Genomic DNA, 114,177 nt, shown 5'->3' with positions numbered 1-114,177 from the left:
GTATGTTCCCATAGCGGCTGGATAGAGATAATGGGTTGCGGCATGGTCCATCCAGAAGTTTTCCGCCACTCCGGCATCGATACCGAACGTTTTACCGGTTTTGCATTTGGTATGGGGGCGGAGCGGTTAGCAATGTTGCGGTATGGGGTTAACGACCTGCGTCTCTTTTTTGAAAACGACTTGCGCTTCTTGCGCCAGTTTGCCTAAACCCGCTGCCAAATACAGGAACTTCTATGAAATTTTCTGAACAGTGGCTGCGCGAGTGGGTGTCTCCGCAGCTGGATACGCAAGCCGTTGCTGACCAAATCACTATGGCTGGTCTGGAGGTCGATGCTGTTGAGCCTGTTGCTGCTGCCTTTAATGGCGTGGTAGTGGCTGAAGTGCTTACGAAAGAGCAGCATCCCGATGCGGATAAGCTCAGTGTCTGCACGGTCGATGACGGTTCGGCCGAACCGGTGCAGGTGGTATGTGGCGCACCGAATGTAGCGATCGGCCAAAAAGTGCCTTTTGCGCAAGTCGGTGGTGTTCTCCCCGGTGACTTCAAGATCAAAAAAGCAAAACTTCGCGGCGTTGAATCGCGTGGCATGATTTGCTCTGAATCAGAGCTGGGGCTTGTGGATGACACTTCGCCCGGTATTTTTGTGCTGCCTTTCGCTGCGCCTACCGGTGAGGACTTTCGCGCCTATATGAGGCTTGACGATAGCACCATTGAGGTTGATTTGACGCCTAACCGTGGTGATTGCTTAAGCCTTAAAGGTCTGGCACGTGAAGTAGGGGTGCTTAACCGATTGGCGGTGAGCGGGCCGGTATGTGAAAGCGTCACCGCTGCATTCGATGATACTTTTCCGGTGACCATTGAAGCCCCAGAGCACTGCCCGCGTTATATTGGTCGGTTAATCCGCGGTGTCAATGTTAATGCGACGCCGCCGCTATGGATGGTGGAACGCTTGCGCCGCAGCGGCATTCGCTCGATTGATCCCGTCGTGGATGTCACCAACTACGTGATGTTGGAGTTAGGTCAACCGCTCCATGCCTTTGATCGTGACAATCTGCACGGCGAAGTGGTGGTGCGCTTAGCCAAGGAAGGCGAGAGCATAACGCTGCTGGATGGCCAGGATATCGCGCTGCGTCCAGAGACTTTGCTGATTGCCGACCAGAACGGCCCGTTGGCGATGGCCGGGGTGATGGGGGGTGAAAACTCCGGTGTTAGCGTTAACACTCAGACGATTTTCTTGGAGTCTGCGTTTTTTACCCCCTTAGCCATTGCAGGTCAGGCGCGCTCTTACGGGTTGCATACAGATGCTTCGCACCGTTTTGAACGCGGTGTGGATCCTGATTTAACCGCTGTGGCCATTGAGCGGGCAACTCGTCTGCTGCTGGATATTTGCGGGGGAGACGCGGGGCCGCTAAACGAAGCGAAAAGCGACGCGCACCTGCCCGAAAAGCGTCATATCAATTTTCGAGCAGAACGGCTGCGTAGCGCGTTGAGTAAGTCCCTCCCTCAGCAAGAAGTCTCTGATATTTTACAGCGCCTTGGGCTAAAGGTTGATGTGACGGAGCTGGGCTGGGATGTTGAGGTGCCAAGTTGGCGTTTTGATATTGCCATCGAAGAAGATTTGATTGAAGAAGTTGCGCGGATCCATGGTTACAACAACCTTCCGGTCCGTCGTCCAGCTGCACGCTTGGCGCTTCGTGCCAACGATGAAGCGCGTGTTACACAATCTCAGCTGCGTCATCAAATGGTAGCGCGTGGTTATCAGGAAGCGGTGACGTACAGTTTTGTCGCCCCGGAATTGCAGGCTTCTTTGCTGCCTGAGGCGGTGTCGCCAATACTTGCTAATCCCATCTCGGCTGACCTGTCTGTGATGCGAGCAAGCTTGTTTCCTGGCCTGGTGCGTGCGCTGCAGCACAATCTTAATCGTCAACAGACGCGGGTGCGTCTATTTGAAACTGGGCTGGTGTTTAATGGCCACCTTGATAGCCTAAGTCAAACACCGATGCTCGGCGCTATTGCATGTGGCACCCGCTACCCAGAGGGTTGGGCCGGAGGGCGTGATGAAATTGATTTCTATGATCTTAAAGGTGATTTAGAAAGTTTAGTGGTGCTAGGGGGGAATTCACAAGCATGGCGTTTTGAGCCGACAGATCACCCTTCTCTGCACCCAGGGCAGTGCGCCAAAGTAATGCACAATGATCGTGAAGTTGGCTGGATTGGTACCTTACACCCGCGAATTCGTGCGAGATTAGGACTTAAAGTCGATGCGTTAATGTTTGAAGTCCGCCTTGATGCATTAAGCGAGGGGGCAATTCCTTCTTTCGAGCCGCTTTCGCGCCAACCGGAAGTTCGCCGAGATCTTGCTTTTATTGTCAAGGAAACGGTGCCTGTGCAAGCGTTGCTTGACGTGGCGACACAGCAAGCGGGTGAGCACATCAAGCAGGTGAAGCTATTTGATGTTTACGCCGGTAAAGGTGTGGCCGAAGGGCATAAGAGTATTGCATTGGGCTTGACCTGGCAGCATCCATCGCGCACGCTAAATGATGATGAAATCAATCAGTTGGTGAGTGCTATTGTGTCGCAGGTGCGCAGTGAGTTTAGTGCAGAGTTGCGTAGTTAGGCATCATCAGCTAAGGCTGTTAATGAAATAAGTGCGGTGCCTTCTTTCCTGGGCCGAGCATTTGCTAAAAGGAGAAGCCTTATGGGTGCGTTGACCAAAGCGGAGCTCGCGGAGCATTTACACGCCGAGCTATCTCTCTCAAAGCGAGAAGCGAAAGCCATGGTTGAAGCTTTCTTTGATGAGATTCGCGCCTGCCTGCGTGAAAACGAGCAGGTGAAATTATCAGGTTTTGGCAACTTTGACCTGCGTGATAAACGCGAGCGCCCAGGGCGTAACCCTAAAACCGGCGAGGAAATTCCGATTTCTGCTCGTCGGGTGGTGACCTTCCGGCCAGGGCAGAAGCTCAAGCAGCAGGTCGAGCATTATAGCGATTGACTAGGCTTTACAGTAAGGCCAACGTTGACGAGCGCCAAGATCGATAGAAAGTGCTTTTAGGGAGTGTCTCAGTGGCACTCCTTTTTTGGTTGCGTTCTTTTGCTACTGCATTGCGTGGTTATACGCCGGTGTTGCTTTCTATTAGCCAAGTAATGACAACTTTAAGGACATATCCTAGCATGCCAGCGCCTAGTACAATGAAAAGCATAAAAGTGCCAAAGCGGCCAGCTTTCGACTTTTTGGCCAAGTCCCAGATAATAAAGCACATAAACAAGATTAAACCACCGATCATGATCGGTGTTATCCACGTTTCAAACGTTTGTTGCATGCGTTTTCCCTGTAATGGTGCTGGTTGAAGGCGTGCGTCGTTTCGCAAGGTCGTGTTAATATTTGACCAAATTAATCGGGTATTTGTCGACTTCTTAGTTGGCTGTGTGACACTTTGACAGGGGGGTAACGATGCCAAAAGTCAATATTTTGGTAGGTACTATGTACGGCGGTGCTTTAGATGTGGCTGAACAAGTAAAGCCGCAGTTTGAAGAGGTAGGTTATGATGTCGAGATTATTGAGCAGCCCACACTAAATGATCTTACCCAGTCGGCAGAAAGCTTGACACTCTTTTGTGTTTCGACGACCGGCAGCGGTGATTTTCCTGGAAATTTCGTCAATTTTAGCCGGCAGTTAACGGAGCAAAGCCCATCCCTTACTGCATTGCGTTATGGTTTGATTGCGCTCGGTGATAGTTCCTATGGTGAGACTTTCTGTGGTGCAGGGCGAGCGCTCGACACTTTGCTAGAAGACCATGGCGCAGTGCGTTTAGGTGAACGGCTAGAAATTGATGCCATGGAGACGTTTATGGCAGATGACGCAGCGGTGCCTTGGGTCGAAGAGTGGATAGAAGCGCAAAAGCTAAAGGTGGCTTAAGCATGACCCCAATGTTGACGCCTGAGCGCATGAGTGTGGTACTTGGGCTTTGTATTGTGATGTTAGCGACCCTACCGCGCTACATAGCCGGCGGGCATGAAACTCACCAGTCGCTTTTGCTAATGGCGATCATTGCCGTATTGGCTTTTGTGGTCATTCAATGGCGCTTATTAACCTCTAAAGCGCGTCAGCGTTTACCGATACTGCTTCGCAAGCTCATGCTTTGGCTGCTTGTGGGGACAGCCGTTATGACGTTATGGCACAGTTTGTTGAGTGATTGGTTTAGCTGGGAATTGTTACTGTCTCATGGGGCGACGTTAGGGCTTTTAATGCACGCACTGAATCTGTGGCGTAGCGAAAAAAGCTAGGGCGTTATTCTAACGCTTCAAGCCCGTTAAAAGTAAGAGCACGGGGGCACAGGTAACCCGTTTGGCTCGCTTTTACGCCTGGCTCAGTTGGCTCGTGAGGCCCATACTGAAGGTATCGGCTTCCACGGGGTAGCCGGTATAAAAGCCTTGTATTGTATCGATAGCATAGTTGCCCAGCATTGCCCATTGCTCCTCGCTTTCAACACCTTCGGCAATCACCGTAAGCCCTAACTCCTGCGCCATGCTAGCAATCGCGGCAATGATAGGTCGGCTGCTTTGGTTTGGGTCGTCAAGGGCTTCGATAAAACTGCGGTCGATTTTCAAACTGTGGGCAGGGATATGTTGCAAGTAGCTAAGTGATGAGTAGCCAGTACCAAAGTCATCTAGTGCGATACGACAGCCTAACTCGCTTAAGTGGGTCAGGATTTCGATGCCTTGCGCTTGCTTATTGAGCAGTAGGCTTTCGGTGAGTTCAAAGGTAATCAGCTCAGGGCAGATGCTGGCATCCGCGAGTTTTCTTTCCACGTGTTGAACAAAGCCGCTTTGCCAGAATTGCGCTGCGGATAAGTTGATGGCGATTGGCACTATCTCTAAGCCTTGCTGCTGCCACCTGAGTATATCGCTAATGACATTGTCGAGGACGCGCTCGCCCAGCGACAAGATTAACCCCGACCGTTCTGCTAAAGGGATAAACTCCCCGGGGGGGATTACACCACGGGTCGGGTGCTGCCAACGGACGAGTGCCTCCGCGCTAACGGTCAGCCCTGTCTCACGGCTCACAAGCGGCTGATATACCATGAAAAGACCGTCGCCCGTATCGAGCATGGTGCGCAACTCGGTTTCAAGCGTAAGGTGGTTCTGCACGGCGAGGTCCATTTCGCTTCGGTAGAGGCGATAGGTATTTCGACCCTCTTTTTTGGCGCGATACATGGCGGCATCGGCATTTTGAATCAGTGTTTCTGAATCATCGCCATCATCAGGGTAGAGGCTCACCCCTAAGCTGCACCCAATACGGAACGTATGGGTGTTAATACAATAGGGAGCACTGACGGTATCGATTAAGCGCTGAGCGATGCGGGTCGCTTCAGAAAAATCGCCAATACCGGGCAATAGAGCAATAAACTCATCGCCTCCCAAGCGCGCAAGCGTGTCGTCCTCACGCAGCTTTTCTTGCATTCGTTCAGACGCTTGTAGCAGCAGTTCATCGCCAACGGCATGGCCTAGGGTGTCATTGACTTGTTTGAAATGGTCAAGATCGATGAAAATAACGGCTAACGGCTCGTCTGAGCGGTGGGCGTGACGAATCGCCAGGGTAATGCGGTCTTCAAGTAGACGGCGGTTGGGAAGTCGCGTCAAAACATCGTAATAGGCAAGGTGGCGAATTTGCTGTTCGTTTTCACGAATATGAGTGATGTCGGTAAACAGCCCTGCGTAATGCTGTGTTTCACCGTCATCATTAGTAATAGCGGTAATAGTCAGTAGCTCAAGGTAGAGCTCGCCCGTTTTCTTGCGATTCCACACTTCCCCGCGCCAATAGCCGTGTGCTTTAAGAGTGTCCCACATCTGTTGGTAGAAGGCATCGTCTTGGCGTCCGGAGGAAAGTATGCGAGGCGTTTTGCCCACAACATCCTCTAGCGCATACCCCGTCATGTGCGTGAACGCAGGGTTGATAAACTCAATACGTGTTGCGGGATCGGTGATGATAATGCCCTCAAGCGAGGAGTCGATCACTCGCTCGGCCAGCTGCAGATGCTGTCGTGATGTGGCCAGTGCGGAATCACGCTGCTCGAGTGCTTGACGCAAATCCTGAAGGTACAGATGCTCAGCGCCTGCCAGCATGTCACGAAATCCGAGCAAGCCACTGACATTGCCTTGTGGATCGAGAACTGCGAGATGGCGAATACGGTGGTCAATTAGAAGGTCACGGGCATGGATTAGCGCTGCTTTTTCATCAATGGTGAGCAGGGGTTGGCTGGCGAGTTCCGCAATCGGCGTGTTGCCAGGATGGCGGGCAATAAAGCGTACTAAGTCGCGCTCGGTTAAAATGCCCAACACATTATCGAGTAAGACAACGGCCGCATCGTGCTCTTGGAGATGCATTTCATGCGCTGCTGTCGCGAGCAGCATGTCGCCCGGAAGCACGAGTGGTGCCGGGCGCATGGCAGCGTGTACTTCGCGTAGGCGCAAGTAAGGCTCTAGGCCTTGGTTTAGGGCAATGTCGGTTTGCGATAAAATGCCGACTGGTATGTCGTCGGTGTCGATGACCAGTAAGTGGCGTCGCCCAAGTGCCTGAATCTGTAGTGCTGCTTCACCGAGGGGTAAGTGAGCATAAATGCTGGCAACTGGCTGGCTCATACGTTGGGAGATAGGCTGGCGAACGGCATCGAAATCGCCAAAGTCGATATTCAGTGCATCGTGTTCTGTCCAAATGCCCACAGCACGCTCATTCTCCATCACAAGAATTGAGCTACAATGGCGCTCCGCCATGCGCCTTGCAGCCTCGCAAAGAGGCGTATCAGGTGCGCACTGTAAAATACCGGTTTGCATGACGCGTGAAATAGGTAAATTTTGACTCATAAGAAACGACAACACGTGGCACTAGATGATGGATATAGTGTGTCAGATTAACACGTTGGTGCTAGCTGCAAAGCAGTTAACATTATTAAGGTTTGAGAAAGTGAGTACGAAAGGGTGAGAAAGGCCCTAGGCAACACGGTAAACCCCTTGTAATTACCTATGCTGGCCCCATGTAGCGTGCATGGCGCTTGCCACCGTGCGTCAGGGTTCTTAAAATCGACCCTTGAACATAATTTTGTAACTAACATAACGCTCAGCCGCTAGAGGACAATTCATGCAAGTTTCCGTCGAGACGACCTCCCCAATCGAACGCCGCCTCACCATCCAAGTGCCGGCCGCTGAAATCGATGAGGCCGTCAGCACTCGCTTGAAAGAAACCGCGAAGAACGTTCGCTTGAACGGTTTCCGCAAAGGCCGGGTGCCAATGGCTGTGGTTCAACAGCGCTATGGTCAAGATGTCCGCAACGATGTTGTGGGCGAGTCGATGCGTGAACACTACGTACGTGCTATTACCGATGAAGAGCTGAACCCGGCAGGTTACCCACAGATTGAAGCCACAGTGAATGAAGCAGGCAAAGATCTGGAATTCGTTGCGAAGATGGAGGTGTACCCGCAAGTCGAGCTTACCTCTATCGAAGGTACTGACGTTGAGCGCCCAGTCGTTGAAGTGACTGACGTCGATGTTGACGAAATGATTGAAACCCTACGCAAGCAAAACGCCGATTGGGAAGAAGTTGAGCGTCCCGCAGAAGAAGGGGATCAGGTCAAAATTGATTTCCAGGGTTACTTAGGCGACGAGGCGTTTGAAGGCGGCAGTGCGGAAGACCACTCGTTAGTGCTGGGTTCCAATAGCTTTATCCCAGGTTTTGAAGAGCAGCTTATTGGCGCCAAAGCCGGTGATGAGAAGACGGTTAATGTTACCTTCCCGGAAGAGTACCAAGCAGAACATTTGGCTGGTAAAGATGCCGTGTTCAACGTCAAGGTACACAGCGTAAGTGGCCAGAAGCTCCCGGATGTTGACGCGGCCTTCATTGAGCGCTTTGGTGTTGAAGACGGCGACGAAGAGAAATTCCGTGCCGAAATCAAAAAGAACATGAGTCGTGAGGCAGAACAAGCGGTAGATAATCGTGTCAAGCAACAGGTGCTTGATGCGCTGAAAAAGTCCAATGAGATTCCGGTGCCTAGCGCGCTCGTTCAGCAAGAAACTGATGGTATGAAGCGTCAAGCCGCCCAGCAGTTCGGCCTCGGTGAAGACTTCGATGTGAGTCAGCTTCCTGATGAGCTGTTTGCTGAACAAGCGAAAGGCCGTGTACAGGTCGGTTTGTTGCTAGCTGAAGTGATCAAAGCAAATGAGCTAAACGCCACTGATGATGAAATTAAGGCCAAAGTTGAAGAGCTAGCTGAGCAGTACCAAGATCCTCAGCAAGTCGTTGAATATTATATGAGTAACGACGAGCTTAAAACGCAAGTGAAGTCGGCAATTTTGGAAGAGAAAGCGGTCGATAAGTTGCTTGAACAAGCGAACGTAAACGACGTGGAAATGTCTTACCAACAGGTATTGGCAGCGGCAAAGCAGGCTGAGCAAGGTGAGGGCGAAGATGAGGATGAGCAGGCAAGTGCCTGATTGCCTCCCGTTCTGATTGCCCTGTTTTAATCACCTTTAGTATAGGTGTGCTGCTTAGCGGCGCACCTCTCCCCATCGGAGGCAAGGAATCACTGATGAGTGAATTTGATATTCAAAACGCCGGCGGTTTGGTGCCCATGGTGGTTGAGCAAAGCGCCAAAGGGGAAAGAGCCTACGATATTTACTCGCGGCTTTTAAAAGAGCGCGTCATCTTTTTGGTTGGCCCTGTAGAAGATTACATGGCTAACTTGGTGGTTGCTCAGCTGCTCTTCCTTGAGTCTGAAAACCCGGATAAAGATATTCATCTCTATATTAATTCCCCGGGAGGTTCCGTTACATCGGGTATGTCAATTTACGATACGATGCAGTTCGTAAAACCGGATATATCGACCGTGTGTATCGGTCAAGCGGCAAGCATGGGGGCTCTCTTGCTTGCTGGTGGTGCAGCAGAAAAACGTTTCTGCTTGCCCAATTCACGGATGATGATTCACCAGCCGCTAGGCGGCTATCAGGGTCAAGCCTCTGATATTGAAATTCATACTCGTGAAATTTTGGGCATTCGTGATCGTTTGAACCAAATCCTGGCGCACCATACCGGTCAGGATATTGAGAAAGTTTCACAAGATACTGATCGTGATAACTTTATGAACGCTGACCAAGCAAAAGAGTATGGCTTGGTTGACGCGGTGCTGGATAAGCGGCCCACATCCTGATAGCGTGATGGATATGCGCTTTATAGGTTAGGTCTGCGCTTTTTAAACGAGCTTTCCGGCGGCGTAACTGCCGCCGCAGTGACAGAGGTACGCGAATGGCCGACGGCAAAGGCAAAGACGAAGGGGGCAAACTGCTTTATTGCTCGTTTTGTGGTAAAAACCAAAACGAAGTACGTAAGCTGATTGCTGGCCCGTCCGTTTATATCTGCGATGAGTGTGTCGATCTGTGTAATGACATCATTCGCGAGGAAGTTCTCGAAGCCGATGCCGAGAGCGATGAGGAGCGTCTGCCGACGCCTCGTGAGATCCGTTATACCCTCGACGACTACGTCATCGGGCAAGATCGCGCCAAAATGGTGCTATCCGTAGCGGTGTACAATCACTACAAGCGACTAAAGTCTGGCGTTCGCGAAGGCGATGTGGAGCTAGGTAAATCCAACATTTTGCTGATTGGCCCGACAGGTAGCGGTAAGACCCTACTTGCGGAGACCATGGCTCGCCTGTTGAACGTGCCTTTCACGATTGCAGATGCAACCACACTGACTGAAGCCGGTTATGTGGGTGAAGATGTCGAAAACATTATTCAAAAGCTGCTGCAAAAGTGCGAATACGACGTAGAGAAAGCTGAGCGTGGCATTGTCTATATTGACGAAATTGATAAGATTTCACGCAAATCGGACAATCCCTCCATCACGCGCGACGTTTCGGGCGAAGGGGTGCAGCAGGCGCTGCTGAAGCTGATTGAAGGTACGACGGCTTCGGTGCCGCCGCAAGGTGGGCGTAAGCACCCGCAACAAGAATTTGTGCAAGTGCACACGGCGAATATTCTGTTTATTGTTGGTGGTGCTTTCGCGGGTCTGGATAAAGTTATCCGTGATCGCGCTGAGAAAGGCGGTATTGGCTTTAACGCCAACGTCAAGAGCAAAGACTCGTCGCGTGGCGTGGGTGAGCTTTTGGCCGATGTTGAGCCTGAAGATCTGGTCAAGTACGGTTTGATACCCGAGTTCGTCGGTCGTGTGCCAGTGATTGCGACGCTCACCGAGCTAACCGAAGATGCGTTAGTGGAGATTCTTACAGAGCCTAAAAACTCCTTGATTAAACAGTACGTCAAACTGTTTGAGATGGAAGATGTGGCACTTGAGTTTCGTGAAGACGCATTGCGCGCTGTAGCGGTGAAAGCTATGGAGCGCAAGACTGGTGCACGCGGCTTGCGCTCTATTTTGGAGTCCGTATTGCTCGACACCATGTACGAAATTCCTTCACTCGAAGGCGTAAGCCAAGTCATCATTGATGCATCTGTGATTGCTGGCGAAAGCGATCCATTGCTGATTTATTCGCAGCAAGAAGACGCACGGGGTGACGGCACAGATGGTTAAAAGGGGGACGGCGCAGCAGTATTTAGTATAGCGCCTGCCCATCTGCGCCATCATAGGGGTCGCCGCGGCGGCCCCTTACTTTTCTTTGGCGTCATTTTACACTGTGCTAATTGTCTAGCTCATTGGCTCACTCGCCTATCGGATGAATAGCGCGCAAGTTAAGCTCGCGCGTCACGGTTTCATCTTAGTTACTCACCCGAATTCCCGAGGAACGTCTGCGATGCAGCAGAACGCCGAAATGACACAATGTTTCCCACTTTTACCACTGCGGGATGTTGTGGTTTATCCGCAGATGGTTATTCCGCTATTTGTCGGGCGCGAAAAGTCGATTCAAGCCTTAGAAGCCGCAATGGAAGCGGATAAACGCGTCTTGCTGGTCGCTCAGCGCGAAGCCTCTCAGGATGATCCTGATAACGCTGATCTTTACGCCATGGGAACGGTGGCCGAGATCATGCAGTTGCTAAAACTTCCTGATGGCACGGTAAAAGTACTGATTGAAGGTAGCTTCCGTGCGGATGTTGGCCGCATAGAAGAGCACGACGATGGCTATACACAAGCGTATATCGAGCCCCGTGATAGTCAACCGCTGACCGAACGCGAGCAAGAAGCGCTGGTACGGGTGCTGCTGAATCAGTTCGAACAGTACGTCAAACTATCAAAAAAAGTGCCTAATGAGGTGCTTAACTCCCTGTCAGGCATTGAAGACCCGAGCCGCTTGGTGGATACGATTTGCGCGCATTTGTCGTTAAAAATTGGCGACAAACAAGAGTTGTTGGAGATGGATCGCGTTCGCGACCGTATCGAACACCTGATGGCGTTGATTGAGTCCGAGATTGATTTGCTTCAGGTAGAAAAGCGTATCCGTACGCGCGTTAAAGAGCAGATGGAGAAGACGCAACGCGAGTATTACCTCAACGAGCAGATGAAGGCCATCCAGAAAGAAATGGGTGAGCTTGAAGATGTACCCAATGAGGTAGAAAAGTATGAGCTGGCCATTAAAGACTCGGGCATGCCCAAAGAGGCGATGGAGAAAGCCACTCAGGAGCTTAATAAGCTCAAAATGATGTCCGCTAACTCCGCCGAAGCTACGGTGGTGCGCTCTTATTTGGATTGGCTAATCGCGGTGCCATGGAAAAAACGCACACGGGTTAAGCATGACCTCGTCAAAGCGCAGCAAGTTCTCGATGAGGATCACTACGGCCTTGATGAAGTGAAATCCCGCATCCTGGAGTACCTCGCGGTACAAAAACGCGTGCGTAAAATGAAAGGCCCAGTGCTTTGTTTGGTGGGCCCGCCGGGGGTGGGTAAAACCTCGCTAGGGCGCTCGATTGCGCGTGCGACTAACCGCAAGTATGTGCGTTTGGCGCTTGGCGGGGTACGCGATGAGTCAGAAATTCGTGGGCACCGTCGTACGTATATTGGTTCGCTACCCGGTAAGTTGATGCAGCGTATGAGTCGAGCTGGGGTCAAAAATCCGCTTTTCTTGCTCGACGAGGTGGATAAGCTTGGTATGGATCATCGTGGTGATCCGTCATCGGCACTTTTGGAAGTGCTTGATCCCGAGCAAAATAACAGCTTCAGTGACCATTACTTGGAGTTGGATTACGACCTTTCTGAAACGCTATTTATTTGCACGGCCAACTCGATGAATATCCCAGGGCCGCTGCTCGACCGGATGGAAATTATCCGTTTGCCGGGCTACACCGAAGATGAAAAGCTTGCGATTGCTAAGCGTTATTTGCTGCCCAAACAGCGTGAAGCTAACGGCTTGAAAGTCGATGAAATTGACTTAGATGATTCTGCGTTGCTGGAGCTGATTCGCTACTACTCGCGGGAAGCGGGGGTGCGTGAGCTTGAACGTCAAATTGCCAAAGTCGCGCGTAAGGTGCTGCGAGAACGATTGGAGCATGAGCGCGATAATAAGCAAACGCAAGCCGGACAGACGCTCAGTGCTGAACAAATTGAAGCGTATGCAGGTGTTCGCCGGTACAGTTATGGCCTAGCCGATCAAGAAGACCAAGTGGGTCGTGTGACCGGTTTAGCGTGGACATCGGTAGGCGGTGAGCTTCTTAATATCGAATCGGTGGTAACGCCGGGGAAAGGTCGCGTGAACAAGACAGGTTCACTGGGCGATGTAATGAAAGAGTCGGTGAGTGCTGCACATACCGTCGTGCGCGCGCGTGCCGATGCCTACGGTATTGATCCAGAACGCTTTGAAAAGGAAGATTTGCACATTCACGTGCCGGAGGGTGCGACTCCCAAAGACGGGCCCAGTGCCGGCATTGCGATGGTAACGGCCATGGTCTCTGCGTATAGCCGTCGCCCCGTGCGCTGCAACGTGGCGATGACTGGCGAGGTAAATCTTCGCGGAGAAGTGTTGCCTATCGGGGGGCTAAAGGAGAAATTGCTGGCAGCCCGCCGGGGTGGTATAAATACCGTTCTCATACCGGAGGAAAACCGTCGAGACTTAAAAGAAGTGCCAGATAATATTAAGGACGCGTTAGATATTCGTCCGGTGCGTTGGATCGACGATGTATTGGCGGTTGCCTTAGCCGAGCCAGACGACAAAGATACTATCGTGAGTAGCGATAAATCGTTTGTTAATACCGCTGCGGCAAGTACGCATTAAAGTAACCGTGTCTATACGTTTAGCTATTTAATCCATACACTCAACGCCTTGTTGGGCGGGTGTAATGCGGCTTGGTTGCTTGACAGCGATTTCAAGGCGTTGCTATAAAATACAGCTACGTTTTGATCGTCGAGCTAACCGGTGACCATGCCGTTCAGAGCCATTTTTTGAAACAGTCAAGGGGTGAAGTGTGAATAAGTCCGAGCTGATTGAAGCCATTGCCGCGTCTGCTGATATTCCAAAAGCAGCGGCAACCCGCGCATTGGATGCCATGGTGGAGTCTGTCACCGATAGCCTCAAGAAAGGCGAGAGTGTTTCACTGGTAGGTTTTGGTACCTTTTCGATCAAAGAGCGTGCTGCACGTACCGGTCGCAATCCGCAAACCGGTCAGCCGATTGAGATCAAGGCAGCTAAAGTACCCAACTTCAAAGCGGGTAAGGCATTAAAAGACGCAGTTAACTAATCCGAGGTATTAGGGGTAGTTTTTAGGAATCGTCTCATGGGCGCATCGTTAAAGCGATGCGCCCATGTTATTTTTGGCCACTGTGCAATTGAATCGTTTGGCTATTTGAACTGAGGCTAACATGCTGCAAAGTATTCGCGATGGCTCCAGAAGTTGGGGAGCAAAAATCATTATTGGCGTCATGGTGGCCGCAATGGCGCTATTTGGCGCAGAGTCACTGTTTGGCTTGTTTGGTAGCGACCCTGACGAGGTGGCAACGGTTAATGGCGAGCCCATCGTACGCCAAGAGGTAGAGCTTGAAGTACAGCGTGCGATGCGCTCTGGGCAAGTGCCTCCTGAACAAGAACGTGCTTTGCGTAACGAAATGCTGGATCAGCTAATTACGCAACGCCTTTTGACTCAGTACGCAGAAGAGGGCGGTTTCTACGTCTCCGATGATCAGCTAGATCAGCTCATCGTTAATCTGCCTGAATTCCAAGATCAAGAGGGCGTTTTCTCCGCTGAACAGTTTCGTAATCGCTTGGCTAGAGCAGGGTACACACCGCTCTCATTTCGTCAGGAACTGCGCACGGATGTGAAGCGTCGTCAACTTCAGCAAGGGCTTGCATTTAGTGACTTTACGTTGGAAACCGAACAGCAGCGTTTAGCCGAGCTGCAGCGTCAGCAGCGAAGCTTCCGCTACGATGTTTTGACAGCGGAAGACGCTAGCCACATAGACGTGACTCAAGAGGAGCTTGAGCGCTACTACAACGAACATGCCGAGCGTTTCGAGCGGCCTGAGCAGGTGCGCCTTGAATACGTTGTAATTGATCGTGAAGAGATGGCCGCTGACGTCGAGGTGGATGACGCTGAGCTGCGTGAGGCGTGGCGCGAGCAGAATCAGAATGCGGATCGCCGTGTTGCCCACATCATGGTGACCTTCGGTGATGAGCGAACACGTGAGCAAGCGCAAGCGCGTGCCGAAGAGGCATTAGCCGCTCTCGAAAGCGGCGAGAGCTTTGCCGATACGGCAGCGCGCTATTCTGATGATACCGCAAGCGCTGAAGATGGCGGCGACCTGGGTGAGATCAGTCGCGGTTTCTTTGGCGAGGCGTTCGACGAGGCGGCTTTTTCCCTAGGTGAGGGTGAAATCTCCTCGGCGGTCGAGATGGATGACGCTTTCCACATTATCCAAGTCCAAGACATTGATCGTCCAGCGTTTGAAGAGCAGCGTGATAGGTTGCGCCAAGGCGTTGCCATGCGTGAAGTTGACGATGAATTTAATCAACGCGTTCAGCAGCTCATCGACGAGAGTTTTGCCGCAGAAGATCTACAAAGCGTCGCCGGTGACATTGGCCTGACGTTACAAGAGAGCGACTGGCTTGCAAGAGGAGCAGGCGACGGCGTGTTGTCAGAACCCGGAGTCATGGATGCGGCCTTTAGCCAGGACGTTCTTGAAGAGCGCTATAACAGCGAAGTGATTGAGTTAGACAATGATCGCCGCATGGTATTGCGTGTAGCAGAACATCGCGACGCGACTGTGCTGCCTTTAGAGCAGGTGCGTGAACAAGCTGAAGCGGCGGTCAGATCGCGTAAGCAGCAGCAGGCATTGGTGGAAGAGGCCAAAGCTCTGCTCGCTGACCCTGAAGGCGAAACGGTTGACTGGCTTGAGGTAAATAGCATCAGTCGCGAGGCAGATACCACGGTGCCGCGGATGATAGTGCAGGCGGCGTTCCGCATGCCGCATCCTGAAAGCGGGGAGAGCACGTATCGTTATGTCGAGCTACCCGAAGGGGTTGCCATCATTGCTCTGGATAACGTCAGTGATGGTGAAGTCGACGAGCAAGCCGAGCGCTTTGTGGCTCAGATGGCTGAGCAGTTGCGCGCGCAATCCGTGATTCAAGGTCTAATTGATGACTTACGAAGTGATGCTGAAATCGAGCGTCGCTAAAGCGAATCAGACGTGATGTGTTGTAGAAAAATGCCGCCCCTAGAAAGGGCGGCATTTTTTGTGGGGCGTTAGCTTACTGGCGGTTGGTTTAAAGGAAATTGACGCAAGCGTGGCGCTGTTGCGCTGTCTGTCTCATCATCGATCACAACATCCCAGCCATGTTGTCGATCCCAATCCCCTAGTACAAAACGCTTGGCAGGAACGCCATCCACGGTCAGGTCATGCACCTTGGGTCGGTGAGTATGGCCATGAATCATCGTGGCGACACCGCGCTTCTCCATCAGTTTTACGACTTCGGAGGGTGTCACATCCATGATGGCTTGCGCTTTTGTGGCGTTGGCGTCACCTGATTGCTGCCGTAAGCTTGTGGCCAGTTCGAGACGTTGCTCAAGCGGCAGCTCAAGCATTTGTGCTTGCCACTGTGGATCGCGAGATTGCTGACGAAACGCCATGTAGTCTTTATCCAGCGTGCAGAGGCTATCGCCGTGCAGCAGCACGAGCGGAATCCCGTGAAGTTCGGCTTCTTGAATATCCGGCAAAAGGGTTGCGCTACAAGCATTAGCGAAGCGCTGGCCGATAAAAAAGTCACGGTTACCGTGCATCAAGCAAATGCGCGTACCGTTTTCGCCAAGTTTTGATAAGGCCGCCGCAACCTGTTTGGCGATATCAGCGAGCGGGTGTGGGTAATCAAGGAGATCGTCGCCAATCCAGGCATCAAACAAATCGCCTAAAACATAAACGGCTTCCGCATCCACCGCTGTAGTGGTTAAGTAGTCGAGAAACCCTTGAGTTATCTCAGGGGTGTGCTCGCTAAGGTGTAAATCGGCTACCAGCAGAGTGCGCATAAGGCTCTCCGTTTATTTAATCAGCATCCTTGATGTAGGCGCGCTCAATAATAATGTCATCGGCAGGGACATCGGCATGCATGCCACGACGCGTGGTGCTGATATTTTTAATCGTTTCCACGACATCCATGCCGTCGACCACTTCACCAAATACCGCGTAGCCCCAGCCCTGTACCGATTTGCCGCTATGATCTAAGAAGGTATTGTTGTTAATGTTAATAAAGAATTGCGCCGTCGCGGAATGTGGGTCTTGAGTGCGCGCCATTGCCAGCGTGCCTTCGGTGTTTTTTAGGCCATTATCGGCTTCATTCTCAATCGGGTCGCGGGTAGGCTTTTGATTGAAGTCCTGGTCGAAACCACCCCCTTGAACCATAAAGCCGTCAATGACGCGGTGAAATAGCGTGCCGTCATAAAATCCATCACGCACATACTGCTCAAAGTTAGCCGCCGTCACCGGTGCTTTTTCGTGGTTAAGTGCGATGGTGATGTCACCGAGGTTAGTCTGTAATACGATCATAGGTAAATTCCTGTTCAATAAAGGCCTTCGCCTTGGTGCTATGCTCAGGCGTCACGTTATAATAGCGGTTTTGCTTGGCACCGCGAAGCCTAGCACGCCATCCACTATGAGGTTACCAACTCCACCATGACCAACGAGACCACCCCAGCGCCGAATTTTATTCGTAACCAAGTACGCGAAGAGATTGAGGGCGGCCAGGTCACCAGCATTGTGACGCGCTTTCCGCCTGAGCCAAACGGCTTTCTGCATATTGGCCATGCGAAGTCGATCTGTTTGAACTTCGGTTTAGCGGAGCAGATGGGTGGTGATTGCCATTTGCGCTTTGATGACACTAACCCGGCGAAGGAAGAACAAGCCTATATTGACGCCATCAAAGAAGATGTCAGCTGGCTAGGCTTTGAGTGGGCGGGACCTGTGCGCTTTGCCTCAGACTACTTTGACCAGCTTTACGCGTGGGCGCAGCACTTGATTCGTGAAGGTAAAGCCTACGTTGATGATCTCTCGCCTGACGAAATTCGTGAATATCGTGGCACCCTCACTGAGCCGGGAACGCCGAGCCCATACCGCGAACGCAATGCGGAAGAAAACCTCGATCTGCTAGCGCGCATGCGTGACGGTGAATTCGGCGAGAGTGAAAAAGTGCTGCGGGCGAAGATCGATATGGCGTCGCCGAATATTAATCTGCGCGACCCGATTCTCTATCGCATTCGCCATGCAACGCACCACCAGACCGGCGATAAATGGAAAATCTACCCCTCCTACGATTTTGCTCACGGCCAGTCGGATGCGATTGAAGGGGTGACGCACTCGATCTGTACCTTGGAGTTTGAAGATCATCGCCCGCTTTACGAGTGGTTTCTCGATAACCTGCCAGTACCGTGTAAGCCGCGTCAGATCGAGTTTTCCCGACTCAACCTCAACTATACGTTGACCTCTAAGCGTAAACTCAAGTTGCTAGTAGATAAGGGAATTGTTGACGGCTGGGATGACCCGCGCATGCCTACTGTCTCCGGCATGCGTCGCCGAGGTTACACGCCGGCGTCGATCCGTAAGTTCTGTGACATGATCGGCGTGACCCGCGCTGACGGCGGCCTGGTGGATATCGCCATGCTGACTCACGCGATTCGCTCTGATCTTGAAGACAGCGCACCGCGTTCCATGTGCGTGTTGAAGCCGCTAAAAGTCGTGCTGACCAATGTTCCCGAGGGACATGAGGAAGTGTACGAGGTGCTTGGCCATCCGGCGCGGGATGATATGCCGGTACGCCGCGTGCCGTTTACCCGCGAGCTTTACATCGACCGTGACGATTTTATGGAAGAGCCGCCGAAAAAGTTCTTCCGCTTAGCGCCGGGCAGAGAGGTGCGCCTGCGCAATTCTTATGTGATCCGCTGCGATGACGTCATCAAGGATGAAAGCGGTGAAATAACAGCGCTTCACTGCTCGGTGGATTTCGATACGCTGGGCAAAAACCCGGAAGGCCGTAAGGTGAAAGGCGTCATCCACTGGGTGAGCGCTGTCCATGGTGTGCCATTGGAAGTGCGTTTATACGACAACCTCTTCTTGGAAGAGCAGCCCGACAAAGATAAAGATGCCGACTTTTTAGAGCATCTGAATCCGGAATCACTGAACGTTTGCCAAGCGATTGGCGAGCCGAGCCTGGCCCATGCCACGCCAGAGTCGCGTTTTCAGTTTGAACGCGTTGGCTACTTCTGCGCTGATCGTCACGCATCAACGCCAGAGCATTTGGTGTTCAACCGCACTGTGGGCCTGAAAGATACCTGGGCGAAAATTAAGCAGAAAGGCTAAAGGAGGGCCTATGCAGATTTACAATACGTTAACGCGCCGCAAAGAGCCTTTCCAAACGCTTGAACCAGGGAAGGTGCGCATGTATGTCTGCGGGATGACCGTTTATGACTACTGCCATCTGGGTCACGCCCGTGTCATGGTCGCGTTTGACGTTATCACCCGCTACCTGCGTGCACGGGGGTATGACGTAACCTACGTGCGCAACGTCACCGACATCGACGACAAGATACTAAAGCGTGCCGATGAAAATGGCGAAAGCATCACGGCGCTGACCGATCGCATGATCGCGGCCATGCACGAAGACGAGGCGAGCCTGAACGTGCTGCCGCCGGATGAAGAGCCGCGGGCAACACGCCATATCGACGACATTATCGCCATGATCGAAACGCTGATCGCGAAAGGATATGCTTACGCAGCGGATAATGGCGACGTCTACTATCGGGTGCGCAAGTTTGAGGGCTACGGCAAGCTCAATAACCGCAATCTCGATGATATGCGCTCTGGCGCCCGCGTCGATGTCGATGCGAATAAGGAAGACCCGCTCGACTTTGTGCTTTGGAAAGCCGCCAAATCCGGTGAGGCCCATTGGGCTTCTCCCTGGGGTGACGGTCGCCCCGGTTGGCATATTGAGTGCTCCGCGATGTCGAAATGCTGCTTAGGCGATACCTTTGATATCCATGGCGGCGGGCCGGATTTGACCTTCCCTCATCATGAAAACGAAATTGCTCAGTCTGAAGCGGCTAATGGGAAGCCGTTCGTCAATACATGGATGCACGCTGGCGCGGTCCGGGTAAATCAAGAAAAAATGTCCAAGTCATTGGGCAATTTCTTCACTATCCGTGATGTATTAGACGAGCACGATGCGGAAGTCGTGCGCTATCTGCTGGTGGCCAGCCACTATCGCAGTCCGATTAATTACTCGGTAGATTCATTAGTTGATGCGCGCAAGTCGCTGGTACGTTTTTACACGTCACTCGAAGGGCTAACGCTTGGAGAATCGACGCTAAATGCGGATGCCGAGCTAAGTTCCGCTGAAAGCATTTTTCGTGAGCGTTTTTTTGCTGCGATGGATGATGACTTTAATACCCCTGAAGCGCTGTCGGTACTGTTTGATTTAGTACGAGAACTTAATCGCGTCAGAAGCAGTGCCCCCGAGCAAGCGGCGACACTTGCACACGAGCTTAAAGCGCTGGCCGAGACACTCGGCCTGTTGCAGCAGTCGCCGGAGGCCTTTTTGAAAGGGGGGCAGGTGCTCTCGCTGAGCGAGGCCGAGATCGAGGCCAAAATCAGTGAACGTGCCGAGGCAAAAACTAAAAAAGATTTTGCCAAAGCGGATGCCATTCGCGATGAACTCGCCGCGCAAGGTATTGTGCTTAAAGACTCACGCGAAGGCACGACATGGGTCGTAGAAACTGCCTAAGTTGCGCCAGTTACTTGCGAGCGTCTGACTTCAACGCGCTGAGGTCTTATACTCCATCGTGAACCGCTAAATTTGGCCAATCCGCGACAGAGGCCCTTTGCCTCTGCTTGAAAAGGAACATGACTATGCGCCTCACGACATCAATCATTGCGACGAGCGTTATCTCGGCAACCGTCATGGTATCCGCCCAGGCCCAGGCCCAGGCCCAGGCCCAGGCAAACGATCCTGTGGTGGTGTCGTCTAAAATCGACACCGAAGGGGGCGTGCTAGGCGAGCTGATTCTTCAGACGCTTGAGCACGAGGGGATCCCCACCGAGAACCGCATACAGCTAGGCGCCACAAGCGTGGTGAGACAAGCGCTAAAAACCGGGGAAATTGACCTCTACCCAGAGTACACAGGTAATGGCGCGTTCTTTTTCGATATGGCCGATAGTCCGGTCTGGAATAATGCGGAAAAAGCGTACCAAACGGTACGCGAGCGCGATGCTGAGAACGGGCTGGTTTGGCTCACGCCTGCCAGCGCCAACAATACCTGGGCGATGAGCGTGCGCCAGGACATAGCCCGTGAACATGGGTTAGAAACGCTGGAAGATTTAGCCGATTACCTGGCCTCGGGCGGTGAGTTTAAGTTCGCGGCGAGCGCTGAGTTCGTTGAGTCCGAACAGGCCCTACCTGCCTTCCAAGAGGCTTATGGGTTTGAGCTAAGCGAAGATCAGCTGCTGGTACTCTCTGGTGGTAATACCGCCGCTACCATGCGCGCGGCCGCGCAGCAAACCAGTGGTACCAATGCAGCAATGACGTATGGCACCGATGGCGGACTAAATGCGCTAGGGCTTGTCGTGCTGGAAGATTCAAAAGGGGTGCAGCCGGTTTATCAGCCCGCCCCCGTGGTGCGCGAAGACGTACTTGAACAGTACCCGCAGATAGAACCCGCGCTGGAAACGGTTTTTACTTCTCTAGACCTTGAAACGCTGCAGCGGTTGAATGCCGATGTCGCCGTCAATGGCCTTGCAGCTGAGCAAGTGGCTCAAGACTACTTGGACAATTTACGCCGCAATACCTCGGGTCAATAATCTATGCCGTTGAAGGACGCGCTACCCACGCAGGGACGCTTTTCACAGTGGCGACCCAACTGGGTAATTCTGACGTTGGGTCTTGCAATGCTGGCAGCGGTATGGGGACTTCCAACGGTTAGTGTTGCGGCCAATCGGATTGTATCGGGCACTGGCTACCCCGTTTGGCAGGCGCTGAGTTGGGGAGGTGGCGCGCTCGCGTCGCTGATCATTCTGGCCATGATGGTGCTCGCAAGCCATCCCGAGCGTACACGGTTGAGCTACGTGGCCCAGTTTGCGGCGATGGTGCTGTTATTACTGCTAATGCCGTTTGGGTTAATGGCGGCTAGCCACTGGTTGGTTGATGCCTCGCAACCCCAGGCGCGGCTCGGTATCGGGCCGGCTTATTGGGTGGTGATGTTCTTAGCCCTTTTGGGGCTGATCGAGTTGCGCTTGCGTTTATCCTTAGCACGGGGGTGGATGGCACTTCTGCTAATAGGAATTGGCGCTGTATGGTTGGGGTGCGCTGCCCTTTGGCTGGATAGCCTAGCGCTGGTGCAAGAGTTTCAGGTCCGTGAGGCACAGTTTTATCAAGCAATTCGCCAACATCTAGCGCTGGTCACAATTGCTGTGAGCGTCAGCATCGTACTGGGCATGGGGATAGCACTCTTGATGCGTCGCTTTTATCGCCTTCAGCGAGGCGGCTTTGCGCTGCTGAATTTTTTTCAGACAGTGCCCAGCCTAGCGCTTTTTGGTTTGTTATTGGCTCCGCTGGCGTGGCTTTCGGCAAATGTTCCCTTTGCCGCACAGTTAGGCATTAAAGGAATTGGTTGGACGCCCGCTCTGATTGCGTTGATCATCTACAGCCTCTTGCCCATCGTACGTAATACCTATGTGGCGCTAGAAGCCGTAAGCCCCGATGTGCTCGATGCAGCCACCGGCATGGGGATGCGTACTTCGCAGCGGTTTTGGCAGGTGCGCGTACCGCTGGCGCTGCCGATTTTGCTTGAAGGGGTGCGCATCACGATGGTCCAAGCCATCGGTTTAACGGCGGTGGCCGCTTTAATTGGCGCCGGTGGTCTGGGGGCTTTTATTTTTCAAGGATTAGGGCAAGCCGCGATGGATATGGTGTTACTAGGGGCATTGCCTATCTTGGTCATGGCGCTCGCCGCGGATGCAGGAATAGGCGCTTTGGCAGCGCAGTTGCGCCGGGGAGCGGCGTATGATTGAGCTACGTAACGTTTACAAATATTTTGACGATACCGTAGCCGTTGACGATGTTTCGCTGAGTGTCCCCAAGGGGAAGTTTTGTGCCTTAGTGGGAACGTCTGGCTGCGGTAAATCCACTACGCTGCGCATGATTAACCGTTTGCTAGCGCATAGTGAAGGCGAGATTTTGCTCGATGAGCAAGCAATTTCTGACTACGATCCCGTGCTGTTACGCCGCCGCATTGGCTATGTGATTCAAAATACGGGACTTTTCCCGCATTGGAACGTCGCGCGCAATATTGGCTTAGTGCCGCGGCTTCTCAAGTGGCCGGCAAGCCAAGTGCGTCAACGTGTTGAAGAATTGATGCAGCTTCTGGGGTTACCGGTCGGAGAATTTGCTAATAAGTACCCGCATCAGCTTTCCGGCGGTCAGGCGCAACGGGTCGGGGTAGCGCGTGCGCTCGCGGCGGATCCGGACATTTTGCTGATGGATGAGCCCTTTGGCGCGCTGGATCCCATTACCCGTGAAAAACTCCAAGAAATGCTAATGCAGCTGCAGGCGCGGTTGCATAAAACCATCGTGTTTGTCACCCACGATATGGATGAAGCGCTGCGTTTAGCGGATCACTTAGTGGTCATGCGTGCTGGCAAAGTCATTCAGCAGGGCACCCCACTGTCTCTTTTGCAAAAGCCGGCCGATGCCTTTGTCGATTCACTTTTAGGCGGTTTGGAAAGGGGGCTGAAGCAGGCGTCGCTCACCCGCGTGAAAGATCACATGGCACCGCTTGGGCCTACGCTTCCGGCGCAGTCGCGTATTCCCGCCCGCTATACGTTGCGCCAGGCGCTCTCAATGATGTTGCGCGACCATAGCGAGCGGCTGACCGTGGTGGACCAGCACGATATGCCGGTTGGAGAGCTATCGCTACGCAAACTCGTTAAGGAAGCCCACTCGTCAGAACAAGGAAGCTCGCGTGAGTCGTAAGCCTCAGCCTTCTCTTTCCACCTACCATCCCGCGCAGCTACTGGTTCCCGTGATATGGGTAGTGCTGCTGGCTTTGGCGGTTGTGGCAATGCCAGCGACTGAAGCTGTCTTTCGTTGGTTAGCGCCTGATGCCCGGCAAGTGATTTATCAGCGTGCGGATTTTATCACGCTTTTAGGGCGGCATTTATTTGTGGTTGGCGTCGCTGCTCTCTTTACGGTTAGCGTGGGCCTTTTAGCAGGCGTCGCGGTGACGCGGCAGTGGGGACGTGATTTTTTACCCCTGGCCACGCAGGTGGCCTCGATGGGGCAGACGTTTCCGCCCGTCGCGGTGCTGGCGCTGGCCGTGCCGGCACTGGGTTTTGGCACGCTGCCAATTATTGTCGCCTTGGTGCTTTATGGGTTGTTGCCGATTGTGCGCAATACGATTGCTGGCCTAAAAGATGTCGACCTCGCGACAATTTCGTCGGCGCGAGGGATGGGCATGACCGACGGCCAAATTCTACGCCAGGTCGAGCTTCCACTGGCGGCTCCCGTGATTCTTGCCGGCGTGCGCACCTCCATTACCATTAACATTGCAACCGCCGCGTTGGGCTCAACAGTGGGTGCGAGTAACTTAGGCGACCCGATTATCGCCGGCATCATTAATACCAATATGGCCTATGTGGTACAGGGGGCGTTGGTCATTGCCTTGTTGGCGCTGAGCGTTGACAGTTTTTTTGAAGTGTTACAGCGGCGGTTGCGTTCGCATACCGCTTAAGTCGAATGCCGTAAAGGAAGTGACTGCGTTAGTGTCGTGTTGTTATATGTGATCTGTCACGTGTGACATGTTGCGTTGACCGATGCTAGGGAAATCCCCTGGCATAATGGGAAAAAACCGACAACACTGCCCTCAAAAGGGGCAAGACAAGGACAATAATCATGACACAAACGATTTACGCGCCGGACTTTATGACCGGTGATGAGTTTTCGATCCCCACCTTTAGGGTATTAAACCCGGAGGGCGAGCTTCACGACGAAGCACAAGCCCCCGAGTTGACCCGGGATCACGCCCGCCGCATTTACCACGCCATGCTTTCGACCCGTATTATGGACGAGCGCATGATGGCTGCCCAGCGCCAGGGGCGGCTGTCGTTCTATATGCAGTGTACCGGCGAAGAGGCATCGGTAGTGGGGGCGACCGCTGCCCTTGATGATGCCGACATGATCATGGCGCAGTACCGTGAGCAAGGCGCGCTAATGTATCGGGGTTTCAGCTTCGATGAGTTTATGAACCAACTCTTCGGTAATGAGCTCGATTACGGCAAAGGGCGTCAGATGCCCGTGCACTATGGTTCGCGCAAACTGCACTACATGACAATTTCCTCACCGCTCGCGACCCAGATACCGCAGGCAACCGGCTACGCTTACGGACAAAAACTGGCCAAAGAAGGACACTGCACGTTGACGTTCTTTGGTGAGGGCGCTGCCTCTGAAGGGGATTTTCATGCCGCGCTGAACATGGCCTCGGTACATCAGGTGCCGGTGATCTTCTTCTGCCGTAATAACGGTTACGCAATTTCCACACCCGCGAACGAACAGTTTGCCGCCGATGGCATCGCCCCGCGCGCGTTTGGCTATCGCATGCACGTTATTCGCGTCGATGGTAACGATGTGCTGGCCGTCTACGAAGCGACACACCAAGCGCGCAAAATCGCCGTGGAAAAAAACCAACCGGTGCTGATCGAAGCGATGACGTATCGCTTGGCTGCGCACTCTTCATCTGATGACCCATCTGGGTATCGCGCCAAGAGCGAAGAAGAAACGTGGCGGTTAAAAGATCCCATCCTGCGTATGCAAAAATGGCTAAACCACAAGGAGTGGTGGAGCGATGATGAAGAGACCGAAACACAGGAGCGCTTGCGTCGCGAAGTGCTAGAAACGATGAAACGCGCTGAAAAGCGGCCATCCCCAGCCCTCGATACCCTGATCAGCGATGTTTATGCCGATGTGACGCCCGCGTTGCAGCATCAGTTTGATGCTCTCAAGCAGCATATTCGTCGCTACCCTGAGGCGTACCCGCGCGGAGCGAAATCGCTCGATCTCGATGTGCGCGATGTCGCCAACCACGCGGGAGGGGAATAACATGCCGACGATGAACATGCTGCAAGCCATCAATAATGCCTTGGATATCGCCATGGCGGAAGATGAAAAAGTGGTCTGCTTTGGCGAAGATGTCGGCATTTTTGGCGGTGTTTTCCGTGCGACGAGCCATTTGCAAGAAAAATACGGCAAAGCGCGCTGCTTTAATACTCCGCTGGTTGAGCAGGGTATTATCGGGTTTGCGAACGGTCTGGCCGCCCAAGGCGGGGTGCCGGTCGCCGAAATTCAGTTTGCCGATTATATCTTCCCGGCGTTTGATCAAATCGTTAACGAGACAGCAAAGTTTCGCTACCGCTCGGGCGATCTTTTCAACGTCGGTGGTTTAACCATTCGTACCCCTTACGGGGGCGGCATCAACGGCGGGCTTTATCACTCGCAATCACCTGAGGCGTATTTTGTCCATACGCCCGGCCTGAAAGTGGTGGTGCCGCGCAACCCTTATCAAGCCAAAGGCTTGCTTCTTGCTGCCATTCGCGACCCCGACCCGGTGATCTTTTTCGAGCCTAAGCGCCTTTACCGCGCCTCCACCGGTGAGGTCCCCGAGGAGGATTACCAGCTGCCGATTGGCGAGGCGGAAATCACCAAGGAAGGCACCGATGTCACCTTGGTGGGCTGGGGCGCGCAGATGGAAGTGATCGACAAAGCCGTGGCGCTTGCCGAAGAAGCGGGCATTGCCTGTGAAGTGATCGACCTGAGAAGCCTGTTGCCTTGGGATGCGGATACCGTGGCGGAATCGGTACTCAAAACCGGGCGCTTGGTTATTACCCACGAAGCGCCGTTAACCGGTGGCTTTGCTGGCGAAATTGCCACGACAATTCAAGAGCGCTGTTTCCTCTACTTAGAGTCGCCTATCGCACGGGTGACGGGGCTGGATACGCCTTTCCCGCTGACGCTGGAGAAAGAGTACTTCCCCGATCACCTGAAAATTTTCGAAGCGATTCAACATAGCGTTAATTTTTAATGCCGATTGACGTGCATAAGAGGAGACAGTGATGAGCGATTTCATGCTGCCGGATATCGGCGAAGGGATTGTTGAGTGCGAAGTGGTCGAATGGCGCGTGGCTGAAGGCGACACCATCGAAGAAGATCAGCCGGTTGTGGAAGTCATGACCGATAAGGCGCTGGTGGAGATTACCGCGCCCGAGCCAGGAGTGGTGACCAAACTTTACGTGGACCAAGGGCAAATCGCCAAGGTGCATGCGCCGCTTTACGCTTACCAGGCGGAAGGTGAGGCGGCGTCATCTGATAACGCTAAAGCATCGAGCGAGACGGCAAGTGTTTCCGCGCCACAGGAAAATGCGCAATCCACGCCAGGCACGCAACAGCCAAATACCACGCCAGCACCAAAAACTGCGCCCGAGCTTGAGAGTTTTGAAACGGCAGCTGCCAAGGCGGGCGGCGCCTACGGTAAAACGCCGGCGAGTCCCGCTGTGCGTCGGTTGGTACGTGAGCACGGGTTGGATTTAGCCGCGATTGCCGGTTCAGGCAAAGATGGCCGCGTATTAAAAGAAGACGTATTGGGGTATCTAGAGGCTCCACAAACGCGTGCCAACGCCCCCGCCTCACAAAATGCGCCGCGGGTAGAGCCGCTACGCGGCGTGCGTGCCGCCATGGCCAAACAGATGGTGGCCGCAGCCACGACCATTCCTCACTTTCAGTACGGTGAAGAAATTGACGTGACCGAGCTCCTTGCGCTGCGCGAGCGTTTGAAGCCCCAAGCGGAGACGCTGGGTGAGCGGCTGACATTGATGCCGTTTTTCATGAAAGCGATGGCGTTGGCCGTAGAGGCACACCCGATTCTGAATGCCCAGCTAAATCCCGAGGCCACGGAGCTTGCTTACTACCCCGAGTGCAATATCGGTATGGCGGTGGATAGTAAAGTAGGGCTTTTGGTGCCCAACGTGAAAAACGTTGGGGCGCTCTCATTGCTGGAAGTCGCCGGTGAAGTCGGGCGCTTGACCCAAGCCGCGCGAGAAGGGCGTGTCGAGCAGGCCGATCTTAAGGGCGGCACAATCACCATCTCCAACATTGGAGCGATGGGCGGTACGTACGCGTCGCCAATTATCAACGCACCGGAAGGGGCGATTGTGGCCATCGGTAAAACGCAGTGGTTGCCGCGCTTTGATTCGGCAGGGAATGTGACGCGTCGGGCAATGCTCACCGTGACTTGGGCGGGCGATCATCGCTTTATCGACGGTGGCACCATTGCGCGTTTTTGTAACCAGTGGAAAGCGTATCTGGAAGCACCCGAGACGATGCTGCTGCAATTGCGCTAGCGTTGACGGATAAGAGCCTTGATGGATAAAAGCTTTGAAGATAGGAGCTTGCCATGGCCGAAGCGCCCTTGCAGCAGTTTTACATCCCGGAAGATCAATCGATCTATCTGCTTAGTCATCAGGATGCCCGCAAGCTAAAAGAGTGGGTGGCGCTATGCCAAACCCAGCTATCTCAGCTGGGTTATCGGGATATCGAGCTGATCGGCAAGGGCGCATACGGCTTTGTGTTTGCCGGGCGTACCACGCCACCGCCGGGGGGTATTCCGCGCGATCTGGTGTTCAAGTTCTCACGAATCACGCTGCCCACTCATCTGCAGGAACGCCTTGAAGAGGAGGCGTTCATGCTGGAGCAAGTCGCACACCCGCGTATCCCCGCGCTGGAAGCGTACCAACGTGTGCGTGGTCAATCGATTTTGGCCATGGAGCGCGCTCCCGGTTGGAACCTAGAAGAAGTCTCGCTGCGCGAAGGAAAACTTTCACCGCGCTTGATCGTGCGAATTGCCGCCCAGTTAGCGGATATTCTCAAGGCGCTGCGGCGTGAGTCTGGCCCCCAGGCGCGCCCCGTGGTGCATGGCGATATTAAGCCCTCCAATTTGGTGTTTGACCCTGCGCGCGAAGCGATTGCGTTAATTGATTGGGGGTCGTCAGTTTTTGCCCAGCTTGATGCTAAGCTGCAGTTTATCGCTGCCAATGTGATGGAGCTGATGTCGTCGGACCTGCAGCAAACCAACGCAAGGCTGGGCGATGTTTACTTTATTGGCGAGGAGCAGCTTAACGGCGCACTGTCGTCGCCGCGTTTTGACGAGCAGGGCGCGGCGGGTACGCTGTATGCGCTGGCATCGGCGCAATCGTGTCGCTTTGGCCATCGGGCGATTCCCGCTACATCGCTGGGGTTACCGATGGAGTTTGCCCGCACGTTAGATGGCATGTTGGATAGTGATCCGGCGGTGCGCCGTCGTGCAGGGGATCACTTTCTGGAAGCGATGCCGCGGTTGGCCAAACTTGTCATGCTGGATTTGCCTTCGCCGGAACCTTTGCCGCTGATTCCTGTGTGGGCGCGGCCGAGCGAGCGCGAAATCGATACCGTGGTATATAGCTCGCGTAAATCTTTTCTGCGCGAGGCGAACGTCGAGGAAACCCTCAACGACGTCAATGACGTGCAGCTTGACCGTTACTACAAGCAGTTCATGCAAGGCATGGGCGAAACCGAAAAAGCGTTTTTAGCCTCGGTCAGCCGGTTGGGAAAATACCCCGTCGTAGGAGGCTTGGCGGTACGTTGGGAACGCGAGGGGGTGTATATTGATTCGTCGCTTAACCTGCACGATCCGGCGCTAAAGCCTGCTTTTACCCAGGCGGTGAATAATATGGTGCACCTAGCGCGCGCCATTCACCGCCAGGGGGTTTTCAAAAGCTGTCTCTTTGATGCGCGTAAAACGCTTCATTTGGAGCGCGCCTCGGCAAATGAAGCGTTTCACCCCGCGCCTTCGATGACGATCCCCTACGAGGTGAGCGATATACCAGAGGTGGAGGATCGCTCGCGCCAGCACAGTTACTTCGAAGATGGTCCTGACCCAGAAGAGCATTTAGCTCTGCCATCGCCGATTATTACAGCGCTTGAGCGGCTCAATTCCATCCACCATACCGGCATGATTATTTTCGAGGCGTTACCGGAGCACCTCAAAATCCATAGCTACTATCGGCTGCTTGATGTTTATAAAGAAGCTGAGTTTCAGCGTCAACTCGCGGTAATCTTGGCCGCCGTGCCCGATATCGAAGGGCTCGGTGTCTCTGGCTATATGAAGATGCCCTACAAAGACACTCGCGCGTTTACCCACCTTGCGAGCCAGCCTGAACGTTTTTACCCGCGCGACCCACGTCGGTTTTTAGCGCTCCAGCATGAGGTATAGCCATTCGATTAGCGCCTGGCTGACGCTTTCGGCAGCGATGCCGAGGGCGTTGACCACTGCTCCAACGTGTTCATTATCCGCTGTTTGCGAGGCCTGAAGTTGGGTGGTGGCAAGGCGCTCACCGCTGGCGCTGTCTTGTAGCACGACGTCTACGCGCATCACTGCCTGAGGAATGCCATCGTTATAGACGATGTGAAAGTCCCGTAATTCGCTGGTGAGCTGGTAATCCGCGCCTTGGCGATCGGCGCTTACGTGGCTGACAATCGCACTTTGCTGGATGGCATTGATCCATGTGCTTTGTAACATGGCTGGGGCGCTATCGTACCAGCGCGCGTCGCCGTAAACGCTGACTTGGTTTCCTTCAGGCCAAACGACAATGTTGTCGCTGCCTAAAAGCCTGCCAGCTTTGGGGGGTTGCACGCTTAGCGCCACCGGCTGGGCAGAGGTGCTAACCGGCGCTATTTCCGGTGCAGGGAGGCGGTAAAGTTGATTTGGTGTACTCTCGGGCAGCACGGAACAGCCGCTGGTGAATAAGGTGATCAGCAGTAAAAGTACGGGAAGTTTAAGGGTCGCGGGGTGTCTCATGGCCGAAACTCCTGAATGCTATCGCCGCCGAAGAGAAAGTCTTGTGGATTCTCTTCGAGGCGTCGAGTCACGCGGTTGAGGTTATTGAGCGTCGCGCGTAGCTCCTCCAGTGCGGGGGAAAGCGACTGAGTGCCGGCTGCCGAGTTCTCTAGCGTTTTTTCAAGCGCGGGGGCATTGGTGTCGATTAAGGCACTTAAACGCTGAGAGGCCTGGTTAAACGACTCGGCAGCACGCCTGGAGGAAACCAGAAGTTCATTGCCTTCCTGCGCTAGTAGCCGGTTGGCGTCTTGGCTAAGTGTGTGAATACTGCCCAAGGCTTCCCGGCCTTCTTGGATGAGGGCGGTAAGTTCTTCCATGCTGCGTTCGAACTGTTGCTGCTGGCTGGCTAGCCCGGCGCTGATAGCTTCAACGTTAGCGATAATACGGCTGATTCGCTCTGTGCTCTCGTCTTCAAAGAGGGTATTGAGGTTGCTTAGTAGCTGGCTTGCATTGCCCACGATGGCTTCACCGTCGGAGAGCAGCGAATCAAGCGGTGAGGGTTCGGCTAAAATTTGCGGAGGATTGCTGCCTGATGAGGTAAGCAGTGGGCTTTCAGGGGTGCCGCCGGAAAGCTGTAAGGTCATGCTGCCGGTGATATTGGCAAGCCCTAAACGCGCCTGGGTATCTTCTTTAATCGGGACGCTGCTCTCAACGCGTATTAACGCCAATACCTGACGCGGGTCGTTGGGGTTTAGACGCATATTGACGACGTTACCCACGTCGATACCGCTATACTCCACGCGACTACCGACACTCAAGCCGCTAACCGCGCGATTGAATACCACTTCGAAATGCTGGTATTCACGCTCCATGCTGGCTTTCGTCATCCACAGCGAAAACAGCACGGCGCCCGTTAGCGTCAGCAGGGTGAATAGGCCAATCACCACGTGGTGGGCGCGTGTTTCCATTAGGTTGCCTCCTTGGCCGCATGGTAGGCCGCTCGTCCGCGTGGGCCGTGAAAGTAGTCTTGAACCCACGTGTCGTCGGTGGCGGCCACGTTGGCCAGCGTATCGGCGACAATGACGCGTTTTTGCGATATCACCGCGACGCGGTCACAAACGGTATAGAGCGTATCGAGATCGTGGGTGACGAGAAAAACACAAAAGCCTAGAGCGTCGCGCAGTGTCAAGAGCAGCTGGTCAAACTTGGCGGCGCTGATGGGGTCAAGCCCGGCGGTGGGTTCATCCAAAAAGAGTACGTCCGGGTCGAGAGCTAGTGCTCGGGCAAGGGCTGCGCGCTTTATCATCCCCCCTGACAACGCGGCAGGCATTTGCTTGGCCGCGTTGGGACTTAACCCAACAAGCGCAAGCTTCATGCGGGCGATATGCTCGGCATCTTGGCGCGATAGCGGCGTATGCTCCACCAATGGTAGCGCAATATTCTCCTCCAGGTTCAGCGAGCTATAAAGAGCGCCTCGCTGAAACAACACCCCAAAGCGGCGTTCAATGGCGGCGCGCTGCGATGTGCTTAAGGTGTTTAACCGCTGGCCGAAGACGCGTATTTCGCCGGCGTCAATCGGCTTAAGGCCAACAATACTGCGCAAGAGCACCGATTTCCCGGTACCCGAACCGCCTACAACGCCCAAAATCTCACCGCGCTTTAGGGTCAAGTTAAGATCCTGGTGCACCACATTCGCACCAAAACGGTTTTCCAAACGCTCAATGTCAATAACGGTGTCATCCATCACCAGCCCATCTCCATAAAGTAGAGTGCCGCGAGCGCATCGAGCAAAATGACCATAAAAATCGATTGCACCACGCTAGAGGTGGTGTGCTCGCCCACCGATTGAGCGCTACCGCTGACTTTAAACCCTTCCGCACAACCAATTAGCGCAATCACAAGGGCAAATAGTGGGGCTTTTACGATACCGGCGAAAAAGTGCGAGACGCCAATATCGCGTTCCACAATACGTAAAAACTGGGACAGCGGAATATCAAGTGCAACCACCCCTACCACGGCGCCGCCCAGCATCCCACTGAGAGTGCCAATAAAAGCGAGCAAGGGCAGGCTGATCCACAGTGCAAGCACACGAGGCAGTACCAAAAGCTCAATCGGGTCGAGCCCTTGGGTGCGAAGGGCATCGATTTCTTCGTTAGACTTCATGGACCCCAATTGCGCGGTAAAGGCGCTAGCGGTGCGCCCGGCCAGCATAATGGCCGCTAGCAGAACGCCAAACTCGCGCAGAAACGAGAACACGACCAAATTTACGGTGTAAATGGTGGCACCAAAGCTCTCTAATACGGTGGCGCCCAAAAAGGCTACCACGGCTCCCACCATGAACGTCAGCAGCATCACAATGGGCACGGCATTGAGCCCGGTTTGCTGAATATGAGAAACCGTCGCGGTGACTCGCCATCGGCTAGGGCGCCAAAGCGTGCGTGCCAGTGCTGAAAGCACCAAACCCAAAAAGCCGAGTAGGTACTTTTGCTGCAAATAGAGCGATTCAACCTGTTGCCCGACCAACGCAACCCCGTGGGTTAGCGCCTTCGAGGCATTCGCGGGCGGGGGTTCTTGCCGTTGGGTTGTGACGGCTCCTGCCACGCTGATCAGCAGGTTTTTGCGCTTAACAGGAAGCATCGATGAAAGCGCCTGCATGCGTGCGGGGCCATACCACTCAATTAACAACTGCGCTGCTGCCGTATCAAGGCGAGTTACGTCATCGAAGCAGAGCGTTGTAAAGCGATTGGGGTCGAGTTTTGCTAGCTGGCGCTGGATACGTGTGAAGTGCAAAAGTGTCCAATCGCCGGACAGTACCAGCCGCTCGCTGTCTGGCTTACTATGGGCCGGTGTTGAGGCGTGATCGTCCACTGTGCTTACTCCTCGGGTATTTCAGGTGGGCGGCTCAATTCGCGCCAGGCCGCGTAAGTGCTTAAAAAAACACGACCGGTTAATCCCTCGAGGAAGTCGCTGAGTTTTAGCTTATCCATCACCGGCCCTTTGACTTCCGCTAAATGCAGCGTGACTTGAGAGTCTTTTAACCGCGCGTTGATGGCTTCCAAGCTCTCTAACGCCGAAGCGTCGATCAAATTGACTGCCGAGCAGACAATCACGACGTGCTCCAGTGCCGGGCGGCTAGCGACCAAGTTATATAACGTGTCTTCTAAATAGCGGGCATTGGCGAAATAGAGGCTTTCATCGATGCGCAACAGGGCGACGTGATCCACGGTTTCGACATCGTGACGGGTAAGGTTGCGAAAATGCTCAGTCCCCGGTACGCGCCCCACCAGAGCGCTGTGCGGGCGGCTGGTGCGGTAAAGAAATAGCGCAATCGAAAGTGTGATGCCACCAATGATTCCCGCTTCAATGCCCTCAACAAGCGTCAGGGTGATGGTAATCGCCATGGCGGCAAAATCACTGCGTGAATAGCGCCAGGTTTGGCGTAGCGTTGGGAAATCCACCAGGGTCAAGATCGAAACGGTGATCGTCGCTGCAAGCGTTGCAATGGGCAAATAGTAAAGCCAGCCGGTAAACGCGAACGTGACCAGCGCAATACCCAAGGCGGCAAATGCACCCGCTGCGGGCGTTTGCGCGCCGGCATCAAAATTAATCACCGTGCGCGATAACCCCCCGGTAACCGGCATGCCGCTGGTGACGCCGGCCGCTAAATTGGCGGCGCCCAAGCCGATAAGTTCTTGATTGGGGGAAATGCGCTGGCGCCGCTTGGCCGCGAGCATCTGCCCCATAGAGACTGACTCCACAAACCCGACCAAGCTAATCAGCAGGGCGGGAATCAATAGAGCGCGCCACAATGAGGCATCCGACCACGGGAAGCTTAAAGGGGGTAAGCCGGCAGGGATGCTACCGACCGTGGCAACCCCCGCGCCGTCAAGCTGCCAATGCCAGGTCGCATACGTTGTTGCGATAACGGCAAACACAGGGCCTGCCTTGGCGATCAAATCTGCCAGCCCCAAGGGGAAGCCTATTTGCTGCAAGGTGTTTTTGCCGTAACGGCGCATGAGGACCAAAAAGAGCAACGTGCCAGCGCCAATCAGAGTCGTTGGGGCGTTGAAAGCGGGCAGGTTGGGGAGCAGCGTCGCTAATCGCTCAACGAGGGTGAATCCACTGCTTTCCACACCCAAAAGCGCACTAAACTGGCTGGCGGCAATCAGTATGCCGGAGGCGGTGAGAAAGCCTGAAATAACTGGGTGGCTTAAAAAGTTGCTAAAAAAGCCCATTTTTAGCAAGCCCATGATGACCAGCATGGCGCCAGAAAGTAGCGAGAGTACCAGCGCCGCCTCTAAATATTCCGCGCTGCCCGGTGCGGCAATGTTGGCAAGGGCTGCGCCGGTCATCAGGGCGATAATCGCCACGGGGCCAATGGCTAAGGTGCGGCTAGTGCCGAATAGCGTATAAAGCAGTTGCGGCAGAATACTGGCGTAAAGGCCTACCACCGCCGGCAGCCCCGCCAACAGCGCGTAGGCAAGTGACTGTGGAATGACCATGACGGTAACAATGAGGCCCGCCAACGCATCGGCGGCAAATAAGCGCCGATGATAATGGGGTAGCCAAGCCAAAATGGGAACGTAGCGTCTGAGCATGAGCCTTTTAACAAGTTGGGGCAAAAAGTCGCGACACCGCGATGGTGATCAGACTAAACGATATTGGCCTAAACGTTGAGGCTTGTTTAGCATCGATGCAAGCAAGTTGGTATTTGAACCCTCTGAAGGAGTTAACCATGAAACGTGAAACCCTCGCTCTCCATCACGGCTACGTGCCCGACAGTCAGCACGCTGTGGCAGTGCCGATTCATCAAACCACGTCGTTTTCATTCGATAATGCCCAGCACGCAGCGGATCTTTTTGATCTTAAGGTCGAGGGTAATATCTATTCGCGCATCATGAACCCCACGTGTGCGGTGCTAGAGCAGCGCGTGGCCGTGCTTGAAGGGGGGATTGCAGGGTTGGCGGTGGCTTCCGGCATGGCGGCGATCACTTACGCGATCCAGACCATTGCCGAGGCAGGCGATAATATCGTCTCCATTAGCGAGCTTTACGGCGGCACGTACAACCTTTTTGCTCATACCTTGCCGCGCCAGGGCATTAACGTGCGTTTCGCGGACAAGGACGATTTCGATGGCATTGAAGGCTTGATTGATGGCCGTACGAAAGCCGTTTTCTGCGAAAGCATCGGCAACCCCTCGGGCGGCGTGGTGGACATTGCCAAACTCGCCGAGATTGCCCACCGTCATGGTGTACCGGTCATCGTAGATAACACCACCGCGACGCCTTTCCTGTGCCGGCCAATAGAGCACGGGGCGGATATCGTCGTTCACTCGGCAACTAAGTATATCGGCGGGCATGGCACGACCGTTGGTGGGGTCATTGTCGATTCAGGTACGTTTCCGTGGGCGGAAAACGCTAATCGCTTCCCGCTACTGACCGAGCCGGATGTCTCTTATCACGGTGTCAGCTATACCCGCGATGTGGGCGATGCCGCGTTTATCGCCCGTGCCCGTGTTGTCCCGCTGCGCAATATGGGAGCGGCGCTCTCAGCACAAGCTGCCTGGAATCTGCTTCAGGGGCTAGAGACGTTATCGTTACGTATCGAACGCATCTGTGCCAATACGTTAACCGTGGCGAAGCACCTTGAGGCACACCCGCAGGTCAAATGGGTTCACTACGCAGGGCTTGAGAGCCACCCGGATCACGCCTTAGCCAAGCGCTACATGCAGGGACAAGCTTCCGGCATCTTGAGCTTTGGCATCGAAGGCGGACAAGCTGCCGGAGAGCGTTTCTATGACGCATTGGGGTTGATTTTACGCTTGGTGAATATTGGCGATGCAAAAAGCTGCTCGTCCATTCCGGCGTCAACGACTCACCGTCAATTGAACGAGGATGAGCTTAAAACGGCCGGGGTAACGCCCGATATGGTGCGCTTGTCGATTGGCATCGAGCATGTTGATGACTTGCTTGCCGATATCGATCAGGCGTTGGCTACGGCTAAGGTCTAACCGCTAATGCTAATATATGGGAAATTCTTCCCCGAAAGTGCTACTTCTTTCCCTACAACAACGCGTTAAGCTCAATACCGGATGCCTAGGCATCCGGTGCTCCGGTATGGGCGTTGGCTACAACGTATTGCAATGAAACGCGTTCAAAAACAAAAAGGGCAAGAATAGCTATGCGATTACTTTCTATTCTGGCAGCACTGGGATGTTTCTTCCTGGGGGTAGGCGCGCAAATGTTAGGGGGGCTTTGGGGCTACGCCGGGTTGGTGTTGGCAGCCCTGGGGGGCGCAGCTTGGGTATTTAGCGGTAACTTGGCGGTATATTATGCTGGGCGAGAGGGCCTTGCCAGGCATGGTTCTTGGTTATGGCCGGTGCGCGACTATCGTTCGCTACGCAACATGGCCTACCGCCTTATGCAACGCGCTAGCAGCACGGCTATCGCCTCGGCTGAAGTTTCCCACTATGCCGATTTAATGGACCAACGTCTTGATAAGCAAGAAGCCATGGCGCGCGATGCCTCCGCCAGCATGAGCGCGATCAACGCTGCTATTGTCCAGGTCTCCACCAGTGCAAACCAAGTAGCAACGCTTTCTGATAGCGCCCGAGATGCCAGTCATCACAACCGTAGTGAGCTCGATGAAGTCATTAACGAGATGATGCAGATAGCTGAGCGCTCGGAGCAGGCGCTTGAGGCACTCAATGCGCTTAACGATAAAATCGAGCGAGTACGCGACGTCACGTCGATGATCGAGGGCATCGCCGAGCAAACGCATCTGTTATCGCTTAACGCCTCTATCGAAGCCGCGCGGGCGGGGGAGCATGGGCGTGGTTTTGCGGTGGTCGCGGGTGAGGTTCGCAACTTGGCACTTAAGACCTCCAATGCAACGCAAAACGTCGATGAGCTGGTGAAAGATATGCACCAGAGCGGCCAGAGTGTGGTCGGCACCATGGGGCACCTGATGTCGCGTATTAGCGAGCGTTCCGAGGGTATCCGCGGCGTGGGCAACAGCTTGGTCAATATCACTGGTGACTTCGATCAAGTGCATAAAGAAATTATAAGCGTGGCGGAGGCCATGGAAAATACTCGCCAGCATAGTCAGACAGTGGCGGATAACCTGCGCCAGCTGGAGACGGATGTTGATGAAGGCAACCGCGATATGCACGATTTGGCCGAGCAGGCCCGCGCGCTAATGGATGCTGCCGAAAGCGTGGATGGCGAGCTGGCGCAGCAGCGGTTAAATGGGCGCCACCAAGAGGTATTTCACGCCGCACGTGAAACAGCGGATCAATTGGGTAAGTTGTTTGAACAGGCGCTAAAACGTGGCGAGCTTTCTCAGGCAGGGCTATTCGAGCCACGCTATGAGAAGATCTCCGGGACAAACCCGCCCATGTATAAGACTGCCTTTGACGGCTTTACCGATCACAACTTGCCCGCGCTGCAAGAGCCGATGCTTAAATCGCGAGGGTTAAGCTATGCGATTGCCTGCGACCGTAACGGCTATGTGCCCACGCATAACGAGGCGACTAGCCGTGAGCCGACCGGTGATTATGCCCACGATCTGAAGTTTTGCCGCAGCAAGCGTATTTTTGATGACCCCACAGGCAAACGCTGCGGTGCCCATGAGCAGGCGTTGCTGTTGCAAACCTACAAGCGTGATACCGGAGAAATTATGCATGATCTCTCGGTGCCGGTTTATGTGAATGGCAAGCACTGGGGCGGCTTCCGCGTGGGCTATCAGCCGGGAAGTGCCAATTTTGAGGCAGCAGTTATCGGCCATGACGGGGAAGATAACGATAGCACCAGAGCATTACCGAACGGCCGCTAGCCGCTTGTGAGATTGATGCCAAGCCGAGTAAGAGTACAAAGCAAGGCCGATCCAGATAAGTAAAAAGCTCACCAGCTGTACGGTGGAAAGCGGCTCATGGAAGATACTTAACGCGATGAAAAACTGGATGCTCGGGTTGATGTACATTAAAAACCCCAGCGTTGCCAAACGCAGTCGCCGAGCGGCGCCAGCGAACGCCATCAGCGGTAGGGCGGTGATGACGCCACTGGCGATCAATAGTGCCGTGGTGGTGGGCTCAATGGCAAAGTGTGAGAGCCCTGTTAAGCTCAGCCAGCTAAAGGCGAGTAGGGCCAGTGGAAGCAACAGCAGGGTTTCGACAAAAAGCCCCGAAAGCCCGTCGAGCGGCACCTGTTTACGAAAAAGTCCATAGGTGCCAAACGAGAAAGCCAGAATCAAACTCAACCACGGCATTTCGCCAAGCAGGGCAAACTGAATCCCAATGGCCAGTGTCGCAAGCCCCAAGGCGATTAGCTGTAACCGCGCCATGACTTCGCGCAGCACCAGCATGCCCAACGCGACGTTAACCAGTGGCGTTAAAAAATAACCCAAGCTTGCCTGGAGCACCTGCTGCGTTTCCACCGCATAGATATAGACTCCCCAGTTCAAACCAATGAGAAGCGCACAACCGAGAACGCGCCCAAGCCGCTTGGGCTCGCTAAGGGCAGCCACTACCGGCGGCCAGCGTCTCAGCAGGCTAATCAAACCGACCAAGAAAAGACACGACCACAAAATACGGTGAATCAAAATCTCAAATGCCGGTACGTCTTGGAACAGCGCAAAAAATAGCGGAAAGCAGCCCCACATCAGGTAGGCGGTTAAGCCGAAACCCACGCCTTTAACGGCTTCTGGGTCGCGTACTGGGGCAGGCAAAGAAGACATGGAGGCCTCGTTAGCAACAAGCGTGAGTGAAAAAGTGCGTGAAAAAAGTGCGTGAAAAAATGCTAATCTAGCACACTAACGATGCAAGACGAGCCATGGCGACAATAAAGGAGGCGACCTATGCGTCAGCTAACCACCAGCTTGGTGCAGTGCGATCTCCGCTGGGAAGACCCCGCGGCCAATCACCGCCATTTAGAGACGCTGCTCGGTGATCGCGATGGACGGGACACTGATGTAATGGTATTGCCGGAAATGTTTTCTACCGGCTTTACTATGAATTCTCGCGAGCACGCCCAGCCCATGGCAGAGAGTAAAACCGTGGCTTGGCTCCAAGCCCAAGCTCAAGCGCGTGGCTGTGTGATGACCGGAAGTGTTGCTATCGAAGAGGGCGGCAAGTATTTCAATCGCTTGATTTGGGCCACACCCGACGGCGAGTTAACCACGTATGACAAACGCCACTTGTTTCGCATGGCGGGCGAGCACGAGCGCTACGACATGGGCGAAACGCGCAAGGTCGTGACCTATAAAGGTGTCAGGATTTTGCTGAGTGTCTGCTACGACCTGCGTTTTCCGGTATGGCAACGCCAGCAACCCAATGAAGGCGAGCATTTTGAGTACGATGCACTTTTATGTGTCGCCAACTGGCCGGCACCACGCCGCCAGCCATGGCGTACGCTACTTCAGGCGCGGGCGATTGAAAACTTAAGCTATGTGATCGGCGTTAATCGAGTGGGCGAAGATGCCAAAGGGATAGCGTTTAGCGGCGACTCGATGCTGGTGGATTTTAAAGGCGAGCCACTAATTGACCGTCCGGCTTATGAAGGTTTCATAGAAACGGGAACGCTGGACCTTGAAGCGTTGGACACCTTTCGCGAGAAGTTCCCCGCTTGGCAAGATGCCGACCGATTTCAGCTATTGCCGGGAGTTGGCCAATGATGCGTCTTGACCGTTTTTTAAGCGAAACCACACCGTTAACGCGCAGTTTGGCGAAGCGTGCGCTCAAAAGCGGTGAGGTTGAGCTTAACGGTCAGCCCATCAAGCAAGCCGCCACGCAAATTGATCCCGAAAACGACAGTGTGAGGTGGCAAGGCGAGCCTTTAGCGCTTGTTGGGCTGCGTTACGTGATGCTTAACAAGCCGCTTGAGGTGGAGTGTAGCGCCCGGCGCGGCTTGTATCCCCGTGCGGTGGATTTGATCGACCTGCCCAAAGCGGAACGCTTAAAACCTGTCGGGCGCTTAGATGTCGATACCACCGGGCTTTTGCTTTTGACCGACGATGGCCAGTGGGCGCACCGTATTACCTCGCCGAAACACCGCTGCGCCAAGGTTTACCGGGCGACGCTAGCTTCCCCCTTGGAAGGGACGGCTGCGCAGCGCGCGAAGGAACAGGTGGCTGAGGGCTTGCTGCTAGATGGTGAAGAAGAGCCGACCAAGCCTGCAACGCTCAAACTCCTCAGCTCCACCGAAGCGGAGTTAACTATCACCGAAGGGCGCTATCATCAGGTGAAGCGTATGTTCGGGGCCTTGGGCAACCGAGTGGAATCGCTGCATCGCGCATCAATAGGCGATCTTGTCCTCGATGCGAATCTTCCACCCGGCGAGTGGCGCGAACTTACCGCCGACGAAATCGCGCTGTTTTAATTGAGTTTTTACCCGCCTACACCAGCTGTGCGGCACTCACCAGCCGCTTGGTGTAGTCGTGCTGGGGGGCGTTGAGCACCTCTTCGCAGGTGCCGGCCTCCAGCACTTGCCCCTCTTTCAGCACCATAATGCGGTGCGCCATAGCGCGGACAACGGCAAGGTCATGGCTAATAAACAGAAAACTGAGCTGTCGCTTTGACTGCAAATCACGCAGCAGCGTGACCATCTGTTTCTGCACGGTGCGATCCAGCGCCGAGGTAGGCTCATCGAGCACTAAAAGCTCGGGTTCCAGAATAATGGCGCGGGCAATGGCGATGCGCTGGCGCTGTCCGCCGGAAAATTCATGTGGGTAGCGCGCGGCTACGCTCTCAGGTAGACCCACTTCCGTCAGCGTACGATGAACGCGTTCGGTTACCTCGGCACTCGAAAGGGCAGGAAAGTGAAACCGCAGTCCTTCGCTGATGATGTCAAACACCGGCATCCGCGGAGATAGGGCGCCGTAGGGGTCTTGAAACACCATTTGAAAGCGATGGCGCTCTTTTCTTAGCGCTTTGCCTGAGAGCGCATTCAGGGTGTCATCCCCCAATGTGATTTCGCCGCGGCTTTCCACCATCCGCATGATCGCAGAGGCCAGGGTGGTCTTGCCGGAGCCGGACTCCCCGACAATACCCAAAGTTTCACCGGGGGCGACGTATAAATCCATGGGTTTTACCGCCTCAAAGGGAGGAGGTGCGCGGCGGAAAAGACCGGCTTTAGGTCGCGCAAAGCTTACGCTGAGCTGTTGAGCGGTGAGCCGTGGCGATACGCGCCCCACCGGTGCTGGGCGCCCCTCGGGTTCGGCCGCGATCAGTGCCTTTGTGTAATCGCTTTGAGGCGCCTTAAATACCTGCTCGACGGTGCCGCTCTCTTGCTCCTGGCCTTGATATAGCACGCATACGCGGTCGGCATGCGCGCGCACCAGATTGAGATCGTGGGTGATAAACACCATTCCCATGCCGTGGCGGTCGCGCAGCTCGCGCAACAGGGCGAGAATTTCTTGTTGTACAGTGACATCCAACGCGGTGGTAGGCTCGTCGGCGATCAGCAGCTTGGGTTGGTTGGCAATTGCCATGGCAATCATCACCCGCTGGCGCTGCCCGCCGGAAAGCTGGTGGGGCCAGACATCCAAAAGCTCTTCCGCGCGGGGAAGTTTGACCTGCTCAAGCAACGTTTTGGCACGCTTTCGCGCATCGCGGCCGCTTAGGCCCTGATGCAGTTTGAGCGTCTCGCCGATTTGTTTGCCGATGCGATGAAGCGGGTTAAGCGACGTCATCGGCTCCTGAAAAATAAACCCAACCTGGTGGCCGCGAATGGCATTCCACTGTGGCCGTTTCAGCGCTTCAAGGTTCGTGCCTAAAAGAAAACGCTCACCGCTGACGCGTGCGTTTTCGGGTAGTAGATTCATTACGCCCAGCGCTGAAACGGATTTTCCGGAACCGGATTCCCCCACCAGTGCTAGCGTTTCTCCAGCGTTGACGTCAAAGCTTAAGTCATCCACCACCGGGGTACCGTCAAAATCGACGCTAAGGTGTTTAACCGATAGCAATGCCTCAGCCATGAGGAGTCTCCTGTGGTGCAGTCGCTTGCGCCGGCCGCTGCTTGACATGACGCGGGTCGAAAGCATCGCGTAGCCCTTCACCGATAAACACCAGCAGCGAGAGCATGATCGCAAGCGTCATGAATGCGGTGATGCCAAGCCAAGGCGCATGTAGGTTGTTCTTGCCTTGTGCCGCCAACTCACCCAGCGACGGTGCGCCAGGTGGAAGCCCAAAGCCGAGAAAATCCAGTGCTGTTAAGGTGCCGATGGCGCCGGTGAAAATGAAGGGGATAAACGTGAGTGTGGCGACCATGGCGTTGGGAAGGACATGGCGCCACATGATCAGCCGTGATGGCAGCCCCATGGCCTTGGCTGCGCGTACATACTCCAGGTTGCGTGCGCGCAGAAACTCCGCGCGCACAATATCGACAAGCCCCAGCCATGAAAACAGCAGCATAATGCCCAATAGCCACCAAAACCCCGGTTGCACGAAACTGGCCAAAATAATAAGCAGAAATAGCACCGGTAGCCCCGACCAGATTTCGGTCACGCGTTGGCCGATTAAATCGATTTTGCCGCCGAAGTAGCCTTGGATACCGCCGAACAGCACGCCCATTACCAGTGAGCCGGCGGTGAGAACCAGCGCAAACGCCACCGAAAGACGAAAACCGTAGATAACCCGGGCGAGCACATCGCGGCCTTGGTCGTCGGTGCCTAACCAGTGGCGGCTATCCGGCGGCGCGGGGGAAGGGCGCGTCATATGCATATCAAGCGTCTGGTATGAGAACGGAATGAGTGGCCAAAGCGCCCAGCCGTGATCGCGAATCTGCTCTTGTATGAAAGGGTCAAGGTAATCGGTACGCGTGGGGAGAAAACCGTCAAACTCGGTTTCCGGGTAGTCGATTAAAAGCGGCACGTACCAATTGCCGTCATACTGCATAACGATGGGCTTGTCGTTGGCGATCAGCTCGGCAAACAGGCTTAGTAGGAAAAGCACGCCAAACAGCCATAGCGACATATAGGCGCGGCGGTTGGCGCGAAAAGCGGCGAGGCGGCGACGGGTAATCGGCGACACGGTCATGACTCCCGGGTGGCAAAATCGATGCGTGGGTCAACCCACACATAGGTCAAATCGGACACGAGCTTAAGCAACAAACCAATCAGCGTGTAGAGATAGAGGGTGCCAAAAATGACCGGGTAATCGCGCTGCATCACCGCCTCGAAACCGAGGAGTCCTAAACCATCGAGCGAGAAGATGACCTCGATCAGTAGGGCGCCGGTAAAGAAGATTCCCACCAGGGCTGCAGGTAGCCCGGCGATAATGATCAGCATCGCATTGCGAAACACATGGCCGTAGAGTATCCGTTTTTCGTCGGCGCCTTTGGCCCGCGCGGTCAGCACATACTGTTTGTGAATTTCATCTAAAAAACTGTTTTTGGTTAGCATGGTTAGCGTGGCGAAACTGCCGATCGAGGCGGCAATGACGGGCAGCGTAATATGCCAAAAGTAGTCTTTGATTTTGCCCCAGGTCGAGAGCTGATCAAAATCCGGCGAGGTGAGCCCGCGTAAGGGAAACCAGTCGAGGTAGGTGCCGCCAGCAAAAAGCACAATGAGTAAAATCGCGAAGAGAAAGCCGGGAATGGCGTATCCCACAATCACCAGTCCTGAGGTCCAAACGTCAAATTTTGATCCATGTTTTAGAGCCTTACGTACCCCCAGTGGGATCGAGATTACATACACCAGCAGCGTGGTCCAAAGCCCTAGCGAGATAGAGACCGGAAGACGTTCCAGCATCAAATCGATAACCGGCTGGTCACGAAAGAAGCTGGTACCAAAATCGAAGGTAAGATAATCCCTCATCATGCCGAGAAAACGCTCGTGCGCTGGCTCGTTAAAGCCAAACTGCTCCTCTAACTGCTCAATAAAGCGCGGGTCGACACCTCGTGCGCCGCGAGAGTCATCGCTAACTTGCACATCACCGCCGCCCATATCCAGACGCGTGCTTGCCATGGCGTCCGCGCCCTCAAAGCGCGCCAGCATCTGGTCGATGGGGCCACCGGGGGCGGCCTGCACAATGATAAAGTTGAGCAGCATGATCCCCACCAACGTCGGGATCATGAGAAGTAGTCGACGTACAGTATAACGCGCCACGGCAGGGCTCCTTCAGCAAATGTCAGCGACCGCTGCGGCGGCTCTTGAGCTGGGCTTCGCGCTCAGTATCGACCCACCACGCGTCGAAATCCATGGCGTATTTAGGAAATGGCTCGGGATACTCGAATTTGTCCCACACAGCAATGCGTGTTTCCCCAGAGTGGTAGTGGGGTATGACGTAAAATCCCCAGCGCAGCACGCGGTCAAGCGCATGGGTGACGGTGTGGAGTTCATCCCGGCTGCTGGCGCGAATTAATTGCTCAACCAGTTGGTCGACCGCTGGGTGCGATAGCCCCATCAGGTTACGGCTTTGCGGTTGCTGTGCTGCGGCGCTAGTCCAAAAATCACGCTGTTCATTGCCTGGGTTGTTCGACTGAGGGAATTGGCTGATGACCATGTCGTAGTCAAAACTACGTAGCCGGTTAAGATACTGGTTGATATCGACGATCCGTAACGAAGTTTGGACACCCAGGCGCGCCATATTGCGCAGCATCGGTTGGACAACGCGCTCAAGTCCTGAATCGTAAAGCAGCACCTCAAGCGTTAGCGGCTCGCCGCTTTCTTGGTGGACCAAACGCTGCCCCTCTACGTGATAGCCTGCCTCGCGCAACAGTGTTAGCGCGCGATGCAGTCTCGCGCGACGGTCTTCAGGTTGATCAATGGGCAGCGGCTGAGTGAAAAGCCTATCGGAACGGTGCGAGTCAATGAGTTCATCACGAAACGGCTCAAGTAGCGCAAGTTCTTCTTTGCTGGGTTTCCCTGTAGCCTGCATCTCGGAATTTTGAAAAAAGCTCTCAGTGCGCTGGTAGGCGCCGTAAAAAATATTGGTATTCAACCAGGGAAAGTCGAAAGTCAGGCTCAAGGCTTCGCGCACCCTGGGGTCTTGGAATTTCTCCTTGCGCAGGTTAAAAACAAACGCTTGCATACGCGATGGGTTTACATCAGGGATGGTAATGCGTTTGATCAATCCCTCGTGATACGCGGGAAAATCGTAGCCAATGGCCCAGGTCGCGGCGCGGGCATCGGTGCGAAAATCGGTTAAACCCGCTTTAAAGGCCTGCCATGCAATATCTCGGTCGCGATAGTAGTCGTAGACCAAACGGTCAATGTTATAGCGCCCAACATTGACCGGTAGGCCTTTCCCCCAATAGTTTTCATCGCGCTTAAAGACGATACGCCGCCCAGGGTCGACGGTTTCGATTTGATACGGGCCGGAGCCAGGGTGCTTGGCCAACGTCGGCGTGGTGAAATCGCGTGATGCCCAGTAATGGCGGGGCAAAATGGGCATCTGCGCGACAATCAAGGGCAGCTCACGCGAGTCGGTATCGTTGAAATTAAAGCGCACGCGATGATCATCAAGCGCGACGGCGTCGTCCACCCCCGCGTAGTAATTACGATAGAAAGGGTTGCCTTCTTCGCGAAGTATATCAAGGGAGAAAACGACGTCGTCAGCGGTAACGGGTTCGCCGTCGTGAAAGCGGGCCTCAGGGCGCAGGTCAAACTCGATCCACTCGCGCTCGGGATCTAGCCGAACGCCGCTTGCCAACAATCCATAAAGGCTAAAAGGCTCGTTGGGGTTGCTGGCCATCAACGTATCGTAAATCTGTGAGATGCCGCTTGCAGGCGTACCGCGAATGATAAAAGGGTTGGTGGAGTCGAAACTACCGCCGACGGCAGTGCGGGTCATGCTCCCCCCTTTGGGCGCATCAGGGTTAACGTGGGGGAAGTGAGTAAAGTCTTCAGACAGCGCCGGCGTATCGTAAAGAGCTAATGCGTGGCGGGTCTTCACGTTGCCCTCGCGCTCAGGCATGTCGGCCTGTTCAGGGTTAGCAACCTGCGCCTGGGCGAGGGCAGTAAAAGCCCAAACAAAGCAGACGAGCGCTACGAAGCATTGCCGCCAACGGCGGGGGCTAAGTGAGCCGGTTAACAACGCCCTACCAATCTGCTTCATGGTCTTCCCCCGGTTACTTTTTAAGTGCGCTATTAGCCGCTTTACGGCGGTCAAGCCCTAGGAGTCAGAAAGTGTCAGGAGCTGACCTGGTTGTAAAGTGTCGGGGCGCTCAATGGCGTTTAAACGCATAATGTGTTGCTGAGTGAGGTTGTGCCGTGCAGCGATGGTAGAGAGGTTGTCGCCTCGCTCAACGCGGTAAGTATCCGGGATGGGCTCGGCAACTTGTGCGCTTTGGCTCTCACCCTGAGAAAGCTTGGCAATCATCGCGTGGCTGGCTTCATCCGGCACTAACAACGTTTGTGCGCTGCGTGGGTCTATGGCGCCATTAAGAAGCCCAGGATTGAGCTCCGCGAGAGCGGACTGCTCAACATCCAGAAGCCTTGATGCTTCGCTCAAAGTGAGCGAATGCGACAATTGGACCTTGGCAAAGGCGGGTTCCGCCTCAATCTCGGGAAGATTTACGTTATAGCGCTCGGGGTCGGCAACAATGGCGGCAATCGCGTGAAGTTTAGGCACGTATTGCATGGTCTCGTTAGGCAGCTGCAAGTTCCAGTAGTGGCCGCTTTTGCCTTGGCTTTGGGCGTTGCGTACCGCGCGGTTTACCGTGCCGGCGCCGGCGTTATAGGCCGCTAGCGATAGGGGGAGATTGCCGTCATACCACTGGTCGGCCTGCATCTCGATATAATCAAGCGCAGCTTGGGTCGATGTAATCACGTCTAAACGTCCATCGTAATGGCCGTTACGGACCAAACCTAAGGCATCGCCGGTCCCCGGCATGAATTGCCATAAACCAGCAGCGCCTCGGTGGCTGCGGGCGCTGGGGTCAAAAGAGCTTTCAATGAAAGGGATGAGGGCGATTTCCCCGGGTAAGTTACGTGCATCGACTTGCTGGGTAATAAAGGCGAGCCATGGCGTGGCGCGTTGAGTAATAGTCGCGATGTTCTCCGGGCTTGCGCGATAGTGTTCAATCCACTTATCGACACGCGCCTGAGCTTGCGCTGAGAGTCGCTGGTCTTGCCAGGCAAAGCTTTTACGCAGTTGACTCCAGGCGGTTTGTGGCTCTAGCACCAGCGCATCCCAAAAATGAGACACATAGGCGCTGGAAGAGGCAACGTCAGTATTGGGCGTTTTGGCAGAGAAGCCGGAGGTAGGCGCTGACGCCTGGGTTGGAACGGAAGCGCAGAGCAGCAGCGCCGTGAGAGTGCTGCTGCTAGCGCTTAATATCAAACGTTGCCAAGTTGTGCGGTTCGTCATAGGCGATATAGGGTCTTCGATAGTTGACTAAAAACGATTCTTCCACTCGCGCAGAGTGGTGAACGTTGCGAGATCGTCATCAGTTGGTCCCTCGTTACCGGCTGCCTGGCGCACGCTCGACGAGCTCAAACGCAGGTAAGGGTTGATGTTCAGCTCGCGTCCTATCGTGCTGGGTAGCGTGGGGCGCTCAAGTGATCGCGCCTTGTCGCATTCCTGTAACGCGTATTTGACGTCTTCGTTTTCGGGGTCAGCTTCCCGCGCAAAGCGTAAATTTGCCTGGGTATATTCATGCCCGGCGAATACGAGCGTATCTTCAGGCAGCGTGGCAAAACGTTTTAGCGCTGCGTGCATTTGCTCCGGCGTGCCTTCAAATAGGCGGCCACAACCAGCACAAAAAAGAGTGTCACCACAAAATAGAAGTGGCGGTATCCCCGCGGTGAAAAAACTAATATGGTCTAGTGTATGGCCTGGCGTTGCCATCACCTCAAATAAGCGCCCCATGACGCGGATTTCATCCCCTTCGCCAACGGGGTCGCTAATACCTTTAATCGACGGATTGTCAGGGCCAATCACGCGCGGTGAGTAGCGCTTGATCAATTCATCTAGACCATCCGTGTGATCAGGGTGGTGATGAGTGATCAGTATGGTTTCAAGGGTGAGTGACTCGCGCTCGAGCAAATCGATGACCGGAGCAGCTTCACCAGGATCCACGATACAAACACCATGACTGACATCTTGTCGTAGCAACCAAATATAGTTGTCGCTTAAGGCGGGAATGGGTGTCACGCTCAGCATGCGAGGATCCTTTAAATTTAGATCTAGATATTGACGACGTCAAAAAGCCGTTACTTTGGAGGTATGCGCTGTTTATGTCAAATTCCCACACGGCTGACTCATTGACGCAGCGGCTTGAACATGGTCAGCGCTTCTGGGCGTCTGAGGCAGGTAAAGCGTTGATCGACGTTCAGCGTGCCTGTCTTGGCCCGGTCATTGAAGGGCGCAGTGGCGGCCACGCTTTGGAGATGACCATGGGACCCTCCTTATTAGGCTTATCGGCGGTTCCCCATGTGATTGAATGGGTGCCCACCCTCACGCATGCCGAACAGTCATCAAGCCTTATATGCCCGCCGAGCGAGCTGGCATTACCTGACGCGTGTTTGGATATCAGTCTCATTCACCACTGGTTGGAACACCTGCCTGATGCTGAACAAACCTTACAAGAAGCCGCAAGGGTCACCGCTGATCACGGTATCTTGATTATATTGGGTTTTAACCCACTCAGCATTAATCACCTAGCAAGGCGGCTTTCGCCCGGGAGGCAAGGTGCTCGGCGCCACTCCCCCTCACAATTACGCGAGTGGTTGGCATTTGTCGACTTTACTGTCGAGCGCGTAGACTATTGCGGCTTCCACTGCCCAATTTTTTGCTCAAGCCAAAAGGCCCGGTGTCGTGAGTCATGGGAAACGTGGGGGCGTCGACTTAACGTACCCTTAGGTGAAAGCTATATAATTCAAGCCAAGCGTAAACAACCGCAAGCCCCTGCAGAACGAGTCAAGTTTGGCGTCAATCCGACGGCGGCGACGCATTCTTTGGGAGTGGCACGTGGTTCAAGTCGCTCGGCAACCTATCGAGCACAACAATGCTCGGTTCACCAGACGTCGGCAGATCACAACGAGGAATCCAAGCGTTGAGTAATGAATCAAAACCGCGCCGGCCGCAGGTAACAGTGTATACCGACGGCGCCTGTCGCGGTAATCCTGGCCCTGGCGGGTGGGGCGTGGTGTTACAAAGCGGCGAACATGAAAAAACGCTGTATGGCTACGAAGCGCTCACCACCAATAACCGGATGGAGCTGATGGCGGCCATCTCGGCGTTGCGCGCGCTAAATCAGGCTTGCGACGTTGCGCTGTGGACCGACTCGCAGTATGTGCGCCAAGGGATCACCCAATGGATTCACAACTGGCTGAAACGTGGCTGGAAAACCGCCGCTAAACAACCGGTTAAAAATGCCGAACTGTGGCAAATGCTTCACGAAGAGACCCAGCGCCACTATGTTGAGTGGCATTGGGTGAAAGGTCACAGCGGACATCCTGGTAATGAAAAAGCGGATGCGCTCGCCAATGCCGCGATTGACGAGCACGTTGAAAGGAGGGCCTGATGCGCCAGATTGTGTTAGATACCGAAACCACCGGCATCGATCCTAAACAGGGGCACCGGTTGGTCGAGATTGGCGCGATTGAGATGGTAAATCGTCGCTTTACTGGTCGTACTTATCACCAATACATCAATCCAGAGCGGCATATCGATGCTGAGGTTGTTGCCGTTCACGGGATCGATAACGAGCGCGTGGCCGACGAGCCGGTGTTTGCGCAAGTGGCCGATGCGTTTTGGGAATTTATTCAAGACGCAGAGTTGGTGATTCATAACGCGGCGTTTGACGTCGGCTTTATCGACCACGAATTTGCCATGCTCAACCAAAAGCGTGGATCGTCCACTTTGGGGCCGGTTGCCGAGTATTGCCGCATCCTTGATACCTTAGAAATGGCACGGCAAAAGCATCCGGGGCAGCGCAACAGCCTGGATGCGTTGTGTAAGCGCTACGATATTGATAACGGCCATCGTGTGCTACACGGTGCGCTGTTGGACGCCGAGATTTTGGCGGAAGTCTATCTGTCAATGACGGGCGGGCAGACGGCGCTTACGCTGGATGCGGGCAGCCAACATAGCGATAAAAACGATGACGCCAGTCAAGGGCTTTTCATTCAGCGCTTAGCGTTGGAGCCAGGTCAGCTGCGCGTTATTCGTCCGAGTGAGGCAGAACGCGAAGCCCATCGCGCTAAGTGTGAAGCACATCAACTGCACTGGCCTGAGGACGCACATGCTTAGGCGAGAAATTCCCACTCAAGAGGATGCCGGGCGCGTTATTATGTTGGCAAAGAGCAAGCTGGCGCCCGCTTTTTTATCCGGCAGCAATGAACTGCACACACCACTGCAACCATGGCAACGCTGGGATGCAAGTATGCAACCGCTTTGCTATTGGAATGACGAGCCGGTGGCGTTAAAAGTAGCGTCGCAGCCCGAACATACCTGGATCGACGGTCGTCAGTGGATGGCGGAGCTACCGAGTCGTTGGTTTAGTTTGCTGTCGACTGCCTTGCAGGTAGGCGCTTGGCTTGAGAATCACCGCTTCTGTGGTCGCTGTGGTTCACCCGCGACAAAACTTGAAGCTGAATTCGCCATGCATTGCCATGCGTGCGGGCATCGTAATTACCCGCGTATTTCGCCATGTATTATCACGCTGGTCACCTGCGGTGAATCACTTTTGTTGGCACGCAGCCCGCGCTTTCCACCTGGGCGCTACTCTACGCTGGCGGGGTTTATCGAACCAGGCGAGTCGGCAGAAGAGGCTGTGCATCGCGAAGTATTCGAAGAGGTCGGCGTGTATATTGATCAGCTACGCTACTTCCAAAGTCAGCCCTGGCCTTTCCCGCATTCATTGATGCTGGGTTTTTTTGCCGAAGCCACCACAAAGCGTATCCGCATTGATGGCGTCGAAATCGCCGATGCGGCTTGGTTTTCTCCGCGGCAACTCCCAGCGCTACCTCCTCCTTACTCCATCTCCCGCGAGCTGATAGAAGAGCACTTGGCCAAGTGGCAAACAGGGTAGAAAACGGTATTTAAACATCAAAACGGCACCCGCTAGCGTCAACTCGGTGCCGATATGGGTATTTGGTGTGACTAAAACATTACTCGCTAGGGAAAAGTGATGTCAGCTTGGTGGCGAGCATGACGTTACCAGTGGCTTTGAGCTTACCGGTCATAAACGCAGTCATACCATTAACGTCACCGTTCATAATGCCTTTTAGCGTGTCGGTGGTGAGGCTTAGGCTGACGGAAGGGTCATCGTGTTCGCCTTCTTGAATGTCCAAGGTGCCGCCGTGAATATGTAGGTAATAATCGCCAGCATCGGTAAAATGAAATTGAAAAATGTCATTCATACCTTCTGCCGCTTCAGGGTTAAAACGAGCTTTCAGTTTTTCTAACGTTGTCGATGACATGGTGTAGTGCGTCCTTTCGGGTGTATGTATATATAACGACGAGGATATTTAAAACAAATGTTTTAATCAAGTATTGATAATGACCAAGGTAAGGAAAATGAGCACAACGACAAAACAAGGAGATAGCCAGTGAGCGAGTGGATAATCGAACTAGTGACGTTTTTACTCCAGATCTTAGTGGTCGTGGCGTTAATCGGTATCGGCGTCATGATGGTAATGCGAGCAAAAGAGGGAGCGGATAAGTCGTTCACGCTACGAATTGACACGTTAAACGATCAGCGACGTCACCGGCGGCGGCAGCTGAAAATGGCTGCTATCGCGCCAAGTCAACGTAAAACATTGGTGAAAGCCTTTCGCCGAGATGACAAAAAACAAGAAAAATCGTCTTCCAAAAAAAGTGAAGATAGCGTTGGCCCACGTGTTTGGGTACTGGATTTTCATGGAGATATCAGAGCCTCTGCCACTGAGCACTTTGCTGAAGAGATTTCTGCCATTATTGATGTTGCCGACACCAGCGATGAAGTCGTGGTGCGCTTAGAGTCGGGTGGCGGGCTTGTACACGCCTACGGTCTTGCAGCGGCACAAATCGACCGGCTGCGTGATGCTGGCCTAGCGACCACGGTATGTATCGATAAAGTGGCTGCAAGCGGCGGTTATCTAATGGCGTGTAGTGCTGCGCATATTAAAGCGGCTCCCTTTGCCGTGATCGGCTCAATTGGTGTGGTGGCCCAGATACCTAATATTCATCGATTGCTTAAACGCCACGATATTGATGTTGAGCATTTAACCGCAGGTAAGTACAAGCGCACGTTGACAGTGTTAGGAGAGAATACCGATGAAGGGCGTGAAAAGTTTATCGATGATCTGGAAAATACGCATCGGCTTTTTAAAGCGTATGTAGCCGAGCGCCGCCCTGAAATGGACATTGAGAGCTTAGCGACCGGGGAAATTTGGTACGGCAGTGAAGCCCTCGATTGCAAGCTTATCGACAGTGTTCAAACCAGTGAAGCGTATCTTTTCGAGCGGATGCAGGAAGCGAATGTGTTGCGCGTTACTTTAGAGCCGCCACAAACCTTAAGCCGAAAATTGGGAATGGCCGTCTCTCATGGTATTGAGCAGGCGGGCATAAAAACGCTGGGTGTGTTGGAGGCCTCTCGATGGTATAAGCAGTAAGCCTGAGGCCAAGTGCTAGCGGCAAAATTGTGTCGCTAACATCTCTATAATGGCTTTTGCCCCATCACTTGTCAGCGAATAGTAAATGGTTTGTGATTCGCGCCGGGTGTTAACCAGGTTATCTCGGCGCAAAATAGCAAGATGCTGCGAAAGCGCAGACTGACTTAGGGTTAGTTGCTGATTTATCTGCGTGACCGATAACTCTTTCTCCAGCAGTAAACACACGATTTGTAATCTTTTTTCATTCGCCATGGCTTTTAACAACGACGTGGCCTGCTCGATGGCACGACCATTTTGTGCCAGCAAATCAGCAGCAGCGTTCTGGGGTAAGGGCATAAGAAGCTCCTAGCATACGCGGTGCAACGCGTTGTTATATCTTATGTATGCAGCAATGTAATGTTCGGTAATTTAGCGAGGCTTGTCCAAAGTGCTAATTAACGTTTAATCAATGGTAGCAAACGTATGTTTGTTGACAATCTATGTGATTTCGTACGTCTTTAGTCGGTTTTTAGCCCATAGTATGACGGATTTTTCCCTGTTTCCTTTATAAAGTGTCAACAATCATACCAACGCTGCTACTTATGTGGCGCCGCTTACCGTTGACAAGCACTGACAGACAGGGCACTTATGAGCCGTTATCAGCAAGAATTTCAGCACGCAACGCAAACGCCTGAGACATTCTGGGCAGAGCAGGCCAAGCGAATCCCATGGTTTACGCCGCCGTCGACAATCCTGTCGTATGACGACCAGCAGCATGCACGCTGGTTCGGCGATGGCGAAATGAATATTTGCCACGCAGCGCTTGATCATCATGTTGAGCAAGGGCGCGGAGATCAGCCTGCTATCTACTGGGATTCCCCCGTTACACATAAAAAAGCCACCATTACTTATTCAGAGATGCGTGATCGCGTCGCCCATTTCGCCGGAGGTTTACAAGCACTGGGCGTTGAAAAAGGGGACCGGGTTGTTATCTATATGCCGATGATCCCGGAAGCCCTGGTCGCAATGTATGCCTGTGCGCGGCTCGGCGCGATCCATTCGGTGGTTTTTGGTGGCTTTGCGCCTCACGAACTGGCCGTACGCATTGAAGACGCGCAGCCAAAGGTCGTGGTGGCAGCTTCGTGTGGGGTCGAGGTTCATAAAGTCTTGCCCTACAAGCCGATCATCGACCAAGCAATTGAGCTGAGCGCACATAAGCCCGATGCGTGTGTGGTCTATCAGCGGGAAGAGCACCTAGCAGAGTTGGGTGAAAGCGATCATGACTGGGCGACACTGGTTGAAAAAGCCCCCTATGCCGATTGCGTGCCGGTAAAAGGCACGGATCCGCTTTACGTGCTGTATACCTCCGGTACCACGGGTAAGCCGAAAGGAGTGGTACGGGATACAGCAGGCTATGCGGTGGCGCTAGCGTACTCGATGGAAGTGATTTACGACGTCGAACCGGGAGACGTGTTCTTCTCCGCCTCAGACGTTGGCTGGGTCGTGGGTCATTCCTATATCGTGTATGCCCCGTTGCTGCGTGGCTGTACCACCGTGGTGTATGAAGGCAAACCGGTAAAAACACCGGACGCTGGCGCCTTCTGGCGTTTGATCGAAGAGTACAAGGTGAAAAGCTTCTTCACCGCGCCGACCGCCTTTAGGGCGATCAAAAAAGAAGACCCCGATGCCAAACTGCTGGAACAGTACGATATCAGTAGTCTGAAAAACCTCTACTTGGCCGGGGAGCGTCTCGACCCGCCCACGTTCCACTGGCTCGATGATTTACTTGACGTACCGGTGATCGACCACTGGTGGCAAACCGAAACCGGCTGGCCCATTGCCGCTAATTTGCCGGGCCTTGAGCCGATGCCAACTAAGGCCGGTTCGGCTACCGTGCCAGTACCGGGCTTTAATGTGCAAATTCTTGACCGTGACGGTGAACAGGCCAGCGCCATGGAGCAAGGCAGCGTGGTAATCAAGCAGCCGATGCCACCGGGCTGTTTGGTGGGCGTGTGGGGTGACCCCCAACGGTTCCATAGTGCCTATATGGCAGCTTTCCCCGGCTACTATTTAACCGGTGATGGCGGCTATTTTGATGACGACGGGTATCTTTTTATCATGGGCCGTACCGACGATGTCATAAACGTCGCCGGACATCGCCTCTCTACCGGCGAAATGGAAGAAGTCGTAGGCGCCCATCCGGCAGTGGCCGAGTGTGCGGTGATTGGTATTCACGATGAGCTTAAGGGGCAGTTGCCAGTAGGGTTGGTAATCCCCAAAGACGGCTTTGACGGTGATGAAACCACACTGGAAAACGAGCTTATCGCACGCGTTCGTGATCAAATTGGCCCAATTGCCTGTTTTAAACAGGTGCTGGTAGTTAACCGTTTACCCAAGACACGCTCCGGTAAAATCTTACGCAAGCTGCTGCGAAACATTGCCGATGGCAAAGAGTTTGGTGTGCCATCGACCATTGATGACCCGACCAGCTTGGACGATGTGCACGGCGCGATGCGTGAGCGTTCTGTTGGCGCAGCGGACAAAGCCACACCGGTATAAATGCAAGGTTAGATGTCATTCAAGCCGCCGATGACATCGGCGGCTTTTTTATACCGTTATCTCTTACATGATGCTAGCTAGCATCACTTGTAACAGCTCAAAGGTAGATTCCAAAAGTCAGGCGCGTATAATGCCTCGCGCTGCCCATCGCGGGCGCGGAGGGTTCCCTAACCCCTCTTTCACTTAACTAAAAAGGCTATCCTACCTATGTTCGCGTTAACATACGCCCAGCACCGCCGCTGTCTCTTCATGATGGTGGCGTTTCATATCGCTATTATTGCAGCGAGTAACTACCTGGTTCAGCTACCGTTTACACTTTTTGGTTGGCATACCACCTGGGGGGCCTTCAGCTTTCCGTTTATATTCTTGGCCACTGATTTAACCGTGCGGCTGTTTGGTAAAGAGCCTGCCCGTGCCATCATCTTGCGCGTCATGCTGCCTGCGTTGATTATCTCTTATGTTATTTCCGTGGTGTTTCCCCGCGGCGAGTATGCAGGGTTAGCAGGGCTAGGTGAGTGGAACTTATTTGTTGCACGCATTGCCGTTGCCAGCTTTTTGGCCTATGTGCTGGGGCAGCTATTAGATGTACAAGTGTTTGACCGGCTGCGTCAGTGGGCCTGGTGGGTGGCTCCGGTTTGCTCAACTATAGTAGGTAATTTTGCCGATACGCTCGCGTTTTTTTCGGTGGCTTTTTATCAGAGCCCTGACCCCTTTATGGCGGCAAACTGGTTTGAGATCGCGTTGGTGGATTACGTGATTAAGCTGGCGATTAGTTTGTTGTTTTTCTTGCCTTTATATGGCGTCCTATTGGCATGGTTAACACGCCGGTTGGTGGTTTGGACAGGGCATCACGACGCAGAACCTAGCGTCGCCTAGAATGAAAGAAGCCCTGCAACGAAACAGAATTTTGTCGCAAAGATGCCGGGAGGTTTTATGCCTAACGCTTCACCTGTTGAACTGAATTGTCTTGATACAGGGCCTCTCGATATGGGCCCAGCCGAGGCGAGTGATGCGCTACCGTTGGTGGTTATTCACGGTTTGCTGGGCAGTGCGGATAACTGGCGCTCGCACCTAAAAGCGTGGCAGCCGCATCGCCGCGTGATTGCTGTAGATTTGCGTAATCACGGGCGCTCGCCGCATGCAGAGGGAATGGCTTACTCGACGATGAGCGACGATGTGCTGGCGCTGTTGGATCGGCTGGGAGTGGAAAAAGCGCATATCCTTGGCCATTCCATGGGTGGCAAAGTGGCCATTAGCTTGGCGCGGTTAGCGCCCAAGCGGGTCGCTTCGCTGATCGTAGCGGATATCGCGCCAGTGGCGTATTCGCATGGGCATGATGATGTGTTTGCCGCTCTAAAAGAGGTGGAGCGTGGTTTCCCTAAAAATCGCCGCGAAGCGGATGACTTGCTGGGCCAGCACGTCGATCATCGCCCCACACGACTGTTTTTGGCCACTAATCTTGAGCGTCGCGAGAGCGAAAAAGGGAGTGCGCTGGCACTACGCATAGGTTTGGACGCTATCATGGCTGGTTATGATGATGTGATTGGTGAGCCGGCAGGTGACACGTCCTATGAAGGCCCAACGCTAGTGCTGCGCGGCGCGGATTCCGTTTATGTAAGTGATGACATGCTGCCCGCGCTACGCGAAATGCTGCCCCAGGCGCGCATGGTGACATTGAAAAACGCCGGCCATTGGCTCCATGCCGATCAGCCCGAGGCATTTCAGAAAGCGGTTGAAGCATTTTTAGCGTCGCAGCCAAAAAGCCTTTAGATGGTAATCACACTGGTGCAGGGAGCGTCATAATCTCTAACGCGTGCGCCGAAGGATCGCGTAAAAAGCGGTTGAGAATGCGATAGGCATCCAAGTCAAAAGCCGCGTCGGTTGTCGTTAACTTGGCGGCGGCCGTTTCGCTCTTTGCTGTGCCTAAATAGCGCCACTGATACACAACGTGGTACGCGACCCGCCTACGTTGCGGGTTGTGCTCTTTGATCGCAATGCTTCCCGACCACGGCCAGCCGCTGACCTGTAGCTGCGTTAAGGCGTTTTTTGCCCGTTTGGTATGCGTATCCAGTGATTCTTGCCCGCAACACGCCCCGCGGCACTTGCCAAGCTGATGGGCAAAACAACGTCCTTGCCCCCTTTCTAGGCCTAACACCTGTGGACACAGCTGTTCCTTTTCAGCGATGTTTCGTAGCGTGCTTTTTGCATCGCGAGCCGAGCGAAAAAGACCATATAGGTTGCCGTTTACAAGCTCCATGGCGCTGTCGTTGAGTAAAGTAGGTTGGGTGGCCTCTTCTGGCCAATGCCAAGCGGTAAGCCGGCGCTGCTTGCGCAATCGGCGATTCATAATCGGCATTAAGGTTTTGACTAGCTGCGCTTCGCGCAGTTGCGCGCCGAGATCGCCTGTCGTTTCTTCCCACTCAATATGTTGAACTTGCTGGGCGAGGCGCATCTCTTTGTCGTCTTGGTGGTCGCGTTGAAAATGCCCCAGCACTCGGTTACGCAGATTTATGCTTTTTCCCACGTAAAGGGGCAGCTGATTATGCCCATAAAAGAGATAAACCCCCGGTGCTTTGGGCAACTGCTCTAACAGTTCCGGATCAAGATGCGCGGGCAGACTGCGGTAGCGCTTTTCTGTGGCGAGTAGTGCTTCCCATTCAGCGGCTGAGTGCTGCGCTTGCCAGGTTTTCCATAGCGACCAGAGGGCTTCAACGTCATCACCCGCACGGTGGTGGCGGATGGCCGAAATACCATGGCGGGCAAGTAATGCTGGAAGGTTGTGTTGGCGCTCTTGTGGTGCAATGCGCCGCGAAAGACGCAATGTGCATAAAAGCAGTGAGCGGCAATCAAAACCAGCGCGTTTAAACTCATTGCGTAAGAAGCTGAAATCAAACCGTGCATTGTGGGCGACAAGTGGTGCGTCGCCCAGCCACTCGTAAAGGGAGTGCGCGATATCAGCAAAGCGCGGCGCATCGCTGAGCATAGCGTCATTGATCCCGGTGAGCTGGGTGATATTGAAGGGGACTCGCTCGTCAGGATAAATGAGGCTCGTCCACCGGTCGACGATATCGCCATCAAGGACCTTTAGCGCTGCGATTTCGGTGATGCGGTCGCGTGTTGCTCGCGTGCCGGTGGTTTCGACATCGACAAAAATCAGGGTAGGGGCGGTCATATCAGCGGTTATGCGGGTCGATAGCTAATTGTTCAACCTTTAATGGTGCATCGCTAATACCACGTTGGTACAAAAATGCCTCAAAGGCTCTGTAGCGGCGGGTATCTAGTGCGGCTGGGCTTAGGGCAGTGCGCCGTAGCAAATCCTGCCAGGCGTTGGCGTTAATGCTGTTATCGAGTACCGGATAAGCGTCGATTAAAGTCTCCCAAGCAAGGCTAGGGTTATCGATCATCCAGTGCGTGGCGTCTTCCAGTGCAATGACAAAGCTCACCCAGGTATCGGTGCGCTTATTTAGCGATTGGCTATTGGCCATGATGATCAGGCCATCGTGGCGTGGGATGGATAGGGCTTCATAAGGAATGACCTTGGCTTCCATGCCTTCGGTCGCTAGCTGGGCGGGGAGAGTGTGATAAAAACCATCAGCCACCACCTGAACTTGCTGTTCAGTAAGTGCGCGCGCCGCATCAAAATGTAAGCTTTCTGGGGTAAGCGCTTCATCGCTTTGGCGCATAGCGCTGGGCACTAACCCGGGGATAACCAATTTTTCGCCCTCTCGAGTGGTGTAGCCAAAATGAAGTGTGCTAATTGCTTCTAGCTCTTCCTGAGCAGGATCATTGCTTGCGTGTTCTGTCGTCGTGATGACGGCGTTCAGAGGCGTTTCAATCAAGGTGGCAATACGGGTCAGTGTCGCCCCTTGGTGTGCGCTCAAGTGAAGAAGGCTCTGGCGCCCGAGTGCGAGGTCGACTTCTCCGGCTGCAAGTAACTTAGTCGGCAGGGAGGGATCGCCGGGAGATTGCCATTGCACGTCTAAGCCTTGCCGCTGAAAAAGGCCCCGCTCCTTAGCCAGTAAGATGGGGGCATGCTGAGGGCTCAAAAACCAATCTAACATTACATTGACGGTTTCAAGTGGAGGTGTCGCCAGCGGCTCCGGCGGTGCTATGACTGTAGTCGGGACATCATGTGCACCTTCTTCAATCTGCCAGAGGCTGTCGGGTAGTTGGACATCCGATTCTAGCGAGAGTGTCTCTTGAGCGTGGGTTGCTGCTACTAGCGTAACAGACAGCGCAGCCATAAAGGCCAGCACGATAAAAGCGAGTACGGTGCGCAAAAAGCATCGTAGCATGATGAATACTCCTAAGATTATCGTATGAAGTGTATCCGGATCGCAAATAGGCTGGCTAGCTTCGTTATCAACGTATTGTCTCAATATGCTTCAGTAAAATAGCTCTTGGCGTGTAATAATGGCGGAGTATTGAGGCTAAGACGGGGAATCATGGACGCACTGTATACCTTCTTTTTGCTCGGCGGTTTGTTGATGACGCTGAGTATTTTAGCCAGTCGATTATCGTCACTCATGGGCGTACCGCTGCTATTGATCTTTCTTGGCTTGGGGATGCTCGCCGGGGAAGAAGGGATTCTCGGTATCGAGTTTGATGACTACTCCATGGCGTTTGTCATCGGTCACCTCGCGTTGGCTATGATTCTTCTTGATGGTGGTTTGCGCACGCGGTTAAAAACGTTCCGCGTCGGGTTTAAGCCGGCGCTAACTTTGGCCACGTTTGGCGTATTTCTCACCAGCGCGATTGTCGGGGTGATTGCGACATGGATGTTTGACCTGACCATAGTGCAGGGACTCCTGGTAGGCGCCATTGTGGGGTCTACTGACGCAGCGGCCGTTTTCTCAATGCTTAGCGGTCGCGGGGTGAATTTAAACGAGCGCGTAGGCGCGACGCTGGAAATCGAATCGGGTACCAACGACCCGATGGCAATTTTCCTCACCCTAATGTTGGTAGAGCTCTTAGTGGGTGAGATTGGCGGTTGGCAAGAAACGCTGCTATTTTTTATTTCCCAGTTTGGTATTGGTCTCGCGGTAGGGATTGGCGGAGGCTGGGTCAGCGCTAAACTGCTGCGCTGGTTAGATTTGGCGCCAGGGCTTTATTCCATGTTGGCGCTTGCCTTGGGGTTCGGCGTTTTTGGCCTGACAAGCGTGCTAGGGGGCAGCGGCTTCTTAGCCATCTACCTAGCCGGTTTGATGATTGGCAACCAGCCAGGGCGGCATTTGAACTTTATTTTGCCGGTACACGATGGTCTGGCATGGCTCAGCCAAATTGGTTTGTTCTTGGTGCTTGGACTTTTGGTAACCCCAAGCGAGCTATGGGACGTCGCGTTACCCGCTTCTGTAGTCGCGCTGGCGCTAATTTTTTTAGCCCGTCCGCTTGCGGTATTAATCACGATCAAGCCGTTTTTTAAGTTCCGCTGGCGCGAAACGCTTTTTATTGCCTGGGTCGGGTTACGTGGGGCAGTGCCGATCGTGTTGGCGATTTTTCCCGTCATTGGCGGAGTGGAAAACGCTTCACTTTATTTCAATATCGCCTTTGCCGTCGTTTTGATGTCGCTTTTGATACAAGGCGGATCGCTTGCCTGGATGGCTCACTGGATGCGGGTGGAAGTGCCTAAGGGTACTACCCCCAATCGACGTGGGCCGCTTGGCATTTTGCCTGAAAACGACTTTGAGATGTTCGTGTATGTGGTGGAAAACCAAGACCTTGAGGATGTGCCCATTCGGCTTTTGCGCTTCCCGTCTGGCGCGCTGATTTCCGCGCTATTTCGTAACCATGTCATGTTGCATCCTAAAGGCAGTACGCGGCTTAAGCTGGGTGATGTTATCTGTGTCATTGGCCGTACCGAAGATCTCCCTGGGTTAAATCGCTTATTCAACGGAGATGCTAAGCTTAAGCACGAACGCGCATTTTTTGGCACCTTTACCCTGGATGGCAGTGCGCGAATGCAGGATATTGCTCAGGCTTACGGTTTAACGCTGAGCCCCGGGGAGCAAGATATGACGTTGGCGGAGTTTATCGCTTTGCGTGTGGGCGGCCACCCGGTAGTCGGGGATGACGTCGATTGGCACGGTATTCATTGGGTCGTAAGCGATATGGAAGGCGGTAAAATCACCCGTATTGGCCTGCGTCTGTATTAGCTTAGATAAGTGAGTTGGCAGCACTTTGATGCGACGTGATGCACGGATTTTAGCCAGCCTTTGGGGCTTGGTATGTGAGGTTAAAGGGAGCTGTATAATGGTAACCGTTCCCGGCGTTATACTTTTCCCGGTTTTTGCACTGCCCAAAAACAAAAAAGGGGAATCAGCTAAATAGCTGATTCCCCTCTATATTCTGGCGGAGGGACAGTCCGCCAACGGCATAATAAAAACAGTAACTTATAGGCATTTTTTGAAACTACCCAACATCCTACCCTACATAAAAACAGGTGGTTGGCTGCGCTTTGATGCGACGTGATGCACGGGTTTTGATGCCTTTTTGAATGACGGAAAGGGAATCACACCAGCCGGAACGCTGGCGCGGTCTCCGGTCCCAGGTTTGAGAGTGTCTTTAAGACACTCGCTCCATTTCAAATGGAAGAAGTCCAACTCGCTTACGCGCGCGGGCGGTCGGGGTGCCCGGTGCTTTTTTCGGCAGTTACCAATAAAAGCGCGGTTTTTTGGCGGTTCGTGGCCGCCGATTGCCCGGGATTTGTCACGCGGTGGTTCTGCTTGCGCTGCCATACGCCAGGCGAGTTTAATTTTCTTATTTCGCGGGTATAAAAATCTGACTGAGGCGGCGGTCTCCGGTAACGGTGTGCTGTAAGGATTCGACCACCCCCTACCCACCAGGCGGATCGTTTCCGATTGCCAAGCGGCCACCAGCGCCAGCATGACGGGCTTTGCGATGAAACCGGAATCGGAACCGGGCCTCGCTTCTTTTGCCCGTGTATGGCCTGAGTTCGGGCCTCTGCGCCCCCGTAGCGGGGGTGCAGGCCAGGAGTACCTTTTTTCGCTGGCGCGGTTGTTCTAGTTGGTGCTTTAAGGTTGCCAGTTCTAGGCTTCAGCCCAGCGGCGGCGCAGGTTGGCGGCTTGTGCGCGGCGATAAATCACAACAACAACCACTGCCCAGAAAATCCTCGTATATAGCCCGCTTTTGCGCCTCTATGGCCCCGTACAGCCCTTAACGCTGCTCAGGAGAACCTAGGCGTTTAGCGCTGGCGCTTCGGTCGCATCGGCAGCGTCCAGTGTGGTGGTGATCGGTGCCGACGCGACGGGCGGCCATTTCGTCACCTTCGGCACCTTAAAACCGCTCAACCATGCGGGTTTAGGGCGGGTGGTGCTGACGATCCATAAAGGCCCGAAAAATTGCCGTAAACCGCGCTCTGCGCTCCCCGTGGCCCGGTGTTTGGTGCTTAGAGGTACCTTGGCTTTTCACCAGCGCGGTCGTTCGATCGGCCCAGCCGTGCGGCCCGGCTCCACGTCACCCAGCGCTTCATCAGCGAGCGCATCGAGGCGGCGCTCTATCCGCTCCACGCCTGCCACGTCACCACGCTGAAACGCCCACGACAAACGGCGCTCTAGGCGCTGGCGCTGTTGCTCAAGGCGGTCATCTCGGTAGGCACTGCCATCGCGGGTGGTGTGCTTGAGTGCGTCATTAGCGTACTGGCGAGCGTTGCGTGATCGGCGCATGGTATCCCCCGGTGGGTGACGGTTTGGGTGGTCTGGTCGAATATACAGCGCCAGCTACCAGACACAAAAAGGCCCAGCGGGTGCCGGGCCTGTGGTGGTCGTGCGCCGTGTCTAGTGGATCGGCGTCACGTCGCTGTCGTTGATGGTGTTCTGCATACCGCGCTGCGCTGCCAGCATGGCCAGTTCATCCTCGGTGGTGCCCAGCGCTTTGGCCAGGTCGTCCACCAGGTAAACGCGGTTGCCTTGGCTATCCACGCCTTTGGGCTTGAGGTCGGGAAAGCAGCTGCGCATGCCTTCGGCTAGCTTCTCCTGAATCGCCAGGCGCAGGTAGGCCGGGTGCTGTTCGTCATAGGCGGCCTGAATCATCGTATCAGGATCGGGGCACGCATCAGCGAAGCGGCGGCGCTCAGCGCGGTCGATGTTGTCGAGGATCGTCACCAGGTGCCCGGGTAGCGGATCGCTCAGGGCGCTGGGGGGCATGCTCAGCCGGTGGGCGGCCCATGCTTGCGGCGGTGATAGGTGGCCTAGGCTGGCGCCGGTCTCGGCGGCGTGTGCCAGTGCAGTGGTGGTGATCTTGGTCTTGGTCTTGGTCTTGGTCTTGGTCATGGTGGTGATCTCCTTATCTGATTTCATGCTTCCAAAGCGTGCGCGCGGGCAGTCGCGGCGTCGTGGATTTGCTGCCACTGCGCTGGCGTCGCTCGAGGTCGGCACCAGTTGGCAATCTCATTTAGGCGGTTGGCATCCTCAGCGCCAGCCACACCAGCCAATGCTCTCTCTAGGTCGATACCGTCCTGCTCAGCCAGGCGGCCCGGCTGTTCGCCTGCCTCCCCGGCGTCATCATCCGACTGTGCCAGGCCCACGATAGCGGCGGCGGCATAGCGTCGGCAGTAGGTCGCGGCGGTGCCGATACCATGCGGCGATTGACGTGGCACGGGCATCGCCAGGCGAGACTCGAGCCATTGCCCGGTGGCGTGTAGCAGGCGCGTGGTCACGGCGACTTCTCCCCCTGAGTGTTCGATCGACTGCACCAGCGCCAGCCCGTGCTTAGCCAGCGGTTGCCGGATCGCGCCCATGACAGCGTGAAGCGTGGCGTACCCTTGGCCTAGGTGCTGATTGAAACCGTCCTTCGCCGCGTCTTGCATCTCGGCTTGGGCCTTGGCCAGCGCGCCAGCCAGTTCGTTGATCTCAGGTGAGGTTTGCATGGGTATCTCCTTCATCATCGTTCAGCAGCGCCAGGTTTGGCCATACGGCTTTAGCGGCGGCGAGCGCTTGTGGATCGCTCAGCACACGGCGGCATTGGGTACGTGCGACATCGCGTGTCGGTGCGGTGTGAAACAGATCATCGAGCACGGCGGCCATCTCGGCAGCGGCGGCGCGGGTCAGGTTGCGCATGACGGTACGCGCCAGCGGCTCCACTTCCTTGAGGTCGTGGCCTACATGGCGCAGCGCTGCCAGCATCGTCTCCACCTCCTGACGGGTGGCGTATTTTTCTGAAAAAGCCCCGTGTACCTCCCCCCCTAAACCTACTAAAGGTCTTTTCGGGGTTTTCGGGGGGTGGTTGCTGGCGCTTTTCTGATTTTCACCAAAAGCATCTTGTGCCTTACCTACAGAACCTACAGAAGGGCTTTCGTAGGTTTTGTAGGGTAGGTGGCCTACGCTTTTCTGATTTTTTTCTTCGGGTAGTGTGGCGGTATCGCTGCCGCCGGTTGCTTGTACGCGATGTAACCAACGGCCCATTATTCGCCCTCCTGCTCTGGCAGATAATCCAGGTGCCAGTAGTAGTTGATGCTTGGCCTACCTAGCGTTGGCGTCTCCACTTCGGTCAGGTAGCCATGCTCTACCAGCAAGCTCAGCGCGTCTTGCACAGCCTCCGAGGTATCCAGGCCAGACCATCCACGTTGCTGTACCTGCTTGGCCTTGAACGTCGATGGCAGCTTGTGGCGGCGCTTGAGTATCAGCTTGGCGCCTTCCACGTCTCGGTTAAGCGCGGCGCTGTACAGCCGCTCAGCGTGGCTGCGCAGCAATTCCGCCCAATCGAGCGCGCGGGCGGTGGCGGTGGCGCCTACCGCGCCTTGATCGCCGTCGATCACAGCAAACAGCAGCGCCAAACTCCCAACTGTTTTGGGCATCTTGAGAAGGTGTTCTGCCAGCAGCGGGGGCAGTTCATCGGATCGGCACTCGAGGTTGATCTCAGTGGCCCATTCCACAAACAGCGCTTGAGCCTCCGGGGTGAAGTGCCAACTTGGCGGGTTGCCTTCTTCGTCGGCGTCGAGTTCCAGGGCGTGCAAGCGATAGAACGCTTGGCGATAGTGCTCCTTAGCGTCGGGGTCGGGGGTGCGGTCAATCCATTCCCAATGACGGATCGCATCAGGCCAGACAGCCAACTGAAACCGCTGTATCAGGCCATCGTTGGCGGTGCCCTTGGTGGCGCTGCGCACGATAGGCGCCAGCTTGCTGGGTTGGATACCGCCCACGATGTTGAGCGCACACCGTTCAATAGCCACCGTTCCCCGGCCTATACGGTCGTAGGTGAAGCGGCCATCGCCGTTGAAGGCTTCGAGGTAAAAGGCGCGGTCGCTGGCGTACTCCTCTTGCTGCATCTTGGCGAGCCATCCAGCCAACTCATCCCGCAATATGGTGAGGTGGTACTCTGCCGCGTTCATCAGTTCCCCGGCCTTTTCGACGGTCGCATCGTTGATCGTCAGGCGCAGCGGTGCCGGGGGCGGTGTGGCTTCTTCAACCGACTCGAGCGCGGCGCGGGCGGCGTCCATATCGCCTTTGGCGGCAAAGCCCTTTGCTTTCTTCTTGGCTTCGGCGCGCGCCAGCTCCTCCAACTCCTGATCGGTTTCATAGCGCCGGGCGGCTTCTTCATGCTGGCGCCGGGCCTCGGCTTCAATGGCGTCGATGGGAAAGCGCATCGCCTTGAGCGCCGGGCTTTTCATCGCGCTCGGGCCTCCCACCAGGGCAGCCCATAACGTCGCCACAATCTCCCAATCATCGTACTGTTTGGGCTTCAACCGCACCTTATGGCCCACCAGCCCAGCGAGCAGCGCCAGCGACGTAACAGCGCAGTATTCGGGCGGGCATTGCAGCCGGTGAGCGGTATCCATGATGTAGGCGCGGATCGGCGCGGGCAGCATCTCCGGTTCAAAGGCGTCCACCTTGCTGAGGCTATCGGGTAGCGGCTTAGGCTTGGGCGCCTCTCGGGTCGGTTCGCCACGCTCCCCGGCTTGGACGCTTCCCGGGTACATCTCCACGCCCATGGGTGTTTGCTCTACGGTGGCATACGTCATGCAACACGCTCCTTACGGCACAAGGCCACGTCCGCAAAGTCCGTACAGCGCGCACAGCCGGGGCAGAACGTCGGCATCAGCACCTTGGCGCCAATAGCGAGCGCAGCCAACCGGGCCTTGGTGGCGCCGGGGTTGCCTTCGGTGAAGCGGTCATCATCGGCGGCGATGGTGATGGTCACGTCATCCGGTAAGCGCTGGCGCAGGCGGCGTGCGACCGGCTCGAGGTTATCGGCGTTGCGAGCGACGACGACCGGCACGCCCATCGCCTCGTGGAGCGCGGCGGCGGTGGCCCAGCCCTCGGCTACCAGTACGCGGTCCGCACTAGCGAGGCTTCCCACCAGGCTGGCCACGCCTTTGGCACGTCCACCAAACAGCGCCTTTTTGGCTCCGTGCGGGTAAATGCGCTCAAGGTTGACCAGCTCCCCGTCATGGAACAACGGCACCAGCAGCATGGTGTCTCGCTGTCGTAGCCCATAGGGCGCCAGGCGCTTCTTGGTGAGGTACGGGTGGTTGGGATCGGCAGCGCCAGCAGCAGCCCACCAGCGGCGGGCCTGCTCAGCGGTGCGTGCTTGTTGCGCGCGGCGCTCGGCTTCGCGCTGTTCGCGGGCGCGTTGATACGCCAGCCGGGTCTCGGCAGCGGCGGCGGGGTCGGCTTTCCCACCGGTGGTGATGGTGTGCTGCTCGCCGGTGTGCCAGAAGCCATAAACAGCCACTTCCAGCGTGGGGCAGACGTACCAGCCGTTGCGGTTGCCCTTGGGCTTGTCGGCACTATCAAAGCGGTGAATGCCACCATCCGCGCGGATCGCCAGGCCGGTGATACCGTGGGCGGCGAGCGCATCGCTTAGGGCGTGCTCGATGGTGCTATACTCAGCGCCAGCAACGGATGCTGCCCCAACGTCTGCCCGGCCTCCCAGCCGGGCTTTTTCTTGCGTGCTAGGCGTCACCATGCCCACCTCCTGCGCACTGTTCCTCGATCCATTCCGCCGATGAAACCGCGCGCTCGGCCAATTTCTCGATTGCCATCTCGATACAGCCGCGTTGGTAGTTGTTGACGGGTGGCTCGCCTTCGCAATCGTCTTGCACGCCTGCGTTAATCAGGATTTGCGCCAGGCCAGTGATCGCCGCGTTACAGTCAACGATAGCGGTGGCGTGAGTGCCGAGAATGATGGAATCCGCCATTCGCTTAGGGCGCGGTTGCTGGGGCGCGGTGTGGGCGGGCGGTCCTGCCATGGTGCCGACGATCTCGTTATTGATAACAACATCGTGCTGTTCACCAGGCTCAGGCACGGCATTACCGCCAATGCGGTCGATACGGTCGGCTAGGTGGCGAAGATGCTCAGCGGTTTCCCAAACATCAGCGGCGTGAAGGGTGAGGTTGATGGTGGTGTTCATGCCTGCACCTCCTGACGCTTTGCAGCGGCGAGGCGGGCATCCAGTGCTTTGGCTTGGTTTTGGTGGTGGTTGTAACGGTTAAGGCGGGTGCGAGCGCTCGAGTCAGCAAACAGTGCTGCCTTGGCCATTGCTCTGTGAGCAGCGGCGCGGCCTTCGAGGCTGCGGAGAATGAGGGTATTTAGGTGAGACATGGGTGTGACTCCGTTTGATGTGGAGCCATCCCCGACTGTCGCCAAACAGTGCTTGGGGGTGGCTGTACGCGGGTTGGCGAACCGGCTCAAACGTAAACCGGCAGACCTTGCGGTCTCCCACGCACAGCCACCATATACGCGAATAGTGGGCGCAAAAAAAGCGCCTTTATCGCGGTGGGCGCTAGTGCGCCGTTTGAAGTTCGGGTCGCCAAACCCGGCTGACGATTTTGCGCCAGCCCGTTTAGCGTAAACGCAGGGCGTCGCATAGGCAAGCATTAGGAAACCTCCTTCTGGGATTGCTCCCAGGCTTCGAGGTCTGCCAGTGCCCAGCGGGTGACGTTGGCGCCTAGCTTGATCGGCTTCGGGAAGTCGCCTTGATGTGCCCAGCGGTAAGGGGTGGCGCGGTGTACGCCATAGCGGTGGGATACCTGCTCAGCGCTTAAAAACTCATTGCCGGGCTTCGGGGTGGTTTGGGGTGTCGCTTTGGCTGCCATGGTGTGATGCTCCGTTGTCGCGGGTGACGTGGAGCATCTTGGCGAGGTGATGGGGTGGTGTATTTGTCAGTTTTCGTCTGTTTTTGACCAGGGCGGCGGATGTGACTTTTCAAGCTCATCCATTTGCTTATTCAGCCTTGCAAGCTCCTCTTGCATGCCAGGAGCATAGTAAGCTCGCTTGACCACGGATGCAGACATTCCATATGGCGCGCCAGCAAGCTCGAATAATGCTTCCCCAATGGGATAGCGTTTAGAGTCTTGGCGGTGTTTATTAAATACGGTCAGCACCGCTGAAAATCTTTTTTGTGCCTTCCTGTCCACTTCACGCTTGCTGTTCAGTTTAAGTCCGAAGTCTTGTCCTAAGTATTCAACCTCTTTCCTTAAATACGCTTCTGCGGCATGGCCTAAAAGCTCAGTGTGTAGTGTTTCCGGTGGATGTAGACCGTGTGAGTAACAGTCAGTCATGTTGGTGATGGCGGCTATTAAATGGCCTAAGTCCTCTCCATGCTCCTCAACAAGTTTGATTGTCCTGCGCTCTCTTTCGTTTCTTATGCTGCAAACATCGTATATTGCTCGCATGATATTGGCGTAAGGCTTGATGCTTTTTCTCTGGCGTCCGCATACGTACTGAAAAACAACACGGGCAGCGTCTTCTCTTGGTGAAGTATATGGCCCGTCAAGTATCCATGGTGCAGGCGCAAAAGGTGCATCAGGCTGGCGCTCATAACTTCGTTTTCTTGGGGTGAAGATAAAAAACGCATATTTGCTTTGTTGCAGGTGTCTCCCCAATCGCTCGAGCACTGCATCCAGGTCGTCTTGAATAGCCTTCAGTTCATCATCCATCGCTGGCCACCTCCCCACGGATCGGCGCTACATTGCTGGCGCCAGCCGGTGCCGGTGTGGTGATGAAGGCGGCCCATTGATCCATGACACGCGCACGCTTGGCGTACAGATCGCCACGACGATAGGCGGCTTCGGTGCTGCTTTTGATGGTGTGCGCCAGCGCGGCCTCGGCTACCTCGTGCGGGGTGCCGGTGCGCTCTGCCATCCAGTCCCGGAACGTGGAGCGGAAACCGTGAACGGTGGCCCGGTGATCCTCGCCCATGCGGCGGAGTAGGGCAGTCATGGCCGCATCGGATAGTGCTTTACCTTGGGGGCTTTGGAATACGCGCTCTCGGTCTTGAGGCTGTGCCTTGAGCAAGGTCAGGGCTGGCGCGGATAACGGCACGCGGTGCTCTTTGCCTGCCTTCATGCGCTCAGCCGGGATAATCCAGATGGCGTTGTCGAGGTCGATCTCTGCCCAGGTGGCGCCACGGCTCTCGCCGGAACGGCAGCCGGTCAGGATCGTGAAGGCCAGGCACTTGGCCGCGTCGCCTGTGCGCTTCTCTAGCGCCTGCCAAAAGCTCGGCATGGCGTCGATCGGCATGGCGCGGTGGTGCTCCACTTTAGCCACCTTGCTGGGGGCGGGTAGCACGGTGTCGAGGTTGCCTTTCCAGCGCGCCGGGTTGTCGCCTTGGCGGTGCCCGTGAACCGTTGCCCAGTTCAGTACGGCTTCAATACGTTGGCGAACGCGAGTGGCGGTCTCGGTCTTGGTCTGCCAGATCGGTTCAAGCGCCTGCTTGACGTGAACCATCTCAATGTCGGAAACGGCCATTTCCCCAAGTTTGGGGTAAGCGTAGGTTTCGAGCGTGGCCGCCCACTGCTTGCCGTGTTTGACGTTGCGCGCCTCTGCCTGCTTGATCTTGACCACCTCGGCAGCGGCATCAGCGAAGGTCATGCGCGCCAGCTCAGCCGCGCGGCGTGATTGGTCGGCAGCTTTGCGCTCGGTGATCGGGTCAATGCCTGCATCCAGCTTTTCATGTACCAGCCGGGCTTTATCGCGTGCTTGTGCCAGTGATACGCCGGGGTAGCTCCCCAGCCCCATATCACGGCGAACCTTATAAGGCTTACCTGATCGTGCCAGCCGCGTCTCGCCGGTTGCATAACGCAGAACCCAGGAGCGAGCGCCGGTCTTGGTCACTTGCAGATGAAGGCCAGGAACCTCGCCCACGGCATGAAAGCCAGGGTGCGTTAGGCGCTTCACTTCCAGCGCGGTTAAAGGCTTCGATTGTCTTGGCATAATGGAATCCCAACTCTCTACCCAACATCCTACCCAACATCCTACCCAACATAGATATTGCGCTTGCTTGCGCTTCGATGCAACAGCACGCAACAGCGTTTAGCGGGTAAATGCCTGATTTCAGGGAGTTAAGACGAAAAAAAGCCCGCTCGAGGCGGGCTTCTTCAGGGTGTCTTGGCGGAGGGACAGGGATTCGAACCCTGGAAGGGCTATTAACCCTTGCCGGTTTTCAAGACCGGTGCATTCAACCGCTCTGCCATCCCTCCGACTTGGTTGCGTATACTACCAGCTTTCCCTTAGAAGTCAACGCTCTTAAGAGAATAGTCGCTCATTAGCAGCACTAGCTGCCGAGCCGCTGAATACCCATCCAGAGAAGGCGCAGTGATAAAAGCGTTAATACCCATTTGAAAAGGGCATCAAACCGATACTCTGAAAGGTAGTGCAGCAAACGAACCCCTATCCACGTGCCGATAAAGCCGAAAGCGATCATAGCGGAGAGTAATCCGAGCCAGTCGTGAAAGACAAAGCCGGCAAAGCCAAAGACGAACACCTTTGTTAGGTGTTGTAGTGACATACAGGCGGAAAACGTCGCTACTTTGTTTAAACGGTTGGTTTGGCCTTGCTTGATAAAAGCGGAAACCATCGGTCCGCTGGCTCCAACAAAACTGGATAATAACGTGGTAATGGCGCCGGCTACGACGGTGCCGGTAGCACCTAAAGCGTGTTTGGGTAGCGGTGGCCCCCAGCAGGAGTAAAGCACAAAGGCAGCAATAAAAAATTCAAGCATACCGGCGGGCAAACGTATGAGTAGCCAAATAGCGGCCAAGGCACCAAGCACAACGCCGGGTAGAAAAGCCGCAATGGTTCGGCGGTCAATATGCTGCCAAGTTAAAGCTGCTCGGCCAGCGTTGGAGCCAAGCTGTACCACGCCATGGATAGGAATAATGACCGTTGCCGGCATGACTTGAGCCATCGCCATGATCATTAAAAGCCCACCCCCCACGCCAACGGCGGCGGTGAAAGCCGACGTTAGCGCGGAGATAATGATCAGTAATGCATTAATACCGCCAGAAAGTGGGGACAGTGTCTCAAACAGTGTGGTCATTGGCGCAGCCAATCGTAAAAGGTTAGGGCGCTATATTATCATTAAGCCAGTCTGAGAAAGTCTCCCATGAACGCTTGTCAGCGGTTTCATGATAGCGATCACTGCCAAATACACTAAATGCGTGCGGGGCGTTTGCGTAAATGCCAATCTCGTATTCAGTCGCTGCTGCTTCTAATTTCCCGGCAAGCGTTGCCACATCGTTAAGGCTTACGATGCTATCGGCGCCGCCGTGCGCGATAAAAATAGGAGCGGAGTCGGCCTCATACTGCTGACCTTCTGGGGTGTCTAACCCACCATGAAAGCTGGCATAACCGACGATGTTGTCAGCTGTGCCAGCGCGGGCCATTTCCAGCGTTACTGCACCGCCAAAGCAGTAGCCAAGAAGTACGCTGTTGTTGTCTGCTCCCTGCGCTCTAGCGGCCTCAATGCCCGCCTGGGTGAGCTGGCGCATGCGTTCTCTATCTTGATAAAGGCGGTTAGTAGCCGCTTGTTTATCCTCTACGGCTTTGGGGCGGTTATCGGCGCCAAATATATCCAAGGCAAAGGCGTCATAGCCTTGCTTAGCGAGCATATCAGCTCTTTGGCGTTCATAATCATCCAACCCATCCCAGTCATGAATGATGATCACACTGCCTTTTGAGGTGCCCTGTGCCACAACAAAATAGCCTTCAAAGGTTTCATCGTTTTTTGTATAGCGAATGTCTTCACCTTCAGGGGTGAAAGCAAAAGCAGGTGCGGTGGCGAGCAGTAACGAGGTGATGATCAGCGTTTTCTTTATGGCAACCATAATCAATCCAATTAGTAGGTTAGGGAGTGGGTCACGATTTGCATTCCTGCTACAAGCATAGCGTAGGCGAAATTAGCTTGCGTGGAATGGTGAGGCTTGCGTTGGGAACTTGAGAACGGCATGCTTGTCAGTTGTTGTTAACGCGTTTTTTTAGGGAGCAAGTCGCATGGCTTACAACGACTCACGTGTTTCGCGTTCAGCGCCTGCTGGACAAAGTGGTTATTCAAATAGCATCAGCACGAATAAAGTGCTGCGCAACACCTATGCCTTGCTTGCCATGACCCTGCTGTTCTCAGCAGTAACCGCGGGTGGAGCAATGGCGCTAGGTATTGAGCGTATGAATATATTCGTGTTCTTTATCGGCGCTTACGGTCTCATGTTTTTGGTGCATAAAACGGCGAATTCAGCAATGGGTTTGCTTGCGACGTTCGCGTTCACCGGCTTTATGGGATTTACCCTAGGCCCGATGCTATCTGCCTATCTTGCCCTGCCTAATGGTGCTTCGCTGATCATGACGGCATTGGCGATGACAGGTGTGACCTTTTTTGGCCTTTCGGCGGTGGCCTTGATCACTAAGAAAGATTTTGGTTTCCTGGCCAACTTCCTCGTGGCTGGTGCGATTGTGCTAATTCTAGCCATGGTTGCTGGCTTAATCTTTAACATTGCGGCGCTGTCACTAATGGTGTCGGCTGGCTTTGTGCTGTTTGCCTCTGCAGCCATTTTGTACCAAACCAGCGAAATCATTCATCGCGCTGGCGAAACCAACTATATCTTGGCTACCGTTACGCTGTATGTCTCTATCTATAACCTGTTTGTCAGCTTGCTTTCATTGCTAGGTATTATGAGTAGCGACTAATACGTATAAGTTAGCAAGTTTAAGCTTGACAAGCCCTATCGAAAGGTAGGGCTTGTTTTGTTTTAAAAGGAGAGGGCGGTATGCGATATGCGTTGCTGGTCATGGGGGCGCCTTATGTCAGCCAAGCGCCGTATTCGGCGCTGCGATTTGCGCATGCAGTGATCGGTCAAGGGTATGATCTTGAGAGCGTTTTTTTCTACCATGAAGGGGTACATAATGCCTCGTCACTGGTTACACCAGCGCAAGATGCCATGTGCCTGCGCAGTGCCTGGAAAGCATTGCATCAGCAATACGGGGTTAACCTAGATGTGTGTATCGCTGCGGCCCTACAGCGAGGTTTGGTTGACTCAGCGGAAGCTAAGCGCCATAGATACTCAGCCTATAACGTTGAGCCTCCCTTTGAGCTAACAGGTCTTGGGCAGCTGATTGCGCTCCAGCAACGTTGTGATCGTTTAATAACATTCGCCCCTTAATGGAAGCGAGGTATGAGCCAAAAAGATACGTTACTGGTAGTCATTAGGCAGGCACCGCAAAGCGGGCTCTGGTTACGTGAAGCACTAGATGCTGCCATGGTAGGCGCCGCATTTGGTAAAACGGTCAGTCTTTTATTCATGGGACAGGGTGTTTTGGCATTGCTGCCAGGTCAGGCGCAAAAGCCGGGGGTAGAAAAACCGCTGCTTCCCACGCGGGAAACGTTGGCTATGTACGATATTCAGCATTTATGCGTAGCGGCGGCCGACCTTTATGCGCTTAACGTAAAAGCCGATAGCCTAGTGGAAGGAATAACGCTGCTAGATGAGGAACAAATTCGTGGCTGCTTTGCCGATGCTGCGAATATCCTTAATTTTTAAGGGAGAGTTCAAGTGCTGCTACATATCGTTAACCGAGCGCCACAGTTTGGTGAGACGGCCTCTCAGGCACTGCGCGCGATGGGGCCAGAAGATCAACTCGTGTTGATTGAAGACGCTGTCGTAGCAGTGTTAGATCAAGCGTGGCAGGGGTGGGCGTTAGCCCCAGAGCGAATTTTTGTCATGGAAGAAGATCTCCAGGCGCGCGGGATACTCGCCTTAGCCGCACCGCAGCAGAGAGTGGATGTGAATACCTTCGTAAAGTTATCGGCAAAGTGTCAGCGGACTATTTCATGGCATTAAAAATATACCGTTATCTTAGATAGAAAATCACAAAAAACTAGAATTCGTAGTCATCAACCAAGTTCATTCTGACGCTACGCTTAATCTTTGAATTAAGGATGAATGGCTAAACAAATGGCACGGAATCCGTGCCCCTTTATTGTGATTATGGGACAGATTCAAACGGTTGCCCTAGAAGCGCTTTGATATGTGCTTCAACCCCGCTGGCAAGCGTTGTGAGGTTATAACCCCCTTCCAGAACAGAGACCACGCGGTTATCTGCATAAAGTGTCGCAATTTCCATCGCCATGTGCGTTACCCAGTAGAAATCTTCATCTTCTAGACATACATCTGCCATCGGATCTTCGCGATGGGCATCAAAACCCGCAGAGAGCATGACGAGATCAGGTTTAAAAGCATGTAGGGCGGGTAGCCAGTGATTTTCTACAATTCGACGGAATTCGTCGCTTTGTGTGCCCACTTCAAGCGGCGTATTCACTACGTTTTGCCACTCGCTACGCAGGTAGCGCCACGGGTAGAAGGGGTATTGAAAGCTGCTACAGATAAGGTAGTTCGGGTCGTTCTTAAAAATATCGATAGTACCGTTACACTGATGTACATCGAAATCCAGAATAGCGATGCGCCGCGCCCCATATTTTTCACGTGCATAGGCAGCACCAACCGCTATATTGTTATAAAAGCAAAACCCCATCGCATCGGAGGCTTCCGCATGATGCCCCGGTGGCCTTACCGCGCAAAATACGTTATCTGCTTGGCGCCGAAAGACTTGATCAACCCCACGCAATACGGCCCCTGCCGACATCCGAGCTGCTTTTAAACTATCAGGATTCATCATTGTGTCGCTATCAAGCGTCACAATCCCTTCGGTGGGAACGCATTTCTCCAACGCCTTAAGGTGGCGAATGGGGTGGACGCGGGCCAAGTCTTCATCAGTGGCCTCCTTGGCATCCCCCTGCATGGTTTGCTGAAGAAGACCGGATAGCGATAGTCGTGCGCTAATCGCCTCTAAGCGCTTCGGGCTTTCCGGATGTTCAGGCCCCATATGATGCAAAGAGCAGTGAGGGTGGGTAAGGTAGGCAGTAATCATTCAAACGCTCCATTATGAATATAGGCACCATAATCGCGTCGCGGTGTCTTGCGACAGTGTCAATAAGTCTTAAATGGCATATTTATTTAGCTATTTGCTTTACCGTCGCGATGGGCTGAGCGTACTTGTTTTTGACCGTAGCGGGAGAGCTATACGTGAGTACACGCTTTTTACACCATTTTTTTGAACCCCGAACGATTGCGGTATTTGGTGCTTCAGAAAAAACTGAATCGTTGGGCGGCTTAGTGTTGCGCAATATTCAAGAAGGCGGCTTTAAAGGAACTATCTGGGCGGTGAATCTGCGTGGCTATGCGCATGTCTTTGGTGAAACGTGCGTAAGCCACGTCAATGATCTTCCTGAGGTGCCTGATTTAGCCGTGATCTGTTCGCCGATTGATGGCGTTCCCCAGCTAATTAAACAGTTAGGCCACTTTGGTGTGAAAGCTGCTGTCGTTCTATCTGGTGGCGCTTATTTAGATCGCGATAAAGGCAATAAAGGATCCATTCGCGAACGCATGCTAAAAGCCGCCCGTGTTTCGGGTATTCGTTTACTCGGGCCTGAATGTATGGGCGTGATTGTGCCAGGGAAAAAGCTCAATGCCTCCTACGCCAGTCAGCAGGTAAAAGCCGGTCGCGTTGCCTACCTTGGTCAGTCCGGGATGCTGGCCAATGCGATGATTGATTGGGCCGGAGGCCGTGACGTGGGCTTTTCCCATTTAATTACCGTGGGCGATAGCGTCGATGTGCTGCTGCCTGACTTAATCGACTATGTGAACCAGTTCTCCCCAGCCCAAGCAATTTTGTTGCACTTAGAGCGGGTCAACGATGCTCAGCACTTTATGACCGCGGTGCGTGACGCTTCGAGAAACCGCCTGGTGGTGGCGATTAAAAGCGGCCGTACGATCGAATCCGATATTTCGGGCATGCCGCCGACGCCTGGCATTGCTAATCGCGATAAAGTCTTTGATGCGGCGTTTTCGCGCGCAGGCGTTGTACGGGTGAATGACTCGGACGAGCTTATTGATGCATTAGAAACGCTTTCACGCATGAAACCGCTTAAAGGGGATCGCCTTGCAGTGGTCTCCAACGGATTGGGGCCGGCGATGCTCGCCATCGACAAGCTCATTAGTGCTGGAGGAAAGCTGGCTCAGTTTAGCGTCGAAACCCAGCAAGCTTTGCATAAAAGCCAAGTGGATTTCACTAAACCGGGGGAAAACCCGGTAGACCTTGGGGGCAACGCAACGCCACAACGCTTTGTCGAGGCGTTAGAAATCGTGGCAGCAGATGCCAATGTTGACGCCGTATTGGTGGTGCATGCTCCCACCCGTTTAGCGCCATCGAAGACAACGGCGCAGGCGCTGATTGAGAATCGCAAAAAATTCCGGCGTAACTTATTGACCAGTTGGATGGGACTGAAAGAGGCACTCAATGCACGCCACGAGTGTAATGTCGCGGGTATTCCGACGTATATCTCGCCGGAAAAAGCCGTTAAAGCGTTCATGCACATGGTGGATTACCAACGCGTTCAGCTACTGTTGCAAGAGATACCGCCAAGCCTGCCGTTTTCTACAAGCGTGGATATTCGCGCCCAGTGCCGCACTTTGATTAAAAGTGCAAAAGAGCTGGGACGCCAAACATTCACCCACTCAGAAACGGCTCAGGTGCTGGAAGCGTATGGCATCCCTACCGCCACTAGCGTGTATGTCCACACGGAAGAAGAGGCCGCTGAGGCAGCGAAACGCATCGACGGAGCAAAAGCCCTGAAAGTCGTACACGAAGGGAATTGCTGGCCGTATCGTTACCGCAAGCACCCTCATAAGATTTCAGCCGGGTTACTACAAGATTTGGAAACCGCTGAGGAAGTGGTGGATGGGATAAAGCGTCTGGGTGAGAAGGTCAGGGACAAATTCCCTGAATATGAGATCCACGAGTACTGCTTACAGCCGATGCAGCGTGGTAAGCACTCAATGCAGATTTGTGCCGGCATTACGCGTGATCCGGTATTTGGCCCATTAATCGTTTTTGGTATTGGCGGCTATAAAGTTAATATTTTGGCTGATCGTCAGGTGGCGCTACCTCCTTTGAATATGAGTCTTGCCGCTGATGTTGTCGGGCGTACTCATGCGGCTTCTCTGCTACGTGAGCACTCCGCTGACCCGCAGCGCGATATCGATAGACTCTGCCAGTTACTCGTCAAACTCTCGCAAATGGCATCCGAACTTACCGAGTTGAGAGGACTGGAAATTAACCCGTTGCTTCTCAACCGCGATGGAATGATTGCTGTCGACTTTGCCATGGACCTCGGCACGCCCGCCCGCTTTGCCATCATGCCGTACCCTGAGGAGTTGCGTGAATGGGTGACGTTGAAAAATGGCTGGCAAGTTGAGGTGCGCCCGATTCGTGCCGAAGATGCACCGCTCATTACCAACTTTCACCGCCAGTTGTCAGAAGAGAGTATCCGGTTTCGCTACTTCCACAATAAATCTGATCTGACCAAACGCGATTTATCGATGTTGTCGCACATCAATTATGATCGTCAGATGGCTTTTATTGCCGAATATCAACGCGATGATGGCAGCAAAGAGATGTTGGGCGTTGTGCGAGTATTTAATGATCCTGACAATATCCGCACCGAGTTCTCAGTGATCATTCGCGATGACCTTCAGGGGCTTGGGATTGGTAGCCTACTGATGAAGAAGATGATTGATTACTGTCGTAGCATCGGTACGTTAGAAATGATCGGTAAAATCATGGTGGATAATCACCCGATGCGGGCGCTGATGAAGCACCTAGGCTTTAAGTGTCGCTACAACATGGAAGAGCAGGTGATTGATGCGGTGATGAGCCTAAATGAACCTGAAAGCGAGTGGCAACGCCACCGCCTGGAGAGCTTGCCTGACTGAGTTATACCTGCGTGGCTGAGTTACATCAGAAGAAGTGGCTCGGAAGCAAAAAGAAACAAGAGCGAAATTCTCGCCCTTGTGTTAGGTCTAAACTGATTTGGATACTTAGCCCGTTGTCAGTAATTATGGCGCAAGCCGGAAGCGTTTCCAGGCTTCGCCTTCACGGCGCTCAAAGCGTATACGGTCGTGCAAGCGGCTAGGCTGGCCTTGCCAGAATTCAATCATATCGGGGATAACGCGGTAGCCACCCCAGTGAATTGGGCGGGGGATATCTTGGCCTTCATACGCTTGTTCAAAGCGCGTTTGGCGCTCTTCAATCCAGTTGCGGTTAGGAATGATAACGCTTTGTGTCGCAATCCAAGCACCTAGCTGGCTGCCTCGCGGACGACTGTCAAAATATTCATCGGACTCATCGGCAGAGACCTGCTCTGTGCGTCCTTCAATGCGCACTTGGCGAGAAAGAGACGGCCACCAAAACGTTAATGCCGCGTAGGGAACATTGTTAAGTTCGCTGCCTTTATGGCTATGGTAGTTGGTAAAAAACACCATGCCATTTTCATCGAAACCTTTAAGCAGCACGACGCGAGCGTGGGGATGTCCTTGACTGTCTACGGTGGCAAGTGTCATGGCGTTGCCGTCTTTTCCTTCGCTCTCAAGAGCTAACGTAAACCACTCATCAAACAGAGCAAAGGGGTCATCAGGCGTGTGAGACTCGTCTAGCCGACCACCCTCATAGTCGCGACGAATGTCGGCAATATTACGTGTCATTGTATTACTCCCCCAAAAAAGTGTTTTGCCTATGTTCGCTGCTCTAAAACAAAAGCTCAAGCGCTCTTTTTGTTATAAGACGGAGTCCCCGATTTGCACGTCCCTGCGCCTAAAATAATGGATACGAGTGTGTTGCGCCGCCATAGGTGAATCCCCGCGTCCAGTACCCCGGCAATGATAAGCGGTAATCCATTGGCGCCGATATTTAACGGTTAACTGCTGCGACGAACTGCCTCGCATTCTATGAGAATCAGGGGATAAATGCGAAACTCACGATTCTTCCAAGGTTGCCAGAGAGCTAAAAGTAATGCGTCACATTTTTGTATGGGATATTTTCGTTCGAGTATTTCACTGGGGGTTGGTGGGCGCCGTGATAATGTCGTTTTACACTATAGAAACCAGCGGGGCGCCGTTTTTATTCCCTATCGAGGTGCATGCGCAAGCGGGTTACACCGTGCTTGGGCTCTTGGCTTTCCGTTGGCTTTGGGGGCTGGTGGGTAGTGACTACGCACGCTTTCGAACCTTCCTTGTGGGGCCGTCTGGTTCACTTAGTTACGCGAAAGGGGTGATCCAGCGCTTGCCTAAATCTTACGCGGGACATAACCCGCTGGGTGGCTGGATGGTCATGATCATGCTGCTATCGTTAACGTTTCAAGCAGTTAGCGGGCTTTTTTTAAGCGACGATATTTTCTTCCAAGGGCCACTTCATGGCCTTTTTGGCGATGATGTAAGCAAAACGCTCATGAGCTGGCATCGACTTAATTCCAATCTTTTGATCGTGCTTATCGGGTTGCACTTGGCGGCGATTGTGGTGCATAGACTTATGGGGGAAAAGCTGGTAAAGGCGATGATTACCGGTGTTAAAACGCTTGCGCATCCGCCGGTGGATCACCCGGCATTGGGCGAGGTGAAAATACGTTGGGGATGGGCGTTAGTGGCTGTTCTTGTGGGAATGACGGTCACACTTACATTTTGGCTTGGGTAAGTAATGAAGGTTAATAACAAAAACGCTGAGAAGCGTGCGCTTCCCAGCGGGTGCTTTCTGAATAGTTGTTAGCAGTTTCTTATTTTTGACGGTAATCGTCGTGGCAGTTGCTGCAAGCATCGGCCACTGTTACAAAGGCGCGGCGCGAGGCGTTGAAGTCTCCTTCTTGCGCTACCTCTGCCAATGTCGCCGCGTCTGCGGTAAAGCGTTGCACACGCTCTTGCACATCGTCGGGGTTATCGGCGATGTCAGCTTTTGCATCGGTGCTCACACCATGTCCGTCGCCAATGTATGAGCCTTCAATAAAACCTTCCCAGGGCAGGGAAGCCAGGGTGCTAATGGCCTCTGCGCGGCGGGCAAACTCGTCAGCATCGTAGTCGATGTCACCCTTAGCCATATCGCCCATCGGCCCGAAGTGCCAACCCATCACGCTAAAAACAGATTGACGATATTCGATAGCATCGGTGGGATCTGCTGCCTGTGCCATGCCGACGGTTGCCAGCGTCATGGCAACGGCCGTAGCGAGTAAGTTGCCTTTTAATTTGCGCATCACGGTCTGATCCTCTGTAGTGAATCGTTCTCATGTAAATAACGGCAGTGAACTGCGCGCGATCAAGCGCTAAAGCGTCTGACCTTATAATGATAGCAGCTAAGGCGAGCGATCCAGCATTTTATCGATAATTCACGTGATATTGATCATTGGCGAAACTGTAACTGACGGCTGCGAAAGCGGGCATAAAACATGCAGCCGGTGAACAGCGCCAAGGAGACCAGCGCTTCCACTACGCCCCGTAGTGCTTGGCTAGGCAATGTGGCCACCATCACGCCTTGAGTAAAATAGAGCAGGCTGACAAAAGCCAACCAGGCATGCCCGCGTGGCCGACGCCCAATAATAGAAGGTAAAAACAGCACAAGGGGAAGTATAAACGCGACGATAGGGCGCCAGTTAAACGTTTCCCCTTGAAGCAAGAAGCCGCGATAAAGCATCAGTAACATAAGCGCTGAATAGCTCATGACCACTAATTGACGCGAGTGCAGGGTTAGGTTATCCAGCCCGTACTGCTGTTCGACGTTTTCAAGCCACTGACGCATTAAGCCCCCTCACGCATAGATAGTAGTGCCAGCGCTAGCCTGGCGATGCGCTTACCTTGAGCGGCACAGAGCGCTCTTTCGCTTGAATCAACTTGGCGGTCGCTGCGCGCACCCGCTACGTGGCTTGCTCCATACGGTGTTCCGCCTGCTTGCGTTTCAATGAGTTCGGTTTCGCTGTAGGGCAGGCCGGCAAATACCATTCCGTGGTGCAACAGTGGCACCAGCATGGTAAGTAACGTGCTTTCTTGGCCGCCATGTAGGCTCGATGACGAGGTAAACGCGCAGGCGGGTTTATCGATTAACGCGCCATTGAGCCATAGGTTACTGGTGCTATCGAGAAAGTACTTCATAGGAGCAGCCATGTTGCCAAAACGCGTGGGGCTACCTATTGCTAACCCGGCGCAGTCGCGCAGGTCGTCAAGCTCGGCGTAGATGGCGCCTTCTTCCGGGATTTCTGGCTCAACGGCTTCACAGGTGGACGATACTGGCGGCACACAGCGCAGGCGAGCCTGTATGCCGGCAATACGTTCAACACCTTCAGCAATTTGGTGTGCCATGGTCGCGGTTGCGCCACTGCGGGAGTAATACAACACAAGAATATACGGCTGGTTAGCGCTCATTGGGCGGTCTCTTTCTGGGCAAACTCTTTCTGGATATGCATAGCGATGATTATCGCATCAAAAATAGGGCTGCCCATGTTAGCAGACTCGGGTAAACGGCGGTAAACCCAGGCGTTGGTGCCGTCTGCGAGGGTGAGTTTTACCCGCTCGTAACGAATCCCTAAGCGTTCGTAGCGATCTAACCGCGCCAGCTCTTCAGGCGTAACGGTCAACCGTAGCCCATCAATATGCTCAGCCGGCGCGGGCGCGATATCCAGCCCTTCACGTGTGAAGTTTTCAAGCCTAGCTGGCTCTGGATCAGCGAGTGTGCCCATGACTACCAAACGCACCGGCGCGTATGTCAACGTGCCATACACAAATACATGATGCGGGTGCGACTGAATCGGGGAAAGATTGTCAGGTCGATCATAAAACCAGGGGCTAAGCATGGTCAGCCATAACCAAGTGGCTATACCTGCAAGCACGATCAGTAAAAGTACAGCGAAACGTGTTAAGCACGTCATGGTGTTTCCTTTATTGTCCCATATCGAATGCTTAAGCATTGTGCCTGCTTTTGCTACGATGCGCTTTCGACCTGCCGGAGGAATTCAATATGAATCAGTCGCTGCGTGATGACCGGGATTTCAGGGCAATGATGGGGGATGTGAAACCGTTACGAGGCCACAACCGAGCGGAAACGGGGAAAAAACGCACCGCTGCAACAGAGGCGCAGCGCGCAAGGCGTGAGTCGGCACAAGAAACGTTAGGTGAGCGCAATTTTCTTTCGGATGATTTTGTTGATCTGGTGCCACCGTTTGATCCGATCACGTTTCGTCGTGAAGGCATTCAGCAGGGCGTCGTGGATAAGCTCAAGCACGGTGGGTATTCGGTGCAAGCTCAGCTTCATCTTAATCGTCGACCGTTAGCGGAGTGTCGACGTCTGCTTTTTCCCTTTATCTACGATGCCTATGCTCACGACCTGCGATCCATATTGATTGTCCATGGCCGGGGACGAGATATCGACAGTCCTGCCAATGTTTTGCGCTCCTATCTAGCTAAATGGCTTATGCAGTTTGACGAAGTACAAGCCTATATTTCGGCGCAGTCTTCCGACGGTGGGCTGGGGGCTACTTGGGTCATGTTGCGCAAGAGTGACCGGGCCAAGGCTAATAACCGCGAACGCCAGCAGAAGCGGCGGGGCTGACCGCTAACGCAAAAGGGGCCGCCCATTGGCGACCCCTTTTGGGAGTGACCACGATTGCGCTGCTTAGCGGTCAGCGTTCAGGCGTTTTTCAAACAGCGCCTGGCGTTCTTCGACATCGGTCTGGTAGCGCACGCTGAAGGCGTTCAGGGCGCGCAGGGCATCGTCAGGGTGCTGATCGTCGCGCAGGGCCATGGTGTTGAAACCGCAACGCTGCATGTAATTCAACTGGTCGACCAGCACATCCCCCACCGCCCGGATTTCACCGCGATAGCCAAAACGCTCGCGTAACAGACGCGCGATCGAGTAGCCACGGCCGTCGGTAAACGCCGGAAAATCAATCGCAACCGCCGGGGTCGCGCTGATGCTCTTGACCAGCTCGGCTGTTGGTTCACAGTCGCTGGCCAGCAGCGGGGCTAGTTCAGTGTCTTCCTTATTGGCTTCCCAGAGTGAAAGGGGTACGAAGGCAGGGCGCTGCTCGGGCAGTGCCTCTGCATCGTAGGAGACGCACCAGGCATTTTCCGTCGCCAGCTCACCGTCGGCAATCAGATGGTCGACGTGCACCGGGGCTGTTGATGGCGCATCGCTCGCCGTGGCGTTACTTGGCATACACGTGCTCCTTAAAGGGTTTCAGGCCAATACGGCGATAGGTATCCAGGAAGCGCTCATCTTCGTGGCGCTGTGAAACATACACCTGGAGAACTTTCTCGACCACACTGGGGACGTCTTCACGGAAGAACGAGGGGCCGAGAATTTTACCCAGTGAGGCGTCGTCGGTGGAGTTGCCGCCGATCGATACCTGGTAGTACTCCTCGCCTTTCTTATCAACACCAAGGATGCCGATATGTCCTACGTGGTGGTGGCCACAGGCATTCATGCAGCCGGAAATATTAAGATCCAGCGGACCCAGGTCATAGAGGAAGTCGAGGTCTTCAAAACGTTCCTGCAGGGCCTGGGCGATGGGGATCGACACGGCGTTGGCCAGGCTGCAGTAGTCGCCGCCGGGGCAGCAGATAATATCGTTGAGCGTGCCTACCGTCGGATTAGCCATACCCAGGGCGTCGAGTTCTTTCCAGAGTGCTTCGAGCTCATCCACCGGCACGTCTGAAAGGACCAGGTTCTGTTCGTGGGTCACGCGGACTTCACCGAAGCTGTAGCGGTCGGCGAGGTCGGCGATCGCGTCCATCTGGTCGGCCGTTACATCCCCCGGGGCGTGTTCACGGCGCTTCAGCGATAGCGTTACGGCCTTGTAACCGTAAACCTTGTGAGCGGTCACGTTATTTGTCACAAAACGCGCAAAGCCACGGTCTTCCTGGCGTAGACGCTCGAACGCCGCCACGGCGGCTTCACCCACCTCGCGACGTTCCGGCTCGGGGAAGTGGTCCTTCGCCGCATCAACGGCTGCCTGATTGAGCGTTTGTGGGCCGTCTTTCAAGTGCGCCCACTCTTCCTCGACGCGGCGGCGATACTCTTCGATACCCAGCGCCTTAACCAGGATCTTAATCCGCGCCTTGAACTTGTTGTCACGGCGGCCAAACTGGTTGTACACCCGTACACAGGCTTCTAGATAGGTCAGCAGGTGCTGCCAGGGCAGGTCGTCGCGGACCACATCGCCGATCATCGGCGTACGGCCCAGGCCACCACCGGCGAGTACCCTGACGCGTAATTCGCCCGCGTCGTTGTACCACAGCCGTAGACCGATATCGTGAACCTGGATAGCTGCACGATCCTGCGAGGCGCCACTCACGGCAATTTTGAACTTGCGCGGCAGGTAGGCAAATTCAGGGTGTAGGGTTGACCATTGGCGGATCAGCTCGCACCAGGGGCGCGGGTCTTCGACTTCGTCGTTGGCGATACCGGCAAACTGGTCGCTGGTCGTGTTGCGGATGCAGTTGCCGCTGGTCTGAATGGCGTGCATCTGCACCTTGGCCAGATCTGCCAGAATATCCGGCACGTCTTCGATCGCCGGCCAGTTTAGCTGCAGGTTCTGGCGCGTTGTAAAGTGGCCATAGCCGCGGTCATAGCGGCGGGTGATGTCGCCCAACGCACGCAGCTGATAGCCGGCCAACATGCCATACGGAATCGCAATGCGCAGCATCGGCGCATGTCGTTGGATATAGAGTCCATTTTGCAGACGCAATGGACGAAACTCTTCCTCTCCCAAACGCCCGGCGCGATAGCGATCCATCTGATCGCGGAACTGAGCGACACGTTCATCTACCAACGTTTGGTCATGAGTATCATAGCGGTACATGGGGCACGGTCCTGCTTAATGCGAAGGTGTCGAGCGGAACGACACGCTGTTGTTAGCCAAGGTGGTTAACCAAAAATACTAAAGCTAAGAGTAAACACACCTTAACGCGGGGCCGCATATGCGACAAAAGAATATATAATTATCTTTTTATTTCTAAATGGTATTTAAAAAATGAGATGCCCATTTCCGACGCTGCCAAATCCATACAAACGCTAGCGAGTTGATTAACCGGTACACCAGCTGCACGAGCCAAATGCCTATTAGGCCATATTCATGAATAACTCCGACCCACCAGGCAAGCGGTAAAAACACCAGCCACTGCATACTAAGTGTTAACGTCATCACGGTGCGTTGGGCGCCGGCGCCCATCAGCGCTTGCGCGAGTACTAGCGCGGCGGCATCGAGCACAATCATCGCCCCGGTGAGTTGTAGCGGCAGTCGACCCAGGGCGATTAACGCCTCGTGATGGAAAAACAGCCCCAACAGTGCACTGGGGAAAAACAGCATCGGAAGCGCCAATAGTGCAAGCAGCAGCCAGGCAACGCCAAGGGCATCCCAACCCCAACGGTGCGCCTCTTGGCGTGCCTCCCGTCCTAACGCTTCACCAACAAGGCTCATGGCTGCCACGCCCAGCCCCACGCCAGGCAGAATTAACAAAAGCGATAAGTTAATGAGCACGTGGCCGACGGCAACACTGGCGGTATCAATTTGGCTGAGCATCCAGATCAATATCGCATAGCCAGCGGCAAACCAGAGTTGTTGCAAGGAGTGGGGAAATGCTAGCACTAGCGTGTGGCGAAATTGTTGCGGAGAAGGCAAGCGCTGCAAAAAACCCTGCTGGCAAGCCCCCTTAATGCTGACTACCAGCCACGCCAGTAGCCCGATGAAAAGTGAAAGCGTAGTACCGGCGCCTGCACCGCTGGCCCCCATTTGCGGCAGCCCTGCGTAGCCAAAAATCAGCCCGATGCTGGCGAACACATTAAGCACGTGAACGCCGACAATAATGCGCAGGTAAAGGGTTGTATATTGACGACCGTTCCAATACCCACGAAAACACAGCGTCATCGCGATGGCACTAAGCGACACCACGCGCCAGCGAAAATAATCTACGGCAACGCTGTGCACATCGTCTGTTTGCGTCATTAGCTGGATGATAAGCGGTGCTTGCCACCAAGCAATTAACGTCAATGGAAGCCCTACAGCTAACGCGATCAGCAGCCCGGCGTTAAGCGGTTGAGCCGGTGTGGCGCATTGCGCCCCGGTGCGTTGAGCAGTTTGCGATTGCACCCCGGAAGATAGCCCGAAGACAAGCGCCGTCATCATAAACATCGCATAGCCACCCACGCCGATGCCGGCGAGGGCGACTTCACCCAGTGAGCCTACCAGGGCGGCGTCGATGAGATTGAGCACGCTTTGCGACAGCATCCCTAACATGATCGGCAGCGCCAAGCGCATGACTTTACGTCGCCGACGGCCCATCAGCACCATGGATTTAGCTCGGGTCGTAAGAGAGCACAGGGGCAAGCCAGCGCTCTAGCTCGGTAAGCGTCATGCCTTTACGCTCCGCAAGGACTTCGACTTGATCGCGGGTGATTTTCCCCGTCGAGAAATACTTCGATTGTGGATGGGAGAAGTACCAACCCGATACCGCTGCCGCCGGCCACATGGCAAAGTTCTCGGTTAATTCAAGGCCGGTGTTATCGGTGGCATTGAGTAAACGGAAGAGCGTGGCTTTTTCGGTGTGATCGGGGCAGGCAGGGTAGCCCGGTGCGGGGCGAATGCCTTGGTACTTTTCAGCAATAAGGGCGTCGTTGTTTAGTGTCTCTTCGGGAACATAGCCCCAGAATTCTTTACGCACGCGTTCGTGCATGCGCTCCGCGAAGGCCTCGGCCAAGCGGTCGGTGAGCGCCTGTACCATAATAGCGTTGTAATCGTCGCCGGCAGCCTCATAGGCTTTACTTAGTTCGTGCACACCGTGGCCGGTGGTTACCGCAAAACCGCCAATCCAATCAGGCTGTTCGCTTGCTTTTGGGGCAATAAAATCAGCTAGGCTATAGCAGAGACCATCGCGCCCTTTGGTGGTTTGCTGACGAATGTGGTGTAGCCGCTCCACCACTTCGCGGCGCTCGTCGTCGCGGTAGACTTCAATGACATCATCATCCACGGTATTCGCTGGCCAAAAACCGATCACCCCGCGTGCCTGAACACGTTTTTCATCGATCAGTTTACGCAGCATCTTCTTTGCATCGGCAAACAGGTTTCGTGCGACTTCGCCAACTTTTTCGTCATCCAGAATCTTGGGGTACTTACCGGCGAGTTGCCAACTCATAAAAAAAGGCGTCCAATCGAGGCGCTCGATAAGTTCTTCGAGGTCGTAATCATCGAAAACCGTGAGCCCGGCGACGTTGGGTGTCGGCGGGGTATAGGCGGTCCAATCGGTGCGGAAGCGTCGCTTGCGCGCCTGCTCGTAGTTTAAGTCTGCCGCTTTGGGGCGGCGTTTGGCGTTGCGTTCGCGGACTTTTTCGTACTCGGCGCGAATCTCCGCTACGTAGCTATGCTTAAGATTTTCGGTCAACAAACGTCCCGCGACGCCAACCGCCCGCGACGCATCGGTAACGTAGATCACCGGGTGTTCGTATTGCGGCTCGATTTTTACTGCCGTGTGCGCTTTTGACGTGGTGGCACCGCCGATCAAAAGCGGAAGGCTCATACCGCGACGCTGCATTTCCTTAGCGACGTGGACCATTTCATCCAGCGACGGCGTGATCAGGCCCGAAAGGCCAATGATATCGGCGTTGTGTTCTTCGGCGGCCTGCAAAATCTTTTCTGTGGGTACCATCACGCCGAGGTCAATGACTTCGTAGTTGTTACACTGCAGTACCACGCCGACGATGTTTTTGCCGATATCATGGACATCCCCTTTGACGGTCGCCATGACGATCTTGCCCTTGGTCTGGCTCTCACCTTGGGACAGCTCGGCCTTTTCCTCTTCGATGTAAGGAATGAGATACGCTACCGCCTGTTTCATCACGCGGGCTGATTTCACCACCTGGGGCAGGAACATTTTACCGTCACCGAACAGGTCGCCCACTACGTTCATGCCGTCCATTAGGGGGCCTTCGATAACCTCGATGGGGCGGGTTGCCGCTTGACGCGCCTCTTCAGTGTCCTCTTCGATGTAAGCCGTCACGCCTTTGACCAAAGCGTGCTGGATGCGCTGGTTGACTTCCCAGCTGCGCCAGGCAAGGTCCTCTTTTTTGGCAGCACCGCTGCCATCGCCTTTGTACTGTTCGGCGATATCTAAGAGCCGCTCGGTAGCGTCATCGCGACGGTTGAGCACCACGTCTTCAACGGCTTCACGCAACTCGGTGGGTAAATCGTCATACACCGCCAGCTGGCCGGCGTTGACGATTCCCATGGTGAGGCCCGCGCGGATGGCGTAATAGAGGAAAACGGAGTGGATCGCCTCGCGCACGGCGTTGTTGCCGCGAAACGAGAATGAGACGTTAGAAACGCCACCGGACACCATGGCGTGGGGCAGGTGTTCACGAATCCACTGTGTCGCCTCGATAAAATCGACGGCGTAGTTGTTGTGTTCCTCAATGCCGGTGGCAATGGCGAAGATATTAGGGTCGAAAATAATATCTTCCGCCGGGAAGCCGATTTCATCAACCAGCAGTCGATAGGCGCGCTGGCAAATTTCGGTTTTACGCGCAAAGGTATCGGCTTGGCCCTCTTCATCGAACGCCATGACGACGATAGCAGCGCCGAAGCGGCGGCACTTGGTTGCCTGTTCGCGAAAGGCCGCTTCCCCCTCTTTGAGCGAGATCGAGTTGACGATGGCCTTGCCCTGCACACACTTCAAGCCGGCTTCGATAATTTCCCATTTGGAGGAGTCGATCATGATCGGCACGCGGGCGATATCGGGCTCGCCAGCAATCAGATTGAGAAAGCGCACCATGGCTTCCTGCGATTCCAACATGCCTTCATCCATGTTGATATCGATGATCTGGGCGCCGTTTTCGACCTGCTCCAGTGCAACCTCTAACGCAGTGGTGAAATCTTCCTCTACAATCAAACGCTTAAATCGAGCCGAGCCAGTGACGTTGGTGCGCTCGCCGACGTTGACGAACAGTGAGTCAGCCGCAATGTTAAACGGTTCAAGCCCTGATAGGCGGCAGGCCGCGTTACGCATGGGAATTTCACGTGGCGCCATGTCCGCGACGGACTCAGCAATCGCGCGGATGTGTTCCGGCGAGGAACCACAGCAGCCGCCGATAATATTGACGAGCCCGCTTTGGGCGAATTCGCTGACGATGGCTGCCATTTCTTCCGGCGTTTGATCATACTCACCGAACTCATTGGGTAGCCCAGCGTTCGGGTGGGCTGAGACAAAGCTATCGGCTTTGGTGGAAAGCTCTTCCAAATAAGGGCGCAACTCCTCAGCCCCCAGGGCGCAGTTAAGCCCCACTGAAAGGGGCTGAGCGTGGCGGACCGAGTTCCAGAAAGCTTCGGTGGTTTGGCCGGAGAGGGTGCGGCCGGAAGCATCGGTGATGGTGCCAGAAATCATCACCGGCAAGCGCTCGCCGCGGTCGTCAAATAGCTCTTCTAGGGCATAAATGGCGGCTTTCGCGTTGAGCGTATCGAAAATCGTCTCGATCAGAATCAGGTCAGCGCCGCCCTCGATCAGGGCAATGGCCGCTTCGCGGTAGTTCTCGCAAAGCTCATCAAAGGTGACATTACGCTTAGCCGGGTCGTTGACATCCGGTGAGAGGGACGCCGTGCGCGAGGTCGGGCCCAGCACACCGGCAACAAAGCGTGGAACGCCGGTCTCGCTGGCAACCGCATCGCATACTTCGCGGGCCAGGCGCGCTGACTCGCGGTTGATTTCCGGCACCAAATCTTCCATGCCGTAATCCGACTGCGACAGGCGCGTGCTATTGAATGTGTTGGTTTCAATAATATCGGCACCGGCTTCAAGGTAGTCGCGATGAATCCGTGTGACGACATCGGGGCAGGTCAGCGCCAATAGGTCGTTATTGCCTTTGAGATCTGACGGCCAGTCACTAAAGCGCTCGCCACGAAATTCCTCTTCGCTCAGCTCGGCGTTTTGCAGCATGGTGCCCATGCCGCCGTCGAGGATCATGATGCGCTTTTCAAGAGCGTCTTTAAGGCGTTGGGTAGGCGTCGCGGTCAAGGCACTAGCAGACATGGCAGGGGGAAATCTCCAGCGTCACAGTAAACGTCTTCAGCGCCGCGGTTGCCAGCGGCAAAGAGAGTGTTTTAATAAGATATTATAAAGGGCAGGTATGATAGCAGAGCGTGAGCGCGGTGGCAGCCTTCAACGTGGCAAAAGCCTACTAAAACGGTCGGGATTGTGTCATCGACCCGTTTTGGCTTACCATAACAACAAATGAAATGTGAAGTGGCCTTTGCCACTGCCACGGGAGGAAAATACCCCTCATGAGCACGACAGCAGAAGAAACCGTAGAAGAAGTAAAAGGTATCGAGATTACCGAAAGCGCCCAAGATTACCTTTCTGAGCTTTTAGAAAAGCAAAATGTCGAAGGTATTGCGGTGCGCATCTTCATCACTCAGCCAGGCACGCCATATGCAGAAACGTGCTTGGCTTACTGCCGCCCCGGCGAAGAAGAGCCCACGGATCAAAAAGTTGAACTTGAGAAGATTAACGTCTTTCTGGATAAAAACAGCTTGCCGTTTTTAGACGAGGCGGTGGTGGATTTTAATGCCGACCGCATGGGTGGGCAGCTTACGATCAAAGCGCCCAACGCCAAGATGCCCAAGGTAAACGCTGATAGTCCATTGGAAGACCGCGTTAATTATGTGCTCTACAGTGAAATTAATCCTGGGCTTGCTGCGCACGGCGGGGAGATCAAGTTAGTCGAGCTCACCGAAGATCAAGTGGCGATACTTGCCTTTGGTGGCGGTTGCCAAGGCTGTGCAGCGGTGGATTTAACGCTAAAAGATGGCGTGGAAAAAACGCTGGTTGAACGCATTCCCGAGCTTGCAGGTATTCGTGATGTGACTGATCACTCTGATACCACCAACGCTTATTATCGTTAAACCATAACGCAATGTAGATGGTTCAATCACGATTTATAGCCTCGTGTCACGCCCCGCTTAACGCGGGGCGTTTTCGTTTTTATCATCCTGGTTTTTGTCCTCATCTTCCCGTGATGCTTGCAAGCGTAATGAATCAGGTAGGGTGGATACTTGACGCTGCAGCGCCTGAACGCTTTGCCAGAGCTCGCTTTGCCACTGTTCTGACTGACGTTTAGCCAGCGCCTCATGTTCGCGCTTAGTTTCAGCGAGGGCTTGGCGAGCGTTAACGAGTTCGCTTTGTAAGCGCTTAGCCTCTTCTTCATGCTGCTTGGCGGCTTGTCTCTCTTGGGCAAGCGCCTGCTCGGTGGCTTCTTGCCGAGCTTCGGCTTGGTGGCGTGCCTGTTGCTCCGCTTTTACGCTGTCGCTAAGGGCTTCAAGGCGCTTTTCGTGATGTTGTATGCGCTTGTTCAGCGCTTTCTCCTCATCCGCTCGCTCCTGGCGAACGCTGTCCAGAAGCCTCATCAGCTTGCCTTCGGTGGCTTCGTTACGCTGTTGCTCCTGAGTGAGTTTTTCCTCCCACGCCTCACGTTGTTGCGCGAATGTATTGCGGCTTTTTTGTTCCTGCTCGCTAAGTTGCTGAGCTAAAGCATCAAGCTGGGTATTCGCGGCTTTTAGTTGCTGTTCATGACGCTCACTTTCCGCTTTCCAGCGCGAACGCTGAGTGGCCGCTTCGGCGAGTTCACCGCTCAGCGCTTCTACTCGCGTTTCCATATGGCGTAGGTGCTCGGCAAGCGCGCTTTCGCGCTGCTCGGCATTGGCCGCGTGCGTTTGTGCATCCTCGGCCTGCATTTGCGCGTCTACCACTTGGCGATCTGCCTCTTCGCGGTAGTGGGCGAGCCCTTCGTTAGCGACTTCCTGTGCCTGCTGCCACATATCCGACGCCAGCGTAACGATGGCATCGGGTATGCCTTTGGGAGGCGGCACATCGCGGTTTTGCGCACGTTCACTGCGCCAGTGGCGGAAGTGCTCGCTGATGGTCGTGAAGCTACCGGTACCTAAGACCTCGCGGATGCGCTGCACGCTGGGCGTATCACCGCGAGATATCAGTTGGTCAATGGCGTGTTGCACATCGCTGTATTGAATGCCGTTACGTGCCATCCAAAGCTCCTGGGGTTAAATCAAGCTCGACCTGAAAGCAAACGCCATTATTGTGCGGCGTATATCTGAAAAGCGCAATAATTACATATTACGTATTATGTAATTTTATTTATGATATTGAATATAAATTCAAGATTACCCGCATTATCTTGAATTTATACACGCGTACTGGCAGATTAGACGCTCAGGTTGATAGGAGCCTCCGTGAAAGAGCCAAAACCCACCGTGCCAGCGCCGCGCCGCCTAGCGGACACGAATTTAGTCGGGGAGCTGCATGCGTTACCCAGCAGCGTGGGTAAGGTGCGCATTAATGCCGACAGTGATGTAGAAGCGGTTACACATTGGCTTGCTGAGTACAGCGAAAGCCCACAAACCCTGCGTGCATATCGCCGCGAGGCCGAGCGGTTGTTGCTGTGGCTATGTGCAGAAGGGCGGATGCTTAACGATGTGGATCGCCACTGTCTATCACGCTTTGAAGACTTCCTTGCCGACCCGCAACCTCGAACACAGTGGGTCGGCCCGACGAAGCCTCGCCATCACCCTGAGTGGCGGCCGATGCGCGGGCCGTTATCGCCGGCAAGCCGGCGCCAGAGTTTGATCATCTTGCAGGGGATGTTTAGCTGGCTGGTGGAAGCGGGGTGGGTTGAGTACAACCCCTTTCGGCTGATGCGCGATAAATCTCGTCGCCTCAATAACCAAACGCTGCAGGTAGAGCGCTACTTTGAGCAGCCCCTATGGGCGTGGTTTTGGCGCTGGCTGCATCGTCCGCTGCCAAACGCACATCCTCGTGCGCATTTTGAGCGGGCAAGGCAACAGATCATTTTTGCCTTTGCTTACCTGCTGGCCCCGCGGATTAGCGAAATGGCCGCAGCGAAAATGGGCGACTTTTACCGCCGCGAAGGCCGGTGGTGGTGGCACGTGGTAGGGAAGGGCGACAAGCTTGCACACGTACCGGTGCCGGATGACTTCTTTATCTATCTCACCGAGTGGCGCAAAACCTTAGGCTTGCCCCCTCAGCCTGAACATCAAGAAGCCACACCTCTATTACGTGCATTGGACGGTAAACGCGCCATTGGTGACAATCAGCTTTACCGGCTAATCCGAGCCTGCTTTAAAGACGCCGCCAAGGCGCTAGAAGACGAAGAGGGGTCGCCTGCTTACATCGCGGCACTGCAAAGCGCGACGCCGCATTGGCTGCGCCACACGGCCATTACCCACCAAGCGCAAGCCGGAGTTAGCCTGCGTTATTTGGCGGAGAGTGCCCGCCACGCCAGGCTGGAAACGACGTCGCGTTATCTGCATACAGAAGCGCATCAGTGGCACGATGAGCAGCAGCGCCACCGTTTGGCGGCGCTTTATCCGCTAGCGTCTTCGCCGGATAAAGTGTAAGCGCGTTATAATACGTTCAACTTTCTATTTCCTAACCTAATACTGATTAAAAGGACGTGTAATGAGCACCGAGCAGGCGCAGCAAGAACTAATTGAAGAGTTTGAGATGTTTGATAACTGGATGGATCGTTATCAATACATTATCGATATGGGCAAGGCACTACCGGATTTCCCCGATGAGTGGAAAACCGACGAGTATAAAATTCAAGGTTGCCAATCCAATGTCTGGGTGCGCCATGAGCAGCAGGGTGACCAACTCATCTTCAGCGCCACCTCCGATGCGGCGATTGTCTCTGGGCTAATAGCGGTGCTGCTGCGTATCTATAATGAGCGTACCGCTGAGGAAATTACCGCAACCGAGCCGCATTTTTTGGGCGATTTGGGGCTGGATAAGCACCTTTCTCCAACGCGCAGTAACGGCTTACACGCGATGCTTGAGCGCATTTATCGCGTGGCGAAAGAAGCATAATGGTGAATAGTTGGACAAAGCGTCTATTTGAGCGTTGGGCGCTTGTTTGGTGAACAACACAGCTCTTCGTCTTCTTGGCAGAGCTTTTCACTCGGGCCGCCGGGAACAGGGTCTAACCCACCGTCACTACCCGGGTGGCATTTGGCCATCCGCTTGACCGCCATCCAGGTGCCTTTTAATGGCCCGTGCACCTGAATGGCCTCAATGGTGTAAGACGAGCAACTCGGCCAGAAACGACAGCGCGGGCCGAGTAGGGGGCTTATCACCAGCTGATAGCCTCTTACCATGCCGGTTAGCAGCACAATAAAAAAACGCCGAAGCCTCTTTTTGAAGCGAACAAAGAAGCGATTAGCTGCGTTGGCCATAGAGTTCGGCGGGGTCGATGAGCGGTTCACTGGTGATATGGGCACGTGTTGGCGTAATGGCCACATAAAAACAGCTGCGCCGACCAGTGTGGCAAGCAGGCCCCGTTTGCTCTACTTGAAGCAGCAACGTATCGCCATCGCAATCTAATGCAGCGGATTTTAACTGTTGCTGCTGTCCCGATGATTCGCCTTTACGCCACAGCTTGCCGCGCGAACGCGAGTAGTAACACACGCGACCGGTACGTAGTGTCTCTTCCAGCGCATCACGGTTCATCCATGCCATCATCAATACCTCGCCACTGTCATGCTGCTGGGCGATAGCGGGAATCAGCCCCTGGTCGTTGTACGTTACGGCGTCCAGCAGGGCGGATGTTGGGGGTAGAGTATCTTCTGGGGTGGCGCGCTCTAACTGTTTGAATAACGATGACATATAGCTAACTCACGAACGAAAAATAGAGACAAAGGCGCGCGGCGTGAAACAATCGTTACCCCCGCGCGGTTTGACAGGTTGCACATAGTCCTTGCAGTTCAATGGTTTGGCGCTCAACACGAAACCCCTTGCGTTCGGCACGGGCAGCGAGCTGATCACTGATTTCATCTAGATGGATCTCTTCTACATGACCGCAACCGCGACAAATCAGTAGCTGAAAGCCGTGGGCATGTTCCGGGCATGCGCAGGCAACATAAGCATTTTGCGACTCAATGCGGTGGACCAACCCTTGTTCGATCAAAAAATCGAGCGCCCGGTATACCGTGGGTGGGCGTGCGGCCGCATGCTCGGTAGTGAGCTGATCCAGCAGGTCGTAAGCTTTAAGGCCGCCGCCACTTTGGGCAATCAGCGCAAGCACTTTACGGCGGATCGGCGTGAAGCGCACACCGCGTGCTTGGCACTGCGAGGCGGCTTGCTGAAGTAGCGTGGTTGTTTGAGGCATGAGCTCCCTCTATGCGTCCAGGTTTGCGCAGTTTACGCGCTTGCCGGCGGCGTGTCAGTGCTATCGAGCAGCTCGCTACGGCGGGCGAAGTGGTACTGAGCAAAAGCCACACGCTTTTCGGGTGACACGCCGCTGGGTTGACGCTCAATCAGGTCCAAACGCCGCCGTAAGCCTTCGCCGTTGGTCATTTGTATAGCAAGTCCGGGGCGAGCGTTTAATTCCAGCAGCATCGGTCCATGCTGGCGGTCTAGTACCATATCGGTGCCAAGGTAACCCAGTCCGGTCATTTCATAACAGCTAGCGGCCAGGTTCAGCAGCGTTTCCCACTGCGGCACCACCAAGCTTGCAAGGTCGTGACCCGTATCTGGGTGATGGGTGCAAGGGCGATCAAACTGCACGCCACGCAACGCGCAACCGCTTGCCATGTCGAGCCCCACGCCGACAGCCCCTTGGTGTAAGTTGGCTTTGCCATCGGAGGCGGCCGTCGAGAGTCGCATCATGGCCATCACGGGGTAGCCGTTAAAGATGATCACACGGATGTCGGGCACGCCCTCGTAGGTATAGGCCATCAGGCTTTCATCAAAGTTGATAAGCGTTTCGATCACGGCCACGTCGGGCGAGCCGCCAAGCGAATAAAGGCCTGAGAGGATATTCGAGACGTGGCGCTCAACATCCGTGAGCGAAAGGCGAACGCCACTTGGCTTAATAAAGTCATTGGCGTCGCTAACCTGCTCAATGACTAATATGCCTTTACCTCCGCTGCCTTTCGCTGGTTTGATCACAAACCCTTGGTGGCCTTTGAGAATATTGCCAATATGCTTAACGCCAAACTGCGTTTCTACCGTGCCGATAAGGGCAGGTGTGGTGATACCGTGTGATTGGGCAAGCAGTTTCGTTTTGAGCTTATCGTCCACCAGCGGATACAAACGGCGATCATTGTAGCGCCCAATGTAACGAATATTGCGGCGGTTCATACCGATAATGCCTTTGCTGCGCAGTCGCGACGGCCACGTCCATTGCTTCCACCAGCTCATGGTTTCGGCTCGTCATCGGTGATGGGTTTAAAGCGGCGCAATTCCAAGAGGCGATAGCCTGTGTAATTACCCAAAATCAGTATTAACGCCATCAAGATAAACTGTACACCTAAGAAATTGAACGTGATGTGGCGCACCACCGGGTTATTCATCGCCAAAAAGGCCAATACCGCCGTAGCTAAGCTGCCGCCCCCTTGCATAAGGACTTCTTTAGGGCCTTCTTCCTCCCAAAGAATCGACATGCGCTCAATGGTCCAGGCCAAAATGATCATCGGGAAGAACGTAATGGTCAGCCCTGCGTTTAGCCCTACTCGGTACGCTAATACAGAGAAGACAGAAATAATTGCAATGACGGTAATGATAACCGCCGATACCCTCGCGACAAGCAGTAGGTTCAAATAAGACAGGTAATTGCGAATCACAAGGCCGACTGACACTACGAGTAAAAAGCCTACTAAGCCGGTTGAAAGCGACGTTTGAATAAAAGCCAAGGCAATTAATACCGGCATAAAGGTGCCGGATGTTTTTATCCCGACCAGCACGCGTAGCAACACCACCATCAGCGCACCGATCGGAATCAGCAGAATCGTTTGGAAAAGCGCCTGCTCTTCGAGTGGCAAACTGTGAATAGAGAAGTTCAACAGGGTGTCATCGGATAAATGATTGCGCACAGCCGCTGACGCGGGCTGAGAGTGGGTAAGCATCGAGAAGGTGACACGTGAATTCGTTCCGCCTTGTACTTCAAGAATGGCTTGGCCGCCCGTTTCCCAAAGCAGCAGGTTCTCTGGCTTGCCTTGTTCACCGCTCTTCGGATGGAACAACCACCACTGATCTTCGTTGTCGCTAAACACCTGAATCCAGTTACTCAAGGTTTGACGGCGGCGGCCGTCTTCAAGCATCAAACCGCTAATCGCACGTGCTTTAACGCCAGCTTGGTTCAAGAGCCGTACAAGCAGCTCCGTAGACTCAAACTGGGTCAACAAAAGGCGGGCATTCTCCCCTTGGCGATCACCGTTTACATCGCGGATTAACTCTCGGGCGAAGGTGGCATTATCGGCACTGCGTGCCCAAGCCTGCTCGATCACCTCGGTGGCGGCAGTGTCGTAAGGGCGCTCCCACGGCGTCTCGGGGGGGAGTTCAGGGGCTGTTTGAGAGGTCATCTGCGCCTCCGGCGAGACCAGAATTTGCGCTGAATAATACAGTTGCTGGCTGCCTGCCGCCTCGCGAATGGTCCACTGAGCACGACGCCCAAACTCGTCAGCGTGGTAAGCCAAACCATAGCCGGAGGAGGCCGTGTTCTCGGTTAAAACGCGAAACCCTTGTTGGTGAGAGGGCAGGGAGAAGTCAACCTCTACCGGGCCATCTTGCGCGTTAAAATTGATCATCGCTTCCACTTCCCACACTTGGCGCTGTTCGCCGGGAAGCCAGGGAATCTCAAACTGCAGATGCCGGTGCACGCTCATGGCGATGCCCGCAATAAGTAAAAGGCCAACAATGGCATAAAAGGGAAGCCGAGACATGCATCAAGCCCTTATGTTTTTTAGTGTTAAGCGCGCCTGATAGCGCTACTCTTCGTTATCATCTTGGTCGACAGCTTCATCAGCTGCTGATTCTTCCGATGGCTCACCGCCGGGGAATTCAGGGCGTGAATGCAGGTAAGTTTCTGCAACATCGATAAGCGCAATATCGAGTAAAAACCGGCGACCTAGCAGAACCGGGTAGCTTAGATGCGAACGGTTATTGAGCGTAAATTCGACGTTTTCGCGAATCGGCCCGAGTGTCATCAGTAGTGATATGACGGGCCTCGAATCACCCTCATCATTTGTGGATTGAATAACACGTACACGCCGCTCAACCGGCGCTTCAATCCATTCATTACGTTTTTCCTCAACCGCAACATCATCGTCATTAAGGGCGAGTTTGAACCGCACCCAATCTTCTCCGTCACGTTCAAAGCGCGTGATCTCTCGGGCAGAAAGCGACGAGGTGTTAGCACCGGAATCAACGCGGGCTTTTAAGTAGGTGCCAATACCAGGCAAGCCTACCCATTCATTGCGTCCAAGCAGGGTTTTGGTGTCTAGCACATCGTGAGTTTCGCACTCCTCACGCACGATAACCGGCTCACCACCGCGCGCTTGTAATGTTTGAATATCTTGACGTAGGTGCCGCAGCAAACTACCTACTTCGCGCACATCGGCCGTTAAAACTTGGCGCTCGTGCTGAGCTTGTTCCACTGTGCCAGGTGGATTGCACTGTGTTGAAACATCTTGGGCTAGCTCATTGATGCGCGCATGGAAGGCCGGCTCACTGAGAGGTGGGGGAGTATCATTGTTAGGCTGCAACAAAGCACAACCCGTTAATGACAGAGACAGGGCTGCCGCTACCCAAATAAAACCGTGGCGCATGGTGTGACGCATCCTTTATTCATAGGATTGAAATGATAAGGAGTCGCTATCGTACTGTCCAACTGTACTAATGACATTGTCATTCCAATTTCGTTTGGCACCTGAAAAATTAAAATTCCTTATTTAACATAATATATATTATGCGAACTAAAGGGTAATACGGTTTAGCTATTCTTAATAGCAACGTATTGTGGCTGCGCCAGCCCGAAAAATACTCTACCATTGCTATACGCTATATGATGTTTGTATGATTTATTTGGAGGCGCTTATGACCCATGCTTTGCTCATCCGAAACATCCCCACTGCTTATCGACATTGGTTCTTGGTGTTAGTGCTTCTGATGCTTGTTGGCTGTACCGGCGTTGACGTTGAGCAATACGTTGATCGCGAACCCAAGCTGGATATTGGCGAGTATTTCGCCGGTAGCACGCGTGCTTGGGGGATTGTCCAGGATTACAGTGGCGAACTACAGCGCCAATTTACCGTCGATATCGACGGTGACTATGATGGCAATGTCTTAACGTTAGACGAGTCTTTCGTTTTCGCCAATGGTGATAAAGATCACCGTGTGTGGACGTTCGAGCGTGTTGACGCACATCACTGGATTGGCCGTGCAAGCGATGTCGAAGGCGAAGTTGACGCGCGCCAATACGGCAATGCTTTCCACATGCGCTACCCGCTAGATATCGAGATCAGTGGCCGCACGATTAGTTTTACGATGGATGATTGGATGTATCTTCAGCCAGATGGGCGACTTATCAACCGTACTGCCATGCGTAAGTTTGGTGTAACGTTGGGCGAAATCACGCTGATTTTTGAGCAGAGGTAGGTATTAGATAGAAATAGGTATTAGATAGAAAACAGCCCGCATGTGATTCTGCGGGCTGATAACAGCGTAAAGCCTGTGTTTAGTAAGCCTGTGTTTAGTCCTCAGACGGTGCGTAAGAGCCATCTTCGCGGTGGATTTCATTCCCGGTAATCGGCGGCGTGAAGACACAAGCCAAGTGCATGGTTTTGTGGGCACGCAGCAGGTGATCATCGTGCTGATCGAGAATGTAAATATCGCCGGGTTTGATTGGCCAAATTTTACCGTCTGCTAAGGTTTCCACTTCGCCTTCGCCTTCGATGCAGTAAACGGATTCGTAGTGGTGCTTATAGTGAATATGGGTTTCCGTACCTTCAAAAATACGGGTAATGTGGAATGAGAAATTACCGCCGTCGTTTGCCAATACCAGACGCGTGCTATCCCAGTTGCCATTTTCTGCTTTCACTAGGCGATCTGACTGGCGAGCTTCTTCTATATTACGAACGATCATATTTTTCCCTCATTTGAAGTGGCCCTACGATTAGGCCATTCTATGCAGTTTGCATGACGTCTGCGTTTATTCGCTAATTACGGCGTTAACACTGGCTTCAAGAATATCCAAACCTTCTAACAGGTCTTCATCGGTAATCGTTAGCGGGCACAGACATTTGACGACTTCGCCGTCTTGGCCACTGGTTTCGATGATCAGGCCGCGTTCAAACGCTTTGCCCGTGATTTTATCCGCAATATCACCCGATACGACGTCGATACCTCGCATCAAACCACGACCCCGTTCTGTCGCCGGCATGCCATTATCGCTCAGCTTCGCCGCAAGCTTCTGGAAACGCTCTTCCACAATACGGGCTTTGCGCTGTACATCACGCTCGAAGGTATCATCACTCCAATACTTTTTTAGCGCCGCGGTTGCCGTTACCATCGCCAGGCTAAAACCACGGAAAGTGCCGTTATACTGACCCGGTTTCCATTGGTCCAGCTCGGGGCGCATCAGCACATGCGCGAACGGCAGACCGAAGCCAGAAAGAGATTTCGAGTTGGTAATGATGTCAGGCACGATACCGGCGTGCTCAAAACTGAAGAATTTGCCGGTACGGCCACAGCCTGCTTGAATATCATCGATGATCAATAGGATGTCGTGCGCACGGCAAATATCTTCCAAACGCTTTAACCACTCAAGACCGGATACGTTAATGCCGCCCTCGCCTTGCACGGTTTCAACGATCACGCCCGCTGGCACATCTAAACCACCGGATTTATCTTTTAGCAACTTTTCAAAGTAATCCAGCGTGTCGGTGTGCTCACCCATGTAGCCGTCAAAAGGCAAAAAGCTTGCACCCTGGGTCGGAATGCCGCCCGTGGCTTCGCGGAATTTGCGGTTACCGGTGGTGGCGAGTGCCCCCATGGTGACGCCATGGAAACCATTGGTGAAAGTGACGATATTAGGCCGGCCTTTCGCAACGCGCGCTAGGCGAATGGCCGCTTCTACCGCGTTGGTGCCTGTCGGCCCCGGTAGGTGAACTTTGTAATCCAAGCCACGCGGTTTAAAAATCAGCGTTTCCAGAGTTTCAAAGTAGTCACGCTTGGCATCTGTCCACATATCCAAGGCGTGTACGATGCCGTCGCTGGCAAGGTATTCCACCAACGCTTCTTTCATGTGCGGGTTATTGTGGCCGTAGTTAAGCGTGCCAGCGCCGGCGAGGAAGTCGATATATTCACGGCCTTCTTCATCGGTCAAGCGCGCGTTCTGCGCCTTGGTAAACACCACTGGGAAAGAGCGTGAATAGGTACGTACATTCGATTCCATGCGTTCAAGCGTCTGGGTCTGCATTAGAGACCTCCTTTGATCATTATGACAATAAAGCGTAGTGCTAAGTAATGTACTGCTAAGTAAAAAAGCGTAAAAGAAACACGGGCGGAAAAACGCTGTGTTAGATCGTATCGGTTTGAAAGGGACCGATGCGTACTAGGTTTTCCGGGTCGTGCTCTCCTCCGAGCTGTTCGGTAGAAAAGTATTCGCGGCTATTAAGCGGTGCTTGCCAGCGCGCTGCTAGGCGGCGAAACAGTCCCCACGAGGCCAAATTATCTGGCGTGATCGTGGTTTCCAGGTGGTGCACATCGCTGAGTTCAGGGCGCGACATGATCGCTTCAACTAAGCGGCGGGCTAACCCGGTGCCGCGTGCTTTCTCTCCTACGGCAACCTGCCAAAGAAAGTAGGTATCGGGCGCGTTGTCTTTGACGTAACCCGATACAAATCCCACTACTTCGCCTTCTTCATTGGTTGCCACCGCACAGGTATCCCTGAATTGCGTGGCAAGCAGTAAGTAGGCGTAGGCAGAATTCACGTCAAGCGGGGGGCATGATTTGATCAGTTCATAAATGCCCCAGCCATCGTCAGCGTTAGGCTTACGGATAAAGAGTGGGGTTTCGGCATGCCCCACAACCGCATCGGCAACGGTGGGTCGAATAAGATCCGCAGAGGGAGTAAACGGCTGTATTGGGGTGGTCATAGTTATGCTTCGCTTTTGCGATTTCGGAAGGATTATAACAGCTGCTTATGAGCAATTCAAAAATCAAATTATTTACAAACGGCTATTCTATAAATTTTTGTTATGCAACTTGAGTGCTATGAATTGGGATGGCCTTTTAAGGCGCTTTTTTTCAGTTTAGACGACTTTTCTACAATGCATCCCAATCATAAAAAAGCGGGCAAAAGCCCGCCTTGAAAGTGTCAGATACAAACGCCTTAACGACGCGCTAAGCTGCGTAGCGTGACAAACTCTTCCGCCCCCGTTGGATGAATTCCGACGGTACGATCAAAATCGACCTTAGTTAAACCGGCACGCACCGCAATGGCAATTCCCTGCATAATTTCGCCGGCCTCCTCCCCGACCATGTGGGCACCCAAAACCACGTCGGTTGCGTCATCGACCACTAGTTTCATTAACGTACGTTCTTGGCTGCCAGAGAGCGTATGTTTCATCGCGCGAAAATCGGTACGATAAACGCGAATATCCCCACGTTCGCGGGCCTGCTCTTCGGAAAGGCCCACGGTGCCGATATTGGGATGGCAGAAAACCGCGGTCGGAATCGTGGCATAATCCAGGGCTGCTGGCGAGAGCTGCTTAAAGTGGATATCAACCAACTGCATCGCTTCTGCCAGTGCAATTGGCGTAAGCTCTGGCCCGGCTATCAAATCGCCAAGAGCGAGCACCGACGGGACAGCTGTTTCAAAGCGTTCGTTAACGGGGATTTTTCCCTGTTCGTCGAGATTAATCCCTAGTGTGTCTAGCCCCAGCCCTGCTACATTCGCATGGCGTCCGGTGGCGGCGAGCACAGCGTCGACTTCAAGCGTATCACCGTTGGTCAACGTGACAAGATAAGCGCCCTGGCTTGGCTCAATTTGCGCAATATTGGTGTTGAAGTGCAGGTTTACGCCTTTACGGGCCATTTCATCACGGGTGAATTCGCGCACTTCTTGATCAAACCCCCGCAAGAACAAATCGCCGCGATAAATAAGTTCGGTCTCGCTGCCTAACCCGTTAAAAATACTCGCAAACTCAACGGCAATGTAACCGCCGCCAAGGACCAAAAAACGCTCTGGAAACGTTTCAAGGTCAAACACGCGGTTGGAATCAATGGCGTGCTCACTGCCGGGAAAGTCTGGTACCCAAGGCCAGCCACCGGTCGCGACTAAAATCTTCTCGGCACTGATTTTCTGCTCACCTTCCGGGGTATGGAGTATCACGGTATGCGCGTCCACAACGCTTGCACGAGCGTTGTACAGCGTGACGCCCGCGCTTTCGAGTAAGCGCTGATAAATGCCGTTAAGGCGTTTGATTTCCCCTGTTTTGTTTTCCCGTAGAGTGGTCCAGTCAAACGTTGCCGGTCCGGGCAACTGCCAGCCAAATCCTGCGGCATCATCAAAGCTATCGTGAAAATGTGCTGCGTATGAATAGAGTTTTTTCGGCACGCAACCTACGTTGACACACGTGCCGCCAAGATAGCGATCTTCCGCGATACCGACTGATGCGCCTTCGGCCGCTGCCATACGCGCAGCACGGACGCCACCTGAGCCTGCACCTATCACAAAGAGATCGTATTCGTAGCGTGTTACATCTGTCATTCTCGGCTCCTAAGGCTGAATCTAGCTGCTGGGTATCCGGCGCGTTATTGACCTAGCACCGTGGTAAGGTTAAAACGCTTAGGTTTTCATCGATGAATTTTACGTTACAGCTGCGAGATAAGGTTATGCCCAATCCTATTGATACCCTGTTAGCCAATAACCGCGCATGGGCGGAACAAATGTGCGAACAAGATCCCGACTACTTTGCGCGACTATCACGGCAACAAAATCCCGATTACCTTTGGATTGGCTGCTCCGATAGCCGTGTGCCAGCAAACCAAATTATCGACCTGCCGCCAGGCGAAGTCTTCGTGCACCGTAACGTGGCAAACTTACTGCACCATACCGATATGAATGCTCTCTCCGTGGTTCAGTTCGCGGTGGATGTGCTGAAAGTGAAACACATCATGGTGGTGGGCCACTACGGTTGCGGGGGCGTTAAAGCGGCGGTTACCGGGGGTGAATGCGGAATTGTCGACTACTGGCTTCACTCAGTACGTGAACTCTATAATCATCATCGCGGCTCGCTCGATCATCTCACGCTGGATGAACAGATTGATCGCATGTGTGAGCTAAACGTTAAAGCGCAAGTCAACAGCCTTTGTCGCACCAAGATATTACAACGAGCCTGGCAGCGCGGCGATGAAATTGCCGTCCATGGCTGGGTTTACGGCTTAAAAGACGGTCTTGTGAAAGACCTTAACTGCACGGTGACGGGCCTTTCTCAGGTAGAAACGCTCTACCGTATTGACCGTCTACAACCGAGCAGCTAACAACGCCGCTTAGTCATCTCAATGCGTTAATCGTAGCGATATTGACGATGGCAGCCTTTACAGCTATCCCCGACTTCTGAAAGAGCTTTCGCCGCCGCGCGGTACTCCTCCGCATTGGCGGCGTCTATTAGCGTATCAATGCGCTGTTCCAAATCGTAAAACCCGTCCTCAAAGCGGCCCCACTCTTCCCAAATCTCGGGACGTGCATCGGAGCCGTGCCCATGCGTGCCGACAATATACGCCGGTATGAGATTGTCGGCACTAGCGCGCTCTTTCAGCTCTTTTAACCGTGGCGCCGCCGCTTTTGCATCGCGGTTGTTCACTAGATCAAAGCGCAGTTGACGCAATAAACTTTCAATATCTTTCAATTCTTGCTGGCGCCACATGACCGCTTCACGCTCGCTTTCAAAGCGCGTTTCGTCTACGTCTTTGGGTGCTGAGATTCCATGTGAATCAGCATAAGCGCCTGTCGTGGCGAGTGTTATTGCGGCAATAACGACAAAACCTAACAAAGATGATCTCACCAAGCAGGTAGAGCGTCTGGGAGCAAGGCCCCCAGCTTTGTATAAATCGGATACATCAAGCATTGTATCAACATACCTCTAGTGGCGGTGTTTCTTTAATGCTCAGTTGATCGGGCAGCTAATGCCGGTCCCTTTTAAGCCGCAATAGCCGCCGGGATTTTTTTCGAGATACTGCTGGTGGTAGGCTTCGGCGTAATAGAAAGTATCAAGCTGTTTGACTTCCGTCGTGATGTCGCCTCGCCTTGCGCGGGTCAGTTGCTGCTGATAGACATCGGCGCTGCGCTTAGCGCGTTCAAGCTGTGCCTTGTTGGTGGTGTAGATAGCGGAGCGGTACTGAGGGCCAATATCGTTACCCTGGCGATTCCCTTGTGTTGGATCGTGGTTCTCCCAAAAAACCTGAAGTAGGGTTTCCACGTCCGTTTGCGTAGGATCGAATACCACTAACACGACTTCAGCGTGCCCGGTACGCCCGGTGCAAACTTCTTCATACGTAGGGTTGGGCGTTTCGCCGCCAGCGTAACCGACGGCTGTGACGTGTACGCTGGGCAGCTGCCAAAAAAGGCGCTCAGCACCCCAAAAACAGCCCATACCAACCACGAGTGTTTCGTATCCTTCGGGGAACGGCGGGTGAAGTGATTCGCCATTGACCACGTGTCGTTCACTGGTGGGAATCGGTGTGCCACGCCCGGGAAGTGCGCCTGTAAAGAGTGTCATAACGTCGCTACCTGTCTAAATGAGCTGTCTAAGTGAGAAAAAACACTTAATCGAAAATGCGCGGGTTGCCTGAGATATTAAACTCATAGATGAGATCAACAGCCTGAGAAGTCCCTGACACCGCTTGCAAATAAAGGTTGCGCCAGAGCGTGTAGCGCAATGTAAGCTCGGCAATCGGGGAGAAAATCCCTACCCCGTAGCTAACGCGAATATCATCGGTGAGCTGACCCGTAAGTGCGACTTGGCTGTCGTCTCCGGCGCCGGTGGTATCTAAAGTGAGGTCATCAATACCAAAGGCTTCACCAATGGAGCCGACCGCGCCGCCGGTGCGACCAAGCGACATGCCGATGAGCGCTGTCGTCACGGCGTTATCCACTCCGCCCCCACTAGCATCCGGCGCACGACCGCGCAATAGATACGACAGCGCACGCGTCTCGTTCATCGCCGGCTCAGAGAAGATAGCAACGTCGGGCGCTTCGGCAAGCCCCGTTACACTGAGCCCGGCAATCACATCATCTTCGGTGACCTCAGGATTGCGAATCGCTTCAAAATCAAGGGTAGGCAACCCTGGTGGGCCACTGAAGAGGATTTCTCCCCGCCGAATCAATAGGTCCTGCCCAAACGCCTTAAAGCGACCATCGACTAAGTTAACGTCGCCGAAAAGCTGTAGTCCGCCACTATCTTGACGAACCTCCAATGTGCCACCTAAATTGGACTCTAAACCGTACGCCGACAACTGCATATCGCTGCCTAATGTCACCGTGAGCAGCACATCTATCGCCATGCCCTCTTGCGCCAACTCATCGGCCGCACTGGATTCTCCATTCTCTGCGCGAGCCTGCTTACGCTCTTGCGCTTCACGGTCATCACGCTCGGTGATGATGATTTCATCGCTACTAGGCCCCGTTGCCGAGCTGGGCGTGTCTCCTACCTCAAGCCGGGCCCAGGGCACGTGCACGTTACCCCGTACCTGTAACCGCGCAGGTGTTACTCGAACGCGAATATCGGGTGCCACTTCTAAACGGCCAAACTGCGGCAGCGAGATGAGTAGCGGCGCTTGCGTTGCGTTAAGATCCACACCCATGCGCCAAGGCTCGTTACTTGGCCAAACGGCATCGCCGGTAATGTTCAGGCGGCCGCGCTCAGCGCCAATAAAGCCGTCAATCGTGCCAGACGGGCCATCGAGTGCCACGTTGATTTCTCCTTCCGAGATAACCAACGGTAAGTCTGGGCCGGCGGCATTAATGCCGGAAAGTTCAAGCTGACCTTGTAAGTCAGGTTCCTCGGTGACACCGCTAATCTGAACGTTGCCATTAAGCCTGCCGGCCAAAGTATCCATGCCCACTATCATTGGGCGATACGGGGCGAGCAACACATCTTCAACCGTTAACTCGCCATCTAGCCGGCCTTCTCCTAGCGGATCCGCTATGGACAGTGAAAGCCCGACGTCGCCTGCTTCAGAAAAAGACAGTGTGCTATCAGCCTGGGCGCGCTCAGGGGTTGCGTTAACGCGGGCGTCGAGGGTTACGCGCGGAAGCTCGACGGGTTGGCCGAAGTCGTTAATGGCGGTAATCGCCAGTTCGCTCAAAAGCTGCATATCCGCCTGCCAACGCTGCCCACCGTCCTGCCATGAGGCGGCCACATCGGCGGTGGTATCACCGTCCAATGACCAGCCCTCGGGCAAAAACGGCGTGACCATTTGCATCGGGACTTCGCGTAGCGTGAGCACGGCCTCTCCCGCAGTGGGGGAAGCGCTTAGGGGCTCTTCTGAGCAAACGACACCGCCCTCCTCGCGGCGCAGACAAAACGGTGATACGTTGGCTTCGCCGCTTGCTATGCGGTAATCGATATCCAGCGCGTCTTCCAAGCGAATCGTACCGGCGTCTGAAACCACTTCTATCGGTGTGATACGGGAACGGTAGTATTTTTCTGCTTGGTTAAAGCTTCCTTCCAATGCCATTGAAGCTTGCTCAAGCAGTGAGTTCTGGGGTGCGCCTTGTGTGTCCAGGGTCAAGCGGTGTTGAGAAAGACGGCCATCGAGAGTGACCTCAGCGCGCTCAATTGCTTGGCCACCGGCGTTTATATTGGCTAGGTTAAGCGCTACATCAAAGCTTGGGTCGTCCAACCCACTGACATCGGCATTCAGGCGCAGTGTTTCAAGTCGGTTTTCTCCAAACTGCAGCGCCTCGCCATTGAGAGACGTATTTACGTTGGGGTGCGAAAAGCTGCCGCGGGCTTGAATATCGCCGGTTAAAGCCCCCGATAGTTGCGGCGCGAGGGTCGCTAACTCGCGCAGATCGATCTCGGCATCGAGCGACATATTGTCTTCACTAAGCTCGCCGCTGGCGTTTAAGCGATTATTACCTTGTGCGAAGCGAAGCTCATGAATATTCGCATTCAGTTCGCTATCGGCGTCTAACACGGCGCTTAGCGATAACGGATAATCCATCAACTCCCCATCAATGTTCAGCGCCGGAATTGACACGGCCCAGCGCGCTTGCTCTTGTCGTGCATTGATCTCAAGATTGCCGTTTAGGTCGCCGTTTAGCGATTCAACAAAGTCACCAGGATTGATGTTAGAGAGTGTCAGCGACGCTGATAGATCAAGCGGATTTAGCCAATTAATTTGCCCTTGGCTGCGAATTTCGCTGTCGTTAACGCGTAGGAAAAGTGGCGACCAAGCAAATTGACCGATGTCACCTTCACCTGTAAGCGAGAGCTGCGTCATCGGAATGGCGGGACCTGATGCTTGTGTATCCAGCGTCAATCGGTAATCGTTTAAATTACCCTCGATGGCGAGATCTAACGCTTGCAAACGGTATGGCTCCACCGGTTCGTCTTCGTCGTTAGTGGTGGCAAGCGGCCAACTGACCGTATCGCTTTGTAGATGAAGCTTAAACGGAAGCGTTGGCGCAAGCGCATCAACTTGGGCATCAAGGCTTGCCTGTAGGGCTCCCTTCGCGCGAAGTTCTGCGTTTAAATCGCTAAGCGGGCCGTTGAGATTGAGGCGCAGGTTTTGGCCACTTAGCGCCTCAAGCCCAAGCGTGTTTAACCGCTCGGATTCCAGCACGTCGACGTTAAGCTCGGCCGTCAACGGGTAGTCCTGGTGAAGCGTGACTTCCGATGTAAGCGCAACACGCGCATCGGGGGTCATGGCATTTAAGTGCGTTAGCGTAACGCGACTGCCCTCTGTGACGATGCCAACATCAAGCGTCTCGACTTGGTACTCAGTCGCGCCGGACACAGTAAACTGATTGACGTTAAATGACGGCATGCGGATGTCGAGTGGCAATTTAATAGCCGGCAGCGTGATCGGTTCTCGCTCGGCCAGCGCTTCATCGATAGGCAGCGGGGCTTCATTATTCGTTTCGCCACCTTCATCTGCTTCAGCGCGAGGCGCATGGATGGCAATGGCAGCATCGATTCCATCCGCGCTAAGCGGGGTGCCGGCATCTTGTGTTAGACGAACACCTTTGCTTGGCGGTAGATAAAGCTCTGGCTTTTCCCAGTGGGTGGGTGAAATATCGATGCCGCCTTCGGCCGCTTGGATAGCGCTATCGAAATGCTCCCAGCCGAACCTTGTACCGTTACCTAAGTGGATGGTCACGTCGTCCAGGGCCAGCGCTCTCACTGAGAGAGGAAAAGGAAAGCGTATAGCGCCACTTGGCGAACTTTCTGCTGGCGCTTCTTCGGGTTCTTGTGCTGTGTCAGCCGCCGGTAGACGGATATCGGCTTGGGCGATGCGTAGGGTGTCGATGCATAGTTTTCCCGAGAGTACGCAGTCATCTGCCCAAGCAAGCTCAAACTCACCGATAGTCACCTCGATACCTGCCGCGTCTAAAGCAAAGCCTTCAAGACGAAACGCATCGAGCAAACTGCCTTCACGATGGTCGAATTCGATCCAGTCGCGTTGCTCGGCTTGATCCAGCAGCACACCGGTGCCCCAAGGCGAAAGCGCCCAGCCCAGTAACAACATGACCAGGGATAACACCCACAGCGGTAGCACGATCACCAGCCGAATGAGGCTCCATACAAGAAGCCAGAGGCGTTTTCGGGTAGAAAGTGGGTGCCGCTTGGGCGTCGTATGAGCAACCTGGGACAAAAAAAGCCTCCTAGAATTCCGGCCCGATGGAGAAGTGCAAACGCCAAGCGTCTTCGTGGTCAAACGGGTGAGCAACATCTAAGCGAATAGGGCCAACAGGTGACACCCAGCGTACCCCTAGGCCAGCACCGGTTTTCAGTTCATTGGGGCCCCAGTCATCGAAGGCGTCGCCGCTATCCACAAATGCCGCCCCCCACCAGTTGCCGGTCACGCGGCGCTGGTACTCGATACTGGTAGCAAGAAGCTGTTGACCACCGCGCAACCGGCCTTCGTCATTGCGTGGTGAGAGGCTTTCATACGAATAACCTCGTACGCTGTTGTCGCCACCGGCAAAAAAGCGCAGCGATGGAGGAATGGGATCAAAATTGTCGGTTTCGATGGCACCGATACTGATGCCACCAATAAAGCGGTTGTTTTGCCCTAGCATGCGGATCCATTCGGTATCACCGGTAACGCGCAAAAACTGGGCATCGGAACCCCACGCGGTATCGGAGTATTCAACCGAAAACTGCTGACGGTCCCCCCAAGTAGGAAAACGCTGCTGGCGCGTACGGGTACGCGACCATTGAACCCCGGGGTAGTAAATCAACACTTTTTGGGCGTTTCCCCCCTGGGTGAAGTCATCATAGGTGGTGCGTAAGTAAACTGACTGCACCCAATCGTTATCAAATTGCCAACGCCGCGCCACCTCAACGGTCGCTCCCAGTGAGCGGGTATCGTTGTCGTCTTCGTTTTTAATCCCGTATTGCAGCTGATAGCTATCGCGCAAGGGATTTTCCATCGGTATGCGATAACGTCCTGAAAAGCGCTGCTCCGGCGCGGAAATGTATAAATCGTGGTTTAAACTGTGTCCAAAACGATTAATCCAGGGCTGTTGCCAGCCAAACTGCAAACGCGGCCCGATATCGGTGGCATAACCCACACCCACTTCAAGCTGATGGCGATCAGCAGGTTCGACACTGACATCGATGGGCAGTAATTGGTCTTCACGATGGCTTACGCTCATCACGCTTTGAAGCGCGGCACGGCTGACGTAAGAACGCTGTACTTGCTCGGGGGTTGCCTCTTGCCACCAAGTCCCTTCGCCACTAGGCGGCTGATTGACAACCAGTTCTCGTGCGCTCGCTAACCTTGGGCGAACTGCCGCAGAACGAAACCAACCGGTTTCAGACAATCGTTGATTGTACTGAGCAATAACTTCGGCACGGTAAGGCTCTCCCGTTTCAAAAGTCCGTAAGTTTTGTAAACGCTCAGGCACAATGTGACTACCGCTAATGGCCACGTCACCAAATTGATAGCGAGGGCCACTGGCGAACGTCATGTATAAGCGTGCGCTTTGCTCGTAGGGACGCACTTCCATACGTCGATCAATAAATTGCGAATCGAAATAGCCACGTTCTAACGCCAGTGCTGACAGCTGGCTACGTAGGTTATCCCAAGGCGAGTGGCGTAACACGTCGCCCTCTTGCAAAGGAAAGTTGTCGACAGCTTGAGTAAAAGGCGGATCTTCGCGTGCATCCCCTTCTAGTTGAATGTCGAGTGTTTCAATGGTGACATGCGGGCCAGGCTCTATCTCCAGCGTGGCCTCAACACTCTCTTCACCCAACGCGACACTAATAGTCGGCTCGTAATACCCATAGGGACGCATGGCTTCGGCGGCACGTTGTTTGACTTCATTTTCCAGGCGCATGCGAGTGTATTCTTCCGCTTCGAGGTTCTCTAAGTAAGCGCTAATATTTCCGCGAACCTCGTCTTCCACGCCATTGATCGTCACATCGAAGGCCATGGCTCCGGAGGAAAAACATAGCAGCGGGAAGAGTGTGACGTATTCCAGCGTATTGACTGCCCGTCCTCGGCGTTTCATTCCCATAAATCATGTCCTAGCCAATAACGTGGCATCTGTTCAACGCAGCATTTCTAGCTGAGCACTCAACGCAAGCTGCGATTGGCGTACTTGGCGAACATCGCCTTCTAGCGCCTCTAAGCGTTGCTGCCACTCTTGTTCTAGAGCATCTAACGTGTCTTTACGTTCGCGACTTTGTTCGACTAGCACCTCAATTTCTTCTGTGAGTCGTTCTTGCGCGCTATCGCTTGACTGCTCTAACGCATTGAGCGAAGCATTGATAGCGGCGAGTTGACCATCCCGTAGTTGAGACCGTTCTTGTTGCTGCTCGACTTGTTGCAGCAAAGCTTCAATAGCATCGGCCGAAACCATATCCTCGCTGGCAGGGATGAGGCTAAACAGCTCTTCCCGTGCGTTTTTCAGCGCAACGGATAGCTGCTCTTGCTCTTGAAAAAGGGTGCTCATTTGCGCTTGCACCAAGTTTAACGTTTCTTGTACATCGCTGTCATCCGCGTCTAAGCGTGCATGCATATTGGAGACTTCACCACTTACACGATTTAGCTCGCTCAAGAGACGCTCTCGCTCAAACCAAAGCCCCGCGGCTGCGGCGCCAAGTACGGCTATTATCGCTATTACAGCAAGCCACAACGGCCAAAGAGCAGGACCTTTGCGATGGCGCAGGTGCTGGGCGTTCAAACTTTGGTCAACATCAGGCACGATTCGTGTTGTTGCATCAGAATCAGACATGCGCTCTCCTTATCAAGCGGTGGGGTCAGCGCGGCGGCCAATGCCTCGATAGGTGAGGCCACAACTTGCTACGAAACTTGGGTCATAGATATTGCGACCATCCAGCACGAGCTTTGCGTTTAACAACTCGCTAAGCCGAGGCCAATCCGGGTTCCAATAGGTTTTCCATTCTGTTACTAACATTAGCGCATCCGCGCCTTCGCAAGCGAGATAGGGATCATCGCTGTCGCTGAACGTCGCTAAATCATCGCGTGATCCTACGGCATCTTCTAGCGCTGGCACGGCCGCCGGGTCATGAAGACGAACGCGCACCCCCTGCGCCCATAGTGCCTCAAGCAGCGTTAATACAGGGGCTTGATCGATGCGTGCGGTGCCCGGCTTAAAGGCCGCGCCCCAAATGGCCACGGTTTTGCCCGCCAGTTGACCGCCAAAATGAGACCATAACTTGCGGAAAAGCGTCTCTTTTTTCTGTTCGTTAATATCCATTACTTGCTCAAGCAGCGCCGAGGCCCGGCCACTTGAGAATTGCACATCCGCCAAGCGCATCAAATCACGCGAAAAATTAGGTCCGCCAAATCCACAGCCGGGGTACAAGTATTCAAAGCCGATGCGGCTATCGGCCCCCATTCCCTGTCGCACGTATTCGACATCAACCCCCAGCGTATCGGCAAGCCCGGCAATTTCATTCATATAGCTAATCCGCGTGGCTAGCATTCCGTTGATCGCCAACTTGGTCAGTTCAGCGGCGCGGCGCGGCATCACCTGAAACACTTCACTGCGACGGTTGAAAGCGCGCAGCAGCTCGCGCACCAAACGTTCGCTGGCGGCATCATCGCAGCCGAGTAGCCAATGCGAGGGGCGCGTAAAGGTTGCCCAAGCGCGCCCTTCCTCCAGCATATCCGGCAGCGAGACGCTGCGTTGAGCTGACTGCATAAGCCTCTGCAGACGTTCGGTTTCACCGACAGGAAACGTCGAATTATTCACCAGCAACAAATCAGGGTTTGTGTGTATGGCGGAATGAGAGACGAATGCTGCCGCATCGTCACGCTGAGCAGGTGATAGAGACACCCATGCAATATCGCAATGACAGAGGCTTTCCACTTCATGCACTAACGTCAGATTACCCTCCGCGAAGCTGTGCTGCAGCTGATCGAACAGGATTGGCTCACGCCGTAACCATCCAGCCTGCTCCAACGCTTCCCACGGTTGAGTCGAATGGGGAAACCAATGCACATGGTGACCTACCCAAGAAAGCGCTGCCGCTGCGGTAGCCGCGCTTAGCTCACTGCCATAAACAAAAACCCGCATGGCTACGCCTCCTGATAGCGGGCGAGCAGTGTCTTAAAATCGTCTCCGAGCGCCGGATGCC

At 54.3% G+C, this 114,177-nt stretch carries 107 protein-coding genes and 1 tRNA gene (2 of these 108 cut by a window edge); 46 read left to right on the top strand and 62 right to left on the bottom strand.

The genetic code is table 11. The features are described 5' to 3' along the window. From pheS to HZS81_RS08900, 3 genes are all read left to right on the top strand, one after another. A protein-coding gene (gene pheS / locus HZS81_RS08910) for a phenylalanine--tRNA ligase subunit alpha (protein WP_179930203.1) crosses the window boundary here: on the top strand, positions 1 to 207 show its 3' portion. 813 nt of this gene lie to the left of the window's left edge; 207 of the gene's 1,020 nt are visible here — the last part of the coding sequence; its start codon lies beyond the left edge, outside the window; it ends in the stop codon at positions 205 to 207. Positions 208 to 233: 26 nt separating this feature from the next. Beyond that, on the top strand, positions 234 to 2,615 hold the full coding sequence (gene pheT, locus HZS81_RS08905; protein ID WP_179930202.1) for a phenylalanine--tRNA ligase subunit beta: 2,382 nt from the start codon (positions 234 to 236) through the stop codon (positions 2,613 to 2,615). An 81-nt stretch (positions 2,616 to 2,696) separates the two neighbouring features. After that, a complete protein-coding gene (locus HZS81_RS08900) occupies positions 2,697 to 2,990 on the top strand; it encodes an integration host factor subunit alpha (RefSeq protein WP_179930201.1) in 294 nt (97 codons plus the stop codon). Positions 2,991 to 3,108: 118 nt separating this feature from the next. Here HZS81_RS08900 and HZS81_RS08895 read toward each other — a convergent pair whose 3' ends face one another. Further along, a complete protein-coding gene (locus HZS81_RS08895) occupies positions 3,109 to 3,318 on the bottom strand; it encodes a DUF2788 domain-containing protein (protein WP_179930200.1) in 210 nt (69 codons plus the stop codon). A 131-nt stretch (positions 3,319 to 3,449) separates the two neighbouring features. Between HZS81_RS08895 and HZS81_RS08890 the strand changes: the two genes are divergently transcribed. Continuing rightward, positions 3,450 to 3,914 (top strand): flavodoxin, encoded by a 465-nt coding sequence (locus tag HZS81_RS08890; protein WP_179930199.1) that lies wholly within the window; start codon positions 3,450 to 3,452, stop codon positions 3,912 to 3,914. Between the two features lie 2 nt (positions 3,915 to 3,916). After that, a complete protein-coding gene (locus HZS81_RS08885; RefSeq protein WP_179930198.1) occupies positions 3,917 to 4,282 on the top strand; it encodes a hypothetical protein in 366 nt (121 codons plus the stop codon). Between the two features lie 72 nt (positions 4,283 to 4,354). Here the strand turns inward: HZS81_RS08885 and HZS81_RS08880 are convergent, their stop codons facing one another. Continuing rightward, on the bottom strand, positions 4,355 to 6,829 hold the full coding sequence (locus HZS81_RS08880; RefSeq protein ID WP_241697439.1) for an EAL domain-containing protein: 2,475 nt from the start codon (positions 6,827 to 6,829) through the stop codon (positions 4,355 to 4,357). Between the two features lie 304 nt (positions 6,830 to 7,133). On the opposite strand from HZS81_RS08880, the gene tig reads away from it, so the two are divergent. From tig to HZS81_RS08850, 6 genes are all read left to right on the top strand, one after another. After that, the gene (gene tig / locus HZS81_RS08875) at positions 7,134 to 8,483 is read left to right on the top strand and encodes a trigger factor (RefSeq protein ID WP_179930196.1); all 1,350 of its coding nucleotides are present in this window, start codon (positions 7,134 to 7,136) and stop codon (positions 8,481 to 8,483) included. A gap of 95 nt (positions 8,484 to 8,578) precedes the next feature. Then, entirely contained in the window at positions 8,579 to 9,196 is a 618-nt protein-coding gene (clpP, locus tag HZS81_RS08870; RefSeq protein ID WP_179930195.1) for an ATP-dependent Clp endopeptidase proteolytic subunit ClpP, read from the top strand. Positions 9,197 to 9,291: 95 nt separating this feature from the next. Next, on the top strand, positions 9,292 to 10,572 hold the full coding sequence (clpX, locus tag HZS81_RS08865; protein WP_179930194.1) for an ATP-dependent Clp protease ATP-binding subunit ClpX: 1,281 nt from the start codon (positions 9,292 to 9,294) through the stop codon (positions 10,570 to 10,572). A gap of 220 nt (positions 10,573 to 10,792) precedes the next feature. Next, the gene (gene lon / locus HZS81_RS08860) at positions 10,793 to 13,201 is read left to right on the top strand and encodes an endopeptidase La (RefSeq protein WP_179930193.1); all 2,409 of its coding nucleotides are present in this window, start codon (positions 10,793 to 10,795) and stop codon (positions 13,199 to 13,201) included. Between the two features lie 190 nt (positions 13,202 to 13,391). After that, positions 13,392 to 13,664, top strand: a complete 273-nt coding sequence (locus tag HZS81_RS08855) for an HU family DNA-binding protein (RefSeq protein ID WP_179930192.1) — start codon at positions 13,392 to 13,394, stop codon at positions 13,662 to 13,664. Between the two features lie 121 nt (positions 13,665 to 13,785). Further along, positions 13,786 to 15,594: a SurA N-terminal domain-containing protein gene (locus tag HZS81_RS08850; protein WP_179930191.1), complete on the top strand. Its 1,809-nt coding sequence runs from the start codon at positions 13,786 to 13,788 to the stop codon at positions 15,592 to 15,594. 68 nt (positions 15,595 to 15,662) lie between these two features. Here the strand turns inward: HZS81_RS08850 and HZS81_RS08845 are convergent, their stop codons facing one another. Together HZS81_RS08845 and HZS81_RS08840 are read right to left on the bottom strand one after the other, a co-directional pair. Next, positions 15,663 to 16,439: a UDP-2,3-diacylglucosamine diphosphatase gene (locus tag HZS81_RS08845; protein ID WP_179930190.1), complete on the bottom strand. Its 777-nt coding sequence runs from the start codon at positions 16,437 to 16,439 to the stop codon at positions 15,663 to 15,665. A 16-nt stretch (positions 16,440 to 16,455) separates the two neighbouring features. Beyond that, positions 16,456 to 16,956 carry a peptidylprolyl isomerase gene (locus HZS81_RS08840; protein WP_179930189.1) on the bottom strand — a complete coding sequence of 167 codons (501 nt, stop codon included), beginning with the start codon at positions 16,954 to 16,956 and terminating at the stop codon, positions 16,456 to 16,458. A 126-nt stretch (positions 16,957 to 17,082) separates the two neighbouring features. Between HZS81_RS08840 and HZS81_RS08835 the strand changes: the two genes are divergently transcribed. From HZS81_RS08835 to HZS81_RS08790, 10 genes are all read left to right on the top strand, one after another. Then, on the top strand, positions 17,083 to 18,762 hold the full coding sequence (locus tag HZS81_RS08835; protein ID WP_179930188.1) for a glutamine--tRNA ligase/YqeY domain fusion protein: 1,680 nt from the start codon (positions 17,083 to 17,085) through the stop codon (positions 18,760 to 18,762). Positions 18,763 to 18,772: 10 nt separating this feature from the next. Continuing rightward, entirely contained in the window at positions 18,773 to 20,182 is a 1,410-nt protein-coding gene (cysS, locus tag HZS81_RS08830) for a cysteine--tRNA ligase (RefSeq protein WP_179930187.1), read from the top strand. Positions 20,183 to 20,358: 176 nt separating this feature from the next. Beyond that, on the top strand, positions 20,359 to 21,255 hold the full coding sequence (osmF, locus tag HZS81_RS08825; protein ID WP_422141582.1) for a glycine betaine ABC transporter substrate-binding protein OsmF: 897 nt from the start codon (positions 20,359 to 20,361) through the stop codon (positions 21,253 to 21,255). Between the two features lie 3 nt (positions 21,256 to 21,258). Next, a complete protein-coding gene (locus HZS81_RS08820) occupies positions 21,259 to 22,464 on the top strand; it encodes an ABC transporter permease (RefSeq protein WP_179930185.1) in 1,206 nt (401 codons plus the stop codon). Beyond that, a complete protein-coding gene (locus HZS81_RS08815; RefSeq protein ID WP_179930184.1) occupies positions 22,457 to 23,425 on the top strand; it encodes an ABC transporter ATP-binding protein in 969 nt (322 codons plus the stop codon). The genes HZS81_RS08820 and HZS81_RS08815 overlap by 8 nt, the downstream gene beginning before the upstream one ends. Further along, positions 23,415 to 24,182 (top strand): ABC transporter permease, encoded by a 768-nt coding sequence (locus tag HZS81_RS08810; RefSeq protein WP_338401833.1) that lies wholly within the window; start codon positions 23,415 to 23,417, stop codon positions 24,180 to 24,182. The genes HZS81_RS08815 and HZS81_RS08810 overlap by 11 nt, the downstream gene beginning before the upstream one ends. A gap of 161 nt (positions 24,183 to 24,343) precedes the next feature. Beyond that, the gene (locus HZS81_RS08805) at positions 24,344 to 25,546 is read left to right on the top strand and encodes a thiamine pyrophosphate-dependent dehydrogenase E1 component subunit alpha (RefSeq protein ID WP_179930183.1); all 1,203 of its coding nucleotides are present in this window, start codon (positions 24,344 to 24,346) and stop codon (positions 25,544 to 25,546) included. Position 25,547: 1 nt separating this feature from the next. After that, positions 25,548 to 26,525 (top strand): alpha-ketoacid dehydrogenase subunit beta, encoded by a 978-nt coding sequence (locus HZS81_RS08800; RefSeq protein ID WP_179930182.1) that lies wholly within the window; start codon positions 25,548 to 25,550, stop codon positions 26,523 to 26,525. Positions 26,526 to 26,556: 31 nt separating this feature from the next. Then, a complete protein-coding gene (locus tag HZS81_RS08795; protein WP_179930181.1) occupies positions 26,557 to 27,840 on the top strand; it encodes a 2-oxo acid dehydrogenase subunit E2 in 1,284 nt (427 codons plus the stop codon). 53 nt (positions 27,841 to 27,893) lie between these two features. Then, positions 27,894 to 29,747, top strand: a complete 1,854-nt coding sequence (locus HZS81_RS08790) for a protein kinase domain-containing protein (RefSeq protein ID WP_179930180.1) — start codon at positions 27,894 to 27,896, stop codon at positions 29,745 to 29,747. Here HZS81_RS08790 and HZS81_RS08785 read toward each other — a convergent pair. The 5 genes from HZS81_RS08785 to HZS81_RS08765 are packed head-to-tail and all read right to left on the bottom strand — an operon-like array spanning position 29,724 to position 34,909. After that, positions 29,724 to 30,332 carry an ABC-type transport auxiliary lipoprotein family protein gene (locus HZS81_RS08785; RefSeq protein ID WP_179930179.1) on the bottom strand — a complete coding sequence of 203 codons (609 nt, stop codon included), beginning with the start codon at positions 30,330 to 30,332 and terminating at the stop codon, positions 29,724 to 29,726. The two genes, HZS81_RS08790 and HZS81_RS08785, sit on opposite strands and share 24 nt — an antisense overlap. Then, a complete protein-coding gene (locus HZS81_RS08780) occupies positions 30,329 to 31,279 on the bottom strand; it encodes an MlaD family protein (protein ID WP_179930178.1) in 951 nt (316 codons plus the stop codon). Before HZS81_RS08780 ends, HZS81_RS08785 begins: the two co-directional genes overlap by 4 nt. Beyond that, positions 31,279 to 32,055 (bottom strand): ABC transporter ATP-binding protein, encoded by a 777-nt coding sequence (locus HZS81_RS08775; RefSeq protein WP_179930177.1) that lies wholly within the window; start codon positions 32,053 to 32,055, stop codon positions 31,279 to 31,281. The genes HZS81_RS08780 and HZS81_RS08775 overlap by 1 nt, the downstream gene beginning before the upstream one ends. Next, positions 32,055 to 33,179: an MlaE family lipid ABC transporter permease subunit gene (locus HZS81_RS08770; protein ID WP_179930176.1), complete on the bottom strand. Its 1,125-nt coding sequence runs from the start codon at positions 33,177 to 33,179 to the stop codon at positions 32,055 to 32,057. The genes HZS81_RS08775 and HZS81_RS08770 overlap by 1 nt, the downstream gene beginning before the upstream one ends. A 5-nt stretch (positions 33,180 to 33,184) precedes the next feature. Further along, the gene (locus HZS81_RS08765) at positions 33,185 to 34,909 is read right to left on the bottom strand and encodes a SulP family inorganic anion transporter (RefSeq protein WP_179930175.1); all 1,725 of its coding nucleotides are present in this window, start codon (positions 34,907 to 34,909) and stop codon (positions 33,185 to 33,187) included. Positions 34,910 to 35,046: 137 nt separating this feature from the next. Between HZS81_RS08765 and HZS81_RS08760 the strand changes: the two genes are divergently transcribed. Continuing rightward, positions 35,047 to 36,321 (top strand): O-acetylhomoserine aminocarboxypropyltransferase/cysteine synthase family protein, encoded by a 1,275-nt coding sequence (locus HZS81_RS08760; protein ID WP_179930174.1) that lies wholly within the window; start codon positions 35,047 to 35,049, stop codon positions 36,319 to 36,321. 170 nt (positions 36,322 to 36,491) lie between these two features. Further along, positions 36,492 to 38,144, top strand: a complete 1,653-nt coding sequence (locus tag HZS81_RS08755; RefSeq protein WP_179930173.1) for a methyl-accepting chemotaxis protein — start codon at positions 36,492 to 36,494, stop codon at positions 38,142 to 38,144. Here the strand turns inward: HZS81_RS08755 and rarD are convergent. Then, positions 38,127 to 39,044: an EamA family transporter RarD gene (gene rarD, locus HZS81_RS08750; protein ID WP_179930172.1), complete on the bottom strand. Its 918-nt coding sequence runs from the start codon at positions 39,042 to 39,044 to the stop codon at positions 38,127 to 38,129. The two genes, HZS81_RS08755 and rarD, sit on opposite strands and share 18 nt — an antisense overlap. A gap of 120 nt (positions 39,045 to 39,164) precedes the next feature. On the opposite strand from rarD, the gene HZS81_RS08745 reads away from it, so the two are divergent. Together HZS81_RS08745 and HZS81_RS08740 are read left to right on the top strand one after the other, a co-directional pair. Beyond that, positions 39,165 to 39,980 (top strand): amidohydrolase, encoded by an 816-nt coding sequence (locus HZS81_RS08745; RefSeq protein WP_179930171.1) that lies wholly within the window; start codon positions 39,165 to 39,167, stop codon positions 39,978 to 39,980. Continuing rightward, positions 39,980 to 40,684: a pseudouridine synthase gene (locus HZS81_RS08740; protein WP_179930230.1), complete on the top strand. Its 705-nt coding sequence runs from the start codon at positions 39,980 to 39,982 to the stop codon at positions 40,682 to 40,684. Before HZS81_RS08745 ends, HZS81_RS08740 begins: the two co-directional genes overlap by 1 nt. A 16-nt stretch (positions 40,685 to 40,700) precedes the next feature. On the opposite strand, the gene HZS81_RS08735 is transcribed toward HZS81_RS08740, so the two are convergent. From HZS81_RS08735 to gloB, 6 genes are all read right to left on the bottom strand, one after another. Next, complete coding sequence (locus HZS81_RS08735; RefSeq protein ID WP_179930170.1) at positions 40,701 to 42,281, bottom strand: ABC transporter ATP-binding protein; 1,581 nt, start codon at positions 42,279 to 42,281, stop codon at positions 40,701 to 40,703. After that, entirely contained in the window at positions 42,274 to 43,335 is a 1,062-nt protein-coding gene (locus HZS81_RS08730) for an ABC transporter permease (RefSeq protein WP_422141581.1), read from the bottom strand. The genes HZS81_RS08735 and HZS81_RS08730 overlap by 8 nt, the downstream gene beginning before the upstream one ends. A 2-nt stretch (positions 43,336 to 43,337) precedes the next feature. Further along, positions 43,338 to 44,411 carry a microcin C ABC transporter permease YejB gene (locus tag HZS81_RS08725; RefSeq protein ID WP_179930168.1) on the bottom strand — a complete coding sequence of 358 codons (1,074 nt, stop codon included), beginning with the start codon at positions 44,409 to 44,411 and terminating at the stop codon, positions 43,338 to 43,340. A 22-nt stretch (positions 44,412 to 44,433) separates the two neighbouring features. Then, the gene (locus tag HZS81_RS08720) at positions 44,434 to 46,221 is read right to left on the bottom strand and encodes an extracellular solute-binding protein (RefSeq protein WP_241697438.1); all 1,788 of its coding nucleotides are present in this window, start codon (positions 46,219 to 46,221) and stop codon (positions 44,434 to 44,436) included. A 198-nt stretch (positions 46,222 to 46,419) separates the two neighbouring features. Continuing rightward, the gene (locus tag HZS81_RS08715) at positions 46,420 to 47,616 is read right to left on the bottom strand and encodes a transglycosylase SLT domain-containing protein (protein WP_179930166.1); all 1,197 of its coding nucleotides are present in this window, start codon (positions 47,614 to 47,616) and stop codon (positions 46,420 to 46,422) included. 27 nt (positions 47,617 to 47,643) lie between these two features. Next, positions 47,644 to 48,411, bottom strand: coding sequence for a hydroxyacylglutathione hydrolase (gene gloB / locus HZS81_RS08710; RefSeq protein ID WP_179930165.1), 768 nt, complete (start codon positions 48,409 to 48,411; stop codon positions 47,644 to 47,646). Between the two features lie 74 nt (positions 48,412 to 48,485). On the opposite strand from gloB, the gene HZS81_RS08705 reads away from it, so the two are divergent. From HZS81_RS08705 to nudC, 4 genes are read left to right on the top strand one after another with little or no spacing between them, the layout of a single operon-like run. Continuing rightward, on the top strand, positions 48,486 to 49,307 hold the full coding sequence (locus HZS81_RS08705; protein WP_241697430.1) for a methyltransferase domain-containing protein: 822 nt from the start codon (positions 48,486 to 48,488) through the stop codon (positions 49,305 to 49,307). Continuing rightward, entirely contained in the window at positions 49,304 to 49,774 is a 471-nt protein-coding gene (gene rnhA, locus HZS81_RS08700) for a ribonuclease HI (RefSeq protein ID WP_241697429.1), read from the top strand. Before HZS81_RS08705 ends, rnhA begins: the two co-directional genes overlap by 4 nt. Then, positions 49,774 to 50,502: a DNA polymerase III subunit epsilon gene (gene dnaQ, locus HZS81_RS08695; RefSeq protein WP_179930163.1), complete on the top strand. Its 729-nt coding sequence runs from the start codon at positions 49,774 to 49,776 to the stop codon at positions 50,500 to 50,502. Before rnhA ends, dnaQ begins: the two co-directional genes overlap by 1 nt. Further along, the gene (nudC, locus tag HZS81_RS08690; protein WP_179930162.1) at positions 50,495 to 51,283 is read left to right on the top strand and encodes an NAD(+) diphosphatase; all 789 of its coding nucleotides are present in this window, start codon (positions 50,495 to 50,497) and stop codon (positions 51,281 to 51,283) included. The genes dnaQ and nudC overlap by 8 nt, the downstream gene beginning before the upstream one ends. A 79-nt stretch (positions 51,284 to 51,362) precedes the next feature. Here the strand turns inward: nudC and HZS81_RS08685 are convergent, their stop codons facing one another. Next, positions 51,363 to 51,674, bottom strand: coding sequence for an SCP2 sterol-binding domain-containing protein (locus HZS81_RS08685; protein ID WP_179930161.1), 312 nt, complete (start codon positions 51,672 to 51,674; stop codon positions 51,363 to 51,365). Between the two features lie 129 nt (positions 51,675 to 51,803). On the opposite strand from HZS81_RS08685, the gene sohB reads away from it, so the two are divergent. Further along, the gene (sohB, locus tag HZS81_RS08680; RefSeq protein WP_179930160.1) at positions 51,804 to 52,847 is read left to right on the top strand and encodes a protease SohB; all 1,044 of its coding nucleotides are present in this window, start codon (positions 51,804 to 51,806) and stop codon (positions 52,845 to 52,847) included. A gap of 15 nt (positions 52,848 to 52,862) precedes the next feature. Here sohB and HZS81_RS08675 read toward each other — a convergent pair whose 3' ends face one another. After that, on the bottom strand, positions 52,863 to 53,183 hold the full coding sequence (locus HZS81_RS08675; protein ID WP_179930159.1) for an ArsR/SmtB family transcription factor: 321 nt from the start codon (positions 53,181 to 53,183) through the stop codon (positions 52,863 to 52,865). A gap of 291 nt (positions 53,184 to 53,474) precedes the next feature. Between HZS81_RS08675 and HZS81_RS08670 the strand changes: the two genes are divergently transcribed. The 3 genes from HZS81_RS08670 (at position 53,475) to HZS81_RS08660 (ending at position 57,155) form a co-directional block, all read left to right on the top strand. Then, positions 53,475 to 55,385, top strand: coding sequence for a propionyl-CoA synthetase (locus HZS81_RS08670; protein WP_179930158.1), 1,911 nt, complete (start codon positions 53,475 to 53,477; stop codon positions 55,383 to 55,385). Between the two features lie 207 nt (positions 55,386 to 55,592). Beyond that, positions 55,593 to 56,261 (top strand): 7-cyano-7-deazaguanine/7-aminomethyl-7-deazaguanine transporter, encoded by a 669-nt coding sequence (locus HZS81_RS08665; RefSeq protein WP_179930157.1) that lies wholly within the window; start codon positions 55,593 to 55,595, stop codon positions 56,259 to 56,261. Between the two features lie 57 nt (positions 56,262 to 56,318). Beyond that, a complete protein-coding gene (locus HZS81_RS08660) occupies positions 56,319 to 57,155 on the top strand; it encodes an alpha/beta fold hydrolase (RefSeq protein WP_179930156.1) in 837 nt (278 codons plus the stop codon). A 7-nt stretch (positions 57,156 to 57,162) separates the two neighbouring features. Here the strand turns inward: HZS81_RS08660 and HZS81_RS08655 are convergent, their stop codons facing one another. Together HZS81_RS08655 and HZS81_RS08650 are read right to left on the bottom strand one after the other, a co-directional pair. Next, complete coding sequence (locus HZS81_RS08655) at positions 57,163 to 58,557, bottom strand: 3'-5' exonuclease family protein (RefSeq protein ID WP_179930155.1); 1,395 nt, start codon at positions 58,555 to 58,557, stop codon at positions 57,163 to 57,165. Position 58,558: 1 nt separating this feature from the next. Continuing rightward, entirely contained in the window at positions 58,559 to 59,680 is a 1,122-nt protein-coding gene (locus tag HZS81_RS08650) for an ABC transporter substrate-binding protein (protein WP_179930154.1), read from the bottom strand. 150 nt (positions 59,681 to 59,830) lie between these two features. On the opposite strand from HZS81_RS08650, the gene HZS81_RS08645 reads away from it, so the two are divergent. Next, positions 59,831 to 61,537 carry a potassium/proton antiporter gene (locus HZS81_RS08645; protein ID WP_179930153.1) on the top strand — a complete coding sequence of 569 codons (1,707 nt, stop codon included), beginning with the start codon at positions 59,831 to 59,833 and terminating at the stop codon, positions 61,535 to 61,537. A 1,272-nt stretch (positions 61,538 to 62,809) separates the two neighbouring features. Here HZS81_RS08645 and HZS81_RS08640 read toward each other — a convergent pair. The 14 genes from HZS81_RS08640 to HZS81_RS08575 form a co-directional block, all read right to left on the bottom strand. After that, positions 62,810 to 63,067: a hypothetical protein gene (locus tag HZS81_RS08640; RefSeq protein WP_179930152.1), complete on the bottom strand. Its 258-nt coding sequence runs from the start codon at positions 63,065 to 63,067 to the stop codon at positions 62,810 to 62,812. A gap of 111 nt (positions 63,068 to 63,178) precedes the next feature. Beyond that, a complete protein-coding gene (locus HZS81_RS08635; RefSeq protein WP_179930151.1) occupies positions 63,179 to 63,673 on the bottom strand; it encodes a hypothetical protein in 495 nt (164 codons plus the stop codon). 23 nt (positions 63,674 to 63,696) lie between these two features. After that, complete coding sequence (locus tag HZS81_RS08630; protein WP_179930150.1) at positions 63,697 to 64,269, bottom strand: ERF family protein; 573 nt, start codon at positions 64,267 to 64,269, stop codon at positions 63,697 to 63,699. Further along, positions 64,253 to 64,804: a hypothetical protein gene (locus tag HZS81_RS08625; RefSeq protein WP_179930149.1), complete on the bottom strand. Its 552-nt coding sequence runs from the start codon at positions 64,802 to 64,804 to the stop codon at positions 64,253 to 64,255. Before HZS81_RS08625 ends, HZS81_RS08630 begins: the two co-directional genes overlap by 17 nt. Beyond that, positions 64,804 to 66,360: a YfjI family protein gene (locus HZS81_RS08620; protein ID WP_179930148.1), complete on the bottom strand. Its 1,557-nt coding sequence runs from the start codon at positions 66,358 to 66,360 to the stop codon at positions 64,804 to 64,806. The genes HZS81_RS08625 and HZS81_RS08620 overlap by 1 nt, the downstream gene beginning before the upstream one ends. Further along, positions 66,357 to 67,307 carry a toprim domain-containing protein gene (locus HZS81_RS08615; RefSeq protein WP_179930147.1) on the bottom strand — a complete coding sequence of 317 codons (951 nt, stop codon included), beginning with the start codon at positions 67,305 to 67,307 and terminating at the stop codon, positions 66,357 to 66,359. The genes HZS81_RS08620 and HZS81_RS08615 overlap by 4 nt, the downstream gene beginning before the upstream one ends. Further along, positions 67,294 to 67,752, bottom strand: coding sequence for a hypothetical protein (locus HZS81_RS08610; protein WP_179930146.1), 459 nt, complete (start codon positions 67,750 to 67,752; stop codon positions 67,294 to 67,296). Before HZS81_RS08610 ends, HZS81_RS08615 begins: the two co-directional genes overlap by 14 nt. Next, on the bottom strand, positions 67,749 to 67,943 hold the full coding sequence (locus HZS81_RS08605; RefSeq protein ID WP_179930145.1) for a hypothetical protein: 195 nt from the start codon (positions 67,941 to 67,943) through the stop codon (positions 67,749 to 67,751). The genes HZS81_RS08610 and HZS81_RS08605 overlap by 4 nt, the downstream gene beginning before the upstream one ends. A gap of 275 nt (positions 67,944 to 68,218) precedes the next feature. Further along, complete coding sequence (locus HZS81_RS08600) at positions 68,219 to 68,437, bottom strand: helix-turn-helix transcriptional regulator (protein ID WP_179930144.1); 219 nt, start codon at positions 68,435 to 68,437, stop codon at positions 68,219 to 68,221. A gap of 66 nt (positions 68,438 to 68,503) precedes the next feature. Beyond that, positions 68,504 to 69,280, bottom strand: coding sequence for a hypothetical protein (locus tag HZS81_RS08595; protein ID WP_179930143.1), 777 nt, complete (start codon positions 69,278 to 69,280; stop codon positions 68,504 to 68,506). After that, positions 69,273 to 70,556 carry a tyrosine-type recombinase/integrase gene (locus HZS81_RS08590; RefSeq protein ID WP_179930142.1) on the bottom strand — a complete coding sequence of 428 codons (1,284 nt, stop codon included), beginning with the start codon at positions 70,554 to 70,556 and terminating at the stop codon, positions 69,273 to 69,275. The genes HZS81_RS08595 and HZS81_RS08590 overlap by 8 nt, the downstream gene beginning before the upstream one ends. A 175-nt stretch (positions 70,557 to 70,731) precedes the next feature. Next, positions 70,732 to 70,822: transfer RNA gene (locus HZS81_RS08585), tRNA-Ser, on the bottom strand. A 74-nt stretch (positions 70,823 to 70,896) separates the two neighbouring features. Beyond that, positions 70,897 to 71,661 (bottom strand): sulfite exporter TauE/SafE family protein, encoded by a 765-nt coding sequence (locus tag HZS81_RS08580; protein ID WP_179930141.1) that lies wholly within the window; start codon positions 71,659 to 71,661, stop codon positions 70,897 to 70,899. A 22-nt stretch (positions 71,662 to 71,683) separates the two neighbouring features. Next, the gene (locus HZS81_RS08575; protein WP_179930140.1) at positions 71,684 to 72,448 is read right to left on the bottom strand and encodes a dienelactone hydrolase family protein; all 765 of its coding nucleotides are present in this window, start codon (positions 72,446 to 72,448) and stop codon (positions 71,684 to 71,686) included. Positions 72,449 to 72,614: 166 nt separating this feature from the next. On the opposite strand from HZS81_RS08575, the gene HZS81_RS08570 reads away from it, so the two are divergent. The 4 genes from HZS81_RS08570 (at position 72,615) to tusB (ending at position 74,455) form a co-directional block, all read left to right on the top strand. Further along, positions 72,615 to 73,304: a Bax inhibitor-1/YccA family protein gene (locus HZS81_RS08570; RefSeq protein ID WP_179930139.1), complete on the top strand. Its 690-nt coding sequence runs from the start codon at positions 72,615 to 72,617 to the stop codon at positions 73,302 to 73,304. Positions 73,305 to 73,384: 80 nt separating this feature from the next. Then, entirely contained in the window at positions 73,385 to 73,777 is a 393-nt protein-coding gene (gene tusD, locus HZS81_RS08565) for a sulfurtransferase complex subunit TusD (RefSeq protein WP_179930138.1), read from the top strand. A 12-nt stretch (positions 73,778 to 73,789) separates the two neighbouring features. After that, positions 73,790 to 74,155, top strand: coding sequence for a DsrE family protein (locus HZS81_RS08560; protein ID WP_179930137.1), 366 nt, complete (start codon positions 73,790 to 73,792; stop codon positions 74,153 to 74,155). Positions 74,156 to 74,167: 12 nt separating this feature from the next. Then, positions 74,168 to 74,455, top strand: coding sequence for a sulfurtransferase complex subunit TusB (gene tusB, locus HZS81_RS08555; RefSeq protein WP_179930136.1), 288 nt, complete (start codon positions 74,168 to 74,170; stop codon positions 74,453 to 74,455). A 145-nt stretch (positions 74,456 to 74,600) separates the two neighbouring features. Here tusB and HZS81_RS08550 read toward each other — a convergent pair whose 3' ends face one another. Beyond that, positions 74,601 to 75,542 (bottom strand): histone deacetylase family protein, encoded by a 942-nt coding sequence (locus HZS81_RS08550; RefSeq protein ID WP_179930135.1) that lies wholly within the window; start codon positions 75,540 to 75,542, stop codon positions 74,601 to 74,603. A gap of 155 nt (positions 75,543 to 75,697) precedes the next feature. Here HZS81_RS08550 and HZS81_RS08545 point away from each other — a divergent pair, with 155 nt between their 5' ends. Then, complete coding sequence (locus HZS81_RS08545; protein WP_179930134.1) at positions 75,698 to 78,445, top strand: GNAT family N-acetyltransferase; 2,748 nt, start codon at positions 75,698 to 75,700, stop codon at positions 78,443 to 78,445. 123 nt (positions 78,446 to 78,568) lie between these two features. Here the strand turns inward: HZS81_RS08545 and pdxH are convergent, their stop codons facing one another. After that, positions 78,569 to 79,213, bottom strand: a complete 645-nt coding sequence (gene pdxH / locus HZS81_RS08540) for a pyridoxamine 5'-phosphate oxidase (protein WP_179930133.1) — start codon at positions 79,211 to 79,213, stop codon at positions 78,569 to 78,571. Between the two features lie 307 nt (positions 79,214 to 79,520). Between pdxH and HZS81_RS08535 the strand changes: the two genes are divergently transcribed. After that, positions 79,521 to 80,198 (top strand): cytochrome b/b6 domain-containing protein, encoded by a 678-nt coding sequence (locus HZS81_RS08535; RefSeq protein ID WP_179930132.1) that lies wholly within the window; start codon positions 79,521 to 79,523, stop codon positions 80,196 to 80,198. A gap of 79 nt (positions 80,199 to 80,277) precedes the next feature. Here HZS81_RS08535 and HZS81_RS08530 read toward each other — a convergent pair whose 3' ends face one another. The 4 genes from HZS81_RS08530 to HZS81_RS08515 form a co-directional block, all read right to left on the bottom strand. Then, positions 80,278 to 80,748, bottom strand: a complete 471-nt coding sequence (locus tag HZS81_RS08530) for a c-type cytochrome (RefSeq protein WP_241697436.1) — start codon at positions 80,746 to 80,748, stop codon at positions 80,278 to 80,280. Positions 80,749 to 80,894: 146 nt separating this feature from the next. Beyond that, the gene (locus HZS81_RS08525; protein WP_179930130.1) at positions 80,895 to 81,290 is read right to left on the bottom strand and encodes a DUF2069 domain-containing protein; all 396 of its coding nucleotides are present in this window, start codon (positions 81,288 to 81,290) and stop codon (positions 80,895 to 80,897) included. Beyond that, the gene (gene wrbA / locus HZS81_RS08520) at positions 81,290 to 81,910 is read right to left on the bottom strand and encodes an NAD(P)H:quinone oxidoreductase (RefSeq protein WP_179930129.1); all 621 of its coding nucleotides are present in this window, start codon (positions 81,908 to 81,910) and stop codon (positions 81,290 to 81,292) included. Before wrbA ends, HZS81_RS08525 begins: the two co-directional genes overlap by 1 nt. Beyond that, the gene (locus tag HZS81_RS08515) at positions 81,907 to 82,413 is read right to left on the bottom strand and encodes a gamma-glutamylcyclotransferase family protein (RefSeq protein ID WP_179930128.1); all 507 of its coding nucleotides are present in this window, start codon (positions 82,411 to 82,413) and stop codon (positions 81,907 to 81,909) included. Before HZS81_RS08515 ends, wrbA begins: the two co-directional genes overlap by 4 nt. A gap of 89 nt (positions 82,414 to 82,502) precedes the next feature. Here HZS81_RS08515 and smrA point away from each other — a divergent pair, with 89 nt between their 5' ends. Next, the gene (gene smrA / locus HZS81_RS08510; RefSeq protein WP_179930127.1) at positions 82,503 to 83,093 is read left to right on the top strand and encodes a DNA endonuclease SmrA; all 591 of its coding nucleotides are present in this window, start codon (positions 82,503 to 82,505) and stop codon (positions 83,091 to 83,093) included. Between the two features lie 63 nt (positions 83,094 to 83,156). On the opposite strand, the gene HZS81_RS08505 is transcribed toward smrA, so the two are convergent. The 4 genes from HZS81_RS08505 to metH form a co-directional block, all read right to left on the bottom strand. Next, positions 83,157 to 83,699, bottom strand: a complete 543-nt coding sequence (locus HZS81_RS08505; protein ID WP_179930126.1) for a DUF934 domain-containing protein — start codon at positions 83,697 to 83,699, stop codon at positions 83,157 to 83,159. Then, positions 83,689 to 85,344, bottom strand: a complete 1,656-nt coding sequence (locus tag HZS81_RS08500) for a nitrite/sulfite reductase (protein WP_179930125.1) — start codon at positions 85,342 to 85,344, stop codon at positions 83,689 to 83,691. Before HZS81_RS08500 ends, HZS81_RS08505 begins: the two co-directional genes overlap by 11 nt. A gap of 153 nt (positions 85,345 to 85,497) precedes the next feature. Further along, positions 85,498 to 86,832, bottom strand: coding sequence for an MATE family efflux transporter (locus HZS81_RS08495; protein ID WP_179930124.1), 1,335 nt, complete (start codon positions 86,830 to 86,832; stop codon positions 85,498 to 85,500). 4 nt (positions 86,833 to 86,836) lie between these two features. Continuing rightward, positions 86,837 to 90,556, bottom strand: coding sequence for a methionine synthase (gene metH, locus HZS81_RS08490; RefSeq protein WP_179930123.1), 3,720 nt, complete (start codon positions 90,554 to 90,556; stop codon positions 86,837 to 86,839). Positions 90,557 to 90,807: 251 nt separating this feature from the next. Here metH and nfuA point away from each other — a divergent pair, with 251 nt between their 5' ends. Beyond that, positions 90,808 to 91,428, top strand: coding sequence for a Fe-S biogenesis protein NfuA (nfuA, locus tag HZS81_RS08485; RefSeq protein WP_179930122.1), 621 nt, complete (start codon positions 90,808 to 90,810; stop codon positions 91,426 to 91,428). Positions 91,429 to 91,485: 57 nt separating this feature from the next. On the opposite strand, the gene HZS81_RS08480 is transcribed toward nfuA, so the two are convergent. Then, on the bottom strand, positions 91,486 to 92,565 hold the full coding sequence (locus tag HZS81_RS08480) for a DNA-binding protein (protein ID WP_179930121.1): 1,080 nt from the start codon (positions 92,563 to 92,565) through the stop codon (positions 91,486 to 91,488). A gap of 204 nt (positions 92,566 to 92,769) precedes the next feature. On the opposite strand from HZS81_RS08480, the gene HZS81_RS08475 reads away from it, so the two are divergent. Further along, the gene (locus HZS81_RS08475) at positions 92,770 to 93,954 is read left to right on the top strand and encodes a tyrosine-type recombinase/integrase (protein WP_422141580.1); all 1,185 of its coding nucleotides are present in this window, start codon (positions 92,770 to 92,772) and stop codon (positions 93,952 to 93,954) included. Positions 93,955 to 94,015: 61 nt separating this feature from the next. Further along, on the top strand, positions 94,016 to 94,423 hold the full coding sequence (locus HZS81_RS08470; protein ID WP_179930120.1) for a SufE family protein: 408 nt from the start codon (positions 94,016 to 94,018) through the stop codon (positions 94,421 to 94,423). Positions 94,424 to 94,446: 23 nt separating this feature from the next. On the opposite strand, the gene yidD is transcribed toward HZS81_RS08470, so the two are convergent. The 6 genes from yidD to HZS81_RS08440 form a co-directional block, all read right to left on the bottom strand. After that, the gene (gene yidD, locus HZS81_RS08465; protein WP_241697435.1) at positions 94,447 to 94,710 is read right to left on the bottom strand and encodes a membrane protein insertion efficiency factor YidD; all 264 of its coding nucleotides are present in this window, start codon (positions 94,708 to 94,710) and stop codon (positions 94,447 to 94,449) included. Between the two features lie 61 nt (positions 94,711 to 94,771). Next, complete coding sequence (hisI, locus tag HZS81_RS08460; RefSeq protein WP_179930118.1) at positions 94,772 to 95,218, bottom strand: phosphoribosyl-AMP cyclohydrolase; 447 nt, start codon at positions 95,216 to 95,218, stop codon at positions 94,772 to 94,774. Between the two features lie 55 nt (positions 95,219 to 95,273). Then, positions 95,274 to 95,720 (bottom strand): Fur family transcriptional regulator, encoded by a 447-nt coding sequence (locus HZS81_RS08455; protein ID WP_179930117.1) that lies wholly within the window; start codon positions 95,718 to 95,720, stop codon positions 95,274 to 95,276. A gap of 32 nt (positions 95,721 to 95,752) precedes the next feature. Next, positions 95,753 to 96,754 (bottom strand): alpha-L-glutamate ligase-like protein, encoded by a 1,002-nt coding sequence (locus tag HZS81_RS08450; RefSeq protein ID WP_179930116.1) that lies wholly within the window; start codon positions 96,752 to 96,754, stop codon positions 95,753 to 95,755. Next, positions 96,751 to 98,274, bottom strand: a complete 1,524-nt coding sequence (locus HZS81_RS08445; protein ID WP_179930115.1) for an inactive transglutaminase family protein — start codon at positions 98,272 to 98,274, stop codon at positions 96,751 to 96,753. Before HZS81_RS08445 ends, HZS81_RS08450 begins: the two co-directional genes overlap by 4 nt. A 45-nt stretch (positions 98,275 to 98,319) precedes the next feature. Further along, on the bottom strand, positions 98,320 to 99,159 hold the full coding sequence (locus HZS81_RS08440) for an ATP-dependent zinc protease family protein (RefSeq protein WP_179930227.1): 840 nt from the start codon (positions 99,157 to 99,159) through the stop codon (positions 98,320 to 98,322). Positions 99,160 to 99,427: 268 nt separating this feature from the next. On the opposite strand from HZS81_RS08440, the gene HZS81_RS08435 reads away from it, so the two are divergent. Further along, complete coding sequence (locus tag HZS81_RS08435) at positions 99,428 to 99,988, top strand: DUF3833 domain-containing protein (protein ID WP_179930114.1); 561 nt, start codon at positions 99,428 to 99,430, stop codon at positions 99,986 to 99,988. A 94-nt stretch (positions 99,989 to 100,082) separates the two neighbouring features. Here the strand turns inward: HZS81_RS08435 and HZS81_RS08430 are convergent, their stop codons facing one another. From HZS81_RS08430 to gorA, 4 genes are all read right to left on the bottom strand, one after another. Further along, positions 100,083 to 100,475 (bottom strand): ectoine synthase, encoded by a 393-nt coding sequence (locus tag HZS81_RS08430; RefSeq protein ID WP_179930113.1) that lies wholly within the window; start codon positions 100,473 to 100,475, stop codon positions 100,083 to 100,085. A gap of 66 nt (positions 100,476 to 100,541) precedes the next feature. Then, the gene (gene ectB / locus HZS81_RS08425; RefSeq protein WP_179930112.1) at positions 100,542 to 101,810 is read right to left on the bottom strand and encodes a diaminobutyrate--2-oxoglutarate transaminase; all 1,269 of its coding nucleotides are present in this window, start codon (positions 101,808 to 101,810) and stop codon (positions 100,542 to 100,544) included. Between the two features lie 100 nt (positions 101,811 to 101,910). After that, positions 101,911 to 102,489 (bottom strand): diaminobutyrate acetyltransferase, encoded by a 579-nt coding sequence (ectA, locus tag HZS81_RS08420; protein WP_179930111.1) that lies wholly within the window; start codon positions 102,487 to 102,489, stop codon positions 101,911 to 101,913. A gap of 236 nt (positions 102,490 to 102,725) precedes the next feature. Then, positions 102,726 to 104,105, bottom strand: coding sequence for a glutathione-disulfide reductase (gene gorA / locus HZS81_RS08415; protein WP_179930110.1), 1,380 nt, complete (start codon positions 104,103 to 104,105; stop codon positions 102,726 to 102,728). Between the two features lie 125 nt (positions 104,106 to 104,230). Here gorA and can point away from each other — a divergent pair, with 125 nt between their 5' ends. Then, positions 104,231 to 104,878: a carbonate dehydratase gene (can, locus tag HZS81_RS08410; RefSeq protein WP_179930109.1), complete on the top strand. Its 648-nt coding sequence runs from the start codon at positions 104,231 to 104,233 to the stop codon at positions 104,876 to 104,878. Between the two features lie 26 nt (positions 104,879 to 104,904). On the opposite strand, the gene HZS81_RS08405 is transcribed toward can, so the two are convergent. The 7 genes from HZS81_RS08405 to galU all read right to left on the bottom strand — a co-directional run. Then, positions 104,905 to 105,390: a cytochrome c gene (locus HZS81_RS08405; protein ID WP_241697428.1), complete on the bottom strand. Its 486-nt coding sequence runs from the start codon at positions 105,388 to 105,390 to the stop codon at positions 104,905 to 104,907. A gap of 114 nt (positions 105,391 to 105,504) precedes the next feature. Next, positions 105,505 to 106,116: a peptide-methionine (S)-S-oxide reductase MsrA gene (msrA, locus tag HZS81_RS08400; protein WP_179930107.1), complete on the bottom strand. Its 612-nt coding sequence runs from the start codon at positions 106,114 to 106,116 to the stop codon at positions 105,505 to 105,507. A gap of 46 nt (positions 106,117 to 106,162) precedes the next feature. Further along, positions 106,163 to 110,218 carry an autotransporter assembly complex protein TamB gene (gene tamB / locus HZS81_RS08395; protein ID WP_241697427.1) on the bottom strand — a complete coding sequence of 1,352 codons (4,056 nt, stop codon included), beginning with the start codon at positions 110,216 to 110,218 and terminating at the stop codon, positions 106,163 to 106,165. A 10-nt stretch (positions 110,219 to 110,228) separates the two neighbouring features. Beyond that, on the bottom strand, positions 110,229 to 112,088 hold the full coding sequence (tamA, locus tag HZS81_RS08390) for an autotransporter assembly complex protein TamA (RefSeq protein ID WP_179930105.1): 1,860 nt from the start codon (positions 112,086 to 112,088) through the stop codon (positions 110,229 to 110,231). Between the two features lie 33 nt (positions 112,089 to 112,121). Then, the gene (locus HZS81_RS08385) at positions 112,122 to 112,808 is read right to left on the bottom strand and encodes a hypothetical protein (protein ID WP_179930104.1); all 687 of its coding nucleotides are present in this window, start codon (positions 112,806 to 112,808) and stop codon (positions 112,122 to 112,124) included. A gap of 12 nt (positions 112,809 to 112,820) precedes the next feature. Beyond that, positions 112,821 to 114,116, bottom strand: a complete 1,296-nt coding sequence (locus tag HZS81_RS08380; RefSeq protein ID WP_179930103.1) for a nucleotide sugar dehydrogenase — start codon at positions 114,114 to 114,116, stop codon at positions 112,821 to 112,823. A 2-nt stretch (positions 114,117 to 114,118) separates the two neighbouring features. After that, positions 114,119 to 114,177, bottom strand: the 3' end of a protein-coding gene (gene galU / locus HZS81_RS08375; protein ID WP_179930102.1) for a UTP--glucose-1-phosphate uridylyltransferase GalU. Its footprint extends 832 nt past the window's final position; 59 of the gene's 891 nt are visible here — the last part of the coding sequence; its start codon lies beyond the right edge, outside the window — the gene reads right to left on this strand; the stop codon is at positions 114,119 to 114,121.

The organism is Vreelandella salicampi (genome assembly GCF_013415105.1).
GTDB lineage: Bacteria > Pseudomonadota > Gammaproteobacteria > Pseudomonadales > Halomonadaceae > Vreelandella > Vreelandella salicampi.
This window is presented reverse-complemented; position numbering and strand designations above follow the sequence as displayed.

Bases quoted from the DNA above. Each gene is read 5' to 3' on its own strand.
- HZS81_RS08890 (WP_179930199.1), top strand. From the start codon at position 3,450: ATGCCAAAAGTCAATATTTTGGTAGGTACTATGTACGGCGGTGCTTTA.
- HZS81_RS08685 (WP_179930161.1), bottom strand. From the start codon at position 51,674: ATGTCATCGACAACGTTAGAAAAACTGAAAGCTCGTTTTAACCCTGAA.
- HZS81_RS08670 (WP_179930158.1), top strand. From the start codon at position 53,475: ATGAGCCGTTATCAGCAAGAATTTCAGCACGCAACGCAAACGCCTGAG.
- HZS81_RS08900 (WP_179930201.1), top strand. From the start codon at position 2,697: ATGGGTGCGTTGACCAAAGCGGAGCTCGCGGAGCATTTACACGCCGAG.
- HZS81_RS08595 (WP_179930143.1), bottom strand. From the start codon at position 69,280: ATGGATGATGAACTGAAGGCTATTCAAGACGACCTGGATGCAGTGCTC.
- HZS81_RS08655 (WP_179930155.1), bottom strand. From the start codon at position 58,557: ATGACCGCCCCTACCCTGATTTTTGTCGATGTCGAAACCACCGGCACG.
- msrA (WP_179930107.1), bottom strand. From the start codon at position 106,116: ATGACACTCTTTACAGGCGCACTTCCCGGGCGTGGCACACCGATTCCC.
- HZS81_RS08580 (WP_179930141.1), bottom strand. From the start codon at position 71,661: ATGACCACACTGTTTGAGACACTGTCCCCACTTTCTGGCGGTATTAAT.
- wrbA (WP_179930129.1), bottom strand. From the start codon at position 81,910: ATGAGCGCTAACCAGCCGTATATTCTTGTGTTGTATTACTCCCGCAGT.
- lon (WP_179930193.1), top strand. From the start codon at position 10,793: ATGCAGCAGAACGCCGAAATGACACAATGTTTCCCACTTTTACCACTG.
- HZS81_RS08570 (WP_179930139.1), top strand. From the start codon at position 72,615: ATGGCTTACAACGACTCACGTGTTTCGCGTTCAGCGCCTGCTGGACAA.
- HZS81_RS08780 (WP_179930178.1), bottom strand. From the start codon at position 31,279: ATGGAAACACGCGCCCACCACGTGGTGATTGGCCTATTCACCCTGCTG.
- HZS81_RS08630 (WP_179930150.1), bottom strand. From the start codon at position 64,269: ATGCAAACCTCACCTGAGATCAACGAACTGGCTGGCGCGCTGGCCAAG.
- HZS81_RS08675 (WP_179930159.1), bottom strand. From the start codon at position 53,183: ATGCCCTTACCCCAGAACGCTGCTGCTGATTTGCTGGCACAAAATGGT.
- HZS81_RS08495 (WP_179930124.1), bottom strand. From the start codon at position 86,832: ATGGTGCTGATGGGCCGTCGGCGACGTAAAGTCATGCGCTTGGCGCTG.
- HZS81_RS08590 (WP_179930142.1), bottom strand. From the start codon at position 70,556: ATGCCAAGACAATCGAAGCCTTTAACCGCGCTGGAAGTGAAGCGCCTA.
- ectB (WP_179930112.1), bottom strand. From the start codon at position 101,810: ATGCAGACCCAGACGCTTGAACGCATGGAATCGAATGTACGTACCTAT.
- HZS81_RS08470 (WP_179930120.1), top strand. From the start codon at position 94,016: ATGAGCACCGAGCAGGCGCAGCAAGAACTAATTGAAGAGTTTGAGATG.
- HZS81_RS08765 (WP_179930175.1), bottom strand. From the start codon at position 34,909: ATGCTCAGACGCTACGTTCCCATTTTGGCTTGGCTACCCCATTATCAT.
- HZS81_RS08760 (WP_179930174.1), top strand. From the start codon at position 35,047: ATGAAACGTGAAACCCTCGCTCTCCATCACGGCTACGTGCCCGACAGT.
- pdxH (WP_179930133.1), bottom strand. From the start codon at position 79,213: ATGACACGTAATATTGCCGACATTCGTCGCGACTATGAGGGTGGTCGG.
- HZS81_RS08715 (WP_179930166.1), bottom strand. From the start codon at position 47,616: ATGACGAACCGCACAACTTGGCAACGTTTGATATTAAGCGCTAGCAGC.
- HZS81_RS08755 (WP_179930173.1), top strand. From the start codon at position 36,492: ATGCGATTACTTTCTATTCTGGCAGCACTGGGATGTTTCTTCCTGGGG.
- HZS81_RS08775 (WP_179930177.1), bottom strand. From the start codon at position 32,055: ATGGATGACACCGTTATTGACATTGAGCGTTTGGAAAACCGTTTTGGT.
- HZS81_RS08795 (WP_179930181.1), top strand. From the start codon at position 26,557: ATGAGCGATTTCATGCTGCCGGATATCGGCGAAGGGATTGTTGAGTGC.
- gloB (WP_179930165.1), bottom strand. From the start codon at position 48,411: ATGCTGAGCGTGACACCCATTCCCGCCTTAAGCGACAACTATATTTGG.
- HZS81_RS08815 (WP_179930184.1), top strand. From the start codon at position 22,457: ATGATTGAGCTACGTAACGTTTACAAATATTTTGACGATACCGTAGCC.
- HZS81_RS08450 (WP_179930116.1), bottom strand. From the start codon at position 96,754: ATGAGCTGGTGGAAGCAATGGACGTGGCCGTCGCGACTGCGCAGCAAA.
- HZS81_RS08650 (WP_179930154.1), bottom strand. From the start codon at position 59,680: ATGCTACGATGCTTTTTGCGCACCGTACTCGCTTTTATCGTGCTGGCC.
- clpP (WP_179930195.1), top strand. From the start codon at position 8,579: ATGAGTGAATTTGATATTCAAAACGCCGGCGGTTTGGTGCCCATGGTG.
- HZS81_RS08885 (WP_179930198.1), top strand. From the start codon at position 3,917: ATGACCCCAATGTTGACGCCTGAGCGCATGAGTGTGGTACTTGGGCTT.
- ectA (WP_179930111.1), bottom strand. From the start codon at position 102,489: ATGACCACCCCAATACAGCCGTTTACTCCCTCTGCGGATCTTATTCGA.
- HZS81_RS08575 (WP_179930140.1), bottom strand. From the start codon at position 72,448: ATGGTTGCCATAAAGAAAACGCTGATCATCACCTCGTTACTGCTCGCC.
- HZS81_RS08735 (WP_179930170.1), bottom strand. From the start codon at position 42,281: ATGGCTGAGGCATTGCTATCGGTTAAACACCTTAGCGTCGATTTTGAC.
- HZS81_RS08525 (WP_179930130.1), bottom strand. From the start codon at position 81,290: ATGCGTCAGTGGCTTGAAAACGTCGAACAGCAGTACGGGCTGGATAAC.
- can (WP_179930109.1), top strand. From the start codon at position 104,231: ATGCCCAATCCTATTGATACCCTGTTAGCCAATAACCGCGCATGGGCG.
- HZS81_RS08445 (WP_179930115.1), bottom strand. From the start codon at position 98,274: ATGTCTCGGCTTCCCTTTTATGCCATTGTTGGCCTTTTACTTATTGCG.
- HZS81_RS08560 (WP_179930137.1), top strand. From the start codon at position 73,790: ATGAGCCAAAAAGATACGTTACTGGTAGTCATTAGGCAGGCACCGCAA.
- HZS81_RS08515 (WP_179930128.1), bottom strand. From the start codon at position 82,413: ATGACGTGCTTAACACGTTTCGCTGTACTTTTACTGATCGTGCTTGCA.
- tusD (WP_179930138.1), top strand. From the start codon at position 73,385: ATGCGATATGCGTTGCTGGTCATGGGGGCGCCTTATGTCAGCCAAGCG.
- HZS81_RS08535 (WP_179930132.1), top strand. From the start codon at position 79,521: ATGCGTCACATTTTTGTATGGGATATTTTCGTTCGAGTATTTCACTGG.
- HZS81_RS08530 (WP_241697436.1), bottom strand. From the start codon at position 80,748: ATGCGCAAATTAAAAGGCAACTTACTCGCTACGGCCGTTGCCATGACG.
- HZS81_RS08840 (WP_179930189.1), bottom strand. From the start codon at position 16,956: ATGATCGTATTACAGACTAACCTCGGTGACATCACCATCGCACTTAAC.
- osmF (WP_422141582.1), top strand. From the start codon at position 20,359: ATGGTATCCGCCCAGGCCCAGGCCCAGGCCCAGGCCCAGGCAAACGAT.
- HZS81_RS08550 (WP_179930135.1), bottom strand. From the start codon at position 75,542: ATGATTACTGCCTACCTTACCCACCCTCACTGCTCTTTGCATCATATG.
- HZS81_RS08380 (WP_179930103.1), bottom strand. From the start codon at position 114,116: ATGCGGGTTTTTGTTTATGGCAGTGAGCTAAGCGCGGCTACCGCAGCG.
- HZS81_RS08455 (WP_179930117.1), bottom strand. From the start codon at position 95,720: ATGCCTCAAACAACCACGCTACTTCAGCAAGCCGCCTCGCAGTGCCAA.
- HZS81_RS08720 (WP_241697438.1), bottom strand. From the start codon at position 46,221: ATGCCTGAGCGCGAGGGCAACGTGAAGACCCGCCACGCATTAGCTCTT.
- HZS81_RS08705 (WP_241697430.1), top strand. From the start codon at position 48,486: ATGTCAAATTCCCACACGGCTGACTCATTGACGCAGCGGCTTGAACAT.
- HZS81_RS08505 (WP_179930126.1), bottom strand. From the start codon at position 83,699: ATGCCAAGTAACGCCACGGCGAGCGATGCGCCATCAACAGCCCCGGTG.
- HZS81_RS08620 (WP_179930148.1), bottom strand. From the start codon at position 66,360: ATGACGTATGCCACCGTAGAGCAAACACCCATGGGCGTGGAGATGTAC.
- HZS81_RS08895 (WP_179930200.1), bottom strand. From the start codon at position 3,318: ATGCAACAAACGTTTGAAACGTGGATAACACCGATCATGATCGGTGGT.
- HZS81_RS08820 (WP_179930185.1), top strand. From the start codon at position 21,259: ATGCCGTTGAAGGACGCGCTACCCACGCAGGGACGCTTTTCACAGTGG.
- tamA (WP_179930105.1), bottom strand. From the start codon at position 112,088: ATGGGAATGAAACGCCGAGGACGGGCAGTCAATACGCTGGAATACGTC.
- HZS81_RS08665 (WP_179930157.1), top strand. From the start codon at position 55,593: ATGTTCGCGTTAACATACGCCCAGCACCGCCGCTGTCTCTTCATGATG.
- nudC (WP_179930162.1), top strand. From the start codon at position 50,495: ATGCTTAGGCGAGAAATTCCCACTCAAGAGGATGCCGGGCGCGTTATT.
- HZS81_RS08645 (WP_179930153.1), top strand. From the start codon at position 59,831: ATGGACGCACTGTATACCTTCTTTTTGCTCGGCGGTTTGTTGATGACG.
- HZS81_RS08610 (WP_179930146.1), bottom strand. From the start codon at position 67,752: ATGAACACCACCATCAACCTCACCCTTCACGCCGCTGATGTTTGGGAA.
- nfuA (WP_179930122.1), top strand. From the start codon at position 90,808: ATGAGCACGACAGCAGAAGAAACCGTAGAAGAAGTAAAAGGTATCGAG.
- HZS81_RS08800 (WP_179930182.1), top strand. From the start codon at position 25,548: ATGCCGACGATGAACATGCTGCAAGCCATCAATAATGCCTTGGATATC.
- HZS81_RS08440 (WP_179930227.1), bottom strand. From the start codon at position 99,159: ATGCGCCACGGTTTTATTTGGGTAGCGGCAGCCCTGTCTCTGTCATTA.
- HZS81_RS08430 (WP_179930113.1), bottom strand. From the start codon at position 100,475: ATGATCGTTCGTAATATAGAAGAAGCTCGCCAGTCAGATCGCCTAGTG.
- HZS81_RS08805 (WP_179930183.1), top strand. From the start codon at position 24,344: ATGACACAAACGATTTACGCGCCGGACTTTATGACCGGTGATGAGTTT.
- yidD (WP_241697435.1), bottom strand. From the start codon at position 94,710: ATGGTAAGAGGCTATCAGCTGGTGATAAGCCCCCTACTCGGCCCGCGC.
- HZS81_RS08785 (WP_179930179.1), bottom strand. From the start codon at position 30,332: ATGAGACACCCCGCGACCCTTAAACTTCCCGTACTTTTACTGCTGATC.
- HZS81_RS08740 (WP_179930230.1), top strand. From the start codon at position 39,980: ATGCGTCTTGACCGTTTTTTAAGCGAAACCACACCGTTAACGCGCAGT.
- HZS81_RS08790 (WP_179930180.1), top strand. From the start codon at position 27,894: ATGGCCGAAGCGCCCTTGCAGCAGTTTTACATCCCGGAAGATCAATCG.
- smrA (WP_179930127.1), top strand. From the start codon at position 82,503: ATGAATCAGTCGCTGCGTGATGACCGGGATTTCAGGGCAATGATGGGG.
- HZS81_RS08640 (WP_179930152.1), bottom strand. From the start codon at position 63,067: ATGCGCCGATCACGCAACGCTCGCCAGTACGCTAATGACGCACTCAAG.
- HZS81_RS08605 (WP_179930145.1), bottom strand. From the start codon at position 67,943: ATGTCTCACCTAAATACCCTCATTCTCCGCAGCCTCGAAGGCCGCGCC.
- HZS81_RS08615 (WP_179930147.1), bottom strand. From the start codon at position 67,307: ATGGTGACGCCTAGCACGCAAGAAAAAGCCCGGCTGGGAGGCCGGGCA.
- tig (WP_179930196.1), top strand. From the start codon at position 7,134: ATGCAAGTTTCCGTCGAGACGACCTCCCCAATCGAACGCCGCCTCACC.
- dnaQ (WP_179930163.1), top strand. From the start codon at position 49,774: ATGCGCCAGATTGTGTTAGATACCGAAACCACCGGCATCGATCCTAAA.
- hisI (WP_179930118.1), bottom strand. From the start codon at position 95,218: ATGTCATCGTTATTCAAACAGTTAGAGCGCGCCACCCCAGAAGATACT.
- HZS81_RS08835 (WP_179930188.1), top strand. From the start codon at position 17,083: ATGACCAACGAGACCACCCCAGCGCCGAATTTTATTCGTAACCAAGTA.
- HZS81_RS08845 (WP_179930190.1), bottom strand. From the start codon at position 16,439: ATGCGCACTCTGCTGGTAGCCGATTTACACCTTAGCGAGCACACCCCT.
- gorA (WP_179930110.1), bottom strand. From the start codon at position 104,105: ATGACAGATGTAACACGCTACGAATACGATCTCTTTGTGATAGGTGCA.
- HZS81_RS08480 (WP_179930121.1), bottom strand. From the start codon at position 92,565: ATGGCACGTAACGGCATTCAATACAGCGATGTGCAACACGCCATTGAC.
- HZS81_RS08385 (WP_179930104.1), bottom strand. From the start codon at position 112,808: ATGTCTGATTCTGATGCAACAACACGAATCGTGCCTGATGTTGACCAA.
- HZS81_RS08880 (WP_241697439.1), bottom strand. From the start codon at position 6,829: ATGCAAACCGGTATTTTACAGTGCGCACCTGATACGCCTCTTTGCGAG.
- HZS81_RS08635 (WP_179930151.1), bottom strand. From the start codon at position 63,673: ATGACCAAGACCAAGACCAAGACCAAGACCAAGATCACCACCACTGCA.
- metH (WP_179930123.1), bottom strand. From the start codon at position 90,556: ATGTCTGCTAGTGCCTTGACCGCGACGCCTACCCAACGCCTTAAAGAC.
- HZS81_RS08435 (WP_179930114.1), top strand. From the start codon at position 99,428: ATGACCCATGCTTTGCTCATCCGAAACATCCCCACTGCTTATCGACAT.
- HZS81_RS08850 (WP_179930191.1), top strand. From the start codon at position 13,786: ATGCTGCAAAGTATTCGCGATGGCTCCAGAAGTTGGGGAGCAAAAATC.
- rarD (WP_179930172.1), bottom strand. From the start codon at position 39,044: ATGTCTTCTTTGCCTGCCCCAGTACGCGACCCAGAAGCCGTTAAAGGC.
- cysS (WP_179930187.1), top strand. From the start codon at position 18,773: ATGCAGATTTACAATACGTTAACGCGCCGCAAAGAGCCTTTCCAAACG.
- HZS81_RS08600 (WP_179930144.1), bottom strand. From the start codon at position 68,437: ATGGCAGCCAAAGCGACACCCCAAACCACCCCGAAGCCCGGCAATGAG.
- clpX (WP_179930194.1), top strand. From the start codon at position 9,292: ATGGCCGACGGCAAAGGCAAAGACGAAGGGGGCAAACTGCTTTATTGC.
- HZS81_RS08625 (WP_179930149.1), bottom strand. From the start codon at position 64,804: ATGGGCCGTTGGTTACATCGCGTACAAGCAACCGGCGGCAGCGATACC.
- pheT (WP_179930202.1), top strand. From the start codon at position 234: ATGAAATTTTCTGAACAGTGGCTGCGCGAGTGGGTGTCTCCGCAGCTG.
- HZS81_RS08500 (WP_179930125.1), bottom strand. From the start codon at position 85,344: ATGTACCGCTATGATACTCATGACCAAACGTTGGTAGATGAACGTGTC.
- HZS81_RS08745 (WP_179930171.1), top strand. From the start codon at position 39,165: ATGCGTCAGCTAACCACCAGCTTGGTGCAGTGCGATCTCCGCTGGGAA.
- HZS81_RS08660 (WP_179930156.1), top strand. From the start codon at position 56,319: ATGCCTAACGCTTCACCTGTTGAACTGAATTGTCTTGATACAGGGCCT.